At 58.2% G+C, this 113,432-nt stretch carries 109 protein-coding genes, 1 tRNA gene and 1 pseudogene (2 of these 111 cut by a window edge); 82 read left to right on the forward strand and 29 right to left on the reverse strand.

Going from position 1 to position 113,432, the window contains the following annotated elements:
• The 3 genes from asnB to ACZ5DH_RS14680 all read left to right on the forward strand — a co-directional run.
• Nucleotides 1–228: the final stretch of an asparagine synthase (glutamine-hydrolyzing) gene (gene asnB / locus ACZ5DH_RS14670; protein WP_464254984.1), read on the forward strand. Its footprint begins 1,698 nt before the window's first position; only the last 228 of its 1,926 coding nucleotides appear in the window; the start codon falls outside the window, past its left edge; it ends in the stop codon at nt 226–228.
• Nucleotides 229–410: 182 nt separating this feature from the next.
• Complete coding sequence (locus ACZ5DH_RS14675; protein ID WP_464254985.1) at nt 411–1,274, forward strand: M48 family metalloprotease; 864 nt, start codon at nt 411–413, stop codon at nt 1,272–1,274.
• Between the two features lie 94 nt (nt 1,275–1,368).
• Nucleotides 1,369–1,761 (forward strand): DVU_2496 family lipoprotein, encoded by a 393-nt coding sequence (locus ACZ5DH_RS14680; RefSeq protein ID WP_464254986.1) that lies wholly within the window; start codon nt 1,369–1,371, stop codon nt 1,759–1,761.
• A 278-nt stretch (nt 1,762–2,039) separates the two neighbouring features.
• Here the strand turns inward: ACZ5DH_RS14680 and ACZ5DH_RS14685 are convergent, their stop codons facing one another.
• Nucleotides 2,040–2,387 carry a hypothetical protein gene (locus ACZ5DH_RS14685; protein ID WP_464254987.1) on the reverse strand — a complete coding sequence of 116 codons (348 nt, stop codon included), beginning with the start codon at nt 2,385–2,387 and terminating at the stop codon, nt 2,040–2,042.
• A gap of 210 nt (nt 2,388–2,597) precedes the next feature.
• Between ACZ5DH_RS14685 and ACZ5DH_RS14690 the strand changes: the two genes are divergently transcribed.
• Both ACZ5DH_RS14690 and ACZ5DH_RS14695 read left to right on the forward strand, forming a co-directional pair.
• Nucleotides 2,598–3,026, forward strand: a complete 429-nt coding sequence (locus ACZ5DH_RS14690; protein WP_464254988.1) for a TOBE domain-containing protein — start codon at nt 2,598–2,600, stop codon at nt 3,024–3,026.
• 511 nt (nt 3,027–3,537) lie between these two features.
• Nucleotides 3,538–4,746, forward strand: a complete 1,209-nt coding sequence (locus tag ACZ5DH_RS14695; RefSeq protein WP_464254989.1) for an iron-containing alcohol dehydrogenase — start codon at nt 3,538–3,540, stop codon at nt 4,744–4,746.
• A gap of 90 nt (nt 4,747–4,836) precedes the next feature.
• On the opposite strand, the gene ACZ5DH_RS14700 is transcribed toward ACZ5DH_RS14695, so the two are convergent.
• Entirely contained in the window at nt 4,837–6,933 is a 2,097-nt protein-coding gene (locus tag ACZ5DH_RS14700) for a substrate-binding domain-containing protein (RefSeq protein ID WP_464254990.1), read from the reverse strand.
• A 196-nt stretch (nt 6,934–7,129) separates the two neighbouring features.
• On the opposite strand from ACZ5DH_RS14700, the gene ACZ5DH_RS14705 reads away from it, so the two are divergent.
• From ACZ5DH_RS14705 to ACZ5DH_RS14735, 7 genes are all read left to right on the forward strand, one after another.
• Nucleotides 7,130–7,924, forward strand: a complete 795-nt coding sequence (locus ACZ5DH_RS14705) for an HpcH/HpaI aldolase family protein (protein WP_464254991.1) — start codon at nt 7,130–7,132, stop codon at nt 7,922–7,924.
• A gap of 301 nt (nt 7,925–8,225) precedes the next feature.
• Nucleotides 8,226–9,140, forward strand: a complete 915-nt coding sequence (locus ACZ5DH_RS14710) for an NAD-dependent epimerase/dehydratase family protein (RefSeq protein WP_464254992.1) — start codon at nt 8,226–8,228, stop codon at nt 9,138–9,140.
• Between the two features lie 142 nt (nt 9,141–9,282).
• On the forward strand, nt 9,283–9,525 hold the full coding sequence (locus ACZ5DH_RS14715; RefSeq protein WP_464254993.1) for a hypothetical protein: 243 nt from the start codon (nt 9,283–9,285) through the stop codon (nt 9,523–9,525).
• A 107-nt stretch (nt 9,526–9,632) separates the two neighbouring features.
• Complete coding sequence (locus ACZ5DH_RS14720) at nt 9,633–10,403, forward strand: 3-deoxy-manno-octulosonate cytidylyltransferase (RefSeq protein WP_464254994.1); 771 nt, start codon at nt 9,633–9,635, stop codon at nt 10,401–10,403.
• Nucleotides 10,404–11,213: an acyltransferase gene (locus ACZ5DH_RS14725; RefSeq protein ID WP_464254995.1), complete on the forward strand. Its 810-nt coding sequence runs from the start codon at nt 10,404–10,406 to the stop codon at nt 11,211–11,213.
• A 2-nt stretch (nt 11,214–11,215) separates the two neighbouring features.
• Nucleotides 11,216–11,866, forward strand: a complete 651-nt coding sequence (locus ACZ5DH_RS14730; protein WP_464254996.1) for an HAD family hydrolase — start codon at nt 11,216–11,218, stop codon at nt 11,864–11,866.
• Between the two features lie 74 nt (nt 11,867–11,940).
• Complete coding sequence (locus tag ACZ5DH_RS14735) at nt 11,941–12,933, forward strand: hypothetical protein (RefSeq protein ID WP_464254997.1); 993 nt, start codon at nt 11,941–11,943, stop codon at nt 12,931–12,933.
• A gap of 537 nt (nt 12,934–13,470) precedes the next feature.
• Here ACZ5DH_RS14735 and ACZ5DH_RS14740 read toward each other — a convergent pair.
• From ACZ5DH_RS14740 to ACZ5DH_RS14760, 5 genes are all read right to left on the reverse strand, one after another.
• Nucleotides 13,471–14,169 (reverse strand): methyltransferase domain-containing protein, encoded by a 699-nt coding sequence (locus tag ACZ5DH_RS14740; protein WP_464254998.1) that lies wholly within the window; start codon nt 14,167–14,169, stop codon nt 13,471–13,473.
• 662 nt (nt 14,170–14,831) lie between these two features.
• The gene (gene hmcD, locus ACZ5DH_RS14745; protein ID WP_291301693.1) at nt 14,832–14,984 is read right to left on the reverse strand and encodes a sulfate respiration complex protein HmcD; all 153 of its coding nucleotides are present in this window, start codon (nt 14,982–14,984) and stop codon (nt 14,832–14,834) included.
• 23 nt (nt 14,985–15,007) lie between these two features.
• On the reverse strand, nt 15,008–16,222 hold the full coding sequence (hmcC, locus tag ACZ5DH_RS14750) for a sulfate respiration complex protein HmcC (RefSeq protein WP_464254999.1): 1,215 nt from the start codon (nt 16,220–16,222) through the stop codon (nt 15,008–15,010).
• The gene (locus tag ACZ5DH_RS14755) at nt 16,223–17,326 is read right to left on the reverse strand and encodes a 4Fe-4S dicluster domain-containing protein (protein WP_464255000.1); all 1,104 of its coding nucleotides are present in this window, start codon (nt 17,324–17,326) and stop codon (nt 16,223–16,225) included.
• 14 nt (nt 17,327–17,340) lie between these two features.
• Entirely contained in the window at nt 17,341–18,324 is a 984-nt protein-coding gene (locus tag ACZ5DH_RS14760) for a nine-heme cytochrome c (RefSeq protein ID WP_464255001.1), read from the reverse strand.
• Nucleotides 18,325–18,475: 151 nt separating this feature from the next.
• On the opposite strand from ACZ5DH_RS14760, the gene ACZ5DH_RS14765 reads away from it, so the two are divergent.
• On the forward strand, nt 18,476–18,763 hold the full coding sequence (locus tag ACZ5DH_RS14765) for a hypothetical protein (RefSeq protein ID WP_464255002.1): 288 nt from the start codon (nt 18,476–18,478) through the stop codon (nt 18,761–18,763).
• Nucleotides 18,764–19,007: 244 nt separating this feature from the next.
• Nucleotides 19,008–19,661 carry a carbonic anhydrase gene (locus ACZ5DH_RS14770; protein WP_464255003.1) on the forward strand — a complete coding sequence of 218 codons (654 nt, stop codon included), beginning with the start codon at nt 19,008–19,010 and terminating at the stop codon, nt 19,659–19,661.
• A 336-nt stretch (nt 19,662–19,997) separates the two neighbouring features.
• On the opposite strand, the gene miaA is transcribed toward ACZ5DH_RS14770, so the two are convergent.
• Genes miaA through ACZ5DH_RS14790 form a run of 4 tightly spaced genes read right to left on the reverse strand, consistent with a single transcriptional unit; the run spans nt 19,998 to nt 23,680 of the window.
• Nucleotides 19,998–20,918, reverse strand: coding sequence for a tRNA (adenosine(37)-N6)-dimethylallyltransferase MiaA (miaA, locus tag ACZ5DH_RS14775; protein WP_464256568.1), 921 nt, complete (start codon nt 20,916–20,918; stop codon nt 19,998–20,000).
• A gap of 48 nt (nt 20,919–20,966) precedes the next feature.
• The gene (coaD, locus tag ACZ5DH_RS14780; RefSeq protein WP_464255004.1) at nt 20,967–21,506 is read right to left on the reverse strand and encodes a pantetheine-phosphate adenylyltransferase; all 540 of its coding nucleotides are present in this window, start codon (nt 21,504–21,506) and stop codon (nt 20,967–20,969) included.
• Complete coding sequence (rsmD, locus tag ACZ5DH_RS14785; protein ID WP_464255005.1) at nt 21,503–22,054, reverse strand: 16S rRNA (guanine(966)-N(2))-methyltransferase RsmD; 552 nt, start codon at nt 22,052–22,054, stop codon at nt 21,503–21,505. Before rsmD ends, coaD begins: the two co-directional genes overlap by 4 nt.
• A gap of 15 nt (nt 22,055–22,069) precedes the next feature.
• Entirely contained in the window at nt 22,070–23,680 is a 1,611-nt protein-coding gene (locus tag ACZ5DH_RS14790; RefSeq protein WP_464255006.1) for an MBL fold metallo-hydrolase, read from the reverse strand.
• Nucleotides 23,681–24,147: 467 nt separating this feature from the next.
• Between ACZ5DH_RS14790 and ACZ5DH_RS14795 the strand changes: the two genes are divergently transcribed.
• From ACZ5DH_RS14795 to ACZ5DH_RS14815, 5 genes are all read left to right on the forward strand, one after another.
• Nucleotides 24,148–24,816 carry an LOG family protein gene (locus ACZ5DH_RS14795; protein ID WP_464255007.1) on the forward strand — a complete coding sequence of 223 codons (669 nt, stop codon included), beginning with the start codon at nt 24,148–24,150 and terminating at the stop codon, nt 24,814–24,816.
• Nucleotides 24,817–24,917: 101 nt separating this feature from the next.
• Nucleotides 24,918–25,394 carry a nucleoside deaminase gene (locus tag ACZ5DH_RS14800; RefSeq protein WP_464256569.1) on the forward strand — a complete coding sequence of 159 codons (477 nt, stop codon included), beginning with the start codon at nt 24,918–24,920 and terminating at the stop codon, nt 25,392–25,394.
• 304 nt (nt 25,395–25,698) lie between these two features.
• Nucleotides 25,699–27,231 carry a fused MFS/spermidine synthase gene (locus ACZ5DH_RS14805; protein WP_464255008.1) on the forward strand — a complete coding sequence of 511 codons (1,533 nt, stop codon included), beginning with the start codon at nt 25,699–25,701 and terminating at the stop codon, nt 27,229–27,231.
• Nucleotides 27,232–27,298: 67 nt separating this feature from the next.
• On the forward strand, nt 27,299–27,529 hold the full coding sequence (locus ACZ5DH_RS14810) for a hypothetical protein (protein WP_464255009.1): 231 nt from the start codon (nt 27,299–27,301) through the stop codon (nt 27,527–27,529).
• A gap of 50 nt (nt 27,530–27,579) precedes the next feature.
• Complete coding sequence (locus tag ACZ5DH_RS14815; protein WP_179980004.1) at nt 27,580–27,861, forward strand: hypothetical protein; 282 nt, start codon at nt 27,580–27,582, stop codon at nt 27,859–27,861.
• A gap of 659 nt (nt 27,862–28,520) precedes the next feature.
• Here ACZ5DH_RS14815 and ggt read toward each other — a convergent pair.
• Nucleotides 28,521–30,179 (reverse strand): gamma-glutamyltransferase, encoded by a 1,659-nt coding sequence (gene ggt, locus ACZ5DH_RS14820; RefSeq protein WP_464255010.1) that lies wholly within the window; start codon nt 30,177–30,179, stop codon nt 28,521–28,523.
• A 418-nt stretch (nt 30,180–30,597) separates the two neighbouring features.
• Nucleotides 30,598–31,737: a tRNA guanosine(34) transglycosylase Tgt gene (gene tgt / locus ACZ5DH_RS14825; RefSeq protein ID WP_464255011.1), complete on the reverse strand. Its 1,140-nt coding sequence runs from the start codon at nt 31,735–31,737 to the stop codon at nt 30,598–30,600.
• A 303-nt stretch (nt 31,738–32,040) separates the two neighbouring features.
• Here tgt and ACZ5DH_RS14830 point away from each other — a divergent pair, with 303 nt between their 5' ends.
• The 7 genes from ACZ5DH_RS14830 to ACZ5DH_RS14860 all read left to right on the forward strand — a co-directional run bounded on the left by ACZ5DH_RS14830 (nt 32,041) and on the right by ACZ5DH_RS14860 (nt 38,626).
• Nucleotides 32,041–32,958 carry a hypothetical protein gene (locus ACZ5DH_RS14830; protein WP_464255012.1) on the forward strand — a complete coding sequence of 306 codons (918 nt, stop codon included), beginning with the start codon at nt 32,041–32,043 and terminating at the stop codon, nt 32,956–32,958.
• Nucleotides 32,959–33,164: 206 nt separating this feature from the next.
• Nucleotides 33,165–33,473, forward strand: coding sequence for a 30S ribosomal protein S6 (gene rpsF, locus ACZ5DH_RS14835; RefSeq protein WP_291301708.1), 309 nt, complete (start codon nt 33,165–33,167; stop codon nt 33,471–33,473).
• Complete coding sequence (gene rpsR, locus ACZ5DH_RS14840; protein ID WP_179979999.1) at nt 33,474–33,737, forward strand: 30S ribosomal protein S18; 264 nt, start codon at nt 33,474–33,476, stop codon at nt 33,735–33,737.
• 9 nt (nt 33,738–33,746) lie between these two features.
• Complete coding sequence (rplI, locus tag ACZ5DH_RS14845; protein ID WP_464255013.1) at nt 33,747–34,250, forward strand: 50S ribosomal protein L9; 504 nt, start codon at nt 33,747–33,749, stop codon at nt 34,248–34,250.
• A 179-nt stretch (nt 34,251–34,429) separates the two neighbouring features.
• Nucleotides 34,430–35,788 carry a replicative DNA helicase gene (gene dnaB, locus ACZ5DH_RS14850; protein WP_464256570.1) on the forward strand — a complete coding sequence of 453 codons (1,359 nt, stop codon included), beginning with the start codon at nt 34,430–34,432 and terminating at the stop codon, nt 35,786–35,788.
• A 904-nt stretch (nt 35,789–36,692) separates the two neighbouring features.
• The gene (locus ACZ5DH_RS14855) at nt 36,693–36,959 is read left to right on the forward strand and encodes an RNA recognition motif domain-containing protein (protein ID WP_022659825.1); all 267 of its coding nucleotides are present in this window, start codon (nt 36,693–36,695) and stop codon (nt 36,957–36,959) included.
• 1,112 nt (nt 36,960–38,071) lie between these two features.
• The gene (locus tag ACZ5DH_RS14860; protein WP_464255014.1) at nt 38,072–38,626 is read left to right on the forward strand and encodes a hypothetical protein; all 555 of its coding nucleotides are present in this window, start codon (nt 38,072–38,074) and stop codon (nt 38,624–38,626) included.
• On the opposite strand, the gene ACZ5DH_RS14865 is transcribed toward ACZ5DH_RS14860, so the two are convergent.
• On the reverse strand, nt 38,623–38,874 hold the full coding sequence (locus ACZ5DH_RS14865) for a hypothetical protein (RefSeq protein ID WP_464255015.1): 252 nt from the start codon (nt 38,872–38,874) through the stop codon (nt 38,623–38,625). The two genes, ACZ5DH_RS14860 and ACZ5DH_RS14865, sit on opposite strands and share 4 nt — an antisense overlap.
• A 16-nt stretch (nt 38,875–38,890) precedes the next feature.
• On the opposite strand from ACZ5DH_RS14865, the gene ahbB reads away from it, so the two are divergent.
• From ahbB to ACZ5DH_RS14890, 5 genes are all read left to right on the forward strand, one after another.
• Nucleotides 38,891–39,370 carry a siroheme decarboxylase subunit beta gene (ahbB, locus tag ACZ5DH_RS14870; protein ID WP_464255016.1) on the forward strand — a complete coding sequence of 160 codons (480 nt, stop codon included), beginning with the start codon at nt 38,891–38,893 and terminating at the stop codon, nt 39,368–39,370.
• Between the two features lie 11 nt (nt 39,371–39,381).
• Entirely contained in the window at nt 39,382–40,653 is a 1,272-nt protein-coding gene (gene hemL, locus ACZ5DH_RS14875) for a glutamate-1-semialdehyde 2,1-aminomutase (protein WP_464255017.1), read from the forward strand.
• A gap of 375 nt (nt 40,654–41,028) precedes the next feature.
• Nucleotides 41,029–42,291 (forward strand): cobalt-precorrin 5A hydrolase, encoded by a 1,263-nt coding sequence (locus ACZ5DH_RS14880; protein WP_464255018.1) that lies wholly within the window; start codon nt 41,029–41,031, stop codon nt 42,289–42,291.
• A gap of 3 nt (nt 42,292–42,294) precedes the next feature.
• Nucleotides 42,295–43,068 carry a precorrin-3B C(17)-methyltransferase gene (gene cobJ, locus ACZ5DH_RS14885; RefSeq protein ID WP_464255019.1) on the forward strand — a complete coding sequence of 258 codons (774 nt, stop codon included), beginning with the start codon at nt 42,295–42,297 and terminating at the stop codon, nt 43,066–43,068.
• A gap of 101 nt (nt 43,069–43,169) precedes the next feature.
• Nucleotides 43,170–43,556, forward strand: coding sequence for a cytochrome c3 family protein (locus ACZ5DH_RS14890; RefSeq protein WP_464255020.1), 387 nt, complete (start codon nt 43,170–43,172; stop codon nt 43,554–43,556).
• 627 nt (nt 43,557–44,183) lie between these two features.
• On the opposite strand, the pseudogene ACZ5DH_RS14895 reads toward ACZ5DH_RS14890, so the two are convergent.
• The 5 genes and pseudogenes from ACZ5DH_RS14895 to ACZ5DH_RS14915 form a co-directional block, all read right to left on the reverse strand.
• A pseudogene (locus ACZ5DH_RS14895) lies at nt 44,184–44,911 on the reverse strand (IS5 family transposase); the annotation flags it as partial.
• Nucleotides 44,912–45,128: 217 nt separating this feature from the next.
• Nucleotides 45,129–46,337 (reverse strand): FprA family A-type flavoprotein, encoded by a 1,209-nt coding sequence (locus ACZ5DH_RS14900; protein WP_464255021.1) that lies wholly within the window; start codon nt 46,335–46,337, stop codon nt 45,129–45,131.
• Between the two features lie 97 nt (nt 46,338–46,434).
• Complete coding sequence (locus ACZ5DH_RS14905) at nt 46,435–46,572, reverse strand: rubredoxin (protein ID WP_179979990.1); 138 nt, start codon at nt 46,570–46,572, stop codon at nt 46,435–46,437.
• A 58-nt stretch (nt 46,573–46,630) separates the two neighbouring features.
• A complete protein-coding gene (locus ACZ5DH_RS14910) occupies nt 46,631–47,011 on the reverse strand; it encodes a desulfoferrodoxin (protein WP_464255022.1) in 381 nt (126 codons plus the stop codon).
• 288 nt (nt 47,012–47,299) lie between these two features.
• Nucleotides 47,300–48,586 carry a phosphodiester glycosidase family protein gene (locus tag ACZ5DH_RS14915; RefSeq protein WP_464255023.1) on the reverse strand — a complete coding sequence of 429 codons (1,287 nt, stop codon included), beginning with the start codon at nt 48,584–48,586 and terminating at the stop codon, nt 47,300–47,302.
• A 176-nt stretch (nt 48,587–48,762) separates the two neighbouring features.
• On the opposite strand from ACZ5DH_RS14915, the gene ACZ5DH_RS14920 reads away from it, so the two are divergent.
• The 5 genes from ACZ5DH_RS14920 to flgM all read left to right on the forward strand — a co-directional run bounded on the left by ACZ5DH_RS14920 (nt 48,763) and on the right by flgM (nt 52,832).
• On the forward strand, nt 48,763–49,641 hold the full coding sequence (locus ACZ5DH_RS14920) for a methylenetetrahydrofolate reductase (protein WP_464255024.1): 879 nt from the start codon (nt 48,763–48,765) through the stop codon (nt 49,639–49,641).
• Nucleotides 49,642–49,938: 297 nt separating this feature from the next.
• Nucleotides 49,939–50,139 carry a hypothetical protein gene (locus ACZ5DH_RS14925; protein WP_464255025.1) on the forward strand — a complete coding sequence of 67 codons (201 nt, stop codon included), beginning with the start codon at nt 49,939–49,941 and terminating at the stop codon, nt 50,137–50,139.
• Nucleotides 50,140–50,321: 182 nt separating this feature from the next.
• Nucleotides 50,322–51,701 (forward strand): MFS transporter, encoded by a 1,380-nt coding sequence (locus ACZ5DH_RS14930; protein WP_464255026.1) that lies wholly within the window; start codon nt 50,322–50,324, stop codon nt 51,699–51,701.
• 315 nt (nt 51,702–52,016) lie between these two features.
• Complete coding sequence (locus ACZ5DH_RS14935; protein WP_464255027.1) at nt 52,017–52,505, forward strand: DVU0524 family FlgM-associated protein; 489 nt, start codon at nt 52,017–52,019, stop codon at nt 52,503–52,505.
• A gap of 3 nt (nt 52,506–52,508) precedes the next feature.
• Complete coding sequence (flgM, locus tag ACZ5DH_RS14940; protein ID WP_464255028.1) at nt 52,509–52,832, forward strand: flagellar biosynthesis anti-sigma factor FlgM; 324 nt, start codon at nt 52,509–52,511, stop codon at nt 52,830–52,832.
• Nucleotides 52,833–54,029: 1,197 nt separating this feature from the next.
• Here flgM and ACZ5DH_RS14945 read toward each other — a convergent pair.
• Nucleotides 54,030–54,281, reverse strand: a complete 252-nt coding sequence (locus ACZ5DH_RS14945; RefSeq protein ID WP_464255029.1) for a HypC/HybG/HupF family hydrogenase formation chaperone — start codon at nt 54,279–54,281, stop codon at nt 54,030–54,032.
• A 292-nt stretch (nt 54,282–54,573) separates the two neighbouring features.
• Here ACZ5DH_RS14945 and ileS point away from each other — a divergent pair, with 292 nt between their 5' ends.
• From ileS to ACZ5DH_RS15050, 21 genes are all read left to right on the forward strand, one after another.
• The gene (ileS, locus tag ACZ5DH_RS14950; RefSeq protein WP_464255030.1) at nt 54,574–57,390 is read left to right on the forward strand and encodes an isoleucine--tRNA ligase; all 2,817 of its coding nucleotides are present in this window, start codon (nt 54,574–54,576) and stop codon (nt 57,388–57,390) included.
• A gap of 2 nt (nt 57,391–57,392) precedes the next feature.
• Nucleotides 57,393–57,932 (forward strand): signal peptidase II, encoded by a 540-nt coding sequence (gene lspA, locus ACZ5DH_RS14955; protein WP_464256571.1) that lies wholly within the window; start codon nt 57,393–57,395, stop codon nt 57,930–57,932.
• A complete protein-coding gene (locus tag ACZ5DH_RS14960) occupies nt 57,929–58,135 on the forward strand; it encodes a PLDc N-terminal domain-containing protein (protein WP_464255031.1) in 207 nt (68 codons plus the stop codon). The genes lspA and ACZ5DH_RS14960 overlap by 4 nt, the downstream gene beginning before the upstream one ends.
• Nucleotides 58,136–58,148: 13 nt before the next feature.
• A complete protein-coding gene (gene ybgF / locus ACZ5DH_RS14965; RefSeq protein ID WP_464255032.1) occupies nt 58,149–59,168 on the forward strand; it encodes a tol-pal system protein YbgF in 1,020 nt (339 codons plus the stop codon).
• Between the two features lie 85 nt (nt 59,169–59,253).
• The gene (locus ACZ5DH_RS14970) at nt 59,254–59,892 is read left to right on the forward strand and encodes a protein phosphatase CheZ (protein WP_464255033.1); all 639 of its coding nucleotides are present in this window, start codon (nt 59,254–59,256) and stop codon (nt 59,890–59,892) included.
• 102 nt (nt 59,893–59,994) lie between these two features.
• Nucleotides 59,995–60,819 (forward strand): nitroreductase family protein, encoded by an 825-nt coding sequence (locus tag ACZ5DH_RS14975; protein ID WP_464255034.1) that lies wholly within the window; start codon nt 59,995–59,997, stop codon nt 60,817–60,819.
• A 182-nt stretch (nt 60,820–61,001) separates the two neighbouring features.
• On the forward strand, nt 61,002–61,799 hold the full coding sequence (locus ACZ5DH_RS14980) for a flagellar hook-basal body protein (RefSeq protein ID WP_464255035.1): 798 nt from the start codon (nt 61,002–61,004) through the stop codon (nt 61,797–61,799).
• A gap of 183 nt (nt 61,800–61,982) precedes the next feature.
• Complete coding sequence (gene flgG, locus ACZ5DH_RS14985; RefSeq protein ID WP_464255036.1) at nt 61,983–62,768, forward strand: flagellar basal-body rod protein FlgG; 786 nt, start codon at nt 61,983–61,985, stop codon at nt 62,766–62,768.
• A gap of 14 nt (nt 62,769–62,782) precedes the next feature.
• A complete protein-coding gene (gene flgA / locus ACZ5DH_RS14990; protein WP_464255037.1) occupies nt 62,783–64,048 on the forward strand; it encodes a flagellar basal body P-ring formation chaperone FlgA in 1,266 nt (421 codons plus the stop codon).
• 50 nt (nt 64,049–64,098) lie between these two features.
• A complete protein-coding gene (locus ACZ5DH_RS14995) occupies nt 64,099–64,818 on the forward strand; it encodes a flagellar basal body L-ring protein FlgH (protein WP_464255038.1) in 720 nt (239 codons plus the stop codon).
• Nucleotides 64,819–65,585: 767 nt separating this feature from the next.
• Nucleotides 65,586–65,672: transfer RNA gene (locus ACZ5DH_RS15000), tRNA-Leu, on the forward strand.
• Between the two features lie 652 nt (nt 65,673–66,324).
• Nucleotides 66,325–67,518 (forward strand): helix-turn-helix domain-containing protein, encoded by a 1,194-nt coding sequence (locus tag ACZ5DH_RS15005; protein ID WP_464255039.1) that lies wholly within the window; start codon nt 66,325–66,327, stop codon nt 67,516–67,518.
• Nucleotides 67,519–67,540: 22 nt separating this feature from the next.
• Nucleotides 67,541–68,638, forward strand: a complete 1,098-nt coding sequence (locus tag ACZ5DH_RS15010; protein WP_464255040.1) for a DotH/IcmK family type IV secretion protein — start codon at nt 67,541–67,543, stop codon at nt 68,636–68,638.
• Nucleotides 68,635–69,762: a DotG/IcmE/VirB10 family type IV secretion system protein gene (locus tag ACZ5DH_RS15015; RefSeq protein WP_464255041.1), complete on the forward strand. Its 1,128-nt coding sequence runs from the start codon at nt 68,635–68,637 to the stop codon at nt 69,760–69,762. Before ACZ5DH_RS15010 ends, ACZ5DH_RS15015 begins: the two co-directional genes overlap by 4 nt.
• Before the next feature lie 3 nt (nt 69,763–69,765).
• Nucleotides 69,766–70,272, forward strand: coding sequence for a hypothetical protein (locus ACZ5DH_RS15020; RefSeq protein WP_464255042.1), 507 nt, complete (start codon nt 69,766–69,768; stop codon nt 70,270–70,272).
• 13 nt (nt 70,273–70,285) lie between these two features.
• Nucleotides 70,286–70,684 (forward strand): hypothetical protein, encoded by a 399-nt coding sequence (locus ACZ5DH_RS15025; RefSeq protein ID WP_464255043.1) that lies wholly within the window; start codon nt 70,286–70,288, stop codon nt 70,682–70,684.
• 15 nt (nt 70,685–70,699) lie between these two features.
• Nucleotides 70,700–71,440: a DotI/IcmL/TraM family protein gene (locus ACZ5DH_RS15030; RefSeq protein WP_464255044.1), complete on the forward strand. Its 741-nt coding sequence runs from the start codon at nt 70,700–70,702 to the stop codon at nt 71,438–71,440.
• Nucleotides 71,437–74,445 (forward strand): hypothetical protein, encoded by a 3,009-nt coding sequence (locus ACZ5DH_RS15035; protein WP_464255045.1) that lies wholly within the window; start codon nt 71,437–71,439, stop codon nt 74,443–74,445. Before ACZ5DH_RS15030 ends, ACZ5DH_RS15035 begins: the two co-directional genes overlap by 4 nt.
• A complete protein-coding gene (locus ACZ5DH_RS15040) occupies nt 74,442–75,542 on the forward strand; it encodes a hypothetical protein (protein WP_464255046.1) in 1,101 nt (366 codons plus the stop codon). The genes ACZ5DH_RS15035 and ACZ5DH_RS15040 overlap by 4 nt, the downstream gene beginning before the upstream one ends.
• A 50-nt stretch (nt 75,543–75,592) precedes the next feature.
• On the forward strand, nt 75,593–77,659 hold the full coding sequence (locus ACZ5DH_RS15045; RefSeq protein ID WP_464255047.1) for a DotA/TraY family protein: 2,067 nt from the start codon (nt 75,593–75,595) through the stop codon (nt 77,657–77,659).
• Between the two features lie 2 nt (nt 77,660–77,661).
• Entirely contained in the window at nt 77,662–78,102 is a 441-nt protein-coding gene (locus ACZ5DH_RS15050) for a hypothetical protein (protein WP_464255048.1), read from the forward strand.
• On the opposite strand, the gene ACZ5DH_RS15055 is transcribed toward ACZ5DH_RS15050, so the two are convergent.
• On the reverse strand, nt 78,070–78,354 hold the full coding sequence (locus ACZ5DH_RS15055; protein WP_464255049.1) for a hypothetical protein: 285 nt from the start codon (nt 78,352–78,354) through the stop codon (nt 78,070–78,072). The two genes, ACZ5DH_RS15050 and ACZ5DH_RS15055, sit on opposite strands and share 33 nt — an antisense overlap.
• The gene (locus ACZ5DH_RS15060) at nt 78,344–79,120 is read right to left on the reverse strand and encodes a ParA family protein (RefSeq protein ID WP_464255050.1); all 777 of its coding nucleotides are present in this window, start codon (nt 79,118–79,120) and stop codon (nt 78,344–78,346) included. The genes ACZ5DH_RS15055 and ACZ5DH_RS15060 overlap by 11 nt, the downstream gene beginning before the upstream one ends.
• Before the next feature lie 122 nt (nt 79,121–79,242).
• Between ACZ5DH_RS15060 and ACZ5DH_RS15065 the strand changes: the two genes are divergently transcribed.
• From ACZ5DH_RS15065 to ACZ5DH_RS15140, 16 genes are all read left to right on the forward strand, one after another.
• On the forward strand, nt 79,243–79,716 hold the full coding sequence (locus tag ACZ5DH_RS15065; RefSeq protein ID WP_464255051.1) for a DotD/TraH family lipoprotein: 474 nt from the start codon (nt 79,243–79,245) through the stop codon (nt 79,714–79,716).
• Complete coding sequence (locus tag ACZ5DH_RS15070) at nt 79,713–80,921, forward strand: type IV secretory system conjugative DNA transfer family protein (protein ID WP_464255052.1); 1,209 nt, start codon at nt 79,713–79,715, stop codon at nt 80,919–80,921. Before ACZ5DH_RS15065 ends, ACZ5DH_RS15070 begins: the two co-directional genes overlap by 4 nt.
• 3 nt (nt 80,922–80,924) lie before the next feature.
• Entirely contained in the window at nt 80,925–82,082 is a 1,158-nt protein-coding gene (locus ACZ5DH_RS15075; RefSeq protein ID WP_464255053.1) for a type IV pilus twitching motility protein PilT, read from the forward strand.
• Nucleotides 82,082–82,921 (forward strand): phosphoadenosine phosphosulfate reductase domain-containing protein, encoded by an 840-nt coding sequence (locus ACZ5DH_RS15080; protein ID WP_464256572.1) that lies wholly within the window; start codon nt 82,082–82,084, stop codon nt 82,919–82,921. Before ACZ5DH_RS15075 ends, ACZ5DH_RS15080 begins: the two co-directional genes overlap by 1 nt.
• On the forward strand, nt 82,911–83,183 hold the full coding sequence (gene icmT / locus ACZ5DH_RS15085; RefSeq protein WP_464255054.1) for an IcmT/TraK family protein: 273 nt from the start codon (nt 82,911–82,913) through the stop codon (nt 83,181–83,183). The genes ACZ5DH_RS15080 and icmT overlap by 11 nt, the downstream gene beginning before the upstream one ends.
• A 59-nt stretch (nt 83,184–83,242) precedes the next feature.
• Nucleotides 83,243–83,455, forward strand: coding sequence for a hypothetical protein (locus ACZ5DH_RS15090; RefSeq protein WP_464255055.1), 213 nt, complete (start codon nt 83,243–83,245; stop codon nt 83,453–83,455).
• A complete protein-coding gene (locus ACZ5DH_RS15095) occupies nt 83,452–84,855 on the forward strand; it encodes a zincin-like metallopeptidase domain-containing protein (protein ID WP_464255056.1) in 1,404 nt (467 codons plus the stop codon). Before ACZ5DH_RS15090 ends, ACZ5DH_RS15095 begins: the two co-directional genes overlap by 4 nt.
• 2 nt (nt 84,856–84,857) lie before the next feature.
• Nucleotides 84,858–86,864, forward strand: a complete 2,007-nt coding sequence (topA, locus tag ACZ5DH_RS15100; RefSeq protein ID WP_464255057.1) for a type I DNA topoisomerase — start codon at nt 84,858–84,860, stop codon at nt 86,862–86,864.
• Entirely contained in the window at nt 86,861–87,277 is a 417-nt protein-coding gene (locus ACZ5DH_RS15105) for a hypothetical protein (RefSeq protein WP_464255058.1), read from the forward strand. Before topA ends, ACZ5DH_RS15105 begins: the two co-directional genes overlap by 4 nt.
• 140 nt (nt 87,278–87,417) lie before the next feature.
• Entirely contained in the window at nt 87,418–87,816 is a 399-nt protein-coding gene (locus tag ACZ5DH_RS15110; RefSeq protein ID WP_464255059.1) for a lytic transglycosylase domain-containing protein, read from the forward strand.
• Nucleotides 87,813–89,105, forward strand: a complete 1,293-nt coding sequence (locus ACZ5DH_RS15115; RefSeq protein ID WP_464255060.1) for a secretion/conjugation apparatus DotM-related subunit — start codon at nt 87,813–87,815, stop codon at nt 89,103–89,105. The genes ACZ5DH_RS15110 and ACZ5DH_RS15115 overlap by 4 nt, the downstream gene beginning before the upstream one ends.
• 12 nt (nt 89,106–89,117) lie before the next feature.
• Nucleotides 89,118–90,896, forward strand: a complete 1,779-nt coding sequence (locus tag ACZ5DH_RS15120) for a type IV secretory system conjugative DNA transfer family protein (protein WP_464255061.1) — start codon at nt 89,118–89,120, stop codon at nt 90,894–90,896.
• Entirely contained in the window at nt 90,880–91,644 is a 765-nt protein-coding gene (locus ACZ5DH_RS15125; RefSeq protein ID WP_464255062.1) for a DsbA family protein, read from the forward strand. The genes ACZ5DH_RS15120 and ACZ5DH_RS15125 overlap by 17 nt, the downstream gene beginning before the upstream one ends.
• Nucleotides 91,645–91,729: 85 nt before the next feature.
• A complete protein-coding gene (locus ACZ5DH_RS15130; protein WP_464255063.1) occupies nt 91,730–91,918 on the forward strand; it encodes an AbrB/MazE/SpoVT family DNA-binding domain-containing protein in 189 nt (62 codons plus the stop codon).
• 130 nt (nt 91,919–92,048) lie between these two features.
• Nucleotides 92,049–92,369, forward strand: coding sequence for a hypothetical protein (locus tag ACZ5DH_RS15135; RefSeq protein ID WP_464255064.1), 321 nt, complete (start codon nt 92,049–92,051; stop codon nt 92,367–92,369).
• Nucleotides 92,315–97,657: an SNF2-related protein gene (locus ACZ5DH_RS15140; protein ID WP_464255065.1), complete on the forward strand. Its 5,343-nt coding sequence runs from the start codon at nt 92,315–92,317 to the stop codon at nt 97,655–97,657. Before ACZ5DH_RS15135 ends, ACZ5DH_RS15140 begins: the two co-directional genes overlap by 55 nt.
• Nucleotides 97,658–97,692: 35 nt before the next feature.
• Here ACZ5DH_RS15140 and ACZ5DH_RS15145 read toward each other — a convergent pair whose 3' ends face one another.
• From ACZ5DH_RS15145 to ACZ5DH_RS15160, 4 genes are all read right to left on the reverse strand, one after another.
• A complete protein-coding gene (locus ACZ5DH_RS15145) occupies nt 97,693–98,463 on the reverse strand; it encodes a hypothetical protein (protein ID WP_464255066.1) in 771 nt (256 codons plus the stop codon).
• Nucleotides 98,460–98,942 (reverse strand): hypothetical protein, encoded by a 483-nt coding sequence (locus ACZ5DH_RS15150; protein ID WP_464255067.1) that lies wholly within the window; start codon nt 98,940–98,942, stop codon nt 98,460–98,462. Before ACZ5DH_RS15150 ends, ACZ5DH_RS15145 begins: the two co-directional genes overlap by 4 nt.
• A 98-nt stretch (nt 98,943–99,040) precedes the next feature.
• Entirely contained in the window at nt 99,041–99,355 is a 315-nt protein-coding gene (locus ACZ5DH_RS15155; protein WP_464255068.1) for a helix-turn-helix domain-containing protein, read from the reverse strand.
• The gene (locus ACZ5DH_RS15160) at nt 99,342–99,722 is read right to left on the reverse strand and encodes a type II toxin-antitoxin system RelE/ParE family toxin (protein WP_464255069.1); all 381 of its coding nucleotides are present in this window, start codon (nt 99,720–99,722) and stop codon (nt 99,342–99,344) included. The genes ACZ5DH_RS15155 and ACZ5DH_RS15160 overlap by 14 nt, the downstream gene beginning before the upstream one ends.
• A gap of 474 nt (nt 99,723–100,196) precedes the next feature.
• Between ACZ5DH_RS15160 and ACZ5DH_RS15165 the strand changes: the two genes are divergently transcribed.
• Nucleotides 100,197–100,589, forward strand: coding sequence for a helix-turn-helix domain-containing protein (locus ACZ5DH_RS15165; RefSeq protein ID WP_464255070.1), 393 nt, complete (start codon nt 100,197–100,199; stop codon nt 100,587–100,589).
• 146 nt (nt 100,590–100,735) lie between these two features.
• Here the strand turns inward: ACZ5DH_RS15165 and ACZ5DH_RS15170 are convergent, their stop codons facing one another.
• From ACZ5DH_RS15170 to ACZ5DH_RS15180, 3 genes are read right to left on the reverse strand one after another with little or no spacing between them, the layout of a single operon-like run.
• A complete protein-coding gene (locus ACZ5DH_RS15170; protein WP_464255071.1) occupies nt 100,736–101,137 on the reverse strand; it encodes a hypothetical protein in 402 nt (133 codons plus the stop codon).
• A gap of 7 nt (nt 101,138–101,144) precedes the next feature.
• Nucleotides 101,145–103,418, reverse strand: coding sequence for a DNA-primase RepB domain-containing protein (locus ACZ5DH_RS15175; RefSeq protein ID WP_464255072.1), 2,274 nt, complete (start codon nt 103,416–103,418; stop codon nt 101,145–101,147).
• Nucleotides 103,415–103,738 carry a plasmid mobilization protein gene (locus ACZ5DH_RS15180; RefSeq protein WP_464255073.1) on the reverse strand — a complete coding sequence of 108 codons (324 nt, stop codon included), beginning with the start codon at nt 103,736–103,738 and terminating at the stop codon, nt 103,415–103,417. Before ACZ5DH_RS15180 ends, ACZ5DH_RS15175 begins: the two co-directional genes overlap by 4 nt.
• Before the next feature lie 219 nt (nt 103,739–103,957).
• Here ACZ5DH_RS15180 and ACZ5DH_RS15185 point away from each other — a divergent pair, with 219 nt between their 5' ends.
• The 8 genes from ACZ5DH_RS15185 to ACZ5DH_RS15220 form a co-directional block, all read left to right on the forward strand.
• Nucleotides 103,958–104,212 carry a hypothetical protein gene (locus tag ACZ5DH_RS15185; RefSeq protein ID WP_464255074.1) on the forward strand — a complete coding sequence of 85 codons (255 nt, stop codon included), beginning with the start codon at nt 103,958–103,960 and terminating at the stop codon, nt 104,210–104,212.
• Between the two features lie 138 nt (nt 104,213–104,350).
• The gene (gene mads1, locus ACZ5DH_RS15190; RefSeq protein ID WP_464255075.1) at nt 104,351–104,554 is read left to right on the forward strand and encodes a methylation-associated defense system helix-turn-helix domain-containing protein MAD1; all 204 of its coding nucleotides are present in this window, start codon (nt 104,351–104,353) and stop codon (nt 104,552–104,554) included.
• Nucleotides 104,538–105,323 (forward strand): hypothetical protein, encoded by a 786-nt coding sequence (locus ACZ5DH_RS15195; RefSeq protein ID WP_464255076.1) that lies wholly within the window; start codon nt 104,538–104,540, stop codon nt 105,321–105,323. The genes mads1 and ACZ5DH_RS15195 overlap by 17 nt, the downstream gene beginning before the upstream one ends.
• Nucleotides 105,316–105,867 (forward strand): BREX protein BrxB domain-containing protein, encoded by a 552-nt coding sequence (locus ACZ5DH_RS15200; RefSeq protein WP_464255077.1) that lies wholly within the window; start codon nt 105,316–105,318, stop codon nt 105,865–105,867. Before ACZ5DH_RS15195 ends, ACZ5DH_RS15200 begins: the two co-directional genes overlap by 8 nt.
• 14 nt (nt 105,868–105,881) lie before the next feature.
• The gene (gene brxC, locus ACZ5DH_RS15205) at nt 105,882–109,319 is read left to right on the forward strand and encodes a BREX system P-loop protein BrxC (RefSeq protein ID WP_464255078.1); all 3,438 of its coding nucleotides are present in this window, start codon (nt 105,882–105,884) and stop codon (nt 109,317–109,319) included.
• An 8-nt stretch (nt 109,320–109,327) separates the two neighbouring features.
• Complete coding sequence (locus ACZ5DH_RS15210) at nt 109,328–110,644, forward strand: AAA family ATPase (protein ID WP_464255079.1); 1,317 nt, start codon at nt 109,328–109,330, stop codon at nt 110,642–110,644.
• Entirely contained in the window at nt 110,641–111,102 is a 462-nt protein-coding gene (locus tag ACZ5DH_RS15215; protein WP_464256588.1) for a hypothetical protein, read from the forward strand. The genes ACZ5DH_RS15210 and ACZ5DH_RS15215 overlap by 4 nt, the downstream gene beginning before the upstream one ends.
• A 9-nt stretch (nt 111,103–111,111) precedes the next feature.
• Nucleotides 111,112–113,432: the 5' portion of an Eco57I restriction-modification methylase domain-containing protein gene (locus tag ACZ5DH_RS15220; protein ID WP_464255080.1), read on the forward strand. Its footprint extends 1,183 nt past the window's final position; 2,321 of the gene's 3,504 nt are visible here — the first part of the coding sequence; its start codon is at nt 111,112–111,114; the stop codon falls past the right edge of the window.

The following is a 113,432-nucleotide window of genomic DNA, read 5'->3' on the forward strand; positions in this document are numbered from 1 at the left end:
CGGGGCTTTCAGATTCCCGTGGCGGAGTGGCTGCGCGGGCGCATGCGTCCCCTCATGGAAGACCTGCTCAGCCCGGACAGCCTCAAGGCCCAGGGCATCTTTAATCCTGACGCCGTGCGCGCCCTCATGGACGAACACATCTCCGGCAGGGCCGACCTGCGCAAACCTTTGTGGACCCTGCTGGTCTTTCAGCTGTGGTGGCAGGCGCGCCAGCGCCCCGCTGCGTAATGGAGCGGTTTCGGCGTGACAGAGACCTGCGCCCGCGTGAGCGGTTCTTGGGCGCGCAGGCAGGGTGCGGGAAACACAGCAGGCGCAATCAGGGCAAAGCCTTCTTGCCAGCCGCAGGCCAATGCTTATATTATGTTGCGAGGTCTTAACGACGCGCAACATTCGCATATCGAGGAGTACGCATGACCAGCCAGATCAAGACGGTTCTTCTTCTGGGTTTGCTTTCGGGCATCATCATTGTGCTTGGCGGCCTGCTTGGCGGGCGAACGGGCATTGTCATAGCCTTTGGCATGGCCCTGCTCATGAACGTGGGCAGTTATTGGTACTCGGACAAAATAGTGCTTTCCATGTACCGTGCGCGTGAGCTGGCCCCGGAAGAGGCTCCCTATTTACACAAAATTGTTGAAGAATTGGCTCACAACGCAGGAATCCCCAAGCCCCGCGTCTGTGTCGTGCCCGAAGAGGCCCCCAATGCTTTTGCCACCGGGCGCAACCCCGAGCACGCTGTGGTGGCCGTGACCGAAGGCATTTTGCGTCTTCTGTCGCCCGAAGAACTGCGCGGCGTGGTGGCCCACGAGATGGGGCACATCGTCAACCGCGACATTCTCATCCAGACCATCGCCGGGGTCATGGCCTCTGCCATTGTGACCATGGCCAACATTTTTCAGTTTACGGCCATATTCGGCGGCGGCAACCGTGACGGCGAAGGCGGCGGGGTCAATCCCATCGCGGCGCTGGCCATGGCTTTGCTGGCCCCCATGGCGGCAGGTCTTGTGCAGATGGCCATTTCGCGCTCGCGCGAATACCTGGCTGACGACACCGGGGCGGAACTTTGCGGTCAGCCCCTGGCGCTGGCTGGCGCTCTGGCCAAACTCGGGGCGGCCAGCGGGCGCATACCCATGCGCGAGGGCAACCCCAGCACAGAACAGATGTTCATAGTGTCGCCCATGTTTGCACACAGCAGCATGGCCAATCTTTTCAGCACGCATCCGCCGCTGGAAGAACGCATTCGCAGGCTTCAGGCCATGGCGGCATCCCGGCGCTGAGTGCCGGAGCCGCCGAAAGCGGGCGCAGAACCGCTCAGATAACGGGCCGGACAGGCCCTGCCGGGTTCCACGAACCCACATATTGAGGAAGACAATGTACGTACGTCTTTTGCTGGTAGCGTTACTGGCTCTGCCCCTTCTGGCCTGCAACAAATCCGCGCCTGTGGCCGAAGCCGAGCCGACGCTGCCCGCGGAGCCCTGCCCCTTTGTCTATGTTGTCGCCCCGGGCAACTATATTGTGGACATTGCCAGCGGCTCTGAAGTGGTGCTTGACCCCGGCGTACGGGAGTTCGAGCTTTTCTGCTCGCCAGGAGCCGCCCGCGCGGCCGTTGATTACGCCCTGGCCCGTGGAGCTATTCCTGAAGGGGACTGGCGCATCTACCGGCTTGACGGCAACCTGGACGACCTTGCCTTCAAAAGCCCGCAGAACCGGTACACCCTCAAGCGTATGGCAGAGGTTGTGGACTGGGTGACGGAAGATATCTAGACACGATTACCTTTGGAATCCTTTGAAATCCTTTGTGGGGGAGGGACCCTTTTGCAAAAGGGTCTCCTCCCCCACGCCCCCTCCCCCTAAAACTCTTATTGTATTTTGTATGTTAGAGCAGACGCCCGCCGTGGAGGCGCAAGCGCAATTTATTTGCGCTGTTACGCGCCGAAGCGGGCGTCTTGTAAGCATTGAGAATGGATATTCTCAATGCGAAAATGCTCTAGCGTTGCGCGAGAATGCAGCGCGGCACAACGTGCCGTGGATTCTGCCGAGCTTTAACCGTTGCGACGAAGGAAGTTTTCCGTCAGATTGAAAAATTGAAATGTGAAGCATTTCAAAAATAATCCGGTCCAGAATAATACAGTGAGTTTGCTGATCTCAAGCGGAGCCCCGATCCAGCGCCTTCCGGACATCACAATATCTCGATGGCATCTGCGCCAGAGTACATTCCATTGCGGATGCTGACTTCTGACGGTGAGGACGCGCGTCAGGCCGAGCCTCAAGGGCAGACCGCTCCACGCCATTATGGCTGGCTTCAGTTCACGCCGCTGCCAAAGCAATTTCCACGTAAAACAGTTCCAACGCGTTTTTGAAGCGCTTTCAGACAAGGGGTCGGTCTTCAAGACGGCCCCTTGTCATTGAAAAACGTGCAGGCATGCTTGCCGTATTTGTGCGTGCATGGGTAACTTAGTGGTATTTCAGTTATTGTTGCTGTTTTACGTATACAGTGTGTCTGTGTGGCACGGTTTATTATTTTGCTGTACACTGCTGCTATGCGGAAAAAAGTTTTCGCGCGTACCAGCCGGGATGCTGCCCGGCATGAGGATATTCATATGCAAACGAGCGCAAGAAATGTTTTCAAGGGCAAGGTCTCGGCTGTGCATTCCGGAGCCGTTAATGATGAAGTGGAATTGGCCGTTGAGGGTGGGTTGAGCATTGTCGCTTCCATTACTCAGGTCAGCACCAAGAGGCTGGGTCTCAAGCCCGGCGTGGAGGCCATTGCCCTGATCAAGGCCAGCTTTGTGCTGCTCATGAATGATGCCGAAAATTACCTTTTGTCCACCCGTAACCAGTTTGCCGGAACCGTCAGCAAGGTGACGCCCGGCGCGGTCAATGCCGAAGTGCAGGTTGACCTGCCGAGCGGCAGGGGCATTACTTCCATTGTCACCATGGGCAGCGTCGCCAGCCTTGGGCTGGCTCCGGGCAAAAAAGTTACGGCCATCGTAAAGGCTTCACAGGTTATCCTGGCGGTGCCCAAGTAACCTTGGGGCGGCGCGTGCCTGCGGGCACGGCCCATCAAAGGCTGAAGTTCGCGATAACACAGGCTCTCAAGGAGTGAGTGTTCAACTGCGGCAGGCGCCTGCGTGGCAGGTGAATATACCCAACGGTCGTTGGCGCATGCTGGTGAGTGGCATTCACTATGTATTATTCTGGCGCACATGGCCTGCAACCCGGCCGCCAAAAGCGCCTTGAAAGATGGAGGCCCGGATCGCGTCAGCGATCCGGGCCTTGTCGCGTCAAAAAGAAGCGGGGTTATTGCAAAAGCCGGAAAGGCGCGGAAGGTATATGTGCAAAACTAGCTGATATTTAAGGAGAAATTGTTTAGTCGAAAATTTCACAAACATGTCTTTTACTGTGCCCCGGCATTTATATCAAGGAGTAATATTTTGTAAAATTTATGTGAAAAATTGCGCAGGTTCTTGACCTAATCCTTTATTCAATCTACGTTATTGCAGCGCAATAAAACGTCCAGCGTAATCGCAGGAGGCAACCGTGTGGGATAACTGCTGCGACTATGACACTATTCGTGAAATACGTGTTAAAACGACGGCGTACATCGGCGTTGGTGCAATAGACAAGATTGACGGCATCCTGGGAAGTTTGAAAAACGAGGGCGTTTCGTCCGTACTCTGCGTTTGCGGCGGCCATGCCTACCGCGCCTCTGGCGCGTGGGATAAGGCCGAGGCCGCGGCGCTCCGGCAGGGCATTGTACTGGCTCTGTATAACAGGGTTATGCCCAACCCGACCACGGATATCGTCAATGACGCCGCGGCCCTCGGCCGTGCCGTCAATGCCGGAGCGGTGCTTGCCATAGGCGGAGGAAGCGCCTTGGACTGTGGCAAGGGGGCGGCTGTGTTGCTGGCCAACCCCGGTAAAAGCGCCGAAGATCTTTTTTGCTTTCGCTTCACGCCCCAAAAGGCTCTTCCTTTGGTTGCCGTCAACCTCACCCACGGCACGGGCAGTGAAGTGAACCGGTTTGCGGTGGTTACTGTGGCCGGGCGTAACCACAGATCCATTGTTGGTCATGACTGCAGCTACCCGCGCTACGCCATTGACGATCCCGCCCTTATGACGGGGCTTTCGGCAGAGCAAAGCCGCTATGTGTCCATAGACGCGCTGTGCAGGGTAGTGGAGGCCGCAACAACCACAGTGGCGGGGCCGCTGGCCGTAACCCTGGCGCGCGAGACTGTGCGGCTGGTGCATATGTGGCTGCCCACGGTGCTGGCCGAACCGCAAAATCTCAAGGCCCGTTATGGCCTGTGTCTGGCGGCGCTTCAGGCCGGGGTGGTTTTTGACAACAGCCTTTTGCACATGGCGCACGCGCTTGAACACCCGCTGAGCCACTTCAGGAAAATACCGCACGGTCTGGCACTGGCCATGCTGCTGCCCGCCGTCATCGGCGAATGCTATGCCGCGCGGCCCGATGTATTGGCCTATGCGCTTGAACCCCTGGCTCCGGGATTGAAAGGTGATCCGGAAGAAGCCGCAACGGCGGCCAAAGCCGTTGAAAACTGGCTTTTCAGCCTGGGCGTAAAACAAAAACTCCTGGACTTGGGAGTCCAGGAGTCAGATGTGGAAGAGTTCTGCAACTTCATCGAGCAGACGCCTTCGCTGGGTCTTCTGCTCTCGGTGGCGCCAGTTATGAGTTCCCGCCAACGCGTGGCGAGAATCTACACGAACTCGTTACGCCCCATGCCGTGAAATTGCCCATCTCCTCCAGGATCGGACTGATCTGCCGCAGTCCGTTCCATACCCAGCCCCTCCGTTTGCCGACGGCGGGGCTTTTTAGTATCACGCTCCAAGGCGAACGCCAAGCTCAAGTTTTTGTCCTGTCAGATTTATTTCATAACCGCCCAGGGCGGTGATCCGTTTTTTGAATTCAGTTTGCTGTAAAAGGGTTTGCACGCTGATAACCCTCGGGTCATCAAGAAAGGCCCTGGGGATGACAAGGTCCCAGCGCTCACCGCCCAGAGGAACAAAATCCAGCCCCACGGCGCTGGCCGCGGCGGCAACACCGGGACCGCAGTCCGCCCTGCCCGTGAGCACGGCGGCGGCGACGGCAAGCTGGCTTTCCACCTCAGTCTCATAGCCTGAGACATCCTGCGGGGTCAGCCCGGCGTGGCGCAAAAGCGCGTCGAACTGCATGCGCGTGCTGGAGCCAGCCAGCCGGTTGACGCAGCGCAGTTTTTTATCCCTGATGTCGGTAATGCTTTTGAGCCCGCGCGGGTTGCCGGCGGGAACCACAAGCCCCACCTGCCGGATTGCCAGATTTACAAAAATCACCTTGCCCTGGGGCCAGTGCCGCTGCACAAAGCCAAAATTGAATTCGCCCTTGTCGTCATCAGCCATATGGAGCACAGCCACATGGCAATGATTGTTCTTCAGGGCTTCAAGCGCGTCAGCCGCGTCGGCTCCCACGGAAACCATATGCACGGGATGCGGCTGACGCAGCAGGGCATCAGCCATAATATCCAGCACCATGTCTCTACCGCCAGCGCAAAAAAGCGTCGAGTACAGCGTTTCGACCGGGCGGAGCGGGCGCGCGCGGACCATGCTGCCCAGGGGCGCGCCCTTGCCGTTGGCGGTAATGTGGGCAAAACCCTGTGTACGGACGGTGGTTTTGTACCCTTCACCCAGGCGCAGGGGCAGGGCCACGGTTTTTTCGCCCACCCTGGCCAGCGCCAGGGGGGAAAAGACGTCAAGGCCGGGGTAGGCGGGCAGGCTGGAGGCCAGTTCCGCCACGATATCGCCGGTTTCGGTGGGCGCGCCGGGCAGGGTCCCGGCGTATTGCCCGGTGGGGCGTCGGGACATCAGCAAAAGGGTCGGGGACACCAGAGCCGAGAAGGTGCTCAGCGTCCCGGCCGGGCTGGAGGGCAGGCAGAATACTGGCCTGCCTTCATAAACGGCGGCCATGGTTGGCGCGCCGGGCAGCAGGCCCACATTGGGCGCCACGATCTGCCCTTCTGCTTCCATAAAGGCACGTACAACGGCCAGCGCGGCTTCATCAGCCGCGCACAGCAAGAGCGCATGCCCGCCCGCCGCCAGCGATTTTTGAAAAAAATTCCGCAGGGACTCTGCTGTCGCGGCAAGGGGCGCGGCAAGGCGGGCGCGGCAACCCAGCGCTTCAGCCCGGGCGGCGAGGGATGGGGTGATGCCGTCCACCATGCGGGTATCAGTCGGCGTGTCCGTCGCGGTGCCGGACGTTGTGCCACTTACGGTGCCACTCGCTGTGTCAGGCGTTCCACCTGCGGCGTCGGGCGATGTGCCCGTCCCTGGGGCCGTTTTGTCAGCAGTGGCCATTGCCGGGCGAAAGTTGCCGCCCACGGTTGCCAGAAATACCTCAAGCCTGTCCCACACCTGCACCTCGTCCACGCCCGCCGCCAGAAGCGCGCCAATGTCGCTGGGCCGGAGAATATGATTACGGCCAAAAAGGGCTTCTCCCGCAGCAATGTCCGAGCCGGCGCGCCGAACGTGCAGCCACGGCAGCATGGGGGCCGTGATGCTGACCCCGCCCCTGCCGTCCACAGCGGCATGGGCTGACAGGGCGATGGCGTCGCAGGATGGGGGCAGGGCGTCTCCGGAGGTCACTGCAAAGCAGGTTTTGCCTTCCTGAAGCGTTGCCGGGGTCTCGCTGGTTGCCGCGAATGTATCGGTGGCCTTGAGGGCGTAGCCGCTGGCGGCGGCGATGGCAAAGGGCGGAAACGGACGGGCGGCGGGCACGGCCGAGCACAGCACGCAGCCCTCGGCTTTGGCCGTCGGGCAGGCGACAGCCTGCGGCAGCCGGTCCTGCCCGCTGGACTCCCGCGCCGCATCCAGAGCTTTGAACAGCTTGTCGAGGGCATCGTCCAGGGGCGTAATTTCCGTATATATATTTGCGTCGAGGGGCATTGTATCCTCCTTGGAAGGGCAGGGGACGTGAGTGGACGGAAGGAGAGAGCCTACCGGACAAACATACATCTTCACGGCACACATGCAAACACCTGTTGCGGGCAAGCCGGCCTGGGCCGTATTGCGTGCTGTCGCGCCTGGGCGTATAGTGATTCTTTATATGTAACCTCAACCCTGCGGCGGTATGCCGCTTGATATGACCGTACATGACATACGCGCGCTTCTGGCAGCGGACAAAGCCACGGTAGGCACATGGCTGCAACTGCCCTCCACGGACGTGGCGGAGCTTATGGGCCGCGCCGGATATGACTGGGTCGCCGTGGATATGGAGCATGGCTCCTTTGGGCGCACCGGTCTGCCGGACATTTTCCGGGCCATCGAATGCGGCGGCGCAGCACCCTTCGCCCGTCTGCCCGAAGCCGGCAAGACCCAGATAAAGTCCGCCCTGGAGGCAGGGGCCCAGGGGCTGATCTTCCCCATGATAGAAAGCCGCGAGCAGCTTGACCGCGCCATTGACTGGGCCGTGTATCCCGGTCAGGACACGTGGCGGGGCAAGGGCGAGACCGCGCAGGAATACAGAGGCGTAGGTTTTTGCCGGGCCAATGCGTTTGGCAAAAATTTTGACGAGTACCGCGCCCGGCGCGCTCCGGAGCTTTTTCTTGTGGCGCAGATAGAGCATATCCGCGCTGTGGAAAATCTGGACGCCATACTGACGCACCCGCGTCTGGACGCCATCATGGTTGGGCCGTACGACCTTTCGGGCTCCATGGGCCTTACGGGGCAGTTCGAACATCCGGACTTCAAGGCGGCCATGGCGCGCATTGTGGACGCCTGCGCGCGGCACAAGGCCCGCATGGGTCTGCATATCGTGCAGCCTGACCCGGCGGAACTGGCGCGTCAGGTGGCGGCGGGCAGCCGCTTTATTGCCTATGGCATTGACTCCGTTTTTCTTTGGGGCGCGGCGGAACGCCCTGGAGCAATTTCTCTTTGAAATTGCTCTGACGGATGCGGGAGCAGACGCCCGCCGCAGAGGCGTAAGCGCAGCTTCAGGCAAGCCCTACGGGCAACGGCTGCCGCGAAGACAGCACCGCTATTTATTTGCGCGGTTACGCGCCGGAGCGAGCGTCTTGGAAGCATTGAGAATAGATATTCTCAATGCGAAAATGCTCTAAATAGGTCTGCCGCCGGATAACGGCGTCAGCAGGCCCGTCACAGGGCCGGTTTGCCCCCCACGCGTCGCGCGGCACTGCGGACGCGCGTTTGATCAAGAAAATTCTCCAGGGAGAATCATTGTGAAAATAACTGTTTTTGGCGGCTCCGGATTCCTGGGTTCGCATATTTGCGACAAGCTTTCCGAGGCCGGACATAACGTCACCATTGTGGACCTGCATCCCTCGCCCTGGTTGCGACCCGACCAGACCATGCTCACGGGCAACATCCTTGAAGAGGAAACAGTGCGCAAAGCCGTGGACGGCGCGGACATGGTGTTCAACTACGCGGGCATCGCGGATATTGGCGAGGCCAATAACCGCCCGGTGGACACGGCGCGCATCAACGTGGTCGGCAACGTCATGGTTCTTGAGGCCTGCCGCAAGGCGGGCGTGAAGCGGTACGTCTTCGCCAGTTCACTCTACGTGTACGGCAAGTCCGGCGGTTTTTACCGTTGCAGCAAGCAGTCCTGCGAACTGTATATTGAAAACTACCAGGCCATGCACAGCCTGCCGTACACCATTTTGCGGTACGGCTCGCTGTACGGCCCCCGGTCGGACAGGCGCAACGCCATCAACCGCTTTGTTTACGAAGCGCTTACCACGGGCGCCATCACCTACTATGGAGCGCCCACGGCCCTGCGTGAATACGTGCATGTGGATGACGCCAGCACGGCCACCCTGGCAGTGCTCGCTCCGGAGTTTGAAAACCAGAACATCATCATCTCCGGCAACCAGCCCATGCGGGTCAGCGACCTCTTCAAGATGATAGGCGAAATGCTGGGCAAGGAACTGGACATCAATTACCAGAACGACCCCAACAGCGGCCACTACCAGGTGACCCCTTATGCCTTCATGCCCAAGGTGGGGCGCAAGCTTGTGCCGCCGCTGACCGTGGATCTGGGTCAGGGCATACTGCGCGTGATGGAAGAAGAACATAAGGAAATCCATCCCGAACTGTCCTCCGAGGGCGGCTATCTCGTGGCGACCGACGACTAGGGCAGATTAACTTTGAAATGCTTGTGCACGGCAGGCAAAAGCCTGCCTGCGCGCATTTCGTGACAAGGATTTCCCTGAAAATCCTTGCAGAGTAGTTAACTCATTTTATTCGTAAACTACTCTGGATCAGAGCAACCTTGAAATGTTTGACCTTTCAAGGTTGCTCCTGCCGAAAATGCGCGTTGCGGCAGAATCCACGCCACGTTGTGGCGCGCTGCATGTTTGTGCGGCTTTGGGGCATGTACACTTTTTCAAAGGTAAAATGCTCTGGAGCGCGTTTGCAGTGAAGTGCCGGCTCCCGGATGTACTGTCCGCGTGCGGCGGTCTCGTCAGCGACGTGCCGGCGTGGCTGGCGCGGCAAAAAACGCTTCTGGAAAAGAATTGAGGTTCACGGGAATTCGCTGTTGTCGGGGCGCTGAACGTCTGTCCCCGCCGGATTTCGGAACCAGAGCCCGGATCTGAAAATTTTATACGGACACAAGGAGCCGTTGCATGAACATCATTGCCATCATTCCCGCGCGTATGGGGTCCAGCCGTTATCCCGGCAAACCTCTGGCCCTCATCCACAACGTGCCCATGGTCGGGCATGTGGCCTTTCGTACGGCCATGAGCAAAACCCTTTCCGCCACCTATGTGGCCACCTGCGATGAGATCATTGAAAATTACTGCAAGGGTGCGGGCCTGGACTGCGTCATGACCGGCGACCATCACGTGCGCTGCTCGACGCGCACGGCCGAAGCCCTGCTCAAGATCGAAGCCGCCACGGGCAAAAAGGCGGACATCGTGGTGATGGTGCAGGGCGACGAACCCATGGTGCGCCCGGAAATGATCGACGCCGCCATTGCCCCCATGCTGACAGACCCAAGCATCAACGTCACCAACCTCATGGCCGATATGGACACCCTTGAGGAATTTGAAGATCCCAATGAAGTCAAGGTGGTGGTGGACCGCTTTAACGACGCCCTGTATTTCTCGCGCGAGCCCATTCCCTCGCGCAAAAAGGGGTCGGACAAGGTGCCCATGCGCAAGCAGGTCTGCATCATTCCCTTCCGCCGCGACTATCTGCTGCGCTTCAATGAGATGGAAGAAAGCCCCCTGGAAATCTATGAATCCGTGGACATGATGCGCATCCTCGAATACGGCGAAAAAGTGCGCATGGTCCCCACCGACTGCCGCAGCTGGAGCGTGGACACGCCTGAAGATCTGGCCCGCGTGGCGCGCCTGATGGAAGGCGACGACCTTATGAAGGAATACAGCAAGTAAATGGCCGGGTCTGAAAAAACAGGCATGGAGCGGGGTGCGGAGGCGGCGTCGGCCACCGGGTCGGCTGCGCCTTCCTCTCCTGTTTCTTCCGCCCCTCTTTCTTCCGGCCCTCTCCCTTCCGCAAGACCAGCCGCGCAGGCTGGGCCCGGCGCGAGCACGCCACCGGCCGCCCATGGCGCGCCGGGCTGGCGTCGTCGGCTTGGGGCCGCTCTGGAAGAATTGTGGGTGGCGCTGCTGGGCTGGATCCCCACGCCGGTGGGGCTGGCCCTGCGTCTGGCTGGCTGGCGCTGGATGTTTGCCCGCTGCGGCTCGGTGCGCTTCGGCACAGGTCTGAGCCTTGCGGGGTGCAGGGGCATGACGCTTGGCAACAATGTGCGTCTTGGGCGCGGTTGCTTTATTACCGCCACAGACGGCACGCTTGTGCTGCACGACAGCGTGGCCCTTTCGCCCTACGTGCATGTGGGGGCCGATGCCGGGCGCATTGAAATAGGCGCGCATACGGCTGTCGGGCCGGGCACGGTCATACGGGCGGCCAACCACTGCATAGCCCGACAGGACGTGCCCATGATGCATCAGGGGCACGTGCCCGGCGTGATTGTTATTGAAGAAGACGTGTGGATCGGGGCCAACTGCGTCATCACGCCCGACGTGCGCATAGGACGCGGCGCGGTGGTGGGCGCGGGAGCGGTGGTCACCCGTAACGTGGCTCCCTTCGCCATTGTCGGCGGAGTGCCCGCCAAGGTCATCGGCATGCGTGGCAGCAGCGGCGCAACCGTTGGCGGATCGGCAACCCAGGCCGCAAAAGGATAGCTATGGCATTGCAATGCATTGTTTTTGACTGCGACGGCGTCATACTGGACAGCGTACCCGTGAAAACACGGGCCTTCGCGCGTATTGCCGCGCCCTATGGGCAGGAAGCCCAGGACCGTCTGGTGATGTTCCACTCGGTGAACGGCGGTGTAAGCCGTTTCAAGAAGTTCCAGTGGTTTTACAAGGAGGTGCTGGGCCGCGAAATTTCGGATGAAGAGTCTGAAAGGTTGGGCCGCCTGTTTGTTGAATACACCCTGGACGAAGTGCGCCGTTGCCCGCTCATTCCCGGCGTTAAGGACGTTCTGGACACCTGGAAGGGCAGGCTGCCCCTCTATGTGTGTTCCGGCGCGCCCCATGAGGAAGTGCTGACAATACTGCGCGAGCGCCAGCTGGACCACTATTTCGTGTCCATTCACGGTTCGCCTCCGGCCAAGGCCAAGCTGCTGGGCCAGATTGTGGCCTCATTGCCCATAGCCCCGCAGGACGTGCTTATGGTGGGGGACGCCCCCACGGACCACGATGCGGCGGAAGAAGTGGGCACGCTCTTTTACGGCGTGGGCCCGGACATAAAACCGGCCTCGGAATCTCTCTACCCCTGGGAGCCGGACCTTACCGGCCTTAATGACTGGATAAAAGCCCGCGCGGCGCGTTAACCCCCACAGCAACCGCAACGATGCCCGGACGCCTCACCACGACATGCGCGGGGCGTCCGCCGCCGAAACACACTATGATGAAAAAAATATACATCTGGCTTGTATGCCTTGGCGTGCTGTGCTTGGCTGCCTGCGATTCCGGCAGCAAGGAAGAGGCCCCCGCGTCTTCCGCAAAAACGGAACAGGCGCAGCCCGCTCCCGCCGCAGAGGCGAGCGCCTCCGACGACGCGGGCAACGCGCCCCAAGAGCAGGGGCCGCCGCCCACAAAGGCGCAGCTTGATGAAGCCGACGCTCTGGTGGCATTTTATAATACGACGGCCAGCACGCTTGCCGACCCGTACTTCACCCAGGCCGATGTGATGATGGGCAGCGTGCGTTACTACATGCATGAATGGATGCTGGCCCCGCGCCCGGCAGGCGGCGACGGCAAGCCTTTGGCCGCGCGTCTGGCGGCCCCTCTGGAACTGTTCGGCGAGGACGAGTCCCGCGCCATGGGGCAGTGGGTGGAAGACATGCGTCAGAGTCTCGACAGTATGCGCGCCGACTACCGCCTGCTTGAGCGCTATGTGAAGGACCAGAGCATCCGGGACGATGGCGTCAAGGGCAAGGCTCTGGCAGCCAGCATAGAAAAGAGCTACGAGCGTTTTTCCGCTGCCCGCAGCGGCTACATGGGCCTGGTGGAAGCGCGGGCTTCATCTGTGGAAGAAGTGTTGCTCTACGGGCATCCGCTCAAACGGCAGATACTGGAAGCCAGAAGGGTGTTCGGGCTGTTTTCACGAACAGCCGGTCTGCTCACGGCGCAAAAGCCTGACCGTGAGGCTCTGGAGCAGGTGATGGCCAAGCTTGATGCCAGCCTTGCCAATGCCGGACGTCCTCCCTTTCCCGCCTCGCCGGATGTGGAGCGCACCTACCGCGAGTTTCTCAAGCAGGGCGCCGAGTTTAAAGACGCGCTTGCCAAAGGGCTGGCCGAGGGCTTTTACAGTCCCGTGCGGGAAGAACTCAACAATGCCGCCATGGGCAGCCGTCAGGCGTACAATGTTTTTGTGCGCGAAGCCAATCCTGAATAGCCCGGGGATACTCCGGATGCCCCGGCGCAGTTGTCTGGCTCGGCAGCTAGAGCATTTTACCTTTGAAAAAGTGTACATGCCCCAAAGCCGCACAAACATGCAGCGCGCCACAACGTGGCGTGGATTCAGCCGAAAATCGCATTTTTCGGCTGAATGACAACTTTGAAATGTGAAGCATTCCAAAGTTAATCTGCTCTAGGGCCTTGCTGACAGCGGGGCGGAACCAGATGGGGCCTGGTCACTGTGCAGCGTAAAGGAAGAACGCCCCGGCGCACGCCGCGAGGCGACATAATAACGAACAAGGCCGCGCGTGCATCGCGCGGCCTTGTGCGTTGACAAATCTGTAACATGGGCGTCGGCGCAAGGGCCGCAGGACTATTTATCCTGAAGGGCTCAGGCGACGGGCGACGCGCTCCAGAGCATTTAAGACTTGAAATGCTCGTGTACGGCAGGCAAAAGCCTGCCCAGACGATTTCGTGGCAGGGATTTTCCTGAAAATCCCTGCGGAGCAGTAACTCATTTCATTCGTAAACCGCTCTAGCGCCCGCGAATCCAGTACGTTTCAAAGCCGTCCTGAAGCCAGCCGTCTTTCACTTCCGTCAGTCCCGCCTGCTTGAATATCTGGCGGTATTCATCGCGCGTGCGTCGCCAGCCCCAGAACTGCTGACGCCGTATGCCGAGATAATGCAGAATGCCGCGTATGAAAATCTTGATGGCGTTGACGAAGCTTCCGATAAAGGAATCCTCTTCCAGCAGCGAGGCGGACAGCAGGATGATTTCGCCGCCCGGCGTGAGCTGCGCGCGCAGTTCCTGAAGCAGGTGGGTGAATTCGCGCGTGGGGATGCCGTAGTCCACTGTGGACAGGTATATCATGTCATAGTGAACGTCCGGCGGCAGACAAGCCGGAGGCAGGCCGATATAGATGCGCTCGCTGGGAATGTGCTGGCGCAGCCACTTCATGCCCACGGTGCTGGGTTCGTTGACGTGCAGCTCCAGGTCGGGCAGCTCTTCCAGAAGAATTTTTTCCATATAGCCGACGCCGCTGCCAATGGAAAGCACGCGCACGGGCTCGGTGCGCGGCTGGGTTTCCCTGGCGAGCTGGGCGCGCAACTGCCCGATAAGCCAGCGGGCATCCTTGCGCTTGTTCGCGCGCCAGACGGCGGGCAGGTCGTCCCAATCCTTGAACCGGCGAAAGAGCTCTTCATAAAATACGGCGTAAAACTTGGGCTCCGCCAAATGGAAAAAGGAGATATGCGAAAAGGATGTGAATGGAATTCCCTGCCAGCTTTCTTGATAAAATCTTCGCACGTCAACCCCCCGCTCATGGCTGCATAAATGCGTTATGGCAAACGCGCCGAAGCCACTCTACGCAGCCAACTATAGCGCAAGCCTTTGCAAGGCGCAATGCGCTCCGCAATTGTTCACAATGTGCCTCTGTGCCGTGTGGGCGGACATTCCGTGAGGCTGTGTACATTCCAAAGGTTTAGAGCATTTTCACTTTGAAATTGCTCTGGCGACTGCGTGAGCAGGCGCCCGCAGCGAAGGCGTAAGCGCAGCTTCAGCCGTTGCCCGCAGGGCTTACGGATGAAGACAGCACCGCTATTTATTTGCGCTGTTAAGCGCCGAAGCATGCGTGTCTTGAGCTTTGAGAATGTCCATTCTCAAAGTTAATCTGGTCTAGGCATGGCCGCTGCGGCGCTGGAGCATGTCCCCTTTTTCAAGGCAGGATGCTCGGGCAAGAGGCCAATACCGGCAAAAGGCGGACGCAGCAAAATGCCGGGCATCAGAAAAAAACGCGCCTACGCCGCATGGGTCAAAGGCCTTGCCAAACGACAGGGGACGGCGTTTGCGACGCCGCCCCCTGTGAAGTTCAGGCAGATTCAGACCCTGTATGGCCTTTAGTGTCCTTTTGAATCGCCGTTACGACCCTTTTTGCGGGGAAACAGCACAAAGTTCCAGTACACTACATAGAGGGGCAGCACCACGAACATCATGGTGTACGCCCAGTTTTTCGTATAGAGGAAATAATCGTAAAAAGTATGGAATTCCATAGTATTCTCCTCTTTCGGCTTGGCTAGTGCTCATCCCTGAAGTCGGGGTGTTCGTACAGCACCGGCATGTGGTAGACGATAAAACGGTACACGGTCACAATCATCGTCACCACAAAGATGGAAATGCAGAATTCCCATATGCTGGGGAAGTAGCGTTCCGCCGAGGGCAGATTGTAGTTGAAGGCGATCATGGACACGTTGAAACGGTTCATGACAATGCCCAGAACCGCGTTGACCGAGGCAATGCGGCACAGGGTCACGTTGCGTTCACGCGCGCCCTTGGCGTAGACCAGGGCGGGCAGCAGCACGAAGCCCAGCATTTCCACAAGCCACCATGCTCCATAGCCGGAGAAGACGTAGGGCAGGTTCGCCTGCACAAGCATGTCGATGACCTTGAGCATGAAGTAGGCGAACAGAATGAAGGAAGCCGCGCGCGCAAAGCTGAAAATGACGCCGTCAGCTTCACGCAGGTGGGTTTCATCCATATAGTGGTGCAGACCCTTGTGGGCGAACATGCCTTCAAAAATGACCATGGAAGATCCGGCAACCATTGAGCTGACGAAGAAGAACATGGGCATGAAGGGCGAGTACCACAAAGGATGCAGTTTTTCGGGCGCAATGAGGTACAGCGCACCCAGTGAGGACTGGTGCAGGGTGGACAGCGTCACGCCGAAGATGGTGAGCACGATGGTGGCATGCACCACGAGCTTGCGCCACTTGATAAGGAAGGGGAACTTGGACGACAGCCATTCCATAGGCGCCACGGAGAATTCTATGAGAAGCACCGTAACGTAGGTGGCGACGCACAGGCCCACTTCAAAGAGAACCGAAGTGGTGCCGGGGAAGAAGAACATGAAGGGCAGACGCAGCGGATGGCCCAGATCGTACAGAAGGGCCACAACCACGAAGGCGTAGCCGAGAAAGGCTGTGGTGATGGCAGGGCGTACGGCCGAGTGGAACTGTTTCATACCCATGATGTAGCAGGCCACGGTGGTAAAGTAGCCACCAGCCGCGAGCGCCACGCCGCAAAGAAGGTCAAAGCCGATCCACAGGCCCCAGGGCTGGGTGTTGCTCAGGTTGGTGACCGAGCCGATGCCCATGGTAAAGCGGATAATGGTGATTACCAGGCCCACCGACAGGATGATGGCGGTAATAATATTGCCCGGCGTAGGTCTGAAGAACTCGCCAAGGTTGAACAGCTTGTCCTTGGTAGGAATGACTATGCTGTGGTGCGACATTTACTTATCCTCCCCGTGACACTTGCACTCCGTTTCCCGGGCCTTGAGAGCCTCGGTCATGGCGCGGCGGGCCGTGTCGGCAGCACCCGGCCCCTGGGTTTCCTCAATCTTGCGCACAGCGGCGTCAACGGCGGCGGCCACGTCTTCGCGGGCTTCCTTGACCTTTTCGTCCTTTTCAGCCTTGTACATGGCTTCGCGGCGCTTGCTGATGGCATAAGCACCGCCGAAGAGTACCGGCCAGAAGGCCACGATCATGGGCACCGCCCCGAGCGCGCCGTAGGTCAGTTCACCCATGGGGCGATTGCCGAGGTGGGTGTTGAGACCAAGCTGTTTCAGTTCGTCGCCGGCCAGCGGCGCGTCGTCCACCGGCACGGCGGCAGCGGCCTGGCCCACGGCGGGGCTCAGAACCATCCATGCAGTGCCGCCGGCATCGGTTTCACCGTAGATGTAGTTGACGTACTTGCCGGGGGTGTCGGCCATGCGGGCACGGGCCACGCGGATGAGGTCACTGCGGCGGCCGAAAGTGAGGGCGTCCTTGGGACAGGCCTGCACACAGCCGGGCAGCTTGCCTTCATTGAGCAGAGGCTCACAGAAGGTGCATTTCTGCACCAGGGGGTCAAAGGCTTCGTCGTACTGGAAGCCGGGCACGTAGAAGGGGCAGGCTACCATGCAATAGCGGCAGCCCACGCACTGCGAGCCGTCGTAGTGCACCGCGCCGTTGGGGTGTTTGGAGAAGCACTTGGCAAAGCAGGCCGAGGCGCAGGCCGGGTCGTTGCAGTGGAAGCACTGCAGCTTGCGGAATACGTCCTTGCCGTTCACCTTGTACTTGTTCACCACAGTCCATTGATATTCAGTGGTACGGCGGGTGGTGTCGCACACCGTAAGGTCGCTGAAGGGCTTTTTGGGCTTGGGCAGGTGGTTGACCTTGTTGCATGCCTCTTCGCACTTGCGGCAGCCAATGCAGCGTGTAGTGTCGTGCAGCACTCCGTAACTGTCAGCGTAATATGGGAAGGTGTGGGGGCCAGCCTGGGCAACCTTGGCGGTGCCAAGGGCCGAGACCACGCCCGCGCTTCCCAGAATGGTCAGAAATGTTCTGCGTTTCATATTCTTACTCCATGCTAGTCGGCGCTCTTGGGCGCGGCCTTATGGCAGGTGGTGCAGTCGGTATCTCTGGGACGCGCGACGTTCATGCCCTTGTGGCAACCCATGCACTGCAGATGATAGGCGGCCATGAGGTTGGGACGGCCAGGATTGACCTTGTCGATTTCCTTGGCATGGCAGCTGCCGCACTTGGGAGGCGTGAGAGAAAGCGGGCTTCTGTGGTGGCAGGTCGCGCACAGAAGTTCAGGCTGATTGTGGAAAGCCTGGGCCAGCTTGTCGTCCTTGATGCCTTCCATAAGGGAGGTAAGGTGACGGCGATGGGTGAAGTTGCTTCCCTCGTACTTGTCGGCCAGAGAGTCGATGACCACCTTGAGGGGGGCCAGCATGGGAGAAACGGGCGCAGCGGGCTTCTGGGACTGCACGGTTTCGGCAGCCAGAGCCTCGTTGTCGCCGGGCAAAAGCGTTCCGTTAATGCCCTTCTGCATCTGTTCCGGCGTCATGGACGGCGTAACATTGTGACAGGTGGCGCACCATGCCTGGTCGCGCTTGGGCGTGACAATGGCATGACAGCCCGCGCATTCGCGCCTTTCCTTGGTTTGCTGCTCATGACAGCTCACGCAGCTGACGGGCGTGTTGCCCTTGGCGCGTTTGGCGATGTTGGTGGCGTGCATGGCCCGCTCAAGGGTGATAAAGTTGCCCTCGGCCTTGCCTTCCACTGTGTGACAGGTGCTACAGGCCACCGGGTCGCCCGTGTGGTGACAGGTCTCGCAGTTCTCAATCTTTTTTTCATGGATAAGGTGATTGAAAACCACGGGTTTCATGGCCGAGCCCTTGGGATTGGGCTTGTCGCCGACCGGAAACATGACTATGGCCGATGGCGCGCCGCTGTCTGTTGGCTCCAGGGCTGCGGCTTTTGCCGAACCAGCTCCCAGCGCCGTAAGACACGCCGCGCCAGCCAGGGCGATAGCCGCCAGCAGAAGCAGTGATGTGCCGTTCCTCATGTGCTTGTCCTTTTGCATTCAGACATTACCCCAAACCCGCCGCCTGGCGACGGGATCCTCCGGCCCCGCCGATCCCTGCGGGGGGCAAACACGCAGATATTGCAACGGTATCGCAGGCAGGAAGACACGTCAAGGAGGGGCCAATCTTGGAATGGCTTCTCATGCTTGGAAAAACAAGGCGATTGGGAAAATTTTCATTAAATTCGATCCGCCAATAAAAACCAATTCAGTGCGTTATGACGAATATGGGGCCTGCTTGCGCACATGGGCACATGGCCGTGGCTTTTTTGAAATTTTTTTGTCTGAGCAAAAAAGCCGTTTTCGTTGCGCCAACAAACAGAAAAAAAAAGACCTGCATGGGCATATCCGGACAAGCCAAAAATTTCACCAGGGTATTATATTCACGATAATATGCTGTAAATTAAAATTATTTTCTTGAGGTTGGCCCCGCGTGGTGCGGCCGCTCATGACAGGGGCGCAGGGGAGGCTGTCGGCTCTTGACCTGCACCCCAAGATACTCTACGTCCAAGGAGATAGGGTGTTATATGAAATTGCCCGCAGGCTCGAGGCCCGCCGCCCGTTCCAGACCCGGTCTGTCGAGAGGGCGCGTGCGGTTTTACGTCCGCCTGTTGTGGATATGGCTATGGAGCCGGCAGCTCCTGACCGATAACGGAGGATCGTTGATGAAGAGTGTTGAAAGCCTGTTGCAGGGCAATGAATTGTTTCAAAAAAACTATTTCAAAAAAAACGAAGCCCAACTTCTGGAACTTGTCAGAAGCGGCCAGCATCCCAAAGCGCTCTTCATCGGCTGCGCCGACTCCAGAGTCATCCCCTCTCTAATAACCAACGCTCCTCCCGGCCAGCTTTTCGTGTTGCGCAACGTGGGCAACTTTGTGGCTCCCCACAAGCCGGACGAAGACTATCACGCCATGGCCTCCGGCATAGAATACGCCGTCACCACCCTGGATATTTCAGAGATCATCATCTGCGGCCATACCTATTGTGGAGCCATTGAAGCCCTGTACAAGGAAATCAGCGGCGAACAGCTTGTTCACACCAAGAAGTGGCTTTCTCTTGGCAAGAAGGCCAAGGAGCTTGCCCTGCTCGCGCTTGGCAAAGATGCCGACAAGGACAGGCTGCTGCGTCTGACGGAAAAGCTCTCCATCGTCTTCCAGATCGAAAACCTGCTCACCTACCCTTACGTCAGGGAAAAGGTGGAGAATGGCACCCTGCATATCCATGGCTGGCTCTACCATATCGAATCCGGCGAAATGGAATACTATGATCCCGACCAGCACGAATTTCTGTCACTGAGCAGGTCGGAAGCCGCGTTGTAGGTGTGTGGCCTTGCCGTGTGGCTTTTTGTGCGGAAGATGCTTCAGGAACGCGCAGGCGGCCCGCTTTTGGAGCGGGCCGCCTTTTTTTGCGTTCACAGCACACGCGGGCAGTTTTATTTTGAAGGCATCACGCCAGCGGTGTTGCCGCCATTGGTGAGGTTGCCGCGCCGTCAGACATGTCTGGGGTCTGCAATGCCCGCTTCAGATCAGAATACCCACAATACCCGCCCATAATACCACAAAAGTTTTAGGGGGAGGGGTGTGGGGGAGGAGACCCTTTTTCAAAAGGGTCCCTTCCCCACAAGGCATAACAGTGCATTTCAAAGTAACATTACTCTACCGCGCCCAGCGGCTGCGCGCGGCTGCAACCACGCCGTCCACATCTTCCGGGGGCAGCCAGAGGGCCTCCTTGCGGGCGCGAAACCAGGTGAGCTGCCGCTTGGCGTAGGCGCGCGTGTTTCGCAGCCAGAGCGAGCGGCATTCTTCAAAGTTCAGGCGGCCCCGCAGAAAGGCCAGGGCCTCGGCGCAGCCGATGCCGGACCAGCCGGGCGCGCCGTCGTCGTTGCAGTGCTCAAGGGCCGCGCGGGCCTCATTCATGGCCCCTGCGTCAAGCATCATGTCGAGACGGCGGGCCAGACGGGGTTCCAGCCATGTGAGGGGGGCGTCCAGCACCAGCAGCGGCCCGGCGCAGGGCGGGGGGCTCATGGCGTTTTTGTGCCACCAGGTGAAGGGGTTGCCCGTGGCCTGCCGCACTTCAAGGGCGCGCACGATGCGCTGACGGTCATTGGGATGGATGCGGGCGGCGTATGCCGGGTCCACCTGGGCCAGTTCGGCGTGCAGACGCGCCGCGCCTTCGGCTTCCATGCGGTCGGTCAGGGCCTGGGTCAGGGCCGGGTCCACCGGAGGAATCTGCGCCGTGCCGTGCAGCAGGGTGTTGAAGTACAGCCCTGTGCCGCCCACCAGCAGGGGAGTCCTGCCCCTGGCGAGGATGTCGCGGGCAAGCGCCGTGGCCTGATCGGCCCAGCGGCCCGCGCTGATCTTTTGCGCTGTGGGCAAAAAACCGTAGAGGTGGTGCGGGCAATGGGCGCGCTCTTCAGCCGTGGGCTGCGCCGTTATGCAGGGAAAATCCGCATAGACCTGACGGGAGTCCGCATTGATGACCTCGCCGTCAAGGGCGTCGGCCATGGCCAGCGCCGCGGCCGTCTTGCCTGATCCTGTAGGCCCCGCAAGGCAAATGACAGGCAGCGGGGCAGCCAGTGCCGCCCCGCTGCTGGTATGCGTGTTCCGCATGGGCTCATCCGGCGGTTATGAGGTGCGAAAGCCGCTGTGCGGCGGGGCAAGACAGGGGGTGGCCTGGGCAACCTCGCCTTTTTCGTATTTTTCCATAAGCGCCAGCCGCACGTTTTCAGGCACAAGACCCTTGATGTCCGCTCCGTGGCTGGCCGCCGCTTTGACGATGGTGGAACTGATGAACAGCCATTGGTAGTCGGTCATGAGAAACACCGTCTGGATATGGCGCTGCAGGCGGCGGTTCATGAGGGCCAGCTGGAATTCGTATTCAAAATCCGAGACGGCGCGCAGTCCGCGCAGCAGCACGCAGGCCCCGCGCTGGGCGGCGTATTCCACCGTCAGACCCGAAAAGGGTTCCACAATGACCTTGGGTTCGTCCTTGAGAGCCTCGCGGGCCATGGCCACACGCTCTTCATGGTTGAACAGGGGGCGCTTGGGCGTATTGTCGGCCACCGCCACGATGAGCTGGTCAAAAACCTCGCAGCCCCGTCGGATGAGGCTGAGGTGTCCGTTGGTCATCGGATCGAACGTGCCGGGATACATGGCTATTTTCATGACGCTATCCAGATGCAGACGCGGGTTTGCCCCAACAGTCTGTCAGTTTCCAGGGTGAATCCGGAAGGCACGGCAAAGCTGGCCTCTTTTTCAATCTCCGCAGTCACAAAGGCTCCGGGCGTGAGCCAGCGGTGGGCCGCCAGCAGCCGCAGGGCCGGTTCGGCAAGTTTTTTGCGGTAGGGCGGATCCATAAAAACCAGGTTATAGGGCTGTTGCGGCGGACGCTTGAGCACCTTGAGCACATCGTCTTTGACAAGACCCGTTTCGGCCTGCACGCCCAGCGTTTCCACATTGGCCTGAAGGCAGCGCATGGCCTGCACGGAATTTTCAACCAGCAGGGCATGGGGCGCGCCACGGCTGATGGCCTCGAAGGCAAGGCTGCCGCTGCCCGCAAAAAGATCCAGCACCCGCGCCGTGGACCAGACAAGTCCACGGGCGGCGAGCATGGAAAAGAGGGCCTCGCGGGTTTTGCCCATGGCGGGGCGGTAGCCCTCGCCTTCCACAGTTTTAAGAATCCGGCCGCCCAGGCGGCCTGCTATGATGCGCATGATACTCCCATATGCCTACATGCGCGAGATCAGGCGCGTGAGGGCGTAGTCCATTTTTTCCAGAGCTTCCTGCAGGTCGGTCTGTTCCACCCAGGGACGGGCTTCCACATCGGCCAGCTTGCCCTTGAACATGCCCCACTTGCGTTCCACCTCGTCGGTAAGAAAATTCCAGTCCACCTTGGGGTGGGCCTTGGTTTCATGCATGATGGTTTCGGCAACCTGGCAGCCGACCAAGGTCATTTCCTCAAGGTAGGAGGCTATGTGCGGCGTGATGGCAAAGCGCTCATGTATGAGCCCGGCCAGGGTTTCCTGGGCCTTGGATTCACCGTGGGTCAGCACCACCTGGGCGCAGTTGTGCGCCAGAGGGGCCAGCCATTCAAGAAGCTGGCTTTGTCCGGCATGGCCTGAAAAGCCGTTGATGGTGAAAATACGGGCGGCAACGTCCATATCCTCACCGAACAGGGTTATTTTTTTGGCTTTTTCAACAATTTTGCGGCCCGGTGTGCCCACGGCCTGATAACCCACAAAGACGATGCTTGCGCCGGGCTTCCAGATGTTGTGGCGCAGATGGTGGCGTATACGGCCCGCGTTGCACATGCCGCTGGCCGAAATGACGATGGCCGGGCCCTTGTAGTCGTTGATGGCCTGCGATTCCGACACTGACAGCGTGTAGCGCAGATTGGGCAGGGAGAAGGGGTTGTCGCCGTTATTGAGCATCTTTTGCGCGGCGTCGTCAAAAAGCTCGCGGTTGCGTTCAAAGACCTCGGTGGCGCGGATGGCCAGGGGGCTGTCCACATACACGGGCATGTCTTCGGGCAACTGGCCTTTTTTGCTGAGCACATGCAGGCAGTACAGCACCTCCTGGGTGCGCTCCACGGCAAAGGCGGGAATGATGACTTTTTCGCCCTTGCCGTAGCTGTAGGCGATGGCGTCGGCCAACTCCTGATCGCTTACGTCCTCATCCTTGTGGTCACGGTCGCCGTAGGTGGATTCCATAAACACATAGTCGGCCTGGGGCGGGTTTTCGGGGCTGCGCACGATAAGGGACTGCGGGCGGCCGATGTCGCCCGAAAAAATGAGGCTGGTGGTTTTGCCGTTTTCGGCGGCTTCGATGCGCAGTGAGCCGGAACCGAGGATGTGCCCGGCGTCGTAATACGTGACGCTGATACCGGGAGCAGGTTCAAAGGTCTTGTGGTAGTCCACCGAAGAAAAGAGGCTGACGGCTTTTTGCGCGTCCGCCACGGTGTAGAGGGCTGCGGGGGGATTTTTCAGCCCGCGCCGCATGTATTTTTTGGCTTCCCACTGGGCTTCCATTTCCTGAATATGGGCGCTGTCCTGCAGCATGAGGTCCAGCAGTTCGCTTGTGGCCTTGGTACAGTACACGGTGTTTGCAAACCCTTCACGCACCAGCTTTGGCAGCAGGCCGGAATGGTCGATATGGGCGTGGGTGATGAGGATGAAGTCAATATCTGTGGGGCGGTAGACTTCAGTTTCCCTGTTGCGTGCCTCAATGGCCTTGTTGCCCTGGTGCATGCCGCAGTCGACGCAAAATCGCTTGCCGCACGCCTCAATCATGTAGCAGGAACCTGTCACGGTTTGTGCCGCGCCCAGAAGTTGAACCTTCATCGTGGCCTCCGATAAAAAGTAACGGCCAGAAGCAGCCGCAAAGTCCGTCGCGGCGGAGGGCAGGCAGGCTGCTGTTTTCCGTCTGACGTGCCCCGTCGCCGCAAAACCCGGTGCTGTACAGGGCGCGGCGTGCAAAACGCAGTGCGCGCGGTCGTGTGATGGCCGCAGGTCGCGTTCGGGGACTTTTTTCCATAGCCGCTTGGGGCGCGCAGCGTCAAGCCCGCGCCGTCTGCCGTCCGCCGACTGACGCGGCTTTGCCCCGGTTTTCCTCCTGCGATGGGCCGTGCATTGCCTTTACCGCGCCGCCCACATATACTGCCACTCTGGTTCGCCGGGCGGCAGCAAACCCCCGGCCCGTTTACGCGCTTCCGCCCGGAAGCCCGACAAAGCCGCGGCAATCAGCCGTTGCTGACGTTTTTTGCGTCTGTTTTTTCCGGGAGCCACGGAAGATACCCTAAGGAGAATTCATGCCTGAACTGCAACAGAATATTGTGGACGATCTTGCTTCTGTCACCACCGAATCCTGGCGTACTTTCCGCATCATGGCCGAAATGGTGGAAGCTCTGGATACCCTCAACGCCCTCAAGGTCAACTGCATATCCATCTTCGGTTCGGCCCGCAGCACGCCGGACACGCAGGAATACAAGGATGCCGAAAAAATTTCGAGTCTGCTGGTTGAAGCCGGTTTCGGCATCATCACCGGCGGCGGCCCCGGCGTTATGGAAGCGGCCAACAAGGGCGCTTTTGACGCGGGGGGCGAGTCCATTGGGCTGCACATCCACCTGCCGCACGAGCAGGGCTGCAACCCGTATGTGAAAACCCGCTGTAACTTCCGTTATTTTTTCATCCGCAAGTTCATGTTCGTCAAATACGCCATGGCCTACGTGGTCATGCCCGGCGGCATGGGCACCATTGACGAGCTTTCCGAAGCCTTTGTGCTGGCCCAGACCGGACGTACACGCGCCTTCCCCATCGTGCTGTATGATTCCAGCTTCTGGAGCGGCATGGTGGAATGGCTGCGCAAGAATATGGCCGCGCGCGGTTTTATCAGGGAAAAGGAAATTGACCGGCTCATCACCGTGTGCGACACGCCTGAAGAAGTGGCCAGTCATCTGCGCAAAATCGTTATTCTTTAGGACGCTGCATGAGGCGGCACGCATCGGACCCTTTCTCCCCCCATTCCGGCGGCCCGGCCTCCGGGGATGGGGGAGTTCGCGTTTTTACGCCAGCCGGGCCTGTGCCTCCCGCACCGTCGGGGCATAGCTGGGAGAGCCTCATGGGGCGCGCTCTTGAGCGCGCCCGACTGGCCGCCGCCGCCGGAGAAATACCCGTGGGCGCGGTTATTGCGGCCCCCGACGGCACGGTGCTGGCGGAAGAGGGCAACGCCCCGGTGGGCCTGCACGATCCCACTGCCCACGCCGAAATTCTGGCCCTGCGCCGGGCCGGACGTGTTTTTGGCAACTACCGGCTTGGGGGCTGTGTGCTGGTGGTCACCCTTGAGCCCTGCGCCATGTGCGCCGCGGCCTGCATCCATGCCCGCCTTGCCGGAGTGGTTTACGGGGCGGCCGATTCGCTGGCCGGGGCCGTCATCTCGCGTGCCGAGTATTTTGACGCGCAGAGCGCCAATCACAGCCTCTGGCATATGGGCGGCGTGCGCGGCGCGGAATGCGCGGAACTGCTGCGCGATTTTTTTGCCGTCCGGCGTGAAGAATAGGAAGTTCGCCGCCAAAGCCGCAGGATTTGGCAGGACTGCTCCGACTGTTGGGAGCTTTTAATGACACGGCTCCGGCCAATAAAACGGACCGGCTGCTGTGCGGGCAGACGGGGCCGCCAATTCACACGCCCTGCCTGTTCGCCTGCCGGTGAGCGTGCCGGGCGTTTATACACCTTGAAGCAGCGCGTTTTCAACGTTGGTCTGCTCTGAATGATGACTGTGGGGAAGCGTCTCTTGCGCGGCTTGTGCCGCGCCACCGAAGCTTCGCCCCAACCGCCAGGGGCTGGACCCCAAAAGGAACGCCATGCTGGAACTGACGGTTTTTTTTAGCGGCGCGCTGGTTATGGTGCTGGAAATGGTGGGCGCGCGCGTGCTGGCCCCCTATGTGGGCACCTCGGCCATCGTCTGGACAAGCCTCATCGGTGTGGTGCTGGCCTGCCTGGCTCTGGGAGCGTGGGCGGGCGGGCGCATGGCCGACAGGCATCTTTCGCGCCGGGGACTGGCCCTGGCCCTGGCCGGAGCCGGCCTTGGCAGCGCGCTTACGGCCCTGTGTCACTCACTGGTGGGCCAGTGGGTCACAGAGGGCATCAGCAATCTGTACGTGGCCGCCGTGGCCGCCGCTGTGGGCATTTTTGCCCTGCCCGCCCTGTTTTTCGGCGCCATAAGCCCCTATGCCATCCGCCTGCGCATCGGCAGCGTCGACACTGCCGGGGCCACGGTGGGGCGGCTGTACGCTCTCTCCACGGCGGGCAGCATTCTTGGCACCTTTCTGGGCGGCTTTGTGCTTATTTCCTTTTTCGGCAGCGGCAGCATCCTCTGGGGCGTGGCCGTGTGCATGCTGGCGCTTTCATTGTGCAACGCGGCGCGCGGCGGCAAGGTTCGCGCTGCCCTGCTGGCCCTGTGCCTGATCGGCGCGGTCATGAACGGCATGTACGGAAGCTGGCAGGAAGGCAGGGGAGGAGTGCGGCTTGTGGAAAGCCCCTACAACAGCATACGCGTCTATGAAGGCATGGACTGGGGCGAGGGCGGCCGCGCCGTCCGGCTTATGGCCACGGATCCCGGCTACAGCCAGTCGGGCATGTATCTGGACGACCCGGCGGAACTCTATTTTCAGTATACGCGATTTTACGCCCTTGGTCCGCGCTTTGCGCCCCAGGCCCGTTCCGTGCTTATGCTCGGCGGGGGCGGCTATTCCGTGCCCAAGTGGATTCTGGCGGGCAAGTCGGCGCTGGCCGCGCCCGACGAAGTGCGCATGACCGTGGTGGAAATTGACCCGGCCATGACTGAAACCGCCCGCCGCTGGTTCGGCCTCAAGGACGACGCGCGCCTCACGGTGCGGCACGAGGACGCCAGGGCCTTTCTGAACCGGCAGCGGGGGCAGTATGATCTTGTTTTCGTGGATGTGTTCAACTCGCACTACGCGGTGCCTTTCCAGATGGGCACAGTGGAAGCCGCGCGGGCCATGCGGCAGGCCGTTGCTCCGGGGGGCGCCCTGCTCATGAACGTCATCTCCGCTGTGAACGGCGAGGACGGACGCCTGTTTCAGGGCATATACGGGGCTTTGTCCACAGCTTTCGAAGAAGTGCGGGTGTTCTGCGTGTCCCGGCCCGACAGGCCGGATGAAGTACAGAACCTTATGGTTGTGGCCTTTCCTGAAAAAAGGGAGGGCATTGCCTGGGAAACGACACGGGCAGAAGACGCGGGCGTAAACGCCGACGCGGGCATGGCCGCCATGCTGGCAACCCGTTTTACGGGTTCGCTGGTTTTTGACACGCCACCTCTTGCGGACGACTTTGCCCCAGTGGAGCGCTATGCGCTTATGCTGCTACGGCAGTGAACGCCAGCCTCTTGCGATGCCGGGGCGAAAAATGTAGCATCTGCAACAAAACCAGAGGAGGCGGTCCATGCAATTCAGTACAGTGAGTCCGCTGAGCTTGAGTGAAAATGTTCTGACCATACTTGGCAATAAACTGGCTGCCGGACAGGAACTCACCATGACCGAACGGTTGATGGCTCTGTCCGCGGCGGGTGCGATTGTCGCCAGCAAATACGGCCCCGGCCCGGCGGAAATGGTACTGACCCCGCCGCAGCTTCCTGAAGATATCCGGGGCCTGCTGGCAAACTACGCCGGATAATTTTGCTCGGTCAGGCGAGCGCTCACAAGCCCCCGCAGGGAGAATGCATTTTGAACGAAACCATTGACGATCTTACAGTACAGTTTGAAGAAAACGGCCAGATTATTGTGAACGAACTGGACAAGGTTGTGCTGAGCAAGGGGCTGTGGACGACCATACTCTTCCGCTACCAGCAGTGGCAGCCTGAAAAGGACGATTTCGGGCCGGACGTGTATGTTATCCGGCGGTACAAAAAGTCCGGCGGCGAGTACCGCCAGCAGTCCAAATTTACCATTTCCAGCGCCGAGCAGGCCCGCAAGATTGTGGACGCGCTCAGCAGCTGGATAAACTAGACCAAATTAACTTTGAGAATGGACATTCTCAAAGTTTAAGACACGCATGCTCCGGCGCTTAACAGCGCAAATAAATTGCGCTTACGCCTTCGCTGCGGGCGCCTGCTCACGCAGTCGCCAGAGCAATTTCAAAGTGAAAATGCTCTAGGCAGTGTCGTCACGAGCGCCTTTCCAGGTATTTCTGTGTCGAACGTCGCCTTGTATTCCGGTCGAGTACCGTCAGAGGACACTCCCTGCATAAAGGGCGCGTTCTTCTTGATATGACTGGAAATTCATCTCGCGACAACACTGTCCAGGGAGCTTCATGGTAACATTGCTCAGGCGGCTGCGCGCGCAGTCGTTACAGTGAAGGTGCAGCGTGCCCGTGTAACTCGCGCCAAGCACCGCAAAAACGGCGAGCCACAGGTCAGACCTGTGGTTCGCCGTTTTTGCGGTGTTTGGCATGCCCAAGGCGGCCATGTCCAAAATTTCTGTGAATGCAGATGCGTGCCGGTTGAAGAACTCTGCGTCGCGCCCTCTTCCAAACCGGAATAAGCTCTGTATTATACTGATTAATATAAAAGTTTTAGGGGGTGGGGGCGTGGGGGAGGAGACCCTTTTGCAAAAGGGTCCCTCCCCCACAAAGCCTTTCAACACATTACCTTACATTTGCAGTGCCGCTAGAGAGCCGCTGCCTGGCCGTCGCCGCGCGGGTCCGCGGCCCCCTGCCAGACGCCGTTGGGCCGCCGCAGTATGGCCCCGGCGTGTCCCATCAGTTCCGTGAAGTCGTCCATTCGCCGCACCACGTGCCCGCGCCGGGCCAACTCCTGCGCGACGCTTTCAGGGATGCGCCCCTCAAGCTTGAGGTCGTTGCATTCTTCGCCCCAGCTTCGGCCCAGCAGCCAGCGCGGCGCGTTGACGGCGTCCTGCGGGCTCATGCCAAAATCCACAATGCGCGTGGTCATGGCCGCTATGGTCTGCGGCTGGCCGTCGCCGCCCATACTGCCGTACACAAGGTGGGGCTGCCCGTCCTTGAGCAGCATGGCGGGCGTCAGGGTATGCAGGGTGCGTTTGCCCGGCAGCAGGCAGTTGACGTGCTTTGGGTCAAGGGCAAAGGCGCAGCCCCTGTTTTGCAGCACAAAGCCCGCGTTGTCCGCCACCACGCCCGAACCGAACTCATGATAGATGCTTTGTATGAGCGACACCGCGTTGCCTGCCGCGTCCACAGCGCCAAGCCAGATGGTGTCGCCGCCGGGGGGCAGGGGGGGCAGGGCGTCCGCGTGCCTGTCCATGTGGATGCGCGCCGCCTGCCGCCTGCCGTGCTCGGATGAAAGCAGGCGCTGCGTGGGAATGTCGGCAAAATCGGGGTCCGTCAGATAGTGCTGGCGGTCGATAAAGGCTTCGCGGGTGGCTTCAGCCATGACGTGATAGTAGTCGGCAGTGCCCTCGCCCAGAATATCCACGTCCATCTGATTGAGGATATTGAGAATTTCCAGTGTGGCCAAGCCCTGGCAGTTGGGCGGCGGCGTGCAGGCCGTATAGCCTCTGTAGTCCACCCGCAGGGGGTCGGTCCAGTCCGCCGTGTGACTGACGAGGTCCTTGTGCGTGAGCAGGCCGCCCTGCCGTTGCAGGGAGCTGATGATGGCCCGCGCCGTGTGGCCTTCATAAAATTCCTGGGGCCCGTTGGCGGCCAGCCGGGCCAGTGTTTCGGCCAGTTGCGGCTGGCGCATGACAGCGCCAAAGCCCGGCGGGTGTCCTTCTGGCGTAAAGTACAGGCTGCGGAAACCCTCGGAGCGATGCAGGCTGTAGTTCGGCTTGCCGCTGCTCACAAGGGCCAGACCGTTCGCCAGGGAATGGGACACGGCAAACCCGTGGGATGCGTGTTCCTGTGCCGGGGCCAGCAAGTCGGCCCAGTTCAGGGGCGAGTCCATGATTTTTTTGCTGTGCGCAAAAGCCGCGCCCCAGCCGGACACAGCGCCCGGAACGGTCAGCGCCGCCAGCGGGCCGCGCGTGGGCACGGTCTTGTGGCCGCGCTCAGTATAGTGGGCGGCGGTGGCCGCCTGCGCCGCCCTGCCGCTGCCGTTGAGCGAGCGCAGGTTCTGTGTGGCCGCATCATAAATGAGCCAGAAGTTGTCTCCGCCAAGGCCGCACATATGGGGATAGACCACAGAAAGCACGGCGGCTGCGGCAATGGCCGCATCCACGGCGGTGCCGCCCTTGCGCAGGATGTCGCGTCCCGCCTGGGAGGCCAGATAGTGGGGGCTTGTGATCATGCCCCGCAAGCTCAGGGGATTGCTGGCAGTGGAAGACGTGAAGGAATACCGGTGTCTGGATTGCATTGTGACCTCGTGCTGGCTGTCCCGCAGGAAATCCGGCGTGCCGGGCGCGCCGGAGTGTTTCGCGGGCAGTATGCCACAGGAAGCCGCAAGGAGCAAAGGACGGGCCGTGGCCTGGGCGCAGGCCGGAGCAGATATGTTTTGAAATGCGTGATGCGGAAAGATGCTGTCCGGGAATCCCCGTGCCAGATCGGGAAACGCTCAGGCAGTGTCGTCACGAGCGCCTTTCCAGTTATTTCTGCGTCGAATTTCACCTTGATATGACAGGAAATTCATCTCGTGACGACACTGTCTGGTGCTCTACGTAAACACAATGAGAGTTTTAGGGGGTGGGGGCGTGGGGGAGGGGACCCTTTTGCAAAAGGGTCCCTCCCCCACAAAGCATTTCACCCAGGCATTTCATTCAGGCCTTTCTCCCGGCTTACGCGCCCCCGGCGGCCCTGGCCGCTTCGTCGGGGTACAGGGCCTCGATGCCCGCCAGAAAATCGGTATAGCGTCCTTCCACAATGGCCTGCCGCGCATTGCGGGCAAGGTCGAGAAAATAGGTCAGATTGTGCAGGGAGTTGAGCCGGAAGGACAGCAGTTCCTGACTGGCGTACAGGTGCCGCAGATAGGCGCGCGAAAAGGTGCGGCAGGTGTAGCAGTTGCAGTTGGGGTCCAGGGGGCCGTCATCTTCGGCGAACTGCTTGCGCCTGATGTTGATCTTGCCCTGTGAGGTATAGAGCGTGCCGTTGCGGGCATTGCGGGTAGGCAGCACGCAGTCGAACATGTCCACCCCGGCGTTGATGCCGTTGGCTATGTCCAGCGGGGTACCGACGCCCATGAGATAGCGGGGCTTGTATCCGGGCAGCAGGGGAGCGGTGTGGTAGAGCAGGTCGTACATCTGCGCCTTGGGCTCGCCCACGGAAAGGCCGCCGATGGCAAAACCGTCAAAATCGATGCCGCAGAGCTCCTCAACCGAGCGTTTGCGCAGGTCTTTGTGAAAGCCGCCCTGGGTAATGCCGAAGAGCAGATTGTGCGCCGTGCCCGCGGGGTAGGCCGCTCTGGCGCGCTGCGCCCAGCGCGTGGTGAGGGCCAGGGATTTTGCCGTATAGTCGTAGTCCGCGCCGTAGGGCACGCACTCGTCCAGCACCATCATGATGTCCGAATTGAGATTGCGCTGGATCTGCAGCACCTTTTCCGGCGTGAAAAGGTGGCGTGATCCGTCAAGGTGGGAGCGAAACTCCACCCCTTCTTCGCGGATCTTGCGCAGGGAGCTGAGGCTGAAAACCTGAAAGCCGCCGCTGTCCGTAAGAATGGCGCCGGGCCAGGAGGCGAATTCGTGCAGGCCGCCCCGTCGGGCCACAAGTTCGTCGCCGGGCCGCAGGTACAGGTGGTAGGTGTTCCCCAGGATGACAGGCGCGCCGATGGCCGCGAGGTCGTCGGGCGCAATGGCCTTGACCGAACCCACGGTGCCCACGGGCATAAAGATGGGCGTGGGGATGACGCCGTGCGCCGTGCGCAGGAGCCCGGCCCGTGCGGCCCCGTCCCTGTGTTCTATGGTAAATATGGAATCAGACATGCCGCGCACACTATATGCAAGCGGCATCAGATGCAAGGGGCTGGCGGGCTGCACGTGGGCGGCAGCTGCGGGCAGTCGCGGGTTGACGCTGTTTGCGCGCGTGCGGTAGCTGCTGTTTGCGGGTGATTGACGCAGGGACTGACCAGTGCCTGGGAGAGCGGATATGCGGACGGAACCGGCAGGCTGGCGCGGGCGGCGATAGTTTGACAGAAAACGAATAACTGCATAAAAAAATAGACATCCGTAGTTATGCGGAGGCCACTTTGCACAAGTCCTGGGGAGTCCCCTGCGCGAGGAAGGAGAATGCTTTTTTTTAGCCGCTTTATGCGTCTTTCCGGCCAGAAGAACGCCCCGGCGCACAAGGTCCCGGTCATGGCCCTGTTGCGCGCGGCCCTGGCGCACCATGTCTGTGTGGAAGTGCTGTTCACTGACCGTAATCGCCAGATGGACAACGTCTATTGCCGCATCATGGCGCTGGGCGACAAAAGCCTTCGGCTCGTGTCCGCCACCAAGTTTTTGCCAGACGCGCTCAACGACGAGCAGTGTCTGCTGTATTTCAATCTTCCCCGCACGTTTCTCGTCAATACATTCAAGATGTCGCCCGGTCAGGCGCGGGCCGGTTTTTTGTGCAAGACCCGCATTATCCATAATCACCTGGAACCTGAAAAGCGCTTTTGCGAAATAGAAGTCGCCATGCCTCATGCCTATGTGCAGCGCAGCCTGCGCAAGCACGAAAGGGTCTTTCCTTCTGTGGGAATGGTGAAGACCGTGGATTTGTGGCTGCGGGGCAAATTGCCCAAGCACTGGCGCGAACTGGGGTCTGCGGACTTTACTTTCAGACAGGGCGAACCGTCACGGCTTAAGCTCATCAATATCTCTGCCAGCGGGGCGCGCATTGAAATTGATGAAGTGGAAGAGAACGAACGCTACCGCAGGCTTACGGGAACGCAAATGCTGCTCTGCATCGTGCTCTGCGGGCCGGGGCGCAAGCGTTGCGTTGCGCCTGTGGTCTCTCACTGTGTGGAAAGCCTGTACAGCGGCACCCTGCGGCGGCTTTCGCTTCGTCTGCGTTTTGTTCAGGTGTGGCAGGCAGACTGCAGTGGTCATGGCGCGTGGGACAGGGTTGGCGAGGACGGTGTGGCGGTCTTGAGCGACTGGATCAATAACGATTTTTGCCTGCTGACCGAAAAGCCCTCCCGCTGTGCCTGTCCTTGTCCATAAGCTTCGACCGACTTGCCACCGGATCTGTGCCATGCCGTGGCGTAGTGCTTTGAGCCTGCCCGCATTACCTTGTTTTGCGTCATGCCCGCAGCGCCCGGTGGACGTTTGCGCCGCCGGGGCTTGACAGCGCGCATGTCGGGCAGTATACATCTCGTTCCTTGCTCGCACCCGTGTGTGCGGGCTGCCAATCCAAAAGGAGAACCACAATGCGGAAATTTGAAACCCTGCTGCTCCTTTCACCGGAGCTTTCCGCCGAAAACCGCGAGGGCATCATAAACACCCTCACCGCGGTTATCGAGCGTGAAAAGGGCGCCATGGAAGAAGTGGACAACTGGGGCATGCGCGATCTCGCCTACCCGGTGCGCAAGCTGATGCGCGGTTACTATGTGCGTCTGGTGTACCAGAGCCCGGCTACCCTGGTGGCCGAACTGGAACGCAACATTCGCATGACTGACGGCATCTTCAAGTTTGTGACCGTCAAGCTGGCCGATGAAGTGGCCGGGGAGGTTGCCTAAATGGCCTTCAAGAAGAAATTTGCCCCTCGGCGCAAGTTCTGCCGCTTCTGCGCAGACAAAGACCTGCCCCTGAACTACAAGCGTCCTGATATCCTGCGCGACTTCATCACCGAGCGCGGCAAGATCATCGCCCGTCGCATCACCGGCACCTGCGCGCACCACCAGCGCCTGTTGACCCGTGAAATCAAGCGTGCCCGTCAGATGGCCCTGCTCATCTACACCGCTACGCACGATTCCGGCGTCAAGAAAAAGAGCAACATCTAGGAGGCGCATATGAAACTGATACTTCGCGCCGACGTAGAAAACCTCGGCAGTCTTGGTGATGTGGTTGAAGTCAAGCCCGGTTACGGCCGCAACTTTCTGTTGCCCCAGGGCCTGGCCATGGTGGCCTCGCAGGCCAATCTGAAAGTTTTTGAGCAGGAGCGCAAAAAGCTCCAGGCCCGCATGGATTCCCTGCGTGGCGAAGCTCAGGAAATGCAGGCTCGTCTCGAAGCCCTTGAAGTGGTTATCACCATGCATGTGGGCGACAATGACAAGCTGTACGGTTCCGTCACCACCACCATCATCGGCGATGCCATCGCCGCCCTTGGTGTGGATGTTGACCGCCGTCGCATTCTTATGGACGCTCCTATCCGCACCTTGGGCGAACACCCGGTGCGCATCCGCCTGCATCCCAGCGTCATCGCCGTGGTGCCGGTGAAGGTCGTGTCCGACCACCAGTCCTTTGAAGAGCCCGCTCCTGCAGCTCCCGCTGAAGAAGCCGAGGCCTCCGAATAGGGGATATAGTGGTTTCCCACGGTGATCATGGCTCCGCCCCCGGCCCCGAGGCCGGGGGCGCGCCTTTTGGGCAGAACGGCGCTGGCCGTGGCTCAAGGGGCGGTCAGCAGGGGCAGGGCGGCTTCAAGAGCCGCCAGGGCAGCCAGGGCAGCGCCGCTGACAGGGCTGAAGCCGATCTGCTGCGCCGTGTGCCGCCCCACAGTGTGGAGTCGGAGCAGGCCGTTCTTGGCGGCGTGCTTATGCGCCCCCAACTCATGCACGCCATTGTGGATCAGCTGGCGGCCGAGGATTTCTATCTGCCGGCCCACGTTACCATCTACAACGCCTTTCTTGAGCTTTACCGCAAGTCCGCGCCCATAGACCTGCTGTCCACGGCGGAAATGCTGAAGAGCCGCAATGCGCTTGAAGAGGCGGGCGGCGCCGTCTATCTTGGCGATCTGGCCCAGGCCGTGGTGTCGGGAGCCAACGCCGAATACTACGCCACCATCGTGCGCGACAAAGCCCTGCAGCGCGGCCTTATTGAGGCCTGTTCCGGCATTATCACCAACTGCTACGACGCTTCCCTTGAAGTGGGAACACTGCTCGACGAATCGGAGCAGGCGGTTTTCGCCATTTCGCAGCGCACCTCCGGGCGTGACTTCACCCCCACGCGCGAACTGCTGGACAGGGTTTTTGACAACCTGTCCCGTCTGGCCGACGCCAAGGACGTCATCACCGGCGTCACCACAGGCTACACCCGGCTGGACAAGCTCACTGCCGGGCTCCAGGCTTCGGATCTCATCATCGTGGCGGCCCGCCCCAGTATGGGCAAGACGGCGTTTTCCATGTGCATGGCGCTGCACGCCGCCGTGCGCCAGAACGTGCCCGTTGCCGTGTTCTCGCTGGAAATGAGCAAGGAGCAGCTCATGCAGCGCATGCTGGCCGTGTGGGGCAAGGTGGACCTTTCCAAGTTGCGCCGCCCGTCCATGCTCACGGACGAAGACTGGCAGCGACTGTACACTGCAGCGGACGTGGTGGCCCGCGCACCCATATTTATTGACGATACGCCCGCCCTGACCACGCTCGAGCTGCGCGCCCGCGCCCGCCGCCTCAAGGCGGACAAGGGGCTGGGCATGGTGGTGGTGGACTATCTGCAACTCATGCGCACCAGCCGCCGCACGGATTCACGCGAACTGGAAATTTCAGACATCTCGCGCTCTCTCAAGGGGCTCGCCAAGGAAATGCAGGTGCCTGTGGTCGCTCTTTCGCAGCTGAACCGCAAGGTCGAAGAGCGCAGCGACAAAAGGCCCATGCTTTCGGACTTGCGCGAATCCGGCGCTATCGAGCAGGACGCCGACGTCATCATGTTTGTCTACCGCGACGACGTGTACAAGTTTGTCAAACCCGCCGAGCGTCCGCCACAGGGCGTGGCCGAAATCATCATCGGCAAACAGCGTAACGGCCCTGTGGGCGTTGCCGAACTCATGTACCTGTCGCCCTATACCTCCTTTGAGGATATGGCCCCCGACTGGTCGCCGCCCCCGTCTGAAGGTAGCTAGCATCCCTTCGATCTGCATCCAGAGCTTTTTGTGAGGGAGGCGACCCTTTTGCAAAAGGGTCGCCTCCCTCACGCCCACTCCCCCTGAAATCTTTATTTCCAGCGCCATCGGGTACAGGAACGCCCTGTGGAGAGCCGGTTTTCAGCGCCAGCCCCGTTCCGGGGTTCACGCGCTCTCAAGGCTGGACACTCTCAAGGCTGGTCACACTCAAAGCTGATTGGGCCAACCCTTCCAGTGCTTCTTTCTCAAGTTCCAGCCGTGCTTTTTCGGGCTCTTATGAAGGCCATGCGCACGCCGGGCCTGCACCCTTGCCAGCCCGCGCAACACCGCCGTATGCGCGCTGTTGCGCTTGCCGCGCCAACCCCTGATTTTTCACGAAAGGGCATGCGGCACGCGGGCTGGCCATGATTGTTGTGGTGAAATATGAGTAAGAGGCGGAATTTGAGGCTGCATAGGCTGTCAAAAGCATTCGCCTATATTGCGCATATTTTCACACAATATTTCTGGAATTTATCAGCGCCTAAAGGTGTACAAAAAGAGTATTGCGCAGGCTTGGTTATACGCACAATACATGCTTCTGCCGCATCTGGGGTATGGTATCCAATGTAATTACTCTGAATTGAATGCAGCACTGCCTTGAGGTGTATGGCGATATGTCGGATGTTGCAGATGTATCATATGCTTAACGGCGCGCCAAAATTGAATATCTTTTTTAGAAAACTTCCAGTAATTTCCTTGCATCACGGATTTTATCACGCAAAAACTGCGCAATGCCAACTTTTTTTTGTACTTTCGTTGACAAGCTAGAAAAAGCGTGTTTCTGTGATTGCCATGTGCCGCGTACCGGTAATACGTTTTACTGGATGGGAGCGCGGGAAGATTGTTTTTTTTGTGAGGGTGTTTCATGTCCAAGTCCATTTATGTCGGGAACCTTCCCTGGTCCGCTACTGAAGAACAGGTTCAGGATCTTTTTGCCGAATACGGCAGCGTTCTGTCCGTGAAACTCGTTAGCGACAGGGATACCGGCCGTGCCCGTGGCTTTGGCTTTGTGGAAATGGAAGACGGCGAAGCCGATTCCGCCATTGAAGCTCTTGACAACTTCAGCTTTGGTGGTCGCACGTTGCGCGTCAACGAAGCCAAACCCAGGGCTCCTCGCCAGCCCCGTTACTAGGACTAGGCAACGGACCTTAACGCCCTGTAACCGGGGCGTTTTTTGTCCTGCCGCACAGTCGCCGCTAAGGCGCTGCGCCATTGGCACAGGCCTGCCAGCGCGGCACGGTTTTGGGGTTCACTTTAAGTGCGGGCCCGGCAACTCCCTGAATGGTTTGCCCCTTCATGGGTTTGACGAGCCCGCTCGCAGTGGTGCGGGGCGCTTGAGGCTCCAGCACACCAGCCTGTCTGCATTCCTGTCAGCCTGATCTGGCGCACAGGGCATCTCATGATTCGTGCGTTTTCTTTATCGCACACATCGCTACAGCAAACTACTTTTTGAGAATGCGCGGTCTCAACGGCCAAGACGCCCGCTCTGGCGCGTAACCGTTCGCTATTCCTTTGCAAATCCGCTCGCATACCCGTCCGTATATTTGGCGTTTACGCCTCTGCCGCAAGCGCTTCTCGCGCAGCCTTCGAAGCATTTCAGGGTGAACCCGCTTTACCATACCGCATGTAAATATTTCGGGCTTGCGCGCCTTTTTGCCCGCTGTAGGCCGGGTGTCTGTTGAGGGAGATTCCCCTTGATGATGTGTATTCGCAATGGGTAGGGCGCGTCGTCCGGCCGTGGCTGACCGGATAACCGGTAGTGCTTTATCCTGTAAACATGCTGTGTTGCGTATCGCTAGCCTGCCATGGGCGGCAGCCTTGGTGGAACACGCCGTGGTCTTACGCACTCATCATGCGGGCTGTCAGTGCCATACCATGCTGTCTCACCGGCTTTGAAGCCGCGGATTTGCCCCGGCGCAATGTCTGAAGCATCCACAGGCCCTGAGTAACCGCTGCGCCTGCGTCTGGTTCGTTACATCTGTCGCCTGCTCACGCTGCCGCCCGGATATATGCGGCTAAAATCTTCTGGTCTATTGTCCGCCGCCGGCTTTGCCTGCGTTGCGCAATTGCGGCGGGCCAAGCCTGTGTTATGCGGTCCGTCGTCCTGACGCGGTTGCCATTTCTTTGGCCGGGCCGCCTTGCCGAGCGCTGTAATTTTTGCCATTATGGGGCATGACGCTTCCGCCGGATCAACAGGTCACCAACTGCAATCTTGCCCGGCGCAACAATCCTTGAGGAGGCAGCATGCTCAACCCCAAACAATGTGTGCTTTACAGCGGCGGCGCCGCCGGAACCGAACAGTTTTTCGGCGCTCTGGCTGAAAGCTGGGGCATGGAAGAAGTGAACTACGGCTTTGAAGGACATCAGATCGAACGCACGCGGGGTGTACGTGTGCTGACTTCAGAGGAACTGGCCCTGAAGGATGTGAGCCTTACCTATGTTTCGCGCCTCATGAACCGCGAGTATACGCGGGCGCCCCTGTTCCGCAAGGTGTTGCAATCCATATGCTGGCAGGTCAGCAGCGGCGAGCAGGTCATTGTGGTGGGCGCGGTGCAGCCGGACGGTACGGTCAAGGGTGGAACCGGATGGGGCGCGGAGTTTGCCAAGATATGCAACAAACCCCTGCTGGTTTTTGATCAGCCCCGTAATGCCTGGCTTACCTGGCAGAAAGACAAATGGGCGCAGGTGGAAAACCCCACCATCGAATACGCGCACTTTGCCGCCACGGGTACACGCTTTCTTGAGGATAATGGCCGCGTAGCCATTCAGAATCTTTTTGCACGCTCGTTTACGCGCTAGAGCATTTTAACTTTGAAAAAGTTTAAGTGCTCTGGCGCTGCACGAAAGTGCAGCGCGCCACAACGTGGCGTGGATTCAGCCGGAAATCGCATTTTTCGGCTGAATGACAACTTTGAAATGTGAAGCATTTCAAAGTTAATCTGGTCCAGACCTGTTTTTTCACCCGGCCCGGTATTTCCGGGCCGGGTCAGCGCCACAACAGCGGACACAGACCGGCTGCCGCGCCATTTGCCGCGCGGCTTCTTCATTCCTCCCGGAGAATTCATGAGCCATCAATTCAGCCCAGAAGAACAAGCGGTCCTGCGCATTGTGCAGGATAATCTGCCCGACAGCCTCACCCCTTACGCCGATCTGGCGGAACAGGCGGGAATGAGCGAAGCCCAGGTGCTTGAGCTGCTTGGCCGCCTCAAGGAATCCGGGGCCATACGCCGTTTTGGCGCGAGCATCAAGCACCAGAAGACCGGCTGGACGCACAACGCCATGGTCGCCTGGAAGGTAAAGCCTGAACAGGTTGAGAGTTGTGGCCGCAAGGTGGCCGAACACAACCATATTTCGCACGCCTACTACCGTCCGAGCGCCGCCGCTGACTGGCCCTACGAGCTGTATACGATGATTCACGGGCGCAGCGAGGCCGAGTGCCTTGGGGTGGTGGAAGACATCATGAACATGACTGACTTGAAGGAACACGCCATCCTGCGCAGCCTCAAGGAACTGAAAAAAATTTCTATGACGTACTTCGCCTGAAGGAGACCAGAATGGATATGATTTCGCGTCAGCTTTTTGAAAAGGCCCAGGAGGTCATTCCCGGCGGGGTCAACAGCCCCGTGCGGGCCTGTCATAATGTGGACAGCCAGCCGCTCTTTATCGCCGAAGCGCACGGTTGCCACCTGACCGACGTGGACGGCCGCCAGTACATAGATTTCGTGCTTTCCTGGGGGCCCATGATTCTTGGGCATGACGAACCTTCCGTTACCCGTGCCGTGTGCGACGCCGCCCATCGCGGCACCAGCTATGGCGCTCCCTGCCCCGATGAGGTGGCTCTGGCCGAAGCCGTGGTTGCCGCCATGCCCGGCCTTGAGATGGTGCGCATGGTCAATTCCGGCACAGAGGCGACCATGAGCGCCCTGCGTCTGGCCCGCGCCGCCACCAAGCGCGACAAGGTGCTCAAATTTGTGGGCTGCTATCACGGGCATGCCGACCCCTTCCTGGCGGCCGCCGGTTCGGGTCTGGCCACATTCTCCATTCCCGGCACGCCCGGCGTGCCTCAGGCTGTGGTGGCCGACACCCTCCTTGCTCCGTACAATGACCTGGATGCGGTCAGGGAGTGTTTTGCCCAGCACGGCGAAAGCATCGCCGCCATCATTGTGGAGCCCGTGGCTGCCAATATGGGCCTTGTGCTGCCCAAGCCCGGCTTTCTCGAAGGGCTGCGCGCCATCTGCGACCAGTACCAGAGCCTGCTCATTTTTGACGAGGTCATCACGGGTTTTCGCGCGGCTTTTGGCGGGGCGCAGGCGCGCTTCAAGATTGATCCCGACCTCACCACCTTTGGCAAGATTATCGGCGGCGGCCTGCCTGTGGGTGCTTTTGGCGGCAAGCGCCGCTATATGGAGCTTGTGGCCCCGCGCGGCGGCGTGTATCAGGCGGGAACCCTTTCGGGCAATCCCCTGGCCATGGCCGCGGGTCTGGCCACGCTCGCCATCCTCCAGAAGTCGGACTACGCCGCCCTTGAAGACCGCACCCGCACGTTCGCTTTCAGCCTGCGCGACATCATTGCCGCCAAGGGCGTTCCCCTGCAGATGCCGACCCTGGCCTCAATGTTCTGCCCCTATTTCAGCGAACATGAGGTGACGGACTTCGCCAGCGCGCAAAAGTGCGACCAAAAGCTCTTCACCTCGTTTTACAAACAGATGCGGGCACAGGGCATTTACCTTGCGCCTTCAGGCTATGAAACCGGCATGGTGTCGTTCGCCCATACGGACGACGACTTCAACAGAACCCTGGACGCGGCCCGCAAGGTCATTTTTTAGCGTGGTCACTCCTTGAGAATGGATATTCTCAAGGAGTGACGCCCCTTGTGGCGCGTAGCAACGGGCATAGACCGCGCTCACGCCACGGCGAGCCCCGCTCACGCTGATGTCGGAGCAAGGCAGGGTAAAGCTGCGCACGGCTGGCTACCGAGGGGGTGCTCATTGCCAATGGCGGCGGCACAGGCTGAAAGCTGCCAGGCTGCCAATGCCGGGGCATGAGTGCACAATACTTGCCGCGCGCAGGCAGGCCAGCATTTGACGGCCGGGGGCCGTCAGGGACTCCCGGCCGCGGTCGTTGCGTCACACGGTGCATTCTTTCATGCCACAGGCCGCATCCTTCAAGCCATGTGCGGCGGCAGACCGCCGGAGGCCTTTGTGCATCCCGTCTTTGAAAAAAACTCTCTTGCCTGTTATGTTCTGAGCGCTTCCGCGTTGCCTTTGGCACGGCGGCTCAAATCGCTGCTGGCCGGAAAGCCCTGGACTGTGCCCAGGGGGGGCCGTCTGGCGGAATGTCAGATATTCGCGCCAGAGCGCTTTTGTCCCGCAGACGCGCAGGCTTTTACACGGCTGGGCGAACTGCTTGCATCAACCTACAGGCAGCATGCCGCGCACGTTTTTATTGGAGCCACGGGTATTGCCGTCCGCGCTCTGGCCCCCCTGCTTGTGCACAAAAGCGAAGATCCGCCGGTTCTGGTGCTTGATGGCGCGGGCGGCTTTGTCATCAGTCTTCTTTCCGGCCACTGGGGCGGCGGCAATGAACTGGCCCGCCATGTGGCAAAGCTGCTCCGGGCTATCCCGGTCATTACAACGGCCTCCGATGTCGCGGCGGAAGGGGATGCTGCTCCGACTGAAAACGTAAGGCCCGCCGCGCCCTCCGGCCATAAGCCCCATGAAGCCGCCCATCCCCTGGCTCTTGATCTTTTTTTGCGCGAAACAGGGCTGCGCATTGTGGACTGGCAACGCTTGCCACGCGCGCAGGCCGCGCTGTTGGAGGGCGACTGTCTGGAAGTATGGGACCCTTGCAATGCGGTGCCCGCGCATCCTTCGCTCAGGTCCGTTGCCTGCGAGGCCGAAGCGGCCGCGCCGCCGCCTGCCTTTGTGGCAACCAAGCGCGAAGCGCATGCGCCGCCCCGCCTGGTTGTACACTGGCGTCGGCTGCCGCTTTCGGAAGGCTTGCTGCGGGTGGCTGTACCGCGTCTGTATGTGGGCTTGGGCTGCCGCAAGGATCTGCCATCGGGAATGGCGCTGGCGGCTTTGCGTGAGTTTTTTGAAGTTCACGGGCTGGAGCCGCAGGCCATAGCCGCTTTGGGCACGGTGACCGAAAAATTGAAGGAACCTGCCCTGCGCGAGCTTGCCTTTCGACTCGATGTGCCCCTTCTGGGCTTTGATTCCGCCCGCCTGGCCCAGTGCCCGGTGCCCAATCCCTCAGAAGCGGCGGGGCGGCGCTTCGGCCAGCCGCCGTTCAGCGTGTGCGAGGCTGCGGCCCTGCTGGCCGCCAGTAAGGAAAACAGCGTGGGCGAAGCGCGGCTTCTGGTGTGCAAGGCTATTTATCAGTCACAGCTGACCATTGCCGTGGCTCTGGCCCTTGAAGCAAAAAATACCGTTGCCGACCCTGAAAAAGATACTGAGAAAGAGTAGGTCATGACTCAAGCTGCCAGCCTTCACGTGGTGGGCCTTGGCCCCGGCCATGCCGACTGTCTTACGCCACAGGCCCGCGCCGTTCTGGAGCAGGCCGACTGTGTGGCGGGCTATCATCTGTATATGGATCTGGTCCCGCCGGAGCTGCTTGAAGGCAAACAGCGCATCAGCACGGGCATGCGGCATGAGACTGAACGGTGCGAGGCGGCGGTGGATGCCGCCCTTGCAGGGCAGACCACGGCCCTGGTCTGTTCGGGCGACCCCGGCATTTATGCTCTTGCCGGGCTTGCTCTTGAAGTGCTGGAGTCACGGGGCCTTGTGGGCATCGTTCCCTTTGGCGTAGTGCCGGGGGTGCCTGCCGTATGCGCTGCCGCGGCCCTGCTGGGCGCTCCCTTGACGCACGATTTTGCCTGCATCAGCCTGAGTGATCTGCTCACGCCGTGGGAAACCATTGTCAAAAGACTCACGGCGGCCCTTGAGGCCGATTTTGTCTGCGTCATCTATAATCCCCGGTCCAAGGGCCGCCCCGGCCATCTGGACGCCGCCCTGGCTCTGGCCCGCCGTTTTCGTGAGCCGCAGTGCCCTGTGGGCCTGGTGCGGCAGGCCTACCGTCCTGAACAGAGCGTGAGCGTGCACAGGCTGGACAGCTTTGATGCAACACAGGTGGACATGCTTTCACTGCTGATTATTGGCAATAGTGAAAGTAGATCGCTTGGGTCATATATGCTCACACCAAGGGGATATGCACGCAAAAGGCAGTCATGGACGGACAAATAACTTGAAAATGTATTTCATGGCGGCCATTGACACGTTGCCATGCTGGCCGTAAGCTCGCAACAATTCTCATGTGTCGTTTTTTTCTACCATGGAGGACTGTCGTGAAAAAAACTCTTGCTCTTACCTGTATGTTGGCCCTGCTCTTTGCCGTAAGCGCTTGGGCCGCCCCCGCCGTGCCCGATAAACCGCTGGAGATCAAAGGCTCTCAGAAAACCGTCATGTTTCCCCACGCGCCTCATGCCAAGGTGGAATGCGTGACCTGTCACCACCCTGTTGACGGCAAGGAAAGCTTCGCCAAGTGCGGCAGTTCCGGCTGTCACGATGACCTGACTGGCAAAAAGGGTGAAAAGAGCCTGTACTACGTGATCCATACCAAAACCGGTCTCAAGCACACCAACTGTATGGAATGTCACACCAAGACCGTGGCCGAAAAGCCCGATCTCAAGAAGGACCTCACCGCTTGCGCCAAGTCCAAGTGCCATCCGTAAGCCAGGTACTTGTTCCGGCCCTGTAGTGTCTTTTATGTTGAGTTGCCCGGGCGTCCGCGCAAACTGACGCCCGGGCAAAGGATGTGTGCGGCTTCGCCCGTGCACGCAGGGGTAGCCTGACCCCGCTGACGGAATCGTCTTGGGCAGGGCGGCGTTGCCGCTGATGAAGAGGCACGGCGTTTGCCGGCAAGGCCATGTGCCGTGCCGGGCGCGGTGCAGCCTTTGGGAACCGTATTCCCAAAGAGCGGCATCCCTTTTGGTCGGGCCCATATATAAGGCGGCGCAAGCAGTGCTTGCGCCGCCTTTTTGCGTACGGCCCACCAGACAAAAGCATGTTCATTCTGAAATGCTTTGTTGGGGAGAAGGATTTGTGAGAGGAAATGCTTTGTGGGGGAGGGACCCTTTTGCAAAAGGGTCCCTCCCCCACGCCCCCACCCCCTAAAACTTTTTTTGTATTTTAGAGCAATTTCATAATGAAATTGCTCTGGCGGATGCGGGAGCAGACGCCCGCCACGGAGGCGTAAGCGCAATTTATTTGCGCTGTTAAACGCCGAAGTGAGCGTGCCTCAAACTTTGAAAATGTATATTTTCAAAGTTAATTTGCTCTAGGGGCTGTTTCTAAATAGTTCATTGCAGCCAAACAAGGCACGCGGCCAGCATGACTGACGCTTTAAAGGTTACGGCAAGCTTATCGTATCGAGTTGCAACTCTGCGGAATGATTTAAGCTTGGCAAAGAAACATTCAACAAGGTGGCGCTCTTTGTACGCATGGGCATCGTACTCTCGGTGTTCCAACCTGCGCGGAACCGGAGGGATAACCACTTCGTGGCGTTGGCGTTCTGCCAATGCGAGCAGCTTATTGGCATCATAAGCTCTGTCTGCAAGAAGTTTGTCTGCCAATAAACCTTCAATCAGGTCACACGCGGGGACAATGTCATTTACATTGCCCGCAGTGAGATGGATGCGCAAAGGGTTGCCCAGTGCGTCAACGACAGCGTGGATTTTGGTGGTTAATCCACCTTTGCTGCGCCCGATCTCCTGATTGAAGTGCCCCCTTTTGCGCCAGTACCGTGTTGGTGTAGCTTTATAAAAGTAGCGTCAATAATTATGGTTTCAGGGTCTGCGTTTATGGACAACATGCGAAGAATCTCGTCCCAGACCTCAAGCTTGGCCCATTCCAGGAAGCGTTTATGCACTGTATTCCAAGGCCCAAACTCTGGATGCAAGTCCCGCCACGGTGCGCCTGTTTTCATAATCCACAGGATGGCATTAAACATCAGGCGGTCATCCTTGCGCTTGCGCCCTCTCGTCTCAGTGCCAGCCTTTGCCAACATAGGTCCGATTATGGCCCACTTTTCATCTGAAATATCGTGTCTGCTCATGGGAAGCAGCAAAACAGCAGATGAATGAAAAGTCTAGAATTTATTTAGAAACAGTCCCTAGAGCATTTTCACGTTGAAATTGCTCTGGCGGCTGCGTGAACAGACGCCCGCTGCGGGGGTTCATTACAAAAATACCCCGGCAAAAGCGGTGCTTTTGCCGGGGATCGCAAAAATAGGCCGGGTTGGAGGTTTAACCTTCCTGGCACTTCTTTTTAAGGGCCTCGGCAATGGTCTTGCCCATGTCGTGGCAGGCCTTGAGAACGTCACGTTCGGGCCGCCAGTTGCACTTCACAGGCTCCACGGGCATGTCCATGTGCATGTCGGTCAACTGTTCATGCAACTGCTTGGGCGCTTCGCCAGACCAGCCGAAGGAGCCGAACGCGCCGCCTATGCGGTTCAGGGGGCGCAGTCCTTTCATGTAGGTCAGCTGGGCGGCCACCAGGGGCAGAATGGTGTTGTTGTGCGTGGGCGACCCCGCCAGCACCGCGCCGCAGTCTGCCAGCTCCGTCATGACGGTGCTGTGGTGGTTGCTTTTGACAGACATGATGCGCGTGGGAACGCCATTTTCTTCCAGACCGCTGCATATGGCGTAGGCCATGGTTTCCGTGGATTGCCACATGGTGTCGTAAAAGATGAGCGCGCGCTGCTGCGGCTTTTGTTCGGCCATGGCGCGGTACATGCCGATGATGTCGCGGACGGCCTTTTCACCACGATGGATGAGGCCGTGGTCGGGCGCGATCATGTCAATGTCAAGCTGCTCCACAATGGGCAACGCCTTGAGCACCATGGGCGAATAGGGCAGCACGATATTGTAGTAGTACTCCTTGACGCGGCGCTTGTATTCGCCATCGTCGCCGAAGTCGTCCACAAAACGTGCCGAGCTCGCGATGTTCTGGCCGAAAATATCATTGCTGACGAGCAGCTTTTCTTCGGGAATGTACGAGACCATGCTGTCGGGCCAGTGCAACATGCGCGTTTCCTGAAAAACGATGGTGCGCTTGCCCAGGCTGATGGTGTCGCCGCTTTTGACGGCCTGCACGGGCCAATCCTTGCAGGCGAAGTATCCCGCCAGCGATTTGAGCCCGGCCTGAGAAACAAAAAGCTTCTCGGGCTTGCACCGCTCCATGATGACTTCAAGAGAGCCGGCGTGGTCCAGTTCAAGGTGGTTGCAGACGACGTAGTCGATTTTTTCAGGATCAAGCACCTTGGCCATGCGGCACAGCAGGGTGCCTTCGCAGCCAGAGGCCACCGTGTCCATCAGAACATTTTTTTCGTCTTTGATAAGATAGGCATTGTACGTGGAGCCGTCCGGGGACCGGGAATATCCGTGGAAGTCCCGGTGGTCGTAGTCCACGTAGCCTATCCAGAAGATGTCTTTTTTAATCTCAACAGGTTGCATCTGTTTTCTCCGGAATGATGGGTCTTCCCATTTACGAAAAGCCCCGCTTTACCGCAAGCAGCGGCAAAGCGGGGGAAAATACAGTAAAAGACCGAGGTTAGGCCGGGCTGAACTGATCCTTACTCACCCCGCAAACCGGGCAGCACCAATCGTCGGGCAGCTGGTCGAAGGGCACATTGTCATGTTCGGCGGGATCATATTCATAGCCACAGACGGTGCAAACATACTTCTGCATTGAAATCCTCCTGGGGAAATGGCGCGGAATCCCGCGCTTGGTAACGTGTTAATGAAACCTAGTTTTCAGCCTTCCAGTGACCATGCAAATTGCAGAATTCGCGGGCGGTCACCTTGGAGGCGTCGATGGCAAAAAAGGCCTCGGGCGCGTCGCCGGGCTTGAGGAACTTTGTATAGCTTCTGCCGTCGGCCAGCAGTTCAATCCACTCAATCCAGTGCTTTTCTTCCATGGGGTGAGGCACGCTGCCCACTTTCACCAGATAGCCGCCGTCAACCTTTTCAATGACGGGAACATGCTTTTCCATGGCGCCGTCAGTGGCACCCTCTACCATAAGCTTCATGGGCTCGCCACAGCAGACGATGTCGGCACCGCCGCCATGCAGAACTTCAACAATATTGCCACAGTGGGTGCACTTATAAACTTCCAGATGCTTGGGCATGGTTTCCTCACAGACGTTTAGGCCTATACGGCCTTGATATAGTTTGCCGCCAGGCAAGCCGGGCGGGGGCCATACAATCGCGTATGCGCTCTCATGGCCCCGGATACCGATAATATTGTGTAAGAAGTCAGGGCCAAAGTAAAGCATTTTTATAAAAATTAGTAATTATTATCAAAAAGGGGAGGCGGCAGTCCACCATCCTGTTTACTCAATCAGTCGCACAGAAAACGGCCTGACGCAAGAGCAATTTCATATTTGAGATTGCTCCTGTTGCGATTGTTCCTGCTGCTAGGGCGTGGGTTGCGGCTGCACTTCCGCGGGAGGTGCTTCCTCCCGGGGCGTCGGAGCGGGGGGCTGGTCTTGCGGGTCGGCTTTTTCCGCGTCGGGGGCGGGCGCGTCAGGGGCGGGCGCGATCCGCACGGCACCCAGCACGTTGGGCAGCAGGGCGCGCAGGTCGCCAGTCACCAGAAAACCTGCCGGGCCCATGCCCGCCAGTTCATGCTGCCAGTGGGCTGAGCGCACCAGCAGACCTGCCTGGCCGCCGCCTTCCACATACATGACGGTGCGCACGTTGAGGGGCAGGTGTAAAAGCTGCTGCGCAAAGGCGTAGGCTTCCACCGGCTGACGGCAGTGCAGAAAGAGAATGCGGCCATCGCCGTCCTGTGCCACGGCGGAAATGGAGTAGTGAGGGCCGCCGGGCGACCAGAGGATACGCCTGTCGGCGCTGGTCATGCGGTAGTTCTGGATTACAAGGCGGTACTGGCCGATGTGCTGCTCCCACTGCGGGTCGTCACGATCAACAATGGCGGCTCCAGACAGGCCCGGCAGGGTGGGGCCGGCCACAAAGAAAGCGCCGAAGCGCTGCACAATGCGCCTGTTGTTGAAGTGCTCGTCCTGCTTCATATAGCCCGTGCTTGTGATGCCGTCGGGCAGGTACATGCTGGCGTTGATAGCGGCGGAAAGATTATACTGCTCGGCCCACTGGTTGAGCGAGCGCAACGGGCCACCGTCCTGGGAGCGGGCGCAGAGTATGAAATTAAAGTAGGCCGGATCAATGCGCAGGGCCGTCAGCAATGCTTCATTATCGTTGAGGCGGAACTGGCCGAAATCAAGACCGGGCTCCAGTTGCCGCCAATCGGGCTTGCCTTGCTCGTCAACGCCGGCGGAAGACGGCGCGGGCGCGGCCACGCCGGGTGCGGGGGAGTAAACGGGAGTGTTGGCGACAGCGGCAGGCGCGGAAGGGGCCGCTTCGGGGAGGGGGTTTTGCGCCACGCCGGGCGCAGCGCCGGCGTTGGCAGTCCCGGTATTGGCAGTATCCGTTGTGGCGGCGCCGGCTTCAACTGCTCCGGCCTCGGCTGCACCAGTATCGGGGCCGGCAACTTTGACCAGGGGAGCTTCAGGTCGCGTGTTCTGGGCCGCGCTCACATGGGGGGCATGCCAGAGCAGCAGGGCTGTCAGGGTACAAAGGGCGCAGGCCAGTCGAAAGACGCGACCTGAAAGGAAGCCTTGCATCCTGCCGTGGCAGGCGGTGTGCGGGCCCTGGCCGCACTCAAAAATGCCTGTATGTATTTTCATGGTATGCCGCTCGGGGGCTTATACGCCCGGCTTGCCCCTGAATTACGACCAAGCCGGCCATTTTGCAAGGCTCCCCGGCCTTTTTTCTTGACATATCAACTTATCTAGATATACACATAAATAAGTCGGCCCCGCAAAAATTGGCCGCATTCCCGCAGTACACAAGGAGTTGCAGCATGCACATCGGAGACAGCATCCGCGCCGCGAAGAAGCCATTTTTCTCACTGGAATTTTTTCCTCCGTCGGATGAGGGAAATTTGCCCGGCTTTTTTGAAACTGTGGAGAGGCTGCGCGCTCTGGACCCGCTGTTTGTTTCCGTCACGTATGGCGCAGGCGGCGGCAAGCAGCGTAATACCCTTGCCGTAACCGCGGAGCTGGTCCGGCGCGGGCTGAGCACCATGGCCCACCTTACCTGTGTGGGGGCGGAGCCTGAGACCATCGCGGCCTACCTTGCCGAATTGCGAGCCGCCGGTGTGGACAATGTGCTGGCCCTGCGCGGAGACCCGCCCGCCGGGCAGGAGTGGGACTGGAACAAGGGATATTTTCGGCATGCCTCAGACCTCGTGGCCTTTGCCCGCTGCCAGCAGCCCTATATGGGTATCGGCGTGGCGGCCTATCCCGCGCCGCACCCCGAATCGCGCTCCATCGCGCAGGACCGCCTTTACACTGCGGACAAGATGCGCAGCGGAGCGGATTTTGCCGTAACCCAGCTTTTCTTTGACGCGCGGGAATATGCGGACCTGCTGGAACATTTGCGGGGCAGGGGTATTCACACGCCCGTGATCCCCGGCATACTGCCCATCCAGAGTTTTGACTCGCTGCGGCGGGTGCTTTCGCTTTGCGGCGCGAACATTCCCGGCAAGCTCTACCTTGACCTTGAAAGCGCCAATGCCAAAGGCGGTGCCGAGGCCGTGCGCGAAGTGGGATTGGAATTTGCAGTGCGCCAGATACGTTTTCTGCTGGAAAACGGAGCTCCAGGCATTCATCTGTATACATTGAACAAGGCAGAAATGTGCCTGAGGCTGGCTGAAGAGTCGGGGCTTTTGCAGGCGTGACGCACACCTTGGGTCGGCGCTGAGCCGGGAGCAATTTTTCGTAACATTGCCCGGCGTCTGCATGAACAGGCGCGCGCCGTAAAGGCGTACGCGCTGGAATCCCGCGCTGTTGCACGCGCAAGCGGCGTGTCAAAGCTTTGCGAGTGCCCTTCACAACGCTGATCTGTTCCAGGATTTCGGCGCGGAGTTTTGGCTCTGGCGCAACACTTCGGTCCCTGGCGTACACCGTCGGGGACCGCTTGTTTCCGTTGACCGGAGCGGACGTCCGGTATAGCTTCGCAAGCTGTGCTGGCGCGTATGACAAAAATTTTCTGCCACGTTTCTGACTCGCAGGGTCGGGATGCTTGCGGATCGGATGTGCCCGCGCCTCTCGGCGGAACCGTACTCGGGGCGGCATGGGCGCACAACGGCGTGGGGCGCGCCGGATCATGGTTTTACAGCTTTGTGCATAGTGCTCATGCCATCCCGCTTTCCGCATGGGCAGCCCGCTCGCCGTGAGGCAGCCGACGGACTCATGGGCGCCATGGGTGGCGACCGTTTGTCTGTTCCCGGCCTGCACAGTCCTGCCTGTGCGCCGTCATACGCGCACAGCGCTGGCAGGGCTGTTTCTCAAGCTGGCCCTTTCAATTCTGTGGTGGCGCTGTATTGACCTGTTCCATACCCGGAGATACTGTTTTTCTATGTCATCCTCCATCGAAAAAGGCCATGGTTGGCTGCTGATTGCGGTCTGCACCTCACTTTTCTGCATGCCCTTCATGATGGCTGGCGTGAACGCGGTTTTGCCGCCCATTGGCGCGGACCTGAAAGCCAGCGCGCAGGAGCTTGGGCTCATGGGCGCTTTTTACGCCATGGGACTTGCCGTTTTTCAGCTTGCCAGCGGCAGTCTTGGCGACATATGGGGGTACAAGCGCATCTTTATCTGGGGAACCGCCATTTTTGCGGTCAGCGGGGCTTTGCTGGGCTTTGCCTCTTCAGTGGAAGCCTTTCTGGGGCTGCGTCTGGTGCAGGGCATGGGCGGGGCCATGTTTAATGCCTGCGGTCTGGCCTTGCTGGCATCGGCCGCGCCTGCTGGCAAAAGAGCCATATATCTCGGGTACAGCGGTTCGGCCGTGTATGCCGGCATTGCCTGCGGCCCGCCGGTGGCTGGCTTTGTGGCAGGCTGGCTGGGTTGGCGCTGGCTTTTCTGGGGCAATGCGCTCACTTCGGTGGCTGTGCTGCTGCTCATGAAGTACCGCGTCAACCTGGACTGGCGCACGGCCGAGGGACGCCATTTTGACTGGGGCGGTTGCATCATTTACGGCCTGGCCATGACGGCCCTGACCTTCGGGTCGTCGGAGCTGGCGGCCTATCCGGTGATGGCGGGCTTTCTGCTGGCGGCTTTTGTCATTCTGATGGTGCTGTTCTGCTTCAAGGAACTGCGCAGCGAGTTTCCCCTCCTTGATATCCGTCTGCTTGCGCGCAACCGGGTGTTTGCCCTGTCTTCCCTCGCTGCCTTTGTCAACTACAGCTCATTTTTCGGCGTACTCTTTTTCTTCAGCCTGTATCTTCAGTTTGGACGCGGCATGACCGTGCAGCAGGCTGGCATGTTTCTGGCCATGCAGTCTCTGGTGCAGGCCACTACCACCCCTCTGGCCGCCAGACTGTGCATAAAGTTCGACCCCGGCCATGTGAGCGCCGTGGGCGTGGGGCTGTGCGGTCTTGGCCTGCTGGTTTCGGCCTTTCTTGCCGTGGATTCGCCCATTGGCCTGTTGCTGACCGCTCAGGGACTGCTTGGCGTGGGTATAAGTCTTTTTGCCCTGCCCAATACCACCATTATTCTTGAAAGCGCCGGGCGGGAGCATGTGGGGCAGGCCTCGGGCCTCACCGGAGCCGTGCGTACCGGGGGCCAGCTTGTGAACATGGTGGTCATTACCCTGACCCTGGGTTTTTATTTGGGCGACAAGCCCGCAGGGCCGCATACCATTGACGCCTTTATGGCCAGCATGCACCTTGACCTGGTTATCTTTGGCATACTGAATTTGCTGGCCGTGGGCTGTGTGCTTGCGCGTAACCGCAAATAGCGCGGTTTAGAGCATTTTCACTTTGAAATTGCTCTGGCGACTGCGTGAGCAGGCGCCCGCAGCGAAGGCGTAAGCGCAGCTTCAGCCGTTGCCCGCAGGGCTTACGGATGAAGACAGCACCGCTATTTATTTGCGCTGTTAAGCGCCGAAGCATGCGTGTCTTAAACTTTGAGAATGTCCATTCTCAAAGTTAATCTGGTTTAGAGCAATTTCACTATAGCCTGCTCCAGGCCACGAAAAAACGTCGCGGGCGGGAAGGGAAAGTCTAAAGTTTTTTGGCGGGAGGCCGAACAGGCAGTAAGGACGGAGACATTCATGGCCGATGCCAATTCCGCGAAGCTGCGCATGATGTTACAAGGGTATGAACAGCAACTGCTGGCTGCCCGGCGTCTCGCGCGTTTTCGGGTTCGCATGAGGCTTGCCCATGGTGATGCGCCGGATGATCCGGATCCGGCCGCGTACAGGCGTGCTTGCGTTGAAAAAGTGGCGCGCGAACTGTACGAGACGCTGCTGTTTACAGGCAGCGACAATCCTGTGGTGGAGGATATCCGCCATGAACTGGGCAAGGAAGTGGGGCAGAAGGTACGCTTTACCTATCCCCCTGGCCAGAAATTGCACATCGTGGGTGAGGGCCCCGAAGGTATGGAGCCGTTGCCGGAAGACGTGCAGCGGAAAACACGGCATGCTCTGTGGCGTATTACCCGTGATACCGTTGACAAAAGCATGCTGGAAGAGCCGTCAAGAACCGAAGGTTTTGTGAAGCCAGTGGCGCAGAGCGGTGCGAAAGCGCCCTCAACGGAGTAGGAAATGGAAATCAAGAACACGACGAACAACTTTTTTGATCCCTATGCCGCCGGGCTGGACAAAAGCACCGAGGCCAGAAACGAGACCCGCCTGAAGACGCGTGCGGAAGGAACCGGCACGGAAGCGTCCCAGGGGGATACGGTGACTGTTTCGCAGGATGCTCTGCTGCTGACAGAGGCGCGTCGCGCGGCCCAGAGCGCGCCGGATGTGCGTTCCGAAAAGGTGGAGGCCCTGCGCATCCAGGTAGCCAACGGAACCTATAAGCCGGACAGCAAGCTTATTGCCGCCAACCTTGTGAGCGAAGAGCCGGGCCTGTTTCAGAAATAGGGCAGAGCGCCCTTGAGATTTTTTGATGTTTGAAGACGCCCGCTTCGGCGCGTACCAGTGGGGATACGCGCGCTATTGTGTCGTGGTGAGCGTCTTTTGACGTAGCGACCAGAGCGATTTCATTTTGAGATCGCTCTGTTTTTTTATTTGGGTTGTCCGGGGCGGGCAGAGGGGGGGCGGCGCAAGTGCTTCAGGGGGAATAAAGCCGGATCCGTCCTTTGAGAGGTGGCTTGTGCGACCTGCGGGCACGGGAGCTTTTTTGTATTGTTGTGTTGTTTTGGGCACCTGCGCGGCGGGCGGCGATTCCGAATCGCTCCTGGGATGTGGCTTGTCGCTTGACTGAACTGCATGTGCCCTGCGGGCACGGCGGCTTTTCATTTATTTCGTTTTGGCCGCCTGCGCGGCGCGCGGCAAGGCGGGGCCGGTTATGGGGCTGCGCCCCCTTCTCGGCCCCCCTTGCATCCCCCCCGAAGCACCCCGCTGGGGCTTTCCCATTTCCGTCATTCCACGAGGGCTGCGCGGCTACTACTCCGGGAGCTTCCTCGCTTCGCTCGGCGATCTCCCTGCGCGCCGCGCAGTGCCAGCGAGCGCTTATGCGCTGGAGAGACCGGGGAGGGCGTTCCGTTATGCCATTGTTGGCCTTCGCGCCGAATAAGAGGTGGATGAAGGCGTCTCAACAAACTGCCTCTGGAGTCCGCCTCGGATCAGAAAACTCAGTGCGCTCTGTGACATTACACTAAGAGTTTTAGGGGGAGGGGGCGTGGGGGAGGAGACCCTTTTGCAAAAGGGTCCCTCCCCCACAAAGAATTTCAAAATGAGCTTGCTCTGAGCTTTGCTACCGCGCCATCAGGGCAAACACGCCCCACCCGAGGTATTCACGGCTGCAGGTAACGTAGCGCGATGCAGTGCTTCCTTGGAAAAGGCGTGCGACGTGGGCATTGTGGGGCATCTTGAGGGCAGAAGTAAATTTTTAGTATTTTATATATAAGTGTAATTGCAATAAAAAATCCCTCTGACATGGGCAGAGGGATTGTATCTGGTTGCGCTGTACAGTCTTGCCAGTCTGGCAGGCTGACCTGATGCGCCCTGCGCCACAGGGTGATCATGAAATCGTGCCAATGCACGAGGCATCGTAGGGTGTCGTCATGGTCAACCATCGTCAGGCGTCGCCAATGGGCACGCCCCAATGCCGGGCCGCTAAAATTTTGGTGGGCCGTCTTCCAGAGCTTGAGCCAGTTCGCGCAGAGCAGACAGGCTTTCTTCCGCTTCAGTAGGGCTCAGCGTGTGCAGGGCAAAGCCCGCATGCACAATAACATAGTCGCCGATGTTGGGTTCTTCGGGCAAAAGCATGACTGACGCGTTCAAAAAAGTCTGGCTTTCACCCACGCGAACGCGGGCCATACCTTCACCAAAAAGTTCTTCAATACGGGCGGGAATGGCAAGACACATAGGTACCTCTTGTCAGGCAGATAAACACTGTTGCGGTTTCGGCAAGCCCTGAGGCGTCCACAAGCCGCCGCAAGCTGAAGGAAATGCAGCTTACCAGCCCGGACAGGAGTAGGCAAGCAGCCGGGGCGGAAGATCTTTTTGACCAAATCATTTTTGTTTGTGGGCGAAGATGCGTCAGACACCGCGAGGTACTTGCGAATCCTTGACTTTAGGCGTCTCTTTGCCCAAACTACAGTGATTTTTCTCACCGCTAATGACATTTTTTCTTGCGACATCAGTGCCGGGAGCCCCAATGAGTGATTATAAAAAAACGCTGAATTTGCCCCAAACCGCCTTTCCTATGAAAGCCAATCTGGCCCAGCGCGAGCCGGAAACCCTCAAGAAGTGGGAATCCATTAATGCCTGTGCCGCCATGGTGGAAGCTTCGGGCAGCAAGGGAACCTACATCCTGCATGACGGCCCGCCTTACGCCAACGGGCACATTCATATGGGCACGGCGCTGAACAAGATTCTCAAGGACATTATCGTCAAGTCCCGCAACATGGCGGGCTATACCTCGCGCTATGTGCCCGGCTGGGACTGCCACGGCCTGCCCATCGAACACAAGGTCGAGCAGGAACTCAAGGAAAAGAAAAAAGAACTTCCGGCCCATGTGGTGCGCAAGCTTTGCCGTGAGTATGCCTCCAAGTGGATTGACGTGCAGCGCAAGGAATTCAAGCGCCTGGGCGTGCTCGGCAACTGGGAAGATCCCTACATGAGCATGAAGCCCGCCTACGAGGCGGCCACGGCTGACGAACTGGCCAAGTTTGTGGCCACTGGCGGCGTGGTGCGCTCCAAAAAGCCCATTTACTGGTGCTGCTCCTGCCATACGGCGCTGGCCGAGGCAGAGGTGGAATACTATGACCACACCTCGCCCTCGGTCTATGTGCGCTTCGCCCTGCCCGACGAAGGGCTCAAAAAGGTCTTTGCCGCCGCAGATCCTTCCCGCGCGCATGTGGTCATCTGGACCACAACGCCCTGGACTCTCCCCGACAACATGGGCGTCTGCCTGCACCCCGAATTTACCTATGCCCTGGTGGAAGCCGCTGGAAACCAGTATATTCTCGCCGAAGAACTGCTGAAATCCTGCGCCGCCACTCTTGGCTGGAGCGACTACACCATCCTTGACCGCGCGCCCGGCGCGAAATTTGAAGGCCTCAAGGCGCGGCACCCCTTCTATGACAGGGATTCGCTTGTCATTCTGGGCCAGCATGTGACCCTGGACGCGGGTACGGGCTGCGTACACACCGCGCCCGGACATGGCCGCGAAGACTATGAAGTGGGCCTCAAGTACGGTCTGGAAGTCTACTCACCCATGGATGACGCGGGGCGCTTTTTGCCCAGCGTGGAATTTTTCGCTGGCCTGAATGTTTTTGAGGCCAATCCAAAGGTTATTGAAAAACTTGAAGAAGTTGGCGCATTGCTGCAAAAGGCCAAGATCAGGCACTCCTACCCGCACTGCTGGCGCTGCAAGGAGCCCGTCATTTTCCGCGCGACCACCCAGTGGTTTATCAGCATGGAAAAGAACGATCTGCGCGGCCGCGCCCTCAAGGCCATTGACGAGCAGGTGCGCTGGATTCCCGCCTGGGGCCGCGAACGCATCCATAATATGGTGGAATTCCGCCCCGACTGGTGCATCTCGCGCCAGCGTCAGTGGGGCGTGCCCATCATGGCCCTGCTGTGCGAAGACTGCGGCGAGGCCTGGAACGATCCCGACTGGATGCATGAAATGGCCGCGCGCTTCGCCACCCACCCCACAGGCTGCGACTACTGGTACGAAGCCGATCTGAAAGACATCGTGCCCGAGGGGCTTGCCTGCCCGCATTGCGGCGGCAGCCACTGGAAGCGCGAAACCGACATTCTGGACGTGTGGTTCGATTCCGGCACGAGCTTTGCCGCCGTACTGGAAAAGCGCCCCGAACTGGGCTTTCCGGCTGACCTGTATATGGAAGGCTCCGACCAGCACCGGGGCTGGTTCCACAGTTCCCTTCTGGTCAGCGAAGGCACGCGGCGCTGCGCGCCCTACCGCTCCGTGCTCACCCACGGCTACGTGGTGGACGGCGACGGGCGCAAAATGTCCAAATCCATCGGCAACGTCATCGCGCCGCAGGAACTTATTGAAAAATTCGGGGCTGAAATCGTGCGCCTGTGGGTTTCTTCCGTGGAATACCGCGAAGACATCCGCATTTCGGATGAAATCCTTGGCCGCCTTGTGGACGCTTACCGCCGCATCCGCAATACCTGCCGCTTCATCCTCGGTAACCTGAACGACGTTTCCGCCCAGGATCTGCTGTCGCTGGACAAACTGGAGTCTCTCGACCGCTTCGCCCTGGATGTGGCCGGTCGCGTGCACGAGCGTGTGCAGCAGGCCTATATGGATTTTGATTTCCACAAGGTTTACCATACCCTGCACAACTATTGCGTCACCGACCTTTCGTCCGTGTATCTGGATATTCTTAAAGACCGCCTCTATGCTTCGGCCCCGGCCAGCCAGGAGCGGCGTTCGGCCCAGACCGCCCTGTGGCACATCCTGTGCCTGCTGCTGCGCGACATGGCCCCGGTGCTGTCTTTCACGGCCGAGGAAATATTTGCCCATCTGCCCGAGAGCCTGCGCGGCCCGGAACTCACGGTGTTTGCCCTGCCGCCCCTGGAAGCCGCGCCCTACCTTCTTGACGAAGGGACGCGCGACGACTGGAACGTGCTGCTGGCCGTGCGCGGCGCTGTGACCAGGGCCATTGAGCCCATGCGTCGCGAAGGCATCATCGGGCATTCGCTGGACACGCGCGTCACCCTTTTTGTGGCCGACGAGCTGCGCCAGCGGCTTGAGGGCCTGCATACCGACCTGCGCGCCGTGTGCATTGTGTCGCAACTGCATATGGAAGCTCTGGACCGCGCGCCCCAGGCAGCGTATCAGGATGAAGAGGTGGCGGGTCTTGCCATTGGCGTTGAAAAGGCGCGCGGCGAAAAATGCGAGCGTTGCTGGATCTACAGCACCGAGCTTGGAACCGATCCCGCACATCCCGCCTTGTGCCCCCGCTGCACGGCGGTTATCAAGGCAATGGAATCCTGAGGATTATGCGCAGACGCTACCGTATTCTCGGGGGCATGGCCCTGCTGGCACTGGCGCTTGATCAATTGAGCAAGTATATTGTCATGCAGACCATACCGGAGCACAGGTCCGTGCCGGTGATCCAGGGGCTGTTTGACCTTGTGAACATACGCAACCGTGGAGCGGCCTTTGGTTTTTTGAACCGCTCCGATATCGAGTGGCAGTTCTGGCTGTTTCTCGTGGCAACGGCAGTGGCCGCCTGGGCCATATTCATGCTGGTTCGCAGCTCGCATGAAGACCCTTGGCTGTTCGCGGGACTGGGGCTGGTTCTGGGCGGGGCACTGGGCAATCTGGTGGACCGCGTCCGCTTTCGGGCGGTTGTGGACTTTTTGGATGTCTATTGGGGCGACTGGCACTGGCCTGCCTTTAACGTGGCCGACTCGGCCATCTTTGTGGGGGCTGCCCTGGCCTGCCTTGCCATGTGGCGTCAGCCTTCCGGGGTCGGGGACAAAACGGGCCGTAACGCCGGAAAAACCTCCGGCAAGGGAGGTAATGCCGCATGATGTTTCACTGGTGGCATGTGGTTCTGGTGATGATTCCTATGATCCCCACGTTGTGGAGCATTATCCACATCTGGGGGCATGAGTTTCCCACACCGCAGCAACGGGCGCTGTGGCTCGTGCTGGTGGTTTTTTTACCGGTTATCGGCGGTATCATCTATATTTTCACAGGGCGTAAAAAAGCTCTGGGAAAAGTGCAAATTTGAAAAAGAGGATATTATGCGCACATTCCGTACGTTGTGCTTTGTCACGCTGGCTTGCGCTGCTCTGCCGCTGAGCGCCTGCGTATCCGGCGGCAGCTCCAGCGGGGGCAGCCTCAGCCTTGAACAGCAGGTGCAGCAGCACGATGTGCAGCTGCGGCAGATGCAGCCTTCCCAGGCTGACGCCTGGAATCAGATTCAGGCTTTACGGCAGGAACTGAACACCATGAAAGGGCAGATGGATGACCTTAACAATGCCGGCGGCGCGCGTGCCCTCGTGGATCGCGTGAACCGGCATGACGAGGCCCTGCGCCAGGTTGAGCGCAGCATGGCGCTGAACCTGAACCTTGGCGAAGCGCCGTCCGCCACGTCCGCCGCCACGCCTGTCGCCCCCATGGGTCAGGTCGCGCCTTCCACCCAGACGGCGCTTCAGACCCCCAGCTACGGTCAGCCCTCCTATGGCCAGCCCGCCTACGGTCAGGCTGGCGCTGCCGGTTCCGTGGCCGCCGGTTCCCCCGGGTATGCCTCGGCCGTGCCCGAAGGCGTGCAGCCTTACGGCGGCCAGACAGCCGCCGCAGCTCAGGCTTCCGCTGCGGCTCCCGCCGCCAGCACCTGGGGGCAGCCTTCGCCGCAGCCGCAGCCGCAGGTGCAGGCTCCGCAAAAGGATATCTCGCTGGCGCTCTACGACGCTGGCGTCAATGCCTATAATGCCCGCAAGTATGACGAAGCCCAGCGCTCCTTTGCGGACTTTCTGAAAAACTACAAGAGCCATAACCTGGCCCCCGAGGCGCAGTTCTATCTGGCCGAGTGTTACTTCCAGCGCAATCAGTTCGCGGACGCGGCCCTCGCCTATGACAAGGTCATCAAGGACTACCCCAAGTCCTCCAGCGCGCCCGGCGCTTACCTCAAGCAGGGCATCAGCTTCAGCAAGCTCAACCAGGGCGCCGCCTCCAAGGCCCGCCTGGAAGAACTCATCAAAAAGTATCCCAATTCGCCCGAAGCGGCCCGCGCCAAGAGCTTCCTCAAGACCAACAAGTAAGTTCCCCATGCCGCCGCGCCGTGCTTCGGCGCGGCGGCTTTCTATTGCCTTTCCCCAACAGCGCCCCAGGCGCAAAGGTACACGCATGAGCGACAAAAAGGCCGAACCCGCCGTGTACAGGCAGTTGAGCGCGGACATGCGGCAAGGGCTCAAGGACATCTACCAGCAGATTTCAACAGCCTCGCAGAACAAGCCTCTGACCGACGCCGACACGGATGCGCTTTTTCATGAAGCCACCGCCCAACTGGCTGAAGTGCTCAAAGCCACGGAAAGCGCCACCATGTCAATTATGGAAGTTGTGGAACGACATCTTGACTTGCAGGCGCAGAATACTGAACTCCTGGCGGCGGTGCGCGAGGGCAGAGCGTCGCAGGGGCAGATTTCGCGGCTCGAAAGCAATAACTCCCTGCTTGGCGACGATCTCACCGGCCTACTGACGGCCCTGAGCTTTCAGGACATCACGGGGCAGCGCATCAAGCGGGTGGTGGCGGCGCTGAACAAGATCGAAAACACCGTGGTGGAACTGTATATTTCTTCGGGCCTCATCATGGAAGGGGCGGAAAAAGACCCGAACAAGGATACGGAATCCCTGCAGACCGAGGCCCGTAAAGCTGTGGAGGATTTTCGCCAGCACCGCAAGAAAGCCGATGGTCTCAAAGGCCCCGACGCAAATGGCGTGTCGCAGAGCGCCATTGACGATATGCTCAGTCAGCTTGGCATGTGACACGCCTGTTTCGCAGCATTTTTTAAGGCCTCTTGTGAATGCGGGAGGCCTTTTGCTTACACGGGCACGGCACGAGCGACCGTTCACCCAGAGGAGAAAGCCATGAACGTATTTACTGTTGATCACGATCTGTGCCGCAAGGACGGCATCTGTGCCCTGGTTTGCCCGGTGCATATTATTGATGCTGCGGTGGGCTCGTATCCCACCATGGATAAACACAAGGCCGCCTATTGCATCGGCTGCGGCCAGTGTATGGCCTTTTGTCCCACCCAGGCCTGCGCGGCGCCCGGTCTTGATCGCAAGGACTGTCGGCTCCTGCGCCCCGGGCACATGCCCACGGCGGAGCAGGTTGAAGAGCTTGCGGTGTCTCGCAGGTCTATCCGTAATTTTAAAAACAGGAATATCCCCAGGGAGCAGTTTGAGCGTTTGCTGGCGGCGGCCCGTTTTGCCCCAACGGCCAAAAATGTCCAGAACCTGCGCTGGATCGTGCTTGAATCACGCGAGCAGGTGGTAAGGCTGGCGGAGCTGGTGGTGGACTGGATGCGCCTTTTGCCGCAGGTCGATTCCACCCTGAGTGAAGGCATGCATGCCAGCGGTCTTGTGCGCGCTTGGGATAGGGGAGTTGACGTCATCACCCGCACGGCTCCGCACCTGACGGTGGTGGTTGCTCCCCAGTGGCACTGGGGACGGACGGATTCCGCCATTGCCGCCACCTATCTTGAACTGCTGGCCCACGCGCAGGGCATAGGCTGCTGTTGGGGCGGCTACATCTGCACGGCCTTGGAACACCCGACGGCGCAGCCTGTGCGGGACTTTCTCGGCATTGGGCCGGATGAAATGGCTTACGCCGCGCAGATGATGGGCTATCCGCTTTTCAAGGTCAGGGTAAGCCCCGTACGCAAACAGCCTGATGTCACCTGGAAGTAGGCGGCCTGGCCCGATCTGACGCGCCAACGTATTCCAGCCCGGATCACGCTTGCAGCCTCCCGCCTGTGCGGGGGGCTATTTTTTGGCCCGTACTTTGCAATGATTCTGGCACGGACCACCGGGTCCGGGGAAAAGATGGCCGCGCACCCGCTTCAGCGCGTCTGCCAACCAAGGAGAAGCACATGCAAGCTGGCATGTTTAGCGGACTTTTTGCCGCACTTACTACCGAGCACCGCATGAATTTTGTCGCCAATAATTTGGCGAATGCCAATACGCGCGGCTACAAACGCGACACCGTGGCGTTCAAGGACACCATGATCAGCTATGCCTTTGACGAAATCCGCGAGCCGCTCCTGAACCTCAAGTCAGACCCCCTGTTTCCCGAGCCGCTCAATGCCTCAAGGGTGCGGCTGGCGGTGTCAAAGATAGATTTCGCCCAGGGGTCCATGCAGTATTCGGGCAACCCTCTGGATATGGCCATCAACGGGGAAAACGCCTTTTTCCGCGTGGCCACGCCAACAGGACAATTTTTGACGCGCAACGGAGCCTTCGTGCTGTCTGAAGACGGCACCATAATGACGCCGCAGGGCTATCCGCTACAGGGCCAGGGCGGCGGCAACATCACTATCCCGGCAGGTACGCGCCACATTCAGGTCAGTGGCGACGGACAGGTAATCGCCGATGGCGATGTGATTGGGCAGGTTGCTCTGGTCAATGTGGATAATCCGCAGAATCTTGAAAAAATGGGCAACAATCTTTACCGCCCGCGCCCCAACGTGCAGGTGGCCGAAGGCGACGCCTACCTCGATGGAAGCCGCATTGAACAAGGCTTTACAGAGGCCGCCAATGTCGAGGTGGTGCCCGAGATGGTGAATATGATTGAGGTGCAGCGTCAGTTTGAAGCGTACCAGAAGGTCATGCAGACCTCGGATACGCTGGACCGCGCGGCCACGGAAAAAGTGGGCCGCCGACAGGGTTAGGCATGTTTATTCTGAAAGAGCTCTTACGGCTGCGTGAGCAGACGCTCGCCGTGAAGACGCATGCGTGGTTCATCCGCGCTGGCAAGCGTCGTAACGGGCGTGCCGTAAATTTTGAGAATGCATATTCGCAAAGGTAGTCTGCTCAAGGGCTGACAGCGAAGGCTGAAACAAGGAGAGTTTTCCATGATGCGTTCCCTTTGGACTGGAGCCACCGGCATGGTGGCACAGCAACTCAATATCGACGTCATTTCCAACAACCTGGCCAACGTCAACACGACGGGCTTCAAGAAGAGCCGCGCCGAATTTGAAGACCTCATGTACCAGACCATGCGCATGGCCGGGTCCATAACCGAGGGCGACAACCGTTTGCCGGTGGGCATCCAGGTGGGCATGGGCACGCGCCCCACGGCCGTGCACAAGTTCTTCACTCAGGGCGACTTTCAGAATACCGGCAACACGCTGGACGTGGCCATTGAAGGCGACGGCTTTTTTCAGGTGGATGTGAACGGCGAGCTCATGTACACCCGCGCCGGTTCCTTCAAGCTCAATCAGGACGGCACGGTGGTGACGGCCAATGGCTACATCCTGCAGCCGGAATTTGCCGTGCCCGCGGAAACCAAGAATATTTCCATCTCTTCGTCCGGGCATATTGCCGCGCTCGACGCCCAGGGGCAGGAAATCGCGGGGGCGGAAATTCCGCTGTATACCTTCATCAACTCCGCTGGCCTTGACGCGCGCGGGCGTAACCTCTTCACGCCCACGCAGGCTTCGGGCGATGCGGTGGAAGGCGTGCCCGGCACGGACAACGTTGGCACGCTGGCACAGGGCTTTCTGGAAATGTCCAACGTGGAAGTGGTGGACGAAATGGTCAACATGATTGTTGGCCAGCGCGCCTATGAGGTCAACTCCAAGTCCATCCAGACGTCCGACTCCATGCTTGGCATCGCGGTGCAGCTCAAGCGCAGCTAGGCGGTAGCAGCATCATGAAATTACTGGCGGTACATATATCCACAGCAACGGATGCGGCCGGAGCGGGGCGCAAAGCGCGGCTCGTCAGGCTGGCCTGGTTTGCCGTGTCCGTGTTTTTGCTGGCGCTGACGCTGGCCTGCCTGTGGCGGGCCGGGCCTGTGCTGGCGGCGGGCGGCGTGCCGCAGGCTGTATGGCAGGATAATGACCGCAATCACAGGCGTTCGCCCGCACAGGTGAAAACCCAGCTGCGGCAGCCACAGGTTCGCGCCGGGCAAATGCCCCTGAGCCCCGAAGCCCAGGACGCCAGGGCCGCCAAGACCGGTTCTCAGCTGGCCGCCAACGCTGTGCCCCTGGCTCAGGAAGGGCAGCTGAACATGCTGGGGCAGGGCGACTGGCGGCTCAAGATCGTCTCCGCCGCCGTGACCGGCACCAGCATGGTGCTGCTGGGAGATATAGCCGTGCCCATCGGGCACATGGATCAGGCGCAGTGGGGCGCTTTGCGCGCCACCCCCCTGTGGGAAGCGCCGCCAGAAGAGGGCAAGCCTCTGCAAATCAACCGCTCCCGCTTGTCGCAGGCCTTACGGCAGGCCCTGGGACCCGATGTGGCCGGGCGGTGCATTTTGCCCACGTCTCTCGTGATCCAGCGAGGCGGGCTGGTCTTCAGGGAAGACGATTTGCGCAACTATGTCGTCAAAAGCCTGACTCCCCAGTTGGCGGCCATGCCGGGAGAGGCCGAGCTTACGGATTTCCGTCTGCCGGAATACATTTTTCTTGCCCACAGCCAGCAGCGTGTACAGCTCGAGCCGGGCAAGCTGGCTCCTGGGCGCGTGCCCTTGCGTTTTGCCGTGCAGGAGGCGGACGGTACGGTTCTGCGGCGGGTGGCGGGCACAGCCTCGCTGGCCTTGTGGCTTACCGTGCCCACGGCGGCCCAGTCTATGAACAAGGGCGACGCCCTGACAGCCCAAAGCGTCACCTTTATGCGCGTCAACGCCGGGCAGTTGCGCGACCTGCCCTGGGACGGGCACGGCGGCCCCTGGCAGTTGGCCCGCGCCATCAATGCCGGAGACACAATCCTGCAAAGCGATCTGGCCAATCAGCTTATGGTCAAACGCGGGGATGTCGTCACACTCATATTTTCCAGAGGCAATCTGCGCATCACCACGCAAGCGCAGGCTCTGGGCGACGGCGAACCCGGCGCGACCATTCCGCTGCGAAACTTGCAAACCAAAAAACAGGTCTTCGGCATTGTCAAAAACGGCAATACCGTGGAGATACACTAGGCGTTGCGGCCGCACTGACGGCAAGGCGCGGTTACGAAGGAGAGGAGCATATGCAGGCACGTCATGTCATACCCGTTCTGGCGCTGGTTTTTGCGCTGTGCGCCGCCTGCGGCGGCGGGCCGCGCAAACATCCGGCCTTGCAACCGCCTGTTGTCGATCCGCAGGAATACAGGCAGGAAACCAACGCGGCCAACAACCCCGGCTCGCTTTTTGCGGCCAGTGAGCAGGATACGCTTTTTTCCGACAGCCGCGCGCGCAGGGTAGGGGATATCGTTGTGGTCAAACTGGTGGAAAACACCAAGGCCCAGAACAAGGCTGAAACCACGGCGAAAAAGAACGGCGCAAACGATTATCAGGTGGGCGCGCTCTTCGGGCAGACTTCAAATGGTTTTATTCCCTTTCTGGGGGTAGGCCCCACCAGCAAGGTGGGCATTCCGGCCTTGTCCTCGACATCGGCCAGCGACCTCTCGGCCACGGGTAAAACCAAGCGCGAAAACTACGTCACTACCTCACTGGCGGCTCGCGTCATCCGGGTACTGCCAGGCGGCCTGCTGCAGATCGAAGGCGCGCGTGAAATCCGCGTCAACGAAGAAACAGAGTATATGGTGGTGCGTGGCATGGTTCGCACCAAGGACGTGAGCGCGGACAACAGCGTGCTTTCAACCCAGATCGCCGATGCCAGCATTGAATACTACGGCCGCGGCGTACTGGCCGACAAGCAGAAGCCTGGCTGGTTCACGCGGCTTATGGACAACGTCTGGCCCTTCTAGCCGTAGCGTGGCACTTTGAAATGCCTTGTGGGGGAGGGGCATGAGCGCTGGGCGCTCCGGCAGAACCGCGCCACATTGAAGTGCTTTGTGGGGAAGGGACCCTTTTGTAAAAGGGTCTCCTCCCCCACGCCCCTCCCCCTAAAACCTTTATTATGATTTATTGCATTACGAAGTGTTTTCTGATCTGAAACGAATGTTTCAGGGAGAGCGCTTTCCAGCAGCACACCATCTCAAGGTTTGCGGCCCGCCTGCCACGGTGCTTACGCCTTTACAGCCAACGCCTGCACACACAGCGCCAGCGCATTTCAATGTTGGATTGCTCTGGCGCTGCTTGTTCATAAACGACAATATTTCGGGTCAGCCCGCGTGCCCCCCTCGTCTGTCACGGGCTGTCTTCCGCGTGCTCCTGCTGCCTGTCCACCCTGAAGAGGCTGCCGTGTTTTGGGGCAGAGCGGAGCGGAGCAGGGCAGGGACAGGCGAGTCAGGGGCCTGCAACAGGGTTGAAGTTATTTGATGCCACCGCTCTGCAGCGGCCGACACAGACAGGCCCGGCACACCGGCAGAGCAAGTTTGCCGTAGAGTTGTCGCCTGCGGGCAGACCCCCGGTACACCAGCAGAGCAAGCCTGCGGCTGCATTGTCGCCTGCAATGCGTGCAGGGATATTCCCGGTCAGGCATTGTGTACTCATCCGCAACACCATAATTTTTTTGACTGGTGGGCAAAAAAAGCTTGCCAAGCACGGCCCGTTCGGGTAAATCAATCTTCGCGCCGAAGTGGTGGAATTGGTAGACACGCTAGGTTCAGGGTCTAGTTCTCGCAAGGGAGTGGGAGTTCGAGTCTCCCCTTCGGCACCATAAGAAAAACAACGGGTTAGAAGAAAAAGTCTTTCTTCTGACCCGCTTTTCTTTTTCCCCCACAGCTATTCTCCCCCACTATGCCCCCACCCCTGGAAATTTGTTAAAATTTCTTGGGGCACCCACATGCCGCTGCCCCCACTTTCCGTGGGGGAGACTCTCCGCGCTTGCGGCCCTTCCTTCCCTTGCAAAGCTCCTCCGGGTCATTCGTATCGAATGCCCTGGGGGAGCTTTTTTGTTTTGTCAGTCTCGCTCTCCTTTCACGGTACACGCTCCCTCACAAAAAATTCGGCCCCCTCCCGTGTTCACGGAAGAAGGGCGAAACCTCGCGCTCGTGTGCTTGTGGCTATGTGCCACAGCAGCAGGGGAGCTTGCGTCATGCAGGTGCGGGGTCGTCGTGGGTGGTTCCCACGGCCTGACGAGCCAGCCGCTCGGTCAATCACCTCAGACAAAGGAAATGGATTGAGGAAAGCCAAGGCCTAGAAAGGCGAAAAGCCAATACGTTGGCGCGTATCGGCTTATCAGCAGAGTGAAATCTCTCTTTGCAGTGAGATGACACTAAACCGCAAGGTTCCTCTTTGTCAAGTGCATCGAGTCTGCTTGTTTTTGCTTTTTTTCGGCCTGCCCCTGCTTGGGGGAGGAGAGCGCGACCATGCAGACATTTGCACCACGAGGGAAGATTCACGGCCCGATTTTACCGCAGTTTGTGCTGGAAACCTCTATCAGTTTTGGAGCCAAGGTCATGTATGCCCTGCTGTGCAACTACGCTTCAGACAACGACCATTGCTGGCCTTCGCAGGCCACGCTGGCCGCTCGGCTTTCGTGCAGTGTGAGCAGCGTCAAAAAATATCTGGCCGAACTGGCGGGCATAAAGCTCATCGACGTGCGCCGTGAGCAGTACCGTTCATCGGTCTATTATCTGTTGCAGCCGGAAGCGTTGAACGTGTCCTGCCGAGAAACAGCGGCACCTGTCCGTCATGAGGTAAAGCCTACCTGTCAGCAGCCAGATATTGCCTGCCCACAGCCAAATTCTGGCTACATAAATACTCTTAATAAACAAGAAGAAAGAAATACTCCCCCCTTACCCCCCGTGCAGCCAGTGGTGCCGGGAGTTGTCGCTTCGCCTCCGCGTTCAGCGTTGGGGGGTGTGTCTCTCGCTGATTTTGAAAAGGCTTGGGAGCTTTACCCGCGCAAAGAGGCCAAGGGGCTTGCCCGTTCTGCATGGCTGCACCTCCAGCGTGAGGGGCAGCTACCGCCTCTGGCTCGGATTGAAGCCAGTATCCGGCATTTCATGGCTTCGGAAACCTGGCAGCGCGAACAAGGCCGCTTTGTGCCGCAGATGAGCAACTGGCTTCGTGGGCAACGGTGGTTGGACGATGCTGTGACAGCCGCCGCCAAGGAAGCGGAAGCGGCGCAACGTGCTGCGGACGCGCTCCAAGCCATGCAGCGCAAGGAAGAAGCCCGAAAATCCGCACAGGACAAAGAGCGCGAAGCCTTGCGCCCGTTCTTTGATGCCTTTGCTGAAAAATTTCAGCTCCATGAAAAGCCCTGGATCAGGCCGATGGCTTTTGGCCTGTGGATGCACCTGCACGAGAAACACCGTGCGCCCATGCCTTCTGACGTGCCCGACGACAATCAGCTTGGGATTTCTGACTTTCTGCAAGCCTTCAAGCGGCGCTGCGAAGAAGCGGCATGGCGGAAGCCCGCCGTGCCCGAACCTTGCTTTGTGCTTGGGGCGTTCAACATGCCGCAAGCCAACAAGCCTATGCCCTGCGGTGCCCTCTTGTCGCACCATCCTCTGTTTTCACGACAGCCCGCGCCTTCGGCGCTGGCCAGAGCCATGTGACGTGCAACCCAAGGAGATTTCAGTGAAACGACAATTCATTTTTTGCCTGCTTCCGGCCTTGGCCGTCCTGCTGTGGGGATGCCCGGTCTGGGCGGCGGAACAGCCGCCCGCACCTGCGGCACAGCCTGCCCCTGTCATCGGGCAACAGGGCATTGTCCTGGGGCAGCCGGATGCCCAGCGGCCTCCCGCTGTGGCCTCTCCTACTGCTCCGGCTGTACCGCCCGCGCAAGCTGCGCCGCCTGCGGTCACGGCCACAACCACAAGTGTGCCGTCCCAGGCGGACACCAAAAAGCCGGATGTGCAGAGCCTGTTTGAAGAAAGCCTGCGGCAGATGATGCCGCTGGATGACAGCCAGATTCAGGAATACCGGGAGCGGTCGGATCAGCGTGAACGTGCCTTGTTGCCGGTGTCGCCTGCTTTGGCCTCGCGCACGGCGCGGGTGTCGCTGGAACCGGGGGCTTCGCCGGTCAGGGTCTACACCACGGCCAACATCGCCACCTCGCTGCTGATCCATGATTCCACGGGGCAGCCCTGGCCCATCACCTCCGTGACCAACGGCGGGCCTTCGTTTTTCCAGGTGCTGCGGCCCGAACTGCCGGACGGCAACCTGCTGAACATCACGCCCACGCAGGCCTACGGCACCACAACGCTCGTCGTCACGCTGGAAAAACAGGACATCCCCCTGGTCATTCGGCTGGAATCCGACTCTGTGCGCGGGCCGGAACGCAAGGCGGACGCCCTGGTGCTCTTTCAGATTTCCCAGCATGGCCCACGCGCCAGGGTGCCGGTCATTGAGGACATCAAGGAAACCGTGAACTCCTCCATGCTGGCCTTTCTGGATCATGTGCCGCCAGCAGGGGCCGTGCGGGTACGCATGGAACCCACATTGGACAAGGTGCAAATCTGGAAGCTCGGTGCAAATCACTATATCCGCACGAACCACAGCATGGTGTGGCCTGCCTGGACGGCTGTGGTCAACGGCGCGGGCAACATGAAGTGCTACGAAGCGCCGGTCACGTCACGGATCATGCTGTCTGTGGACGGCAAAATGCAGACCCTGGTGCTGAAAGATGCCGTATCCGCTGAAGGGAAAATGGCAAGCGGCGAGGTGAAGCCATGAGCATCACCAGCACGGAAAAGAAACGCCGTTTCATCATGTTCGCCCTCCTGGGGCTGGCTGTGGCCGCTGTGATCGTGGTGGGTTCCATGATGCTGTTTGCGCCGAAAAAGCCCCCGGCTTCTGCCACGCTGGCTACGGCCCGGACGGATGCCGTCAAAGGGCAGGCAGGCGGCGAAGGTTCGGAGGAATATAACAAAAAGCTGGAAGCCCATGACCAGCAAAAGGCCAACAGTGCCCTTGCCGCTGGCGAGAGCTTTATACCCACGCCGGTGGGTACAAAAACTCCGGCTGTGACCAAGAAAGCAGACACAGCCCCGCCCCCGCCTCCGGTCGCGCCTCCGCGTGTGGCTCCTGTGCAGCCTCCTCGCACGGACAACACCCTGCAAAAGCGCATGATGGAGGATTTGGCGGCGCTGGATGCCAAGTTGTCCTCGGTATCTGTGGAACAGGGGAAAGTCGTCTTTGTGCATGATTTTTCCAAGGACAAGCCGCTTCCTCCTCCTGCCGCCGTTGCCGCTGATGGGGAAACCGTGCCTGCCACGGTGTTGACCCTGCGCCCCGGCGACCTGCTTTACGCCGTCATCGACACGGGCGTGAACTCTGATGTGCCGTCCGCCGTCATGGCCACGGTGGCTTCGGGCAAGCTCAAAAATGCCCGCCTCCTGGGCAAATTTCAGCGTTTTGAGGAACGGCTGGTGCTGGCCTTCTCCAGAGTCATCCTGCCGGACGGCTCGGACGCGCAGATTGAAGGCTACGCCGTTGATCCGGCCACGTCTGAGACTTCGGTGGCTTCTTCGGTGGATACGCATTTCTTCAGCCGCTGGGGCGGACTGGTGGCCTCTGCCTTTCTGGAAGGGCTGTCCAGCGCCAAAAAGTACAGCGGCGCACAAAGCACGGTCTATGGCGGATATGGGGGCGGCATGAACAACCAGGCCACGGATCAAATGGTCTGGAACACTTACAGCCCTGCGGATCAGGCATGGATTGCGGCGGGCAAGGTGGGGGAAAAGGCCGGGAAAATCTTTGAAAAAAATTTCGACCGGCCTCCCACGGTTTACCTCGAAAGCGGCACAGCGGTGGGCATTCTCGTGCTCAACGTGAAGGCCCAGCAAGGGGCGAGGTGACGTATGGAAAACTACGTTGCTGCCGTCATTCCGCACCTGCAACAGTGGTGGCCGGTCATTATCCTGCTGGCCTACCTCGTGGGTATTGGCTTTGCGATGGTGTCTCTTGCCCAGAGCATCAGCCACAAACACCGCTTCAACCGCAGCACCGCCGTATGGACACTGTGGGCTGCCGTTCTTTTGCTGAACATTCCCGCGTTCATGGATTCCCTGTCCATGACTGTCTTCAATCAGACCTCAGAACAGGCTCTCAGCTATTCACCTCCGGCCTCGCCCGGTTCGGTCTACATCCAGTTCGCTGTTTACGGCATCGCCACGGTGGGCGTCATCGGCATCATCCGGGGGCTGTGTCTGCTCAGAGATACGCCCAATCAGGCCATGAATTTCAACCGCTGCATCGTGCATCTGTTCGGCGGCATCATCGCTGTGAATCTCGTCACCTTCCTGCGCGGCATCGGGGCCACGCTGGGCGGGGATGTGCAGACAACCATTGTCAAAATTATTGGATAGTAAGGAGTTTTTTATGAACACACAGTTTTCTCTTGCCTCTGTTTCCCCTGTGCGCATGACCGTGGCAAGCCTGTGCGCCGCCGCTGTATGGCTTTTTGCGCCGGAACTGGCGCAGGCCGCTGTGACCTTTGGCGACATTGGCCACAACGTGGCCGACAGCGCCAAGGGCGTGGCCAAGGGCATTACCGTGACCGGCTTTGCCGCAGGCGCGGGCATGGGGGTTTGGGGTTGTGTGGATATGTACAAGGCCAGCAAAGCGCAGTCGGGCCAGTCGGGCAACTATGCCCCCGGCATCGCCAAGGTGGTTATCGGCGCTCTGGCTTTGGGCATCGGAGAATTTCTCGGTTCCGGTTCGGCCACGCTCTTCGGCTCAGATCAGACCACCGGCCTTGATGAACTCGGTCTTCGTTAACCAGCGCGGTGACAGATGAATTTTTTCAAAAAGAAAAAGCCTCTACCTGACGTGGTGCAGACTGCACCGCCTTTGGAAGCGGCAGAAGCAACAGATACAGCGACTGAGGCAGGCGAAAGCCCGTCTCCTGTCTACAACGCCGAAACCATTATCGGGGGCCTTGGCTGGTATCGTTCGCAGTATCAGCGGGCCATGAAACTGGCCGTGGGCCTGGTGCTCGTGCTCATTGTCAGCATTGCCGTCATTGCGCTGCTCATCGCCAAGCAGCCCACACCGCGCTATTTCGCGGCTACGCCTGACTTGCGCCTTGCACCCCTCATTCCTCTGGATAAGCCCGTGCTCCCCCAGCAGGGTCTTCTGAATTGGGTGACGGAAACCATCAGCAACGCCGTGTCCCTGGATTTTCTGGAATGGCGGGAAAAGCTCTCCAAGACCAGGGAGAACTTTGAAGAGACGGCCTACAAGTCCTTTCTGGCCTCGCTCAAGTCCTCCGGCATTCTGGACATGATTCAGGAAAAGCGGCTGTCCGTGTCCGCCGTGGTCACACGCGCCCCGGTCATCACCGCATCTGGCCTGGTGGGCGGCACGGCCACCTGGAAAGTCGAGTTTCCCCTCATCGTTTCTTACGAATCCAGTCAGGGGGTGGAAAGCACCCAACGCCTCATGGCCACGGTGTTGGTGGCTCGCGCCTCCACCGTGCTCACGCCGCGTGGGGTGGTCATTCAACAAGTGGTGCTCAAGCGGGGGGATTCATGATGTTGGATTCTCTCGTACACGGCATTGACCGTGGTATTCGCGCTCTGTCCGAGACGTTTTACGGCCCGGTGGGCAGTTATTGTATGCTGGAGACTGTGGACAGGGGCGCTCTGGTGGCCGATGACGGCAGTCTGCTCTCCGTGCTGCGGCTGGAAGGGGCGCTCAAACAGGTGGGCGTGGAAGAATACACGACCATCGTGAATGGCCTGACGGAAAAGCTGCAATCCACGCTGTCCCGACCCGGCCACAGCATACAGATTGTCTTTGAGTATGACCCGGAGGCCAGTGGGGAGCGTATCCGTGAAATGCTGCTGCCTTCGCGGCGAACCGCCCAGAATCTCGGCCTGCACATCGGCCCCTTGCTGGAAAATTGGGGCACAGCCCTGCAACGCTACTGCTCGCATGAAGCCTGCTGGCTGGTCTTGTGGACGCGGCCCGGCGTGTTGTCGGAGACATTGCGCAAAAACGCGGTCAAGGAACGCATCGCCTCCATAAGCAAAGCCCCCATGCAGCCCGGCTGTCAGCAGGTTTCCGCCGCCATTGCCGCGCTGCATGACGCGCACAACGGCTTTGTCACCGGTGTACTGGACGCCTTTCGGCAGGCGGAACTTCTGGTGTATCCGCTGACGCCCCATGAAGCCCTGCACGATATTCGCGTGTGCATTGACCCGGAGTTCACCGGCAGAGAATGGCAGGCCCGGATTCCCGGCGATCCTTTGCCGTTGCGCCTGCCTGACCCGGATGCCGCGCCGCCCGCCATGCTCCATAACGTGATCTACCCGGATTTCAAAACGCAACTCTGGCCGCGTGAGGGGCATTTGCTTTCTCGCAGCGCCATCAAGGTGGGGGATCGGGTGTTCGGGCCGCTTATCATGACCCTCATGCCCCAGACGCCCAAGCCCTTTCAGGAGTTTTTCCGGGTGCTCTCACGGCGGGATGAGCGGATGCCGTACCGCGTTTCCTTCCTGCTGGAGCCGGGCGGGCTGCATATGGGCCTGAAGCCGCTGCTGTCCTCCATTCTGGCCTTTGCCAGCTCGGACAACAAACGCTTCAGTAATGCCGTCACAGCCCTGACCGCCCTGGATTTGGAAGGGGTGTGCTGTGTGAAGTTCCGTATCTGCTACTGCACATGGGCAACTATTGGGTCAACCACAGGCGGGCAGACGGAAAAAGAAGCCCACATGCAGCTTCGGCGGCGCATGGCGGAACTGACCAAGGCCATTCAGGGCTGGGGCACCACGGACGTTTCCGAGGCGGTGGGCGATCCGCTGCTGGGACTCACGGCCACAGTGCCCGCCATGATGCCGTCCAGCCCCGCGCCGGTGACGGCGGCTCCCTTGCAGGATGCCATCGGCATGTTGCCGCTGCGCTCGGCTTCCCCCTGGAAGGAAGGCTCGCTCCTGCTGCGCACCCAGGACGGCAAGCTCTTTCCCTTTGCCCCCAACTCGTCGGAGCAGGCGGCGTGGATCGACCTCGGCGTTGCCCCTATGGGGGGCGGCAAGTCGGTGTTCCTCAACGCGCTCAACTTTGCCTTTGTGACGCAGGCCGGGCTTTCGCGCCTGCCGTGGGTCTCCATTATCGACGTGGGGCCGTCCAGTTCCGGCCTGATTACGCTTTTGCAGGAGAATCTGCCGGAGAACAAAAAGCATCTGGCGGCCTACCACCGCCTGCGCATGACGGAAGACTTCGCCATCAATCCCTTTGACACGCCGCTGGGCTGCCGTTACCCGCTGCCTTCGCACACAACCTTTCTGGTCAATCTGCTGACCCTTCTGTGTACGCCTCTTGAAAACACGCCGCCGGACAAGGACGTGCCGGGGCTGGTGCGCCGAGCCATTGAGCTGGCCTACGAGGAACTCTCGGACAAACATCAGCCCCGACTGTATCAGTCCAATGTGCTGCCGGAACTCCATGATCTGTTGCAACGCGAAGACATACGCCTGAACAGCACACCCACCTGGTGGGAAGTGGTGGACGCGCTCTTTGACCGGGGCTTTGTGCATGAAGCCCTTCAGGCGCAACGTTATGCCGTGCCGCTGCTCGGCGACCTCACCACGCAGATCAACCAGAATCAGGGCATTCTCAATACTTACGAGGAGAAAACCCGACGTGAGGCGTGGCGTTCGATTCTCGACGCCATCACTGCCTATGCCGTGCTGAAGGAACCCACGCGCTTTGATTTGGGTGACGCCCAGATTGTCAGCCTTGATCTTGACGAAGTGGCCACACGCGGCGGGCCTGCTGCGGAGCGGCAATCCGCCGTCATGTATATGCTGGCGCGGCATGTGCTGGGGGCGCGGTTTTTCCTCATGCCGGATGACGTGAAGCTCATGCCGGAACGCTATCAGGACTACCACGCCGAACGTATTGAAGCCATTCGGGAAGACCCCAAACGTCTTTGCTACGACGAAGCGCACCGCGTGACTAAAAACACCTCCGTTTCCGGCCAGCTTGAAGCGGACATGACCACAATGGCGCGGGAATCGCGCAAGTGGAATCTCTCCATCGGGCTGTACACGCAGTCCATCGACGACATTCCCGACATCATCACCGAACTGGCTACCACCATCGTGATTCTGGGGGCCGGAACGGACAAAAGCATTGCCGACATGGGCGAACGCTTTGGCCTGAACGGAGCCTGCTGTCACGCTCTTGGTCACTTGGGCAAACCCGGCCCTGCTGGCTCTAACTTGGTTGCCCTGTTCCGCACCGGCGCGGGCAAATCGCAACTGGTGCTCAGTCTGACCATAGGCGGGCAAGCCCTGTGGGCATTCTCCACCACCACGGAAGACGTGGCCATCCGCAATCATCTCTACAAGCGCATGGAACCGGCAGAGGCTTTGCGCCGTCTTGCGGCCCGCTTTCCTGGCGGTTCGGCCAAGTCTGAGGTGGAGCGCCGCCGCCGTCAGGTCACAGACCAGACGGGCGCGGACGATGTGATGGTCAACGTGATTCAGGAAATCGTCAACGAAATAGCCAATGCCCAATCGGGGAGGCCGTTATGAAAACAATGCTTCTTGCTGCGCTGCTCTTGCTGTTGCCCGCGCAAGCCCTGGCTGCCGGGTGCGACTGCGGCTCCATCAACGCCATGATCACAATGGCGAAAATGGAAACCATCCAGACGGTGAACGCCAATGCCACAGCGGAAGCTGCGGCCATTCGCTCGGAAATCCTGCTGGCCGCGCAAAGCATCATCGGCACCATCAAGACCGAAAGCGCCACCATCGTGCGGGCCATCATCAGCCTGAAAGAGAGCAATGCCGCCATGATTAAGGGTCAGGCCACGGCGGGTGAAGCCACGCGCACCGAGGATTTGTACGGCAAGGCGGCGCAACCCTCCGGCCTGTGCGGGGCAACGTCTCTGGGGGCCGGGGTGCAGCTTGGGGCGCAGGCTTCACGGCAGGTGCATCAGGCCATGCGCGGCAAACAGTTGGAGTATTCCAACAGGCCGGACGCCAAGCCAGTGGAATATCTGGGGAGGGTGCTGGACGAAAGCCATCCCTCGGAACAGGAGATGGTGGATTCGCTCTTTCCCCTGGAAGACACCATTACCGACGAGCAGCTCTCGCAGGCCCATGAAGCCATCAAGACTCTGGCCAATCCCCGGCCTCTGCCCGTGGTCACGGAAGCGCAGAAAGCAACCCTCTCCGGTCAGACCTATACCGCCGCCCGCAAAATACATGAGGGGCGGCTGACCGTAGTGATGGACACCCTCAACAACCATGTGGCCGCGCACGCGCCCACGCTGCCGGAAGATGTCGCCGCCTGGGCGAAGAGCCAGTGGCAGGAAGCGGGCGGCAGCGGTACGCCTCCCGGCCTTGTGAACGGCAAGATGTCCGAGGCCGGGCTGTTCAAGCTGCTTAGCCAGATGCGGCTTGGCAACCCCAACTGGTTCAATCAGGTGACGAGCGCCACGGAAGCCGGGTTGCTGCGGGAAATGGTGATGATGCAGGCCATTCAGCTTGAACTCACCCGCAAGAACAACGAACTGCTTGACCGCATGAGCTTCGTCACCGCGCTGGACTATGTGACCCGCATGGACGGCACCACAGGCCAGGAACTCAACGATCTGTATGCCCGCATGGTTGGGGCACAGCAATAGAAATATATAAAAATATATTCCTATAAAAAATATAATCCAAGGATACCCTTATGTCCGCTTCACCCGATATTCCCGCAACCTCAGAAGTGTTGCTCAAAAGTGACGCCAGCAAACAGTTTCTGGACACCTTGCTTGGTCAGGGCTGGGATGCCTGGGGCCAGGGGCTGGGCGGTTCGCAGGCGGCGGAACTCATGCTGCAACTGTTCAGCGCCTTCAACATTGTGGCGCTGGCGGTCATTTCCGCGCTGTTTATCTGGGTGCTGGCACTGGCCGTGGCGGGCACGGCCCATGAAGGTACGCCTTTCGGCAAGCGGTATAGCTCGTTGTGGATGCCCCTGCGTTTTGTGGGGGCAATGGGGGCGCTGGCTCCCATATTCAAGGGTTTGAGCTTTTTCCAGGTGGCGATTCTGGCCTGCATCGGCTTTTCCATCAATCTGGGCAATTTTGTCTGGGAGCTGGGCACCAACTACTTTGTGGAGCACGGCGGGCAGATCACCGTGCAGGCTCCCGACCAGAACGTGACGCAGTATTCGGCCATTGCCAACGGCTCGCTGGAATCCCTGACCCTGCAATACTATCTGAACGAGCGCCGGGGTCTCGGCATCTCGCCGGGCGGGGAGTGGAAGTACAGCGGCAACTGGATTCAGTCGGGCGGCGAATACCGCTTCACCTTCAACGGCAACACCGGCAGCATCACGGTGGAGTGCGTGGATGAAGGCGATGCGCTGTGCCGGGGCAAGGTCAATGCCGTGGGCACGGCGGTATCGTCGCTTTCTTCTGTGGCAAGCCAGCTTGCCAATCCCGATACCCCGGCTGACGCCATTGATCCGCTGGCGCTTCACAACGCGGCCAACAATATCAACGCCACCATCCTGTCGTCCCTGCAAAGCTACGCCAAGCAAGGGCAACTCAAAAACAAGCTGCAAGATTTTCAGGATATTTCCAAGCAATACGGCTGGTTCATTGCCGGGTCTTCGTACTGGTCTATCGCCTGGATCAATCAGGAAGTGCGCGAGGCCATGTATTCCGGCATTTCTTATTCGCCGCGTGAATACACTGCCTCCGAACTCTATGCCATGAATTTTGGCTTGCAGGATTACGAGGCTGTGAAGGAGCGGGTGGCCAACTATATCAAGACGGCCTATTCCACGCGGCGCGGCATCTCGGACACAACGGCCTATCCTGCGGTGACGGACGAAAACCGGACGCTGAGTGAAGTCGGCAACTGGATTCGCGCCACGCTCAACAATCTGGTGAGCGCCAACATCCTGCCCATTGCGGTGGAAAAGCTCTCCAGCAATGACCCCATTATGGCTGTATCCAACGTGGGGGATTACCTCATCGGCTCGGCCTGGGGGCTGGCTGCTGCGCTGGGTGGTCTGGACGTGGCCCATGCTATGGGCAAGGCCATTCCCATTATCGGCAAGGCCGTGCCCAATCTGGATAAATACATAGCTTTTGTGCTGTTTTCCGTATTTCTGCCGCTGCTGCTCTATGGCCTTGCGCTGGCCTACTATCTTCCTGCCATTCCCTTTATCCGCTGGATTTCCGCGTTGGCGGGCTGGGTGATCCTCATTGTGGAATCCCTCGTGGCCGCGCCGCTGTGGCTGTGCGCCCATGCTCTGCCCGAAGGCGAAGGAGCAGCCGGGCAGCACGGCAGGCGGGGCTATCTGCTTTTGCTCGGCATCATCATCCGCCCGCCGCTCATGGTGGCCGGGTTCTTCTGCGCCGTCATCCTCATGAACGTGCTGGGGCGGCTTATCGGCGCGAGCTTTGAAATGTTCATCGCCGGAACCTCGCAGAGCAAGGTCATCGGCCTCACCGGCACCATCTCCATGCTCGTGATCCTGGGCATCGTGGTCATCATGACCGCCAACAAGTTCTTTTCGCTGATCCACTACCTGCCGGAGCATGTGACCAACTGGATCGGCCAGCAGTTCCATTCGCTGGGTGAGAAGGAAGACCAGAGCGGGGTCAAGGGCGTGTTTGTGGGTTCCACCAGCGCGGTTTCGTCTGGAGCTGAAGGCGCGAAGGGCCTGCGCAGTACCATTCGAGGCGGCAATGCCGGAACTTCAGGCCGGAATGACAACCTGTCTGAGCACAATTTCAGGAGTTAGGCATGTTTGAGAACGCGAAAGAAGCGTTGCGGGCGCGGATTGCACCCACAAGCTCCCATTTGGCGGCGTTGCGCGGCGACCTGCGAAAGCGGCTGCAACATTTCAAGGCTCACCGGGAAGCGGCGGAACAGAGCGCCCTGGAACACGACTTTGCACAGGTGCTCCGGGCCTGGGGCATTGAAGACGCCGCGCACATTCCTGCTGTACTGCGGGAACTGCGCTTGCGGCTTCTGATCTTCGCCCTGCCGGTGCTGGTTTGCGCCGTTGCCGTGCTGGTCAACAGAAGCAATGCCGCCTGGCTGACCCTGATGCTGATCGCGCTGCCCTGCGGCTTTGGAGTGCTCACAACCTGCTGGCGGCTGTCCGTTCTTTCCCGCTGCCGCTTTCTGTCTTTTACCCGCTGGCTGTACTCACTTGTCGGCCTTGCTCAGAAAGGCGCGTAGGGAGGCTTCAATGACGGCGATTTCCTTCATGTCATTCTGCACGGCAAAGAGCTTCATGGCTTTGGCAAGCTCACGGTCGATGAGAAAATATTTGCCTACGCGGTTTTCTTTGCCTGCGCCTTTGCCCGCTGGGGCGGGCGGGGCTGTGTCTGTCTCGGCTTTGGGCTTTGGTGCTCCGAACACAGTGTCGAGCAAGTCTTCCTGGGGTTCCACCGGGGCCGCTTGCCCCAAACCGCCTTTCTTACGCGCCATAACGGGCCTCCAGTCTGGTTATTACTTCTGCTCCAAGGGCGGCATAGTCCTGCGCCCCATACGACTTGGCATCATAGGCAAATATGCTTTGGCCGTGGCTGGGCGCTTCGGCCAGGGTCACGTTGTCGCGGATGACGCTCTGGGTAAGGTCAGCCGCGTGTTTTTCGGTGAGCACGTCCAGCACGTCACGGCACAGGCGTTTTCTGCGATCAACAAAGGTGGGGACAATGCCGAGCACCGTCAAATTCGGGTTGAGACGGCGGCGTACCCGCTCCAGATCGTCCTGCATGAGAGCAAGCCCTTCCAGCGAGTGGAACTCACACTGCACCGGAATGAGCACGGCGTCTGCCGCCGCATAGGTGTTGATGGCCAGCAAGTCCAAAGACGGCGGGCTGTCGATGATGGCCACGTCGAAAGTGTCTTGCACCGTCTCCAAAGCCTCCTTCAGCAAAAGCTCCTTGCCAATCTCCTGGGCAAAAACCTCCGGCATGGCCGCAAGCTGGCGGCTGGCGGGCGCAAGCAAGACACAGCCCCGGCCATTTTCCACCGGCACGGCTATGTCCTGCCATGCGGCCTTGCCCCTGAGTACATCCAGAACGCTTTTGCCGTCATGGGCCACGCCCCAGGCGCGGGTCAGGTTGGCCTGGGCGTCCATGTCCACGGCCAGCACCTTCTTGCCGTGGCTGGCAAGGGCCGCTGCCAGATTTTGCGCCGTGGTGGTTTTACCCACGCCGCCCTTTTTGTTGGCGATGACAATGCTGCGCATAGGTTCTCCTTGGTGATGCAGTCCAGAGAATCTATAGCATTATATAAAAATATTTTCAATGCGCAGAATAGAAATATATAAAAATATATTTCTATAACCATAACCATATAAGGAGTTTACCCATGCTGCGACGATGCGCGTTTATCCTTTGCTGCCTTGCTGTTGCAGGCTGTGCGGGCAAGAAGCCCGTGCAAGACCCCACAAGCCCGGCTGACTTTGTGGCCGTCACGCTGGGCGATGCCGCCCAGACCGCCCACGGCGAACTGGCCATGCTGGCAAAGCTGCGGGGACAGGGCTTGCAGCCCTTGCTGCCGCCCGCTGATCCGAGCCTCAGTCAGCCGGTGTCCGTCTCATGGACTGGCCCTGCCGAAGGCGCACTCAAGGAAATCTGTCTGCAACTCGGCTACCGCTTTCAGGAAACGGGGAAGCCCTCGGCGCAGGTGCTGACTGTGGTGGTGCGCGGCCTGAATCGCCCGGCCCATGTGCTGCTGGAAGACATTGCCTGGCAGGTGCAGCCGCAAGCCATATTGCAGGTTGATCCCATTGGCCGGGTCATCACCCTGGCCCGCACTGTCAGCACCGGGGGGCAGTCATGAATCATATTGAGAACGAGACTCCGAAATTTATTCCTTCTTTGGCAGAACCCCCTCGCATTGTGCAGGAGATTGAACCTCCCCTGCACACAACCAGCTATATCAAGGGGTATCAGGACGGTTTTGCGGCATCTGACAATTCCAGTGCCACCGTATTTCTGTCCGGCTGCGGCATGCTGGCTTTGCTCCTGACCTGTGTTGTGCTGATTCGCTACGCTTCGCGTTTGGCGAATACGCTTTTGCAGAACGGCAGCACTGCCGAACACGGGTCAGGGGCCAAGCGCCTTTTATCGACGCTGCTTCCCTTGTTGCTCTGCGTAAGCATGGCGGGTTGCGCCGCCAAAACGGATATGCAGGAACCGTTGCCCCCTGTGCCCCTGCCGCCACAGTCTGCCTTGGCCGCTGCGCCTGCTCCCGAACAGCCCGAAGGTCAGACCCTCACTGTACATTTGCCTGCCGACACATCGGGCAGTCCGCGCCAGGGCGAGCCGGAGGAACTGGCCACGCTGCTGGAAATGAAGGGTACGTCAGAGAAGGAAAGCGCCGTCAGTCTCATGCGGCCAACGGCCATCAGGGAAGCTGCCCAGCTCGTCACGTTTCAGACGGCGATGACGTACCGCTACAAGCAGCTTGTGGCAGCCACGGAACAGCACAGTTCCATCATGGATACCGCCTTCAACTTCGGCCCGCTGCTCATGACGCAGGGGGATGCCCTGATTCTGCCGCCCGTGCTCACGCGGGCCGGGGCTTCCATGCGCATTGAATCCGGCGAGACTGCCACCACGGCGCAAACCTCGTATGAGCTGCTTGCGCCTGCCCGCTATGTATCCACCGTGCCCACCTGGCGCGAATTCCTCATGACGGACGGTTTTCCTGAGCCGGAAAAGCCCAATCCGGCAGTGATGCCTAAGAACGACAAGGAGCGGCTTATTTGGCGGGCCGCTGTACGCGAAGCCTGGGCGCAGGGCGTCACCGAAGCGGATCAGCTTTTCACCGACAACGTGTCCCGCATGGTGCGGCAGTATCGCGGCGTCATGCTCTACCACCTGCTGACAGCACAGCACCTGTTGAGCCGCGTCAACACTGCCTCAGCAGACGTGGGCATGAAGACCACGGACAGCGGCAACAAGCTGCACATAGGCCAGAAGGTCTACCGCATCACCGCGCCTTCGGCTTTCCTTCCTGCAACTCCCGCCACCAGGAAGTGACCCTTGTCAAACGCCATTGAAATGTACCCGCGTGAACCGCGCATTCGCTGGGAGACGGACAATCTCAACGACATGCTGCTCTGGGCAACCGGCTGCGGCATGTCGGACATACAGCTTTGTTCCAGTCAGCCCGTGTGGGTGCGTAAGGACGGGGTGTGGCAGCGCATCACCGAGCGGCCCATCACCACGGACGAACTGCTGGCCGGGTTGGAACGGCTCACGCGCAACAATTCCGTGGCGGCCTTCATCAAGTCCAGCCAGGACGATTACGACTTCGCCCATCAGATTGAGGAAACACGCGGGGTGCGCCGCCGTTTTCGCGGCAATGCGGGCGCGGTGGCGGACGGCTATTCCACCGGCGTCAAAATCGTTTTCCGCACCATTCCTTCCATGCCGCCCCGGCTGGAAGATTTGGGCGTTGAACAAAGCATTCTGGATCATGCCACCCCGGAAAACGGCCTTGTGCTGGTCACGGGCGTCATGGGGTCGGGCAAGACCACGCTGCTTGCCGCCATTTTGCGGCACATCATCGAAAAAGGAGGCCGCAACGTGGCTACCTATGAAGCCCCTATTGAGTTTGACCTGTTGAGCATTCCCAATCAGGGCGGGCCTGTCTCGCAGAGCACCATTCCTGAGCATTTGCAGTCTTTTATCCGTGCCGTGCGCAACTCCACCCGTACCGCGCCCAATGTGGTGCTCATCGGCGAGAGCCGTGACGCGGAAACTCTGCGCGGCATGATCGAGAGCGCGGAAACCGGCGTTGCCGCCTATTCCACGGTGCATACCCGTTCCGTGCCGGAAACGCTTTCGCGCATCATCAATGTTTTCCCGGTGGAGGAACGGTTGCAAGTTTCGGTGACGCTGCTCTCCAGCCTGCGGCTGGTGGTCAATCAGCGGCTTGTGCCCATGCTCGCCGGCAAAGGGCGTGTTGCCCTGCGCGAGTTTTTGGTCTTCACCCCGGAAATTCGGGAAGAACTTCTGGATACCCCGCCTGAACGGCTCATTCAGACCTGCGAAGCCCTGCTCACCAAATACGGCCAGAGGATGCAGGACGCGGCCCGGCTCGCCCATGCTGCCGGGAAGATTTCCAAGGAACACTATCTGGCGATCATGGCGGAACGCCAACACAAAACAGATGAAAATTCAAAGGAGGTTTCGTGATGGGACAGAGAGCGAATGTGGTTTCCTTGTCTGGCGGAAAAGACAGCACAGCCATGCTGATCATGATGCTTGAACGCGATGACCCCATAGCGGACATCGTATTTTTCGATACAGGATGGGAATTTCCACAGATGTATGAGCATCTGGAATGCCTGGAACGCTACATCGGACGAAAAATTACGCGGCTCAGACCAAGGCTTCCAGTCAGCGTTGTCACGGACAAAACGCCGTTAGACTGGATGTTCTCCGAGTATCCGGTGGTCAAGAGAGGAACGCGCCAGCCGCATATGATAGGGCGTGGCTGGCCCGCGCCAATGCGCCGCTGGTGTACGGGACGCAAGCAGGAGTCTTTGCGGGCGCATTTATTGGCGCTCACGCACAGACAGGATTTTTCCCTCCCCCTGCAACAATGTGTCGGCTTTGCCGCCGACGAAATGCACCGCCTGGATGGCCCCACCAAAAAGGACGGCACCTATTATGTGCAGCGGTATCCGCTGATGGAATGGGGCATCACGGAAGCTGACGCCCTCGCGTTTTGCCAAGGGTATGGTTTTGACTGGTTTGGTCTGTACAACCATTTCAGCCGTGTCAGTTGTTTTTGCTGTCCTCTGCAATCCCTTGATGATCTGCGGACTCTCCGCTGCTTTTATCCCGAACTCTGGCAACGAATGCTGCATATGGACGCCTGGCTCCAAGGCAACGACAAGGGGCGGCGGTATAATCACGCTCCATCCGTAGCCGCCCTGGATGTGCGGTTTGCCGCTGAAGAGGCGGCGGGAGCCTACGCACATTCCGACAACGCCAAGATACAGAAAGAGGTTACGTGTCATGGCCAGTGAAGTTCTCTGGCGGGACACCGCCCTTACTCCCAAAATCTTCATTCTGGATGCCCGTGCGGTTTTCCCCATCGCCCTGTGGCTTTTCCATTGGGCCTGGTGGACGGCCTGCGTTGCTGGCATCGCCATTGTCATTCTGTACCTTGTGCAGCGCACGGGCATGACGCCGCTGGCCTGCGCCCGCGCTCTGCGCGTGGCTTTCATGGGCAGGCGGCGGGAGACCCGCCAGAATGAAGTGCAATGGCGGCAACGCTGCCGCTGGTAATGTCATAGCAGTATATTTTGCTATGCAATATATAAAAATATTTTTCTATGGAGGTTTGCATGACTACCGAAAAACGCAACAGCTACGGCCTTTTTGACGCGCCGGTACGCAATCAGGAGAAGGAGCACATCACGCTTTCCCTTGCCGACATCGAACGGCAGTTGGACGCCGGAGCCTTTGCCATGAGCCGGAATGAGGCTATAGCGGCGGGATTTCTCAACCCGCATGAAGAGCCGGATACCGTCATCGTTTCTGTGCAGGAGGCCGTATGAGCCAGGAACAGCCTTTGGAAAAGAAAAACCGCTTTCAGATCAGCCGTGAGGTGCAGGAAGACTTTGTCAACTCTGTGGCCGAAAGCATGCTGGCCCTGGCTGAAACGGCGGGCGAGTGGCAAAAGCCCTGGACGTCAGATCAGCCGGTAGGAATGCCCTTTTGCACCACCACGGGCCGTCCATACGGCGGGGCCAACATGGTCAAGCTTATGCTGACCAATATTGTCAAAGGATATGGCGATGATCGCTGGATGACGTTCAAGCAATTTCAGCAAATTCAGGCCGAACACCCTGCACGGGATATGAAGGTGAAAAAGGGAACCAAGGGCGTCAAGCTCCTGCGCCCCGAAGAAATTGCCTTCATCGTGGGTGAAGACGGCAAGTGGCAGTACCTTTCGGAACAACAGATCAAGGAGTTCGCCGCCAAAAAGGAGCAGGGGCAGGAAGTTCCTGATGTGCAGCGTCTGACGTTGTTCTATCCGTTCACAGTTTTCAATGCGGCCCAAATTGAGGGTTTTCCGCCCAAAGAGCAGCAAACCCACGCCATGACCACCATCGAGCGCAATGACTTTGTGGAGCGCTTCATCGCCTGCACGGGCATTCCGGTGGAACATCACGGGGGCACTGCCTTCTACGAGCCTGGCAGCGATGTGGTGAAGATGCCTTTCCCTGAACGGTTCACCGTGCCTGAAGAGTATTACGCCACCAAGCTGCATGAAACCTATCATGCCACCGGCCATGCCAAACGCGAAAACCGCAAGGAAAAGCAGCCATATGACATTAAAAATATGGCTTTTGAAGAAATGCGGGCGGAAATGTTTTCCATGCTGGCCGGAGCAAAACTCAATCTGCCCATGCCCCAAAGCAACTCTGCCGCCTACATCAGCCATTGGAACCAGAGATTTTCCGGCGGCGATTCCAAAGCTGTATTCCATGCGGCAGCGGAAGCGGCCAAGGTGCTGACCATCATGCACCAGTTTGAAATGGGGGAACAGCCCAAGGCGGCATGGTTCCCGTCCAGCGAAACCTGGCCCGCCCTGATCGAAGAGCAGGCCCAGCGCGATGCCGTTACCGGGGCGCATATGGCCGCACCCGCACAAGCTGTTGCTGCCAGAAGTACCAACGATCCCCGGCCCGCGCCGCTTTCTTTTGAAAAATCGGCAGAGGCTTTTCAGGCGGCGGATGATCCCGTCTCCAAGGCCCGCATCATTCTTCAGAATCCCGAATTTCTTGAAATGGCGCTCAAGCAGGATGCCGAAACCGCACGGTCGCTGGCGTCCTTGTGTGATTCCTTTGCCCAGACTTTGAGCATGGAACTCGATGAAAAGAACAGGATGGGGGCCGCGCCCTCGCTGCCTGCAACCGGAACGAACGCGCCCGTGGCGCGTATGAGGATGTAAGTATGAATCTGCTCATTTTGGAATCTCCCGGCAAGGTCAAGAAGGTGCAATCCATTCTGGGGTCTGACTGGAAGGTGGCCGCTTCTGTGGGCCATGTGCGTGATCTGCCGGAACGCGAGCTGGGCATTGCCCTGCCGGACTTCACCCCTACCTATATCCCCACAGAGCGGGGGAAAGACGTGCTTAAACGGCTGGCAGCTCTGGTCAAGGATGCCAGTGCCGTCTATCTGGCCACCGACCCCGACCGCGAAGGCGAGGCCATTGCCTGGCACGTTGCCGAAGCCCTGCGCCTGAAAAATCCCAAGCGCGTCACCTATAGCGAAATCACGGCCTCTGCCATTCAAGCGGCACTGAAGGCACCACGCTCTCTGGACATGGCTCTGGTGAAGGCACAGGAGGCCCGGCGCGTTCTCGACCGCTTCTGCGGCTACCTTGTCAGCGGGCCGCTTTCCCGTGCCGCTGGCACAAGGCTTTCCGCAGGCCGGGTGCAAAGCCCGGCGGTGCGGTTGGTGGTGGAGCGTGAGCGGGCTATCAGCAACTTTGTGTCCGTCACTCACTACGGAGCCGAACTGACTCTGGAAGGCGGCTGGCAGGCCACCTGGATTACCAAGCCCTGGCTGCAAGACGGGCAGGAATATCTGCTGGACAAGGTGTTGGCCGAAAAAGCCGCCGCCCTCCGGGCCTTTGTGGTGCTGGATTGTAAGGAAAGCGAGAGCCGCACGGCCCCGCCCGCGCCCTTCACCACGTCCAGCTTGCAGCAGGCGGCTTCCAATGCCCTCAAGTTCACACCCAAACAGACCATGCAACTGGCGCAGAAGATTTATGAAGGCGGTCACTGCACATACATGCGCACGGATTCGCCCAATCTCTCGGCAGAAGCCGTGTCGGAGATTCGCGCCTTCTGCGAAAGCCAGGGTTGGCCTCTGGTGGACAAGCCCCGCACCTGGAAATCCAAGGAAGGCGCTCAGGAAGCGCACGAAGCTGTGCGCCCGACCCACATTGAAGTTGAAGAGGCCGGGGATACCCCGGACGAACAGGCTCTGTACCGGCTCATCCGTATGCGTACCCTTGCTTCGCAACTGGCCGATGCCGTGTATGACGTGCGCACACTTCATCTTGCGGCGGCATTGGACGGTAAGGAAGCCGTCTTTGAGGCCAAAGGGCGCGTTTTGCGTGAATCCGGCTGGAAGGCGCTCACGGCCACAGACTCGGCTACTCAAGATGAAGAAGCGGAAGGCGACACGCCGGACAATCCCGTGCCCATGCTGGCCGAAGGCGCAAGCCTCACTGCTGCTGGCGGCAAGGTTCTGACCAAAAAAACCAAACCGCCCACGCGCTTTTCTGAAGCCAGTCTGGTGCGGGAGCTGGAAAACCGGGGCATCGGGCGTCCGGCCACCTTCGCTGCCATTGTGGATACCATCATGCAGCGGGAATATGTGCGGGTGGAAAAGCGTTTCCTCGTGCCCACGCCTGTGGGGGAACAGGTGGTGGATTTGCTCACCGGGGCGTTCTCCTTTCTGGATTACGAGTTCACCAGGGGTATGGAAGACAATCTTGACGCCATTGCCGGGGGCAAAGCGGCCTACCGGGAGGTGATGAACAAGGCTCATGCCCAGCTTGTGAGCGAGGTGACGACCTTCACGGCAAAATACCCTGGACAGGAGCGCAAAGCCCCGGAAGCCACGGAATTTGTCTGTGATACCTGCGGTAAGCCGCTCGTCCATATGAAGGGACAGCGCCGCGACGGTTCCGGCGAATATGATTTCTTCTCCTGCTCCGACCGCTCCTGCAACGCCAGCTATCCCAATGTGGACGGCAAGCCCGGCGAGGCCCGCAAAAAGCCCGAAGCCACCAAATTCAAATGCACCTGCGGCAAACCCTTGGTGCGCCGTGAAAGTGCCAAAGGCCCATTCTTCGGCTGCTCCGGCTATCCCGGCTGCAAGAAGCTCTTTCAGGTGGGCGAAGACGGCAGGCCCATTATTGACGCCAAAAAAGGAGGCAAGAAATGAAAGCCCTGCTCTTGGCGTTCATGCTCATGTTCGTGGCGGCTCCGTGCTTTGCCTCGCCCTGCGACGATACCCAGGGCGCGGCATCCAAGGCTATCAAGGAACGCAATGCCCGTGTGAAGGAAAACCACAATACCACCATGCCCGACCCGGAGGAGGATCGGGGGCCGCTCGCGGGCTGCCTGGGCAGCATTGCCAGCATCGGGGATGCCTTTTCCCTCGGCGTGACCATTCCCAGCATGGACTCCATCATCAACGGCATGTGCCGTCAGGTGGATTCCATGATCCAGAACAAGATGGATGAAGTGTTGAGCGAGGCTCGTTCCACCATCAACGGCATCGGCCAGAACAACCCCTTTCAGGTCTCCGGCAGCGGCAGTGATGTGGCGGGTTCGCTCATCCGCAAGCTGAAATGATAGCGAGTTATAAACATATGTCTCATAGAAAAATATATTTATATATCGCTATAACGCTCTGCCTCCCGCCCGCTGCGGCTCTGGCGGCTGGTCGGGACAGGATCGCGCTGCCAGAGACACGCCCCCTCTCGTGGGAATGTGTGACGGATGCCGCACAGGCGTACAATCTGCCTCTGGCCGCGCTGGTGGGCATTTTGGCGACCGAAGGCGGCAAGACCGGCGAAGCCCTCAGCAACACCAACGGCACCTGGGACATGGGAGCCTTTCAGGTGAATACCTGCCACGTCAAGGAACTCGTGCGGGCTGGATTTTTGCCTGAAGCGGTGCTGCGCGATGGCTGCACCAATGCCTATGCAGCGGCCTGGGTGTTGCGCAAAGAGTATGACCGAACGCGAAATATATGGGATGCCGTGGGCGCGTACCACTCGCGCACCCCGCATTTGCGTGACGCCTATCTGGGCCGGGTCAGAAAGCATCTGGCCCGGCTGGAACGCGCAGGTTTGGACGGCCTGCTGGCAAAGGCAGGGGGTGCCCGATGAAAAATCAGCATGAAGACAGCGGCAACACCATGTTTCTGCTGATTTGCCTGATGGTGGGTGTCCTGCTGCTGGTGCCCGCCTGGTACGCCAAAAAAGCAGGCATCATCAACGGCTCTTTGCTGGAACTGGCCAAAGCGCAGCTTCTAGCCTTCACGCCGTTTTCGGACGAAGCCCTCACAGCCTGGGGCCGCATTGCCGAGGCCGACCCCGCCGCGCTCACCTGGGATCAGGTCATGAATGTGGTGCGGTACAGCGGCAAATGGATACGCTGGCCCTACGCCCTGGTGCTGGTAGCCCTGGGCATAGCCTGCATCTTCATGAGCAGAACGGGGGGGCTGATCCGCCGCCTGAACATGGACAGCCTGCTCCGAAACAACGCGGAATCCTTCCCCTGTCTGCGGCCCATTGTGGGGCGCGGCAAAACATTGCTCTCGCCGGAATCCTACGACAGCGGCCCCTGGCGCATTGCCCGCAGTCCTGTGCAGTTCGCCCTGGAACACGGGCTGCTGCTGAACAAGGATGGTCAACCCTTCACGCCGGAACAGGCTCTGCGGCGTGGCCTCGCCCATGTTGATCTTCCGGCCTATGGCCATGCGCATTTGGATGAAGCAAAGGCCGCTGACGTACTGCGGGTGCAGCTTGGCAAACGCTTTGCCGGGTTCAAAGCCATGAGCGCGGAACGCAAAACCCTGGCCGCTGCCTTTCTGGCCTACGGCGTTGGCGACAAGCAGGCTTGCCTGCACCTGCTGGATGCCGTGTCGGCCTCGTATACGGAAAAGGACGGCCCGGCCTGCCTCGTGCTGGAAAAGCCCGCATTCCAAAAGGATGTGCGCAATGCATGGAATTTCCACAAAAAACGGCTGGGTGATCCGCTTTTGAAGCGTCACACCGCCTTCGAGCTGCCCTGGTTCATGGCCGCGCTGACCCTGGCCCGCCGCAAGGGGGTGCTGGCTTCGTCGCAATTCCTCTGGGTGCGGCCTGTGGATCGCCCGCTCTGGTACGCCCTGAACCAGTGCGGCGGGCGGGCGGCCTGGGCAGAAGGCTTTGCCGCCTGGGCGCATTACGCGGCTGAGGAAAAGATGGGCAAGACGCTGCGGGAGCCGCGTCTTACCCATGCTGTGGGCCGTCTGCGGGACACATTGGCCGCACAGGGCTGGTTGACCGATGTTCCCCTCCTGTTTGAGTCCTCCGGCCTCAATCTGGACACGAATGTGACCTTTGCTCCGGCGGAAGCGGTTCAGGAAGACTATGACGCCAATGAAGACCCGTCTTTAAAAGATGAGTTATAACAGGATAGTATCATGAGTGATCGCAAAATACGCGGACTGGAAGACCGGGAGTCACAGGAACGAAAAGCCCTGCTGCGGGATGTGCGCTCGCCCGTGCAACAAATCGCGGACGCGCTCAAGAACGGCACGGTGCAGACCAGCGGCACGTTCGGGGCGGGGGTGTGTCTGGTCTTTTTCCCCGTGGCTGCCACGCCGCTCTTTATCTTGGGGCTGTTCTTCTTCCTGCTGCGCTGCGCCTGCGTCAGCGGTGAGCGCCTTCCCTTCCGAATGCCCTTGGGCCTTTCCGGCACGGACAAGGGCGACCCCTTGCCCGGCAGGCGGGGCTACGCCAGGCCGGAGGGGCTGTTCTTTCTGGGCAACCGGATGCAGGACGGCAAGGAACTGTGGCTGAAGGCCAAGGATATTCTGACCCACATGCTGCTTTTCGGCACCACTGGCTCCGGCAAGACGGAAACGCTGGTTTCGCTGGCCTACAATTCCCTCGCCACCGGCAGCGGGCTTTTCTACATCGACCCCAAGGCATCGCCCAAGCTGGCCGTGCAGATTTGGCAGATGGCGCGTTTTTTGGGGCGCGACGACGATTTCCGGGTGCTCAACTACGGCACAAGCGGCAAGGTGAAGGGCAAAAGCCCGCGTCGCCTCTCCAATACCAACAATCCCTTTACCTTCGGCAGCGCCGAAGCCCTCACCCAGTTGCTGGTGTCGCTGATGCCCGCGTCCGATGGGGCCAACAGCATCTTTGCCGACAAGGCGCAGGCGCTGATTTCCGGCGTCATGTATGCCCTGGTGGACTTACGGGACAAGGGTTTTCTCAAACTCTCCACCTCGGTGATCCGTGACGCCCTTGCTCTGGAAAAATGTGTGGAGCTGGCCCTGCACCCGGAGTTGGACGCGGAATCCAGCGCATCCATCAAGGCGGCTCTGGGCACCTCCGGCTGGATAGCAGGGCGTGAACTGAAGGATCAGCCGCCGTCCTTCGCGGAGCAGTTCGGCTATGCGCAATCCTACTTTGGCAAGGCTTTGTCCAGCCTGACGGATACCTACAGCCACATCTACGGTGCGGAAGACGGCGAGGTGGATTTCGCGGACGCCATAATGCAGCGGCGCATCCTTGTGGTGCTCCTGCCTTCTCTGGAAAAAGCCCCTGCGGAACTGGCGAGTCTCGGCAAGATCAGTCTGTCGGCCATTCGCAATGCCTGCGCCGTGGGCCTTGGCGCTCAGATTGAAGGCGATGCCGCCGACACCCTGGAAGCCCTGCCCACAGACGCCGTAGGCATTGGGCCGTACCTGTGCATTGTGGATGAATACGCGGCCATCGTGACGCCGGGCTTTGAGGTGGTGCTGACCCAAGGCCGGGGCTTGGGCATTGCGGCCATTGTGGCCAGTCAGGATTACGCGGGCATTTTCAAGGCCGATGAAAAGGGCGCACAGCAAATGGTGGCCAACACAAGTATTAAGGCGTTCATGAAGATGCAAGACGCCGAAAAAACATGGGAACTCATACGCGGCCAGGCTGGGCAAAGCACGGTGGTGCGCTCGTCCGGCTTCGCGGTCAACGACAAGTCCGGTTCCACCTACGCCGACACCATGAACACCACGGTGGAAAAAGAAGATCGCGTGGATTTACGCGACCTTCAGGAACAAATCGAGGGCGAAGCCCATTTCATCTTTTCCGGCCAGATTGTCCGGGGCGATATGTTCTTCGCCAATCCTTCACTCAAAAAGGCACAGCTTCGTGTGCCCCAACTTATCCAATTAGGACAGGAGGTTTCTTATGCAGAAGCAGCGTAACTCTATGGTAGTGATTCTGACAGCCGCTTTATTCGTATTGGCAAATTTTCCCGCCCTCGCCGGAACCCCCATGTCAGACCGGGTGGCTGCAGCTGCCAAGGTTCGGGCTGAGGTCAGCAAAGACCTGGCTGTTCCCTATAATCCCGGCGAAGCCCTGGCTGACCGGCAGTGCCTTGACGGGCGGCCTGTGAAAGACTTCCAGGGCGATCTGGTGGAATATTGGGTCAACCTCGAATGTTCTTACTGCGGCATTCGTGAACCGCTGCAAGCCCAGCGGGCCGCGCCGGATATGTGCATTGTGGTGCGGCATATTCCGACCGACCAGTACGGTGAATCCCTCAAAAAAGCCTTGAGCTACGAAGCCCTGAAAAAATTCTCCGTCAATGCGGCCAATCTGTTCTGGGACAAGGTGCTGCCCCAAACCTCGCTGGGTATTCCCACTCCCTATGAAGCCTCTCTGCTGCTGGCCTTTCAGGAAGCGGCCATTCCTGCTGAAGCCTTTGGCGAAGTTTTGAGCAAGGACGCTGCCGGCATCATCAATGAAGACATCCTGGCCGGGCTTGGGCGCATTACGTCCACGCCCACCTACATTCTGGCGGGCATCCGCTTTCCGTCCTGCGACTTCACGGCAGTGCAACTGCGCGAGGCGCTTGGCATCGCCAAAAAGGCCCGTGAAGGGGACAAAACGGCGCTGGAAGAGGTCATCAGCATCATCACCAAGGGTCAACTCAACGAAAAAATGCTTTGACCGGAGGGGGTGCCCGTTTTTTTCGCTTGCTTTTTTCTTGGTAAGGAATACAAGGAAAACAAGGAACACAAAAACGGAGCACCTCATGAAAATGTACATGGCCACCATGACCTCCAAGGGGCAGATCACCGTCCCTGTGGAGGTTCGCAAAAAGCTCAAACTGGAACAGGGCGACAAGGTTGTCTTTATAGAAGATGATCAGGGCGTCCACATACTGAACGCCGCAGCATTAACCTTTAAATATGAAGGGGAGGCCGTGGCCGACAAAGGGTGAGGACTCATGGCCCGGTCACGCAAACAGACCTACGACCCCCGGCAGCTTTCGTTCAATTTTGACGTAACGGCTGACCAGATAGAACAACTTCGGCGCGAGAAAGCTCAGGCCGACAAAAAGGAGGAGCATCATGCTCGACAGACAAACAGCCCCGCTGGAAATCGCCCGCACAGTGCTGCGCCCGGAAACCATCCGCGAAGTGCGCCAGGGCGGATTTCCCAACTCAGCTTATTTGATTCTGGATCGCTGGGCGCTGAACCAGCCGGACGAGTTGCGCCGTCTGGAAGCGATTCACACGCTGGACTTGCTGGTGACGCTGGATCAGCAATGCACGAGGGAAGCGAACGTGCTGAACTCGGATTCGGCCTGGGAGGCGAGCCGCCAAGGGATGAGCGATTGGGAGATTTTGCAGAACGCCGGGGTGGATACGAGCCTGAGAATTACCACATAGGCTCGGACGACCGGCTTGGCCACGGCGGTGCGAAAACCAAGTTTGCCGACAACATTGCCGCCATCCGCCTGCTCAAGGATTTGCAGGAGCGCAAGGTGGAGGTTGCCGGGCCGGACGATAAGAAAATTCTGGTGCGCTATGTGGGCTGGGGCGGTCTGCCTCAAGCCTTTGACCAGCGCAATGAAAAGTGGGCTGCGGAGTATCAGGAATTGCAAAACCTGCTTGCGCCCGACGAATACGCCAAGGCCCGCCGCTCCACCCAGGACGCGCACTTCACCTCCGAAACCGTCATCAATGGCATTTATCAGGGCCTAAACACTCTGGGCTTGAGAGAGGGCGGGCCGCTGCGGGTTCTGGAACCTTCGGCAGGCATCGGCAACTTCATGGGCCTCATGCCAGAAGGCTATGACAGCAAGTTTGTGGCTGTGGAGCTTGACCCGACCACAGCGGCCATTTCCCGCTATCTCTACCCCAAGACCCGCCACATCAATAACGGCTTTCAGAATGTGGAGCTTCAGCGGGCCAATTTCGATCTGGTTGTGGGCAACCCGCCCTTTGGCAAGCAGACCCTCTACGATCCCAACTTTCCAGAACTGCGCAATTTCTCCATCCACAACTACTTTCTGGCAAAATCCCTGAACCTGCTGCGCCCCGGCGGCATCGGGGCTTTTGTGGTCAGCCGCTTCTTTATGGATGCGGTTGATCCCGCTGCCCGTGAGCATATTGCAGAATATGCTGATCTCCTGGGGGCTGTGCGCCTGCCGGAAACCGCCTTTCGCCAGAATGCCCTTACGGACGTAACCACCGACATCCTCTTTTTCCGTAAACATGACGGCCCGCGCCTCCGCAGCACGGACTGGACGCAGACCGCCACCACCGAGGCGGAAGACACAAAGGAAGGCGGCACCCGGCCTGCGGTCATCAACAAGTATTTTGCCGAACTGCCCGGCCAGATCATCGGCAACATGGTCTATTCTGGAGGCATGTTTCAGGACGCGCTCAACTGCGTGGCCTCGCCGGACATTGACCTGAGCGCGGAAATTTCCAAGCGGCTGGCCGTGCTCCCGCCCATGCAATATACGCCACGCACGGAAAGGGCGGAAGAGGTGGACAGCGCCAAGCGCAATGAAGCCTTCATCGCCTCCGCCTACTTCCAGTCCCTGAAAATGGGCGCGCTCTGCGTGGAACCGCAGAGCCGCAAAATCGTCTTCAAGACTGCCGGGGGCTTTGGCGATGCCTCTTACGATGAGGTTCCGGTCAAGAGCGATACCGCCCGGCAGCGCCTCGCCGCCATGATCCAGATACGCGACAGCCTGCGTGAGCTGCTCAACGCCGAAAAGACCGACGCGGAAGAGTCCCGCATCGAAGCCGCACGGCGGCAGCTCAACGTGCAGTACGATGCCTTCACGCGGCGGCACGGGCATCTCAACTCCCAGACCAACCGTTCCCTCATGCGCGAAGACCCGGAGCATTCGCTGCTGGAATCGCTGGAACTGGAATACGACAAGGGCTTGTCCAAAGACCTGGCCAAACGGCAAGGCCGTTCCCCCCGGCCCGCGTCAGCGCGGAAGGCGGCTATTTTCCGGCAACGTGTGCTCAAGCCCACCCAAGCTGCGGAACGGGCCGAAAGTGCCAAGGACGCCCTGGTCATCACGCTGCGTGAATCGGGCAAGGTGGACTTTGCCCGCATGGATCAGTTGCTGCACCGGCCTGCCGCGTCCATCCAGAAGGAATTGCAGGACGAGGGCTTGATTTTTCGCAATCCGGCCAGCGCGGAATGGGAGATCAGCGACAAATACCTCACCGGCAACGTGCGGGAGAAGTTGCGCACGGCACAGGCTGCCGCGCAGGAAGACCCGCAGTACCGGCCCAACGTGGAAGCCCTCGCAGCGGCCATGCCCCCTGACATTGAGGCCGTGGACATCGGCATTAAGTTCGGCTCCACCTGGGTGCCCGGCGAGGTGCTTGCCGACTTCATTGAAGAGCGCATTCACGGGGGCCGGGGCCACCAGACCATCAACTATGTGCCCATCCTGGGCCGCTGGGAAGCCAAGGTCAGCGTCTATGACCATGCGGCCAACACGGAAGTGTGGGGCATTCCCGAATATCCGGCCTCCAAGATTCTGGAATCTCTGCTCACCAATCGGCCCATCAAGGTGGAGAAGGAAAGCGGCCAGTACGACGACAACGACCGCCCCATCATGGTGGTGGATCAGGAACTCACAGCCGCCGCCATGCAGAAGGCCGACGAGGTGCGCCAGACTTTTCTGGATTGGGTATGGGCGGATGATGAGCGCCGCACCATGCTGGCCTCGCTGTACAACGAACGCTTCAACACCCATGTGCCGCCGCGCTATGACGGTTCGCACGTTCAACTCGTGGGCGCGTCTTCAGATGTGACCTTGCGGCCGCATCAGAAGGATGTGGTCTGGCGCTCCATTCAGGAGGGCACGTCGCTTTTTGACCATGTGGTCGGCGCGGGCAAGACTATGGCCTGCATAGCCACGATTATGGAATCGAAGCGCATGGGCTTTCTCAACAAGCCGATGGTGGTGGTGCCCAACCACCTGCTGTACCAGTGGCGCGACGAGTTTTACCGCCTCTATCCGGGGGCCAACATTCTGGTGGCCGACAAAAACGACTTCACCAAGCAGAACCGCGAACGGCTCTTCAGCCGCGTGGCCACCGGCGATTGGGACGCCGTTGTGGTGGCGCATTCCAGCTTCAAAAAGATCGACATGCCCCGCGACATGCAGGAAGAAATCCTGCAAGAGCAGATTGACGCGGTGATTACGGCCATTTCCGAGACCAAGGAAAACGACGGGGGCCGGGCCACCATCAAGCAGCTTGAAAAACAGCGCGAGAAGATGGAAACCCGCTATGAAAAGCTCATGGCCGGAACCGGGGCCAAGGATCGCTCGGTGGACTTTGCCGACCTGGGCGTGGACGCGCTCTTTGTGGACGAGAGCCACGAGTTCAAGAATCTGAGCTATACCACCACCATGAATGTGTCCGGCCTTGGCAATATCACGGGTTCAGCAAAAGCTTTGGATATGTTTATTAAGTGCCGTTACCTGCAAAAAAAGCACGAGGGCCGGGGCGTGTACTTCATGACCGGGACGCCGATCAGCAATACCATTGCCGAAGTCTACACCCTGCAACGCTATTTGCAGTTTGAGGAGCTGAAAAACAAGAATATTGAGTATTTTGACGCCTGGGCTTCTACCTTCGGGCAGATCACCAACGGTTGGGAGCTGGACGCCACGGGGGTGAATTACAAGCTCAAAAGCCGCTTCGCCAGCTTCCAGAACGTGCCGGAGCTGCTTTCCATGTACCGCTCCTTTGCGGACGTGGTGACGAAAGGTGATCTGGACGAACAGGCTGCCAAGGCCGGGCTGCGACCGCTCACGCCTCCGGTGGAGGGCGGCAAGCCCTTCAACCATGTGGTGGAGCGTTCCACGGGTCAGGCTGCGTACATGGAAGAGATCATCGAGCGCATGGAGCATTTGCCCAAAGACCCGCGCATCGACAATCCGCTCAAAATCACCAATGACGCCCGCAAGGCCGGGCTGGATTATCGCCTCATTGACCCGGAGGCCGGAGACTATGACGGCTCCAAAAGCAACGCCGCAGTGGAGCGTATTTTTCAGATTTGGCAGGACACGGCGGCGGACAAAGGGACGCAGCTCGTGTTCTGCGACCTGTCCACGCCCAAGGGCGGCTCGGCAGCTCCTGCGCCCGTCCCCGGGTTGGAGTTTGTGGAAGAGGACTTTGCCGCGCAGTCAGACGTGGAGCCAGGCGCGGGGGCAGGCACGGATTCCGGTATGGAGGCAAACGTGGAACCGGGCATGGAGCCAGGTATGGAGGATGACCGGGCAGGCGCAGATGCTAGCGAAGACGCGGTGGAGCCAGGCGACGATGATGGCGCGGACAGCTCCGTAGCAGCGGACATGGACGCCTGCGTGGCCGCTGGCTCGCGTTTCTCCGTTTACGATGACATGCGGCAAAAGCTTATGGAGCGCGGCATTCCTGCTGACGAGATCGCCTTCATCCACGATGCCAATACCGACATCCGCAAGGGCAAGCTCTTTTCCGACATGCAGGCCGGGCGGGTGCGTATTTTGCTCGGCTCCACGGCCAAAATGGGCGCGGGCATGAACGTGCAAAAACGCCTTGTTGCCGCGCATCACCTGGACGCGCCCTGGAGGCCAAGCGATTTGGAACAGCGCAACGGGCGCATCATCCGCCAGGGCAACATGCTCTATGAGCGTGACCCGGACAAATTTGCCGTAGGCGTCTATTATTACGCCACAAAACAGACTTATGACGCGCGCATGTGGCAGACCATAGAGCACAAGGCCGCTGCCATCGAGCAATTCCGCAAGGGCGATCTGCTCCAGCGTGTCATTGATGATGTGCAGTCCGAAGCCGCCAACGCGGCGGATATGAAGGCTGCGGCCTCCGGCAATCCGCTCATTCTCATGCAGGTGAAGCTGGCCAGCGACCTGCGCAAGCTGGAAGCCCTGTATTCACAGCATCAGCGGTCGCAACACCGGCTGCGGGATAGACTGAAGTGGCTTGGCGCTGCCGAAGAGCGCCTTGCCAAGGCACAGGCGGACTATGCCGCCAACTGCGGCCTGCGTGACGGCAACACCCGCACCTTCACCGAAAAGGGCAAAGAGCGCATCCGGCTGGAATGGCTTAAAGACGGCAAGCTGCTGACGGAAAAGCACAGTGAGCAGATCCAAAATATCCTGCGTGAAGGGGTGAAGGAGATCACGCGGGAATCACGGGCCAAGCCCACCTTGGGCAAGTACCGGGGCTTTGAGGTGTCCATGCTGCGCAGTTCGCAAGCGCCGGGCGGTGACGGCTTCCGCCTGGCTCTCAAGGGCATGGGTGAGCAAGAGTTCCAGCCGGACAATCTGATCTATGGCTTTGAGGAGAAATTCAGCTTATCCGGCATGTTTCAACGGCTGGATAACTTCCTTGAGAAGGGTCTGGAGCAAGCCTTTCAGACCTACCAGACCAATGTGCGCCTGGAAATGGCGGAACTGGATACCGTCAAGGCTGCTCTGGGGCACGAATTCCCGCAACAGGGCGAACTGGCTCTGGTGCGGGAAAATCACAGTGCTGTCATGCGTGAGCTGAAGCGTATGCAGGACGAGCCGGGCTATGTGAGCGAGCGGGAGCCGAAGATTGCCCTCAGTGAAAGCCAAGTAAACGTTACCCTCGAAGTAAGTACCCTCAAAATGGAGACGGCTAAGAGAAATATTGCACAAAAAATGTAAATACCATGTGTTCTGTGGGATGATTTATATTTAGATTAAAAGATATCTAATTGTTTTGTGTATACTAGATATCCTTCAAATTTATTTTTTTTAGATAAATTTTTCCTTTTCGACACCCTTTTTTGGGTTATGTTGTCTATTTCGCTACCATCTTTATCGGTAAACTTAGTAATTATGCACCGTCTATCTTTCGGGTTTGTTACAAGTGCTCCGTGCTCAAGTTCAATAAAAGTATTTTTATCAAAAATCCTTTTACAAACACGCCCCATATATATGCACTCTTCAATATGCGTACATGTATCAATGAGTTTTTCACATACAGAGCATTTTCCACCACTAATTTTTAGTCCACAAGATTGATAAATTGGCATTTTACGAAAAATTACATCTTCAATAGATTGAATATGCTGCTTGTACTCAAGCAATCTGTTGATTATTATATCGTTAGATGAAAATATGCTCATCTTGAAGGCTTGTATAGCATACTTATAATAGTCTTGCATGTCTATAAGATATATCCATGCTGCATGATGCTGTTCATTTTTAATATTAAGGCACATCTCAAAATGTGATATTTTTGAATTAAATGCACACTGATAATATAAAAATAAATTTGCAATCCCTTCTTCTTGTTTAATTATTACTTGCTCTTTATATTTTTTTATATCCTGTAAGTTCTTTGCTAATATGCTTTTTTGTTCAAGTTGAATTTGCTTGTCTGTTATCAGAGGCGTGGCAGACTCAGCCTGTTCAAGCAGCTGATCAAGTTTAATGATAACATCTTCACAAGAGATGCTGTTTCTCATTTCTTAATTGCCTCTATTATCTTTTCAATTTCAGTAAGTCCAGACACAGGTCCATTATATTCAATTTTTTTCGTGCATCTTTTATCTTGAATGACAACTTCTAATTTTGCAGTAGGTTCAGTTTGTGACACTCTATCCCCAAATAAAACATTACTCAGGTAATTTGATATTATATTCAGAGTCACACTTACTATTACAGGGTTTTGATGAATTGCATCCATAGAAAAAAATATAATAGGGCCAAGCCATTCTATAGAACGTCTATCTTCTAGAATGACATCAGAAATACAACCTTCGGCAAGCTCGACTCTAATCGAATTTTCGCGTAACAACTTCACAATGGTTGAAGCTGACTCTGGGTAAACAGCTTTTCCATGAACTTTGTTTTCTTGGGATGTATGCCACGGTAGGATAAGTAATTCTGTGGAAGCCGTGTGAATAGCCTCCGATAGTGTGTAATCTTCGACTGTTATACTCATATTTATCCTTTATTCTGGGTATGTAAGTGAGTGTGAACCTAAAAAATAAGGTTTCTAAATTCGTTGTAGAGAAGGCACACTTCCTCATCTTGCATAAACTATAGCAACGCCTCCAACCCCTTCCTGTCCAGAATTTCCAGCAGCTTGCATGAAGGCCCGCCAGGGTTCTTTGTTCCGGCCTCCCAGGCGCGTACAGTGGCGGCACTGGTATTGATGATGATGGCCAACGCCGCCTGGCTGACATTCAGGCGGGAGCGCAGAGCCTTCACGCTGTCCGCATTGAACTGGGGCACTTGGTTAGCCCGATAGAGGGCTTCAAATTCACGCATACGCCGTTCGTCGATTAACCCGCCAGCGTGTAGACCTTGCACTGTTTCGTGCATTTCTTCAATAATACGGCTATGCTTCGTCATGATGCACCTCCAAAAAATCTCCCCTGGCAATGGCCGATTGTAAATCGTCACTGGAATAGCCAAGAAAAATCTGGGCAGCTCCTTGCAAATAGCTAAGCTCTGCCTGAGTAATATTTTCTCTGTCGTTTTTCTCAAAGCCAAATAGAAAAATCCAACGATCTTCCCGATTCGTGGCAATAAGTGTCCGAGTACTGCCGCTTTTGCCGCGTCCGGGCAAGGCCACCCGTTTTTTGTAAACATCGCCGCCCAAGTCGGCGTCTACAAGCCCTCGCTCCATCTCGCCAATAGCCTTGAGGAGCGCGTTATCGGTTAAAAGCGTTTTGCGCAGCCAACGGTTGAAGGGGCGCGTTTTCAAGATACGCTTCATGCTGTGTCCTTTCTGCGGTAAATATACTACTCAGTCGTATAGCGGTCAAGATGCTGTCCGTCTTTCTGGCAAGAGCTACGGGTTATTACGGGGTAGGGAGTTTTTTGCAACATCTCTTTCATGTGTACCTTGATACTGAACTCTTCGAAATTTCCGAAGGGTTGCCGTCATGACCACCCCCGCTCAAACTTGGTCGGGGGGGGCGGGTCTACACCGTTGCTTTTCGCGCTGCCTTCGGGCATAAAAAGCGTAGGTGCTTCTAACACCTTAAATCCTAGCGGGCCGTGGCTCATCCACGGGGTCGCTTTCCCGCATTCGCTGGTTGGCGACATTCTCTTGTCGTATGGTCTGCCGGGTGTGCGAGGAATACAATACCCTTCCGGGGAATAACTCCGCCGCCGCTAGGACGGTTAGAAGCTCCCGGCAATCGCTTTTCGGTGATTGCCAGTCTGGCAATACACCGGAGAGCTTGTCATGACCGAAGTTCCTGACCCCTATGGAAGAGCCGCTTTGTGCGATCCTTCCGCTCTTTCCCGCGTTTTTGAAGCGGCTGGTTGCCGCACACAGTCTGAACTCGCGGAATTCTTGGGCGTCCGGCAATCGTCAATTTCTGACGCAAAAAAGCGCGGTTCTGTTCCTGCCGACTGGCTGCTCACGTTGTTGTGCAAGAAGTGGATCAATCCCACCTGGGTTCTGACCGGGCAAGGGGCGCGGATGCTGCAACCGTCAGAGCACATAACTCCCATGCCTGAGAAGAGCGCCCCGATTGTCGTGCGTTGCCCTCCACACGCATGCACGACTGATGAATTGGTGCAAGAAGTTGTGAGACGCGCTGTGCGATTGATAGCTCAGAGTGAGGACGGCTGAACAGAAGTGCTCCAACAATTCAATGTCGCCCACCCCGGAGCGCCCTTATATCCGGGAAACATCGCACCCTGGACGGCGAAGATTGGGCCGTTGGCGTTATCGCCACAACGGCCTCAAACCTTATCAGCTATCCTGTTTATCTCAGTTTAGGCGGATGCTTGCGGTGCAGCGGCTTGTTTTTCAAAGCGTTCGTACAGCATGTTCAGCACAGCAAAAACATGAAACTCATATTGTTCCCCCGCATGAACCGTGGCGAGATACTTGACACGGCTCATAACCCCACAAAGGACTCGTTGATGGAACTCTCTGGCCTTTCTCTCAGGGATACCAAACATTTTTGCTGCATGAGCCACACTAACGGCATAACGGAATCTGTATAAAGTCAGCTTTAGCCGTTCGCTCCGGTTTATATTTGGTTTCTCGGCAACCCATAGCCTTATAAGTTCTTCCGCTTGTTCGACAAACTCCTCCAGGGGGATACAAGTTTTAATGTTTTTTTCTTTTCCATCCTTCCACAAACGCCAAGCCTCACTATCAGTGACTATCATAACGATCCTACATCATTCGTATTGTTGTTTGTTGTTGATTTGTTTCCCCAACACCTTCAATCTTCCGCCAATGCTCCAGATACCGCTCGTTCTTTGCCAGAGCCGCGTCACCGGCTGTGCCAAAGGCATAGGCTGCCGTGCGTTCGGCATAGAGTTGCCAGTTGCGACCTTCAGGTTTTTCTCTGATGGTGGGGCCGCACTGGCGCACAGCTTCGACCACGACTTGCTGGCTGTGGCCGGTTGCCCGCAGGCGCAGGGCGATCATGGCGTCCACCCGCGATAAATCCTCCAGGGCAAGGTGCTGGCGGATATTTTCGTAATGCGCTTGATAGGCCGCTATAGGATCGCCGGGTCGCACGTTCGCGCACGATGGGCGGCGGGGGGGCTGTGTCTGCGGCTTCCGAGTCTTGGCTGCCTCGGCGTATTCCCGCTCAATGCGGCGCGAAAGCTCCAGAGCCTTGGCACATTCCCGCTTTTCCGCCTGAAGCAACTTGACCTTGGGGAAAGAGCCGTCCTCACGCCGATGTTTGGGCTTGAGGTTGCCAAAGCCTGGTGCGCGGTGCGGGTGGATGCAGCCGGAGAGCTTTTTGTCCCCATACAGACGGTTGAGGCGCTCGGTGATGCGGTTGCCCACGTCCCGGTTGTGGGCGCTTTGCAGCTTGGGGATGGTGAGCACACACTGATAGTTGCCGGGGGAACTTTCCAGCACCACGGCGGGCCGGAAGCCGTCCTCGTAGAGCTTTTCCAGGCTCTCCCGCGTCATGTCGTCAATGAGGATATGATGCCGGGTTTCAGACAGCGGCGTGTAGTAGATGTTTTCGCCGCGCTGCTGAAGCCGGAGCATCTCCGGCATGTGCGTTTCCATCTCTTCCGGCGTGAACCCTTGGGTTGCGCCGTCTTTCTTGTCCAGAATGAAGACCTTTTTGCCGCCGTCCGGCTTCATACGGATGCAGGTGACGCGGACGCGATCCGCGTTCACAGCGGCAAGGTACTGCCGGAACTGCTGCTGTTCCGATGTGACGGCTGTGTCCATGATGTTGCGCTCCTGAGCTGGCGGCGGTGGTGCCGGTTCAAAACGCTTCCGGTGCCGCCAACGGTCGGCATGGCCGTGCAGCCCTTGCCCGCGTAACCAGGTTTCAAAGCGGGGTTTGCCTTTGCCGGGCTTCTGCCTGCGCCCCGCTTGCTGCCGAAACTGCCGCAACTCATCACGCTGGCGCATTTTCAGACGATGCCTTTCGGCGTTGAGGGCAGGTAAACCACGTTTGCCCAGACCTCCCAAAATTTGCTTTCGTTCCGTACTGTGGCGGGATTTCATGGCATCAAGGGTGCGCTGTTTTTCGGCCTTTTTCGGTTCGGAACTTGGCGCGGAATGAACGGCTTGGTATGCCTGCCATTCTTCCAGATTCACCGTGCTTACAGGTTCGGGCTGCATGGTTTCCAGCGGTGGCGGGTTGTCCTCAGCAACAAATTCCCCAAGTCTTTTGCATAGCTTGCTCAGGCCAAAATCCCGATCTATGGACGAAGCCTTCACGGCTTTTTCGCCAACAAAAACGATGGCCCCGGAGCCTTTTTTCTCCAAACGCAAGCCCTTTTCCGACAGTTTCTTGTGAAGCTCCGGCCAGGAAGTCGCGTTTTTAATGATGTCATATCCGCGTTCCTGGGCAATTCGTTGGGCAGATTTTTCGCCGGTGGCATGTTCCGCTACTATGGCTTCTTGTCGCGGTTGAACCCTTTTGGGTCGTCGATTCCGGGCCAGCTCGCCGTTTTCCATCATCGTGTAGCGGGAATTATCTTCGCTGGCCCAGCCCTGTTTGTGCTCCACCAGTGCCAGGATTTTGTGAGCCTCTTCCTTGTCAAAACCCTTGTGCGGCTGCACCACTTTTCCGGTCACAGGATGCATCCGGTTGACGGCAATGTGGACGTGATAATTTTCGGTATTGTAGTGCAGGCCATAGACGGTTTGGTGCCCGACAAGGCCCATGCGTTCCAGAAAGATGTCCACCAGTTCGTCCACCTGGGCGCGGGTGGGCTGTTCGTGTTCCTGCCATGAAAACACCCAATGGCTTACCGGCATTTTGCTGTGGACGCTCTCCTGGGCAAGCGTGATCATTTCCGCTTTCTGGCCATTATGTGTGGCGGCGAAAAAATTTCTGCTCCCGGCATGGGCGACTTTTTCCTGCGCATTGATGTTGTGCGGATAGCGGATGTAGTCCACCAGATCGCCAATTTGCCAGACCTTGGGCTTGTCCGTGTCGGTGTACTTTACCTTCTTCACGATCACGGTTTTCCGCTCCCCAATCTTTCGATGGCGCGGCCCAAAATCCGCAGGGCTTCCTCCTGCTGTTCGAGGAGTTCACGGCTGGCCCCGGCTTCGCGTAGCGTCTCAAAATGATGCTTGAGCAGGCCCCCGATGCGGCGCAATTCACGGATCGTGGCCATGTCCGTTTGCGCCACCACGGGCCTGCCCCCGAAGCCGCGCCGCCGGAGACATTCGGAAACCGAAAGTCCGGCCACGCTGGCTTGTTCCTCAAGCTGTTTTGCTTCGCCTTCCGACACCCATAGGGTGTACCGCTTATGGAATTTACGTTTCGGCTTTGCCATGCCTTTTCCCCTGTCTTTTGTTTTGAGCGCGTGAGAAGCCTGCGCCGAATGCGCTGCCTTTGGGAGTCCAGAGGGCGAAGCCCTTTGGCAGGATGGTGTAGTTGGCGTCAGACAACTACCATCCTGCCACGAAGAACCCATGACAGGGAGTGGCGTATTGATAGGGATTGAATATTTGTGCTATGCTGCCTGGAAATTCCCAAAATGGAGGCAACAGCAATGGCAGTGAAGACAAAAATTCCGGTGGAAAAGATTATGGCGGTCAAAAAAAAGCTCCAGAAGCTCCCCCCAAAAGATACGGGCAAAACCCGTGAGGAGGCTCTGGAGATACTGGCAGGGGATTTTCAGGAGGCGTTGAAAAAGGGCTATTCGCTGAAAGAAATACGCGAGATTTTGGGTGAGGAAGGAGTTACTCTGGCGTTGGGGAAAATGGAGGCGCGTCATGCGTCATCAAAATGCCCGATACAGGCATAAGGCCAGCCATACTGGTATAAACACGTTCAAAGTAGCATAGAACCCTTGACTTTTGGCTGCACCGCTAATAGTTTGAAAAAGGATACAGCATGGGCTTATATCGCTGCGATCAATGGAAAATAGCCGGAGTAAAAAATCATGGAAGACAGATGGTTATCTGTAGATGAAATCGGAGAATACTTAGGGGTGAAACGGGACACAATCTACAGATGGATCAGTGAAAAAAACTTGCCCGCCCATAAAATTGGTCGCCTATGGAAGTTCAAAAAAAGCGAAACAGATGAATGGGTACGAACAGGTGGTGCAAGTGATGCCGGTGCAGGACATGACGAAGAACAATAGCTGTCTTGCCAGAGCAGGCTTCAGTTTTGAGCTGGGTGGCGCTCACACATCACGCACAATGATGTTTGAAGAACTCTGTGCCCTGCTGTCTTATATCAATCGTGCTGCTGCTGAAAAACGCGATTATCAAAACGCAATCGTCCATGATAATTGTTTGGGCAAGCGTTCTGTCAAAACGCGCACTCTAACCAGCAGATATCTGGTTGATCTTTATTCGCTTGACCCCGCCAATATTCTTTTCAGTTCATTGTTGTATTTTTGGAATCGTGATCCTGAATCCAGGGCATTGCTTGCACTGCTTTGCGCTTACGCTCGTGACCCAATTTTTCGTAGCACAGCTCCTTATATTTTGAGTGTATCCGAAGGAAATATCGTAACGCGAGAGTCACTTGAAGCATTTATTGACGCACAAAGCCCTGGGCGTTTCAGCAAGGCTACTCTGAAATCTACCGCCCAAAACATTAATGCTACCTGGACACAATCTGGCCACCTGAATGGTCGCGCCAGAAAAATAAGAGCACAAGCTCACCCCTCTGCCGGAAGTGTTTCTTATGCACTATTTCTTGCTTACCTCAACGGCTTTCGAGGGCAGAATCTTATCCATTCTGAATACGCTAAATTGCTTGATTGTCCTTCTGGAAAAATCATCGAACTGGCAGAAGAATCCTCTCGTAAAGGTTGGCTTACCTGTAAACGAATGGGCGATATTATTGAAATTACATTTCCAAATTTAATCAGCCAGGATGAGTTGGAGCGGCTTCATGAATAAGATCAAACGGCTGACGCAATCCTACAGCAAATATATTTCTGTGCCGTGGCGCAGTGATGCCGCTGCCGCACAGCGCGTCATTTTTTGTGTTTATAATGAAATGGAAGAACGCTGGCTCAGGGCAAAAATAGATGAATTTGAATTTGCGACTAGGCAAGCAGAACACGATTGGGGGCTTTTTGACCTGACAAATACCTTTGCGATATGGCTTACCTCACAACGCTACGCCGCAAGCTATTTTCAAAAGCCACATCTTTTGCCCACGCTTTTGCCTAAGTACCTAAGTTATATAATTACAGAGTTTGAAGCTTTTTTGCAAAAACACGACTTTGGGGATGACTCTGTAGTCGCCTTGTCCGGTGTCGGCTCACTTTTTGGCCTTCTAAAAGTAAAGGATGTTGTTGATAAATTGGCACCGCTGACCTTGGGACGTTTGGTGGTGTTTTTCCCTGGCAGTTTTGAAAACAACAACTACAGATTGCTCGATGGCTATGACGGATGGAATTATCTCGCTGTGCCCATAACTGCGGACAAGGAATTTTGAACGAAGGATAGCTGATGTACAACCATGATATTTATCAAAAAGACCCGGCCACAAGAAAGCTTGTTAATGAAGGTGTGGCCAGCGTCAATGATGAAACAACCAGCCAGGCGCTGGCAGTTCTTCGTTACGAACTGGAAACGTTCGTCTGCGATGGTCAGTACGAAAAAGGGATGGCACATATCCTTGAAACGTACCTGAAAAACATCGACCAGGCTCAGCAGCCAGGCGTCTGGGTGAGTGGTTTTTTCGGATCAGGGAAGTCGCATCTTGTCAAAATGCTTCGTGCGCTTTGGGTTGATACAACCTTTACGGACGGTGCCACCGCGCGTGGTATTGCCAATTTGCCCCAAGGTATAGTCGAGTACCTGAAAGAACTGAATACACAGGCCAAGCGTCACGGTGGGCTTCATGCCGCTTCAGGTACTCTTGGCTCAGGCGCAAGCGGCAGCGTTCGTCTGGCACTTTTGCGCATTATTTTTAAATCCGCCGGATTGCCGGAACTATACTCGCTGGCTCGCTTTGTGCTCTGGTTGCGGCAAGATGGCATTTACGAACAGGTTCGTGCCCATGTTGAGCAAAATGGTTATGACTGGGACGTAGAGCTGGATAATTTCTATGTGGCAGAGGGCCTTCACGCTGCGCTCATGGCTGTTAAACCAAAGGTGTTCGCCTCCCCTGAAGCCTGCGTGGAAACCCTGAATAATCTCTACCCGTATGTTCAGGATGTTTCCAGCGATGACATGCTCAAGGCGATACGCCAGGCTCTCATAAAGGATGGGAAATTTCCTCTGACTTTGATTGTGCTTGATGAAGTACAGCAATTCATCGGTGGAAGCGCCGAACGCTCCATTGAAGTGCAGGAAATGGTAGAAGCCATTTGCAAAAATATCGGTGGAAAAATTTTGTTTGTGGGTACTGGGCAGACGGCCATTACCGGTGTTGCGCTTCTGGCGCGCCTGCAAGGCCGGTTTACTGTTCGCGTTGAACTTTCAGATGCTGACGTGGATGCTGTTATCCGGCAGGTCATTTTGGCGAAAAAGCCCGAAGCCAAGCCACAGATCGAGCAGATCATGCAGACCAACCTGGGAGAAGTTTCCAGGCATTTGGCGGGCACTACTATTGGTCACAGGCAAGAAGATATTCCTTATTTTTCTCAAGACTACCCCATTTTGCCGGTGCGCCGCCGCTTTTGGGAGAGCACCCTGCGGGTGTTGGATCAGACTGGCACCGAGAGCCAGCTACGCAATCAGCTCAGCATGATTCACAAGGTCATCCAAACCAATTTGAATGAATCGCTGGGGCATGTTGTACCCGCAGACTACCTCTACTTCGATTCAGCCGATAAATTGCTCCAGTCGCGTATATTGCCACGAAAAGTGCATGAAAAAACCTTCACCTGGTACAAGGGTACTGAAGAGGAAAGACTTATGGCCCGTGCCTGCGGCCTTGTCTTTTTGATCAATAAGCTGGGCAGCCAGAATCAGGAGCTTGGAATTAAGGCAACCGTTGATACCCTGGCGGATCTGCTGGTAGAAAATCTTTCGCAAGGCAGTGGTGCGTTGCGCAGCAAGCTGCCAGGCCTGCTTGAAAAATGCGAACTTCTCATGCGCATACAGGACGAGTATCGCATCCAGACAGAGGAAAGCACCGCTTGGAACGATGAGTTTTTAAGTCAGAAAGCCGCTCTGTCCAACGAAGCCCATCGTATTGATACGGAACGTGAAGACCGTACCCGCAAAAAGTTTGGCGAAATTGTGCGGAAACTTTCCTTGATGCACGGTAATGCCAACGTCCCTCGTGACATTTACCCAATCTTTGATACCCAACTTCCGGCAGATGCAAACCAACGTGTTTGCGTTTGGGTTCGTGATGGGTGGAGCACTGACGAAAATTCGGTACGTGCAGACGCTCGTCAAGCGGGCAATCAGTCCCCCACGGTGTTTGTGTTCATTCCAAAACGCTCTGCAGATGATCTGCGCACCCATCTTATTAATTACAAAGCCGCTGCCGCCACGCTTGATAAGCGCGGCGTACCCGGTACCCCCGAAGGTACAGAAGCACGAGCGGCTATGGAAACTGCCAAGCAAAGTGCAGAAGGCAAGATTCGTGAGCTTCTGGAAGATGCCTTTTCTGGTGCCCGTGTCTTCCAGGCTGGCGGCAATGAGGTTTTAGGCAATAACCTCCAGGATATGGTGCTGGAAGCTGCTGAAAACTCCCTGCAAAGGTTGTATCCGCAGTTTCAGATGGCAGACCACGCTCAGTGGGCCAAAGTGTATGAAAAGGCCCAAAAGGGTGCTCCCGATGCCCTGAAGGCAGTTGGCGATGAAGGCGAACCAGTCAAGAACTCTGTGTGTAAAGCCATTCTTGGCTTTCTTGCCGGTGGCAAAAGAGGGGTAGACATTCGCACCCAGTTTGAGTCCGCCCCTTATGGTTGGTCGCGCGATGCGGTTGACGGTGCCCTGCAAGTTCTGCTGGTGGCAGGTCTTGTGCGAGCGCAGGATGAACGCGGGCAAGTGCTTGACCCAAAAGAGCTGGAACGCAAAACTGTGGGCAAGGTCATATATAAAGTAGAGTCAGCCACCATCACAACTGCCCAGCGCATACAGTTGCGCAAGCTGTTTCAGAAGCTCGACCTGTCCGCCAGGCAGGGTGAAGAGTTAGCCTGTGCGCTGCCATTCCTGCAAAAAATGTTGACCTTGGCCGAACAGGCAGGAGGAGAGGCTCCCAAGCCGCCACGGCCTGACACGGCATTTCTGGAAGAACTTCGGCTCACGGCGGGCAATGAACAGTTGCTTGCCATCTACAATCAGCGTGAAAACCTGGCCAACAGTATCGACAGTTGGACAGACCTTGCCGGGCGTATAGCCGGGCGCTGGCATACATGGCTGGCACTGAAACAGCTTGCAGCCCATGCGGCCAACCTTTTGGAAGCAAACATGATTTTGGCGCAGGTGCGAATTATTGAGAACAAGCGCCAGTTGCTGGACGAACCCGATGCCATAACTCCGCTTTGCGCCAGCTTAACCCAGCTTCTGCGTGAAGAGTTAAATCGGCTTGATGATGCATACGCTGCTTGCCATGAAGAAGGCATGAAGAAACTGGCAAGCGACGAGAATTGGCAGCGGCTGAGTCCAGAGCAACGCTATCCGCTCATGTCCGAACAAAACCTGCATGAGACAGCCCGCCCGGCAGTGAACGTGCAAACCACGGCGGATGTGCTGAATACGTTGAACTATTGCACTCTGGACATGTTTAATGACAAAGTTGCGGCCATGCAGGGGCGTTTTGACAACGTGCAGAAGGCCGCCGCCGAATTGTGTGAACCTGAAGTGCAGTTTATCTCAATACCGCGCCGCACCCTGAAAACCCCTGAAGAAATCGACGCCTGGGCAGATGAAACCAAACAGTTACTGAAAGCAGCCCTGAATAAAGGGCCTGTTGTGATAAAATAGGGGGAAGCATGATTTCTTCACTCACGATAAAGAATTTTAAAAGTTATTCTGAAGCGACCCTTCTATTGTCAAAAATGACGTTTTTGATAGGCCCGAACGCATCGGGTAAGAGTAATGCCTTAGAGGCCTTACGGCTTTTAAATTGGTTGGCAAAAGGAAGCCGCCTGGATGATATCGAGCGCAATATTCTTGGCGCAGATACGTTTATCCGTGGGCAAGCTACAGACTTGTTTCTTGACGGCGACGATAGTCTGTCACTGGATTGTTTTGTTCCAACGACTGAAGATGGATGGAGTTTTTTTCATATTGCCTTGGGCTTGGTGTCAGGAAGACTTACTCTCACAGCGGAATCGGTGTCCAGCCCAGTAGAAAATTTACCTCTTTATACAGTTGACGGCGCACCAAAAATCCACACAAACACTGTATCTGTTCAATATAATAATTTTAAAAAAGGCAAACATAAGCCTCATATTACCTGTTCAAATCAACAAGCAATATTTTACCAGCTCGAAACACCAGGACGCTTTGGAAAAGAGCATGAAAAATCACAAAAACTAATACCAGCCGTAACAAAATCTATTCGTGAAACATTGCAGAACATTGTTTTTCTTGACCCTCGCCCCGCATCAATGCGTTCCTATGCTTTTGCAAATAAAGATGATGAAATAAAAGAAGATGGTTCAAATGTTTCAAGTGTTCTTTATAGGATTTGCAACCAGGGAGAAGAGCATAAAAAAGAACTTCTTTCGTTCATTTGTTCATTACCAGAGCAAGATATTACAGATATTTCTTTCATAAAGACAGAGCGAAATGATGTAATGGTACGATTGCATGAATCGTTTGGTGATAAAGAACGCACTGTTGACGCCCCGCTTTTGTCGGACGGAACATTACGAGTCCTGTCTATCGCAGCGACATTGTTTAGTACCCGTGCGAATGGCCTTGTTATTATAGAAGAAATTGACAATGGTGTTCATCCAAGTCGAGCGGAAACACTAGTAAGTCAAATTTTGCATATTGCTTCAGTCCGTAATCTTCATGTGCTAATTACCTCTCATAATCCCGCCCTTCTTGACGCTGTACCGGATGAAGCCTTGGGCGATGTGCTATGTTGTTACCGTGACCCTATCACAGGATACAGCCAAATAACACGTCTTGATAGCTTAGAACGCTACCCAGAACTGATTGCACAGGGAACCTTGGGCCAGCTCGCAACAAAGCGCATTCTGGAGCGCTTTTTAAAGGACAGCACAACTTCGCAAGAACGCAAAGCTGCGGCCCTGTCTTGGTTGGATGAGTTAAAGCGAGAGAGGGCTGCCCAATGAGTGCGGTATGTCTGATTGACACCTCTATTTTTGCGGAAATATTAGATGTACCTGCAATGGCACACAAGCGTGATGAAATACTAGAAGCGCTTCACCAAAAAATTCTAGCTAAAGAATCTTTATTTTTGCCAATGGCGACCATTTTAGAAATAGGCAATCATATCGCGCAAAATGGCGATGGGGCACAGCGCCGTAGATGCGCAGAGCGTTTTGTAGAACAGGTACAGAAAGCTCTCGATGGAACAATTCCGTTTACTCCTCTCAATTTTCCCACGAGAGATGACATGCAAAGATGGTTGGCAGGTTTTCCTGATTCAGCCATGCGCGAGTCAGGAATAGGCGATTTGTCCATCATACATGACTGGGAACGCCAATGTGAACTCCATCATGCCCGCCGAGTCTACATTTGGTCGCTTGACGAGCACCTTTACGCCCATGACCGTCCTGCAAAAATATAGGATACCCCCATGCCTACCCTCGACAAAACCCTACGCGCCCGCCTGGAGCGCACGGTCAGAGAAGCCCGTACCATAGCGGAAAACGCCGCTCGTGCCGCACTTGGTCAGCTTGGCGTAGACGAACAGGTGGTTCCTGCACATCTGAACGAAGCGCAACGCGAATTGCGGCGCAAACTCAGGGCGCACGGACGGCAGCTTGGCGATGCGCTGAACGGCGACAAAGTGCAGAAAATGGATCGTCTGGTGGAAGAGGTGGCCTATGAGCATTGGCACCGTATGCTCTTTGCCAGCTTTCTGGCGGCAAACAACCTGCTCATGTATCCCGACCCGGAAGCTCCCGTGGCGGTGACGCTGGAAGAATGCGAAGACCTGGCCGCCGATGAAGGCGCAGCTAATGGTTGGGAACTGGCCGCCCGTTTTGCCGCCCGCATGTTGCCGCAGATTTTCCGGCTGGATTCCCCGGTGTTCCAATTGGCCTTGCCCCCGGAGCATCAGCAAAAACTCGAACGCTTGCTGGCAGAACTGCCGCAAGAAGTCTTTTTTGCCTCTGACAGCCTTGGCTGGGTCTACCAGTTCTGGCAGGCGGACAACAAAGATGCCATCAATAAATCCGAAGTAAAAATCGGTAGCCGCGAACTGCCCGCAGTCACGCAGCTCTTCACCGAACCGTATATGGTGAGTTTCTTGTTGGACAACGCCCTGGGCGCGTGGTGGGCCGCACGGCGTTTGACAGCAGAAGACCTGAAAAACGCCAGCAGCGAAGAAGAGCTGCGCCAAAAAGCCGCCATACCCGGTGTTCCCCTCGAATATCTGCGCTTTGTACAACTGGATGACGGCACATGGACACCGGCAGCGGGCACCTTTGCGGAATGGCCAAGTCTGGACAAGTTGAAATTGCTCGATCCCTGCTGCGGCTCAGGCCACTTTCTGGTGGCGGCATTTTTAATGTTGGTGCCCATGCGGCGAACATTGGAGGGCTTGACCACAGAACAGGCTATTGATGCGGTGCTGCGCGACAATATCCACGGGCTGGAGCTTGACCAGCGTTGCGTGGAACTGGCGGCCTTTGCGCTGGCCTTTGCCGCCTGGACGTATTTTAATCCTGATCCGGCAACAACCTTTGGCTTTGGCCCAGGTTGGGCTGGTTGGGGCCAGGGTACATTTGCCAGTCGGGCGGGCTATCGGCCCTTGCCGCCCCTGAACGTGGCTTGTTCGGGGGTACATGTTACGGCGGACAAAGCTACATGGACGGGGCTTGCCAAACCCAACACAGGACTGCGCAACGCACTGGATTTGCTGCACGATGAGTTCCGTCAAGCTCCGGTGTTAGGTTCGCTGCTCGACCCTTCAGCATCCATTGCTGCCAGGCTTGCGGATATGACCGAGTTGCAGCCAGCCCTACAACAAAGCCTGCATGAAGAAGACGGCATAGAGTACGAAGCCGCCGTGGCCGCACAGGGCCTTGCCAGGGCGGCTTTGCTGCTGGGTAAGAAATATGAGTTGGTCATCACCAATGTGCCCTATCTGGCCCGTGGCAAACAGGGTGATGCCCTGCGCGACTTTTGCGAAACGCACTACCCTGAAGCCAAGAATGATCTGGCCACGGTCTTTCTGGAACGCTGCCTGAACCTGTGTGCTGCCGGGGGCACATCTTGCATTGTGCTACCGCAAAACTGGCTTTTCCTGACCACCTACAAGAAATTTCGTGAGAAACTGCTGAAAAAGCATGTGTGGCATATGCTGGCAAGGCTGGGGGCCGGTGCCTTCGCTACCATCAGCGGTGAAGTGGTCAAGGCTGTTTTGCTTGCCATGAGCCGTGGCTCTTCCCCCCGGCACGACGGCCTCATGAGTGAAAAGCCCTCCATACATCTCTTGCGCGGCCTGGATGTTGCCGAAGCCACCAATGCGCACGAAAAAGCCACGGCCTTGAAGGTAGAAGCCGTGCAAAGCGTGGAGCAGGCAAGGCAGTTGGCTAATCCCGATGCACGGGTAGTTTTTTCTGAAGGCAATGATGTAGCATTTTTAAGTAAACATTGCACTTGCATAGAAGGGATTTCTACAGGAGATATTCCACGATATGTAATGTTCTTTTGGGAATTTAATATTATAAATCCAGATTGGAAATGTTTCATTCAAAACGTGACAACTTCAGAGTTTTATAATGGACGGTCAGAGATAATTCGCTGGGAAAACGCAAAGGGTAGTCTGCACAACAGTCCAACGGCACACAATTTTCCTTCAAAAAATATGAATGGATACGCTGTATTGGGGAATACAGGAATTCGTATTACCCAAATGGGCAAACTCCCAGTAACCCTTTACAGCGGTGA

This window comes from Desulfovibrio simplex, from assembly GCF_055387835.1.

Bases quoted from the DNA above. Each gene is read 5' to 3' on its own strand.
- ACZ5DH_RS14795 (WP_464255007.1), top strand. From the start codon at position 24,148: ATGCCTGAACTGCAACAGAATATTGTGGACGATCTTGCTTCTGTCACC.
- rplI (WP_464255013.1), top strand. From the start codon at position 33,747: ATGAAACTGATACTTCGCGCCGACGTAGAAAACCTCGGCAGTCTTGGT.
- ACZ5DH_RS14900 (WP_464255021.1), bottom strand. From the start codon at position 46,337: ATGCAACCTGTTGAGATTAAAAAAGACATCTTCTGGATAGGCTACGTG.
- ACZ5DH_RS15210 (WP_464255079.1), top strand. From the start codon at position 109,328: ATGATTTCTTCACTCACGATAAAGAATTTTAAAAGTTATTCTGAAGCG.
- ACZ5DH_RS14995 (WP_464255038.1), top strand. From the start codon at position 64,099: ATGCAGGCACGTCATGTCATACCCGTTCTGGCGCTGGTTTTTGCGCTG.
- brxC (WP_464255078.1), top strand. From the start codon at position 105,882: ATGTACAACCATGATATTTATCAAAAAGACCCGGCCACAAGAAAGCTT.
- ACZ5DH_RS14935 (WP_464255027.1), top strand. From the start codon at position 52,017: ATGGCCGATGCCAATTCCGCGAAGCTGCGCATGATGTTACAAGGGTAT.
- hemL (WP_464255017.1), top strand. From the start codon at position 39,382: ATGGATATGATTTCGCGTCAGCTTTTTGAAAAGGCCCAGGAGGTCATT.
- ggt (WP_464255010.1), bottom strand. From the start codon at position 30,179: ATGCAATCCAGACACCGGTATTCCTTCACGTCTTCCACTGCCAGCAAT.
- ACZ5DH_RS14980 (WP_464255035.1), top strand. From the start codon at position 61,002: ATGCAAGCTGGCATGTTTAGCGGACTTTTTGCCGCACTTACTACCGAG.
- ACZ5DH_RS15070 (WP_464255052.1), top strand. From the start codon at position 79,713: ATGAATCATATTGAGAACGAGACTCCGAAATTTATTCCTTCTTTGGCA.
- ACZ5DH_RS15060 (WP_464255050.1), bottom strand. From the start codon at position 79,120: ATGCGCAGCATTGTCATCGCCAACAAAAAGGGCGGCGTGGGTAAAACC.
- ACZ5DH_RS14920 (WP_464255024.1), top strand. From the start codon at position 48,763: ATGCACATCGGAGACAGCATCCGCGCCGCGAAGAAGCCATTTTTCTCA.
- ACZ5DH_RS15095 (WP_464255056.1), top strand. From the start codon at position 83,452: ATGAGCCAGGAACAGCCTTTGGAAAAGAAAAACCGCTTTCAGATCAGC.
- ACZ5DH_RS14945 (WP_464255029.1), bottom strand. From the start codon at position 54,281: ATGTGTCTTGCCATTCCCGCCCGTATTGAAGAACTTTTTGGTGAAGGT.
- ACZ5DH_RS14925 (WP_464255025.1), top strand. From the start codon at position 49,939: ATGACAAAAATTTTCTGCCACGTTTCTGACTCGCAGGGTCGGGATGCT.
- ACZ5DH_RS15030 (WP_464255044.1), top strand. From the start codon at position 70,700: ATGAATTTTTTCAAAAAGAAAAAGCCTCTACCTGACGTGGTGCAGACT.
- ACZ5DH_RS15105 (WP_464255058.1), top strand. From the start codon at position 86,861: ATGAAAGCCCTGCTCTTGGCGTTCATGCTCATGTTCGTGGCGGCTCCG.
- ACZ5DH_RS14865 (WP_464255015.1), bottom strand. From the start codon at position 38,874: ATGAAGAAGCCGCGCGGCAAATGGCGCGGCAGCCGGTCTGTGTCCGCT.
- ACZ5DH_RS15120 (WP_464255061.1), top strand. From the start codon at position 89,118: ATGAGTGATCGCAAAATACGCGGACTGGAAGACCGGGAGTCACAGGAA.
- ACZ5DH_RS14790 (WP_464255006.1), bottom strand. From the start codon at position 23,680: ATGAAGGTTCAACTTCTGGGCGCGGCACAAACCGTGACAGGTTCCTGC.
- ACZ5DH_RS15165 (WP_464255070.1), top strand. From the start codon at position 100,197: ATGACCGAAGTTCCTGACCCCTATGGAAGAGCCGCTTTGTGCGATCCT.
- ACZ5DH_RS15130 (WP_464255063.1), top strand. From the start codon at position 91,730: ATGAAAATGTACATGGCCACCATGACCTCCAAGGGGCAGATCACCGTC.
- ACZ5DH_RS15020 (WP_464255042.1), top strand. From the start codon at position 69,766: ATGGAAAACTACGTTGCTGCCGTCATTCCGCACCTGCAACAGTGGTGG.
- ACZ5DH_RS14915 (WP_464255023.1), bottom strand. From the start codon at position 48,586: ATGAAAATACATACAGGCATTTTTGAGTGCGGCCAGGGCCCGCACACC.
- icmT (WP_464255054.1), top strand. From the start codon at position 82,911: ATGGCCAGTGAAGTTCTCTGGCGGGACACCGCCCTTACTCCCAAAATC.
- ACZ5DH_RS15005 (WP_464255039.1), top strand. From the start codon at position 66,325: ATGCAGACATTTGCACCACGAGGGAAGATTCACGGCCCGATTTTACCG.
- flgM (WP_464255028.1), top strand. From the start codon at position 52,509: ATGGAAATCAAGAACACGACGAACAACTTTTTTGATCCCTATGCCGCC.
- rpsR (WP_179979999.1), top strand. From the start codon at position 33,474: ATGGCCTTCAAGAAGAAATTTGCCCCTCGGCGCAAGTTCTGCCGCTTC.
- ACZ5DH_RS14755 (WP_464255000.1), bottom strand. From the start codon at position 17,326: ATGAAACGCAGAACATTTCTGACCATTCTGGGAAGCGCGGGCGTGGTC.
- ACZ5DH_RS15145 (WP_464255066.1), bottom strand. From the start codon at position 98,463: ATGAGAAACAGCATCTCTTGTGAAGATGTTATCATTAAACTTGATCAG.
- ACZ5DH_RS14860 (WP_464255014.1), top strand. From the start codon at position 38,072: ATGCTCAACCCCAAACAATGTGTGCTTTACAGCGGCGGCGCCGCCGGA.
- ACZ5DH_RS15125 (WP_464255062.1), top strand. From the start codon at position 90,880: ATGCAGAAGCAGCGTAACTCTATGGTAGTGATTCTGACAGCCGCTTTA.
- hmcC (WP_464254999.1), bottom strand. From the start codon at position 16,222: ATGTCGCACCACAGCATAGTCATTCCTACCAAGGACAAGCTGTTCAAC.
- coaD (WP_464255004.1), bottom strand. From the start codon at position 21,506: ATGAAAATAGCCATGTATCCCGGCACGTTCGATCCGATGACCAACGGA.
- ACZ5DH_RS15215 (WP_464256588.1), top strand. From the start codon at position 110,641: ATGAGTGCGGTATGTCTGATTGACACCTCTATTTTTGCGGAAATATTA.
- ACZ5DH_RS14805 (WP_464255008.1), top strand. From the start codon at position 25,699: ATGCTGGAACTGACGGTTTTTTTTAGCGGCGCGCTGGTTATGGTGCTG.
- ACZ5DH_RS14690 (WP_464254988.1), top strand. From the start codon at position 2,598: ATGCAAACGAGCGCAAGAAATGTTTTCAAGGGCAAGGTCTCGGCTGTG.
- ACZ5DH_RS15045 (WP_464255047.1), top strand. From the start codon at position 75,593: ATGTCCGCTTCACCCGATATTCCCGCAACCTCAGAAGTGTTGCTCAAA.
- ACZ5DH_RS15040 (WP_464255046.1), top strand. From the start codon at position 74,442: ATGAAAACAATGCTTCTTGCTGCGCTGCTCTTGCTGTTGCCCGCGCAA.
- ACZ5DH_RS14700 (WP_464254990.1), bottom strand. From the start codon at position 6,933: ATGCCCCTCGACGCAAATATATATACGGAAATTACGCCCCTGGACGAT.
- ACZ5DH_RS14765 (WP_464255002.1), top strand. From the start codon at position 18,476: ATGGCTTCTCATGCTTGGAAAAACAAGGCGATTGGGAAAATTTTCATT.
- ACZ5DH_RS15150 (WP_464255067.1), bottom strand. From the start codon at position 98,942: ATGAGTATAACAGTCGAAGATTACACACTATCGGAGGCTATTCACACG.
- ACZ5DH_RS14735 (WP_464254997.1), top strand. From the start codon at position 11,941: ATGATGAAAAAAATATACATCTGGCTTGTATGCCTTGGCGTGCTGTGC.
- ACZ5DH_RS14905 (WP_179979990.1), bottom strand. From the start codon at position 46,572: ATGCAGAAGTATGTTTGCACCGTCTGTGGCTATGAATATGATCCCGCC.
- topA (WP_464255057.1), top strand. From the start codon at position 84,858: ATGAATCTGCTCATTTTGGAATCTCCCGGCAAGGTCAAGAAGGTGCAA.
- ACZ5DH_RS15200 (WP_464255077.1), top strand. From the start codon at position 105,316: ATGAATAAGATCAAACGGCTGACGCAATCCTACAGCAAATATATTTCT.
- ACZ5DH_RS14730 (WP_464254996.1), top strand. From the start codon at position 11,216: ATGGCATTGCAATGCATTGTTTTTGACTGCGACGGCGTCATACTGGAC.
- ACZ5DH_RS15195 (WP_464255076.1), top strand. From the start codon at position 104,538: ATGACGAAGAACAATAGCTGTCTTGCCAGAGCAGGCTTCAGTTTTGAG.
- flgG (WP_464255036.1), top strand. From the start codon at position 61,983: ATGATGCGTTCCCTTTGGACTGGAGCCACCGGCATGGTGGCACAGCAA.
- ACZ5DH_RS15035 (WP_464255045.1), top strand. From the start codon at position 71,437: ATGATGTTGGATTCTCTCGTACACGGCATTGACCGTGGTATTCGCGCT.
- ACZ5DH_RS15155 (WP_464255068.1), bottom strand. From the start codon at position 99,355: ATGACGAAGCATAGCCGTATTATTGAAGAAATGCACGAAACAGTGCAA.
- ACZ5DH_RS14930 (WP_464255026.1), top strand. From the start codon at position 50,322: ATGTCATCCTCCATCGAAAAAGGCCATGGTTGGCTGCTGATTGCGGTC.
- cobJ (WP_464255019.1), top strand. From the start codon at position 42,295: ATGACTCAAGCTGCCAGCCTTCACGTGGTGGGCCTTGGCCCCGGCCAT.
- ACZ5DH_RS14705 (WP_464254991.1), top strand. From the start codon at position 7,130: ATGACCGTACATGACATACGCGCGCTTCTGGCAGCGGACAAAGCCACG.
- ACZ5DH_RS15015 (WP_464255041.1), top strand. From the start codon at position 68,635: ATGAGCATCACCAGCACGGAAAAGAAACGCCGTTTCATCATGTTCGCC.
- hmcD (WP_291301693.1), bottom strand. From the start codon at position 14,984: ATGGAATTCCATACTTTTTACGATTATTTCCTCTATACGAAAAACTGG.
- ACZ5DH_RS14725 (WP_464254995.1), top strand. From the start codon at position 10,404: ATGGCCGGGTCTGAAAAAACAGGCATGGAGCGGGGTGCGGAGGCGGCG.
- ACZ5DH_RS14910 (WP_464255022.1), bottom strand. From the start codon at position 47,011: ATGCCCAAGCATCTGGAAGTTTATAAGTGCACCCACTGTGGCAATATT.
- ACZ5DH_RS15135 (WP_464255064.1), top strand. From the start codon at position 92,049: ATGCTCGACAGACAAACAGCCCCGCTGGAAATCGCCCGCACAGTGCTG.
- flgA (WP_464255037.1), top strand. From the start codon at position 62,783: ATGAAATTACTGGCGGTACATATATCCACAGCAACGGATGCGGCCGGA.
- ACZ5DH_RS14680 (WP_464254986.1), top strand. From the start codon at position 1,369: ATGTACGTACGTCTTTTGCTGGTAGCGTTACTGGCTCTGCCCCTTCTG.
- ACZ5DH_RS15115 (WP_464255060.1), top strand. From the start codon at position 87,813: ATGAAAAATCAGCATGAAGACAGCGGCAACACCATGTTTCTGCTGATT.
- ACZ5DH_RS14720 (WP_464254994.1), top strand. From the start codon at position 9,633: ATGAACATCATTGCCATCATTCCCGCGCGTATGGGGTCCAGCCGTTAT.
- ACZ5DH_RS15185 (WP_464255074.1), top strand. From the start codon at position 103,958: ATGGCAGTGAAGACAAAAATTCCGGTGGAAAAGATTATGGCGGTCAAA.
- ACZ5DH_RS15050 (WP_464255048.1), top strand. From the start codon at position 77,662: ATGTTTGAGAACGCGAAAGAAGCGTTGCGGGCGCGGATTGCACCCACA.
- ACZ5DH_RS15170 (WP_464255071.1), bottom strand. From the start codon at position 101,137: ATGATAGTCACTGATAGTGAGGCTTGGCGTTTGTGGAAGGATGGAAAA.
- ACZ5DH_RS15180 (WP_464255073.1), bottom strand. From the start codon at position 103,738: ATGGCAAAGCCGAAACGTAAATTCCATAAGCGGTACACCCTATGGGTG.
- tgt (WP_464255011.1), bottom strand. From the start codon at position 31,737: ATGTCTGATTCCATATTTACCATAGAACACAGGGACGGGGCCGCACGG.
- ACZ5DH_RS14675 (WP_464254985.1), top strand. From the start codon at position 411: ATGACCAGCCAGATCAAGACGGTTCTTCTTCTGGGTTTGCTTTCGGGC.
- ACZ5DH_RS14970 (WP_464255033.1), top strand. From the start codon at position 59,254: ATGAGCGACAAAAAGGCCGAACCCGCCGTGTACAGGCAGTTGAGCGCG.
- ACZ5DH_RS15055 (WP_464255049.1), bottom strand. From the start codon at position 78,354: ATGGCGCGTAAGAAAGGCGGTTTGGGGCAAGCGGCCCCGGTGGAACCC.
- ACZ5DH_RS14830 (WP_464255012.1), top strand. From the start codon at position 32,041: ATGCTTTTTTTTAGCCGCTTTATGCGTCTTTCCGGCCAGAAGAACGCC.
- ACZ5DH_RS14975 (WP_464255034.1), top strand. From the start codon at position 59,995: ATGAACGTATTTACTGTTGATCACGATCTGTGCCGCAAGGACGGCATC.
- ACZ5DH_RS15025 (WP_464255043.1), top strand. From the start codon at position 70,286: ATGAACACACAGTTTTCTCTTGCCTCTGTTTCCCCTGTGCGCATGACC.
- ACZ5DH_RS14810 (WP_464255009.1), top strand. From the start codon at position 27,299: ATGCAATTCAGTACAGTGAGTCCGCTGAGCTTGAGTGAAAATGTTCTG.
- ACZ5DH_RS14715 (WP_464254993.1), top strand. From the start codon at position 9,283: ATGTTTGACCTTTCAAGGTTGCTCCTGCCGAAAATGCGCGTTGCGGCA.
- rsmD (WP_464255005.1), bottom strand. From the start codon at position 22,054: ATGCGCATCATAGCAGGCCGCCTGGGCGGCCGGATTCTTAAAACTGTG.
- ACZ5DH_RS15160 (WP_464255069.1), bottom strand. From the start codon at position 99,722: ATGAAGCGTATCTTGAAAACGCGCCCCTTCAACCGTTGGCTGCGCAAA.
- rpsF (WP_291301708.1), top strand. From the start codon at position 33,165: ATGCGGAAATTTGAAACCCTGCTGCTCCTTTCACCGGAGCTTTCCGCC.
- ACZ5DH_RS15065 (WP_464255051.1), top strand. From the start codon at position 79,243: ATGCTGCGACGATGCGCGTTTATCCTTTGCTGCCTTGCTGTTGCAGGC.
- ybgF (WP_464255032.1), top strand. From the start codon at position 58,149: ATGCGCACATTCCGTACGTTGTGCTTTGTCACGCTGGCTTGCGCTGCT.
- ACZ5DH_RS15080 (WP_464256572.1), top strand. From the start codon at position 82,082: ATGGGACAGAGAGCGAATGTGGTTTCCTTGTCTGGCGGAAAAGACAGC.
- ACZ5DH_RS14855 (WP_022659825.1), top strand. From the start codon at position 36,693: ATGTCCAAGTCCATTTATGTCGGGAACCTTCCCTGGTCCGCTACTGAA.
- mads1 (WP_464255075.1), top strand. From the start codon at position 104,351: ATGGAAGACAGATGGTTATCTGTAGATGAAATCGGAGAATACTTAGGG.
- ACZ5DH_RS15090 (WP_464255055.1), top strand. From the start codon at position 83,243: ATGACTACCGAAAAACGCAACAGCTACGGCCTTTTTGACGCGCCGGTA.
- ACZ5DH_RS14760 (WP_464255001.1), bottom strand. From the start codon at position 18,324: ATGAGGAACGGCACATCACTGCTTCTGCTGGCGGCTATCGCCCTGGCT.
- ahbB (WP_464255016.1), top strand. From the start codon at position 38,891: ATGAGCCATCAATTCAGCCCAGAAGAACAAGCGGTCCTGCGCATTGTG.
- ACZ5DH_RS14960 (WP_464255031.1), top strand. From the start codon at position 57,929: ATGATGTTTCACTGGTGGCATGTGGTTCTGGTGATGATTCCTATGATC.
- ileS (WP_464255030.1), top strand. From the start codon at position 54,574: ATGAGTGATTATAAAAAAACGCTGAATTTGCCCCAAACCGCCTTTCCT.
- ACZ5DH_RS14770 (WP_464255003.1), top strand. From the start codon at position 19,008: ATGAAGAGTGTTGAAAGCCTGTTGCAGGGCAATGAATTGTTTCAAAAA.